The 115,343-nt window shown below is 63.2% G+C and carries 100 protein-coding genes and 1 tRNA gene (2 of these 101 running past the window's edge); 45 read left to right on the forward strand and 56 right to left on the reverse strand.

Annotated features, from left to right (window positions below; genetic code table 11):
* Positions 1-627, reverse strand: the start of a protein-coding gene (locus QEH68_RS15355; protein WP_280623291.1) for a glycosyltransferase 87 family protein. Its footprint begins 729 nt before the window's first position; the window shows 627 of its 1,356 coding nt (coding positions 1-627); it begins with the start codon at positions 625-627; its stop codon lies off the left edge, out of view.
* Positions 628-759: 132 nt separating this feature from the next.
* Between QEH68_RS15355 and QEH68_RS15360 the strand changes: the two genes are divergently transcribed.
* Complete coding sequence (locus QEH68_RS15360; RefSeq protein ID WP_280623292.1) at positions 760-1,935, forward strand: acyl-CoA dehydrogenase family protein; 1,176 nt, start codon at positions 760-762, stop codon at positions 1,933-1,935.
* Between the two features lie 25 nt (positions 1,936-1,960).
* Here QEH68_RS15360 and QEH68_RS15365 read toward each other — a convergent pair whose 3' ends face one another.
* Entirely contained in the window at positions 1,961-2,572 is a 612-nt protein-coding gene (locus QEH68_RS15365) for a TetR/AcrR family transcriptional regulator (RefSeq protein ID WP_280623293.1), read from the reverse strand.
* Between the two features lie 149 nt (positions 2,573-2,721).
* Here QEH68_RS15365 and QEH68_RS15370 point away from each other — a divergent pair, with 149 nt between their 5' ends.
* From QEH68_RS15370 to QEH68_RS15385, 4 genes are read left to right on the forward strand one after another with little or no spacing between them, the layout of a single operon-like run.
* On the forward strand, positions 2,722-4,056 hold the full coding sequence (locus tag QEH68_RS15370) for an extracellular solute-binding protein (protein ID WP_280623294.1): 1,335 nt from the start codon (positions 2,722-2,724) through the stop codon (positions 4,054-4,056).
* A complete protein-coding gene (locus QEH68_RS15375) occupies positions 4,053-5,012 on the forward strand; it encodes a sugar ABC transporter permease (protein ID WP_207594295.1) in 960 nt (319 codons plus the stop codon). Before QEH68_RS15370 ends, QEH68_RS15375 begins: the two co-directional genes overlap by 4 nt.
* Positions 5,009-5,923: a carbohydrate ABC transporter permease gene (locus QEH68_RS15380; RefSeq protein WP_280623295.1), complete on the forward strand. Its 915-nt coding sequence runs from the start codon at positions 5,009-5,011 to the stop codon at positions 5,921-5,923. Before QEH68_RS15375 ends, QEH68_RS15380 begins: the two co-directional genes overlap by 4 nt.
* On the forward strand, positions 5,923-9,024 hold the full coding sequence (locus QEH68_RS15385) for a glycoside hydrolase family 2 TIM barrel-domain containing protein (RefSeq protein ID WP_280623296.1): 3,102 nt from the start codon (positions 5,923-5,925) through the stop codon (positions 9,022-9,024). Before QEH68_RS15380 ends, QEH68_RS15385 begins: the two co-directional genes overlap by 1 nt.
* Before the next feature lie 85 nt (positions 9,025-9,109).
* Here QEH68_RS15385 and QEH68_RS15390 read toward each other — a convergent pair whose 3' ends face one another.
* Complete coding sequence (locus tag QEH68_RS15390; RefSeq protein ID WP_280623297.1) at positions 9,110-10,483, reverse strand: MFS transporter; 1,374 nt, start codon at positions 10,481-10,483, stop codon at positions 9,110-9,112.
* Entirely contained in the window at positions 10,480-11,010 is a 531-nt protein-coding gene (locus QEH68_RS15395) for a helix-turn-helix domain-containing protein (RefSeq protein ID WP_207594299.1), read from the reverse strand. The genes QEH68_RS15390 and QEH68_RS15395 overlap by 4 nt, the downstream gene beginning before the upstream one ends.
* A 200-nt stretch (positions 11,011-11,210) precedes the next feature.
* On the opposite strand from QEH68_RS15395, the gene QEH68_RS15400 reads away from it, so the two are divergent.
* Both QEH68_RS15400 and QEH68_RS15405 read left to right on the forward strand, forming a co-directional pair.
* Positions 11,211-11,984, forward strand: coding sequence for a peptidoglycan-binding protein (locus QEH68_RS15400; RefSeq protein ID WP_280623298.1), 774 nt, complete (start codon positions 11,211-11,213; stop codon positions 11,982-11,984).
* Between the two features lie 123 nt (positions 11,985-12,107).
* The gene (locus tag QEH68_RS15405; protein WP_280623299.1) at positions 12,108-14,246 is read left to right on the forward strand and encodes a phospholipase C, phosphocholine-specific; all 2,139 of its coding nucleotides are present in this window, start codon (positions 12,108-12,110) and stop codon (positions 14,244-14,246) included.
* Between the two features lie 31 nt (positions 14,247-14,277).
* Here the strand turns inward: QEH68_RS15405 and QEH68_RS15410 are convergent, their stop codons facing one another.
* From QEH68_RS15410 to QEH68_RS15425, 4 genes are all read right to left on the reverse strand, one after another.
* On the reverse strand, positions 14,278-15,588 hold the full coding sequence (locus tag QEH68_RS15410) for a glycosyltransferase 87 family protein (RefSeq protein WP_280623300.1): 1,311 nt from the start codon (positions 15,586-15,588) through the stop codon (positions 14,278-14,280).
* A 4-nt stretch (positions 15,589-15,592) separates the two neighbouring features.
* Positions 15,593-16,762, reverse strand: a complete 1,170-nt coding sequence (locus QEH68_RS15415; protein ID WP_089595868.1) for a cystathionine gamma-synthase — start codon at positions 16,760-16,762, stop codon at positions 15,593-15,595.
* A 62-nt stretch (positions 16,763-16,824) separates the two neighbouring features.
* Positions 16,825-18,210 (reverse strand): cystathionine beta-synthase, encoded by a 1,386-nt coding sequence (locus tag QEH68_RS15420; RefSeq protein WP_207594303.1) that lies wholly within the window; start codon positions 18,208-18,210, stop codon positions 16,825-16,827.
* Positions 18,211-18,260: 50 nt separating this feature from the next.
* A complete protein-coding gene (locus QEH68_RS15425) occupies positions 18,261-18,653 on the reverse strand; it encodes a VOC family protein (protein ID WP_280623301.1) in 393 nt (130 codons plus the stop codon).
* Between the two features lie 130 nt (positions 18,654-18,783).
* Here QEH68_RS15425 and QEH68_RS15430 point away from each other — a divergent pair, with 130 nt between their 5' ends.
* The 3 genes from QEH68_RS15430 to QEH68_RS15440 all read left to right on the forward strand — a co-directional run bounded on the left by QEH68_RS15430 (position 18,784) and on the right by QEH68_RS15440 (position 21,639).
* The gene (locus tag QEH68_RS15430; RefSeq protein ID WP_280623302.1) at positions 18,784-19,755 is read left to right on the forward strand and encodes a 3-methyladenine DNA glycosylase; all 972 of its coding nucleotides are present in this window, start codon (positions 18,784-18,786) and stop codon (positions 19,753-19,755) included.
* A 103-nt stretch (positions 19,756-19,858) separates the two neighbouring features.
* A complete protein-coding gene (locus QEH68_RS15435) occupies positions 19,859-20,827 on the forward strand; it encodes an ATP-binding cassette domain-containing protein (RefSeq protein WP_089595872.1) in 969 nt (322 codons plus the stop codon).
* Positions 20,827-21,639, forward strand: coding sequence for an ABC transporter permease (locus QEH68_RS15440; RefSeq protein WP_207594307.1), 813 nt, complete (start codon positions 20,827-20,829; stop codon positions 21,637-21,639). The genes QEH68_RS15435 and QEH68_RS15440 overlap by 1 nt, the downstream gene beginning before the upstream one ends.
* Positions 21,640-21,676: 37 nt before the next feature.
* Here the strand turns inward: QEH68_RS15440 and QEH68_RS15445 are convergent, their stop codons facing one another.
* The gene (locus tag QEH68_RS15445; protein WP_280623303.1) at positions 21,677-23,353 is read right to left on the reverse strand and encodes an AMP-binding protein; all 1,677 of its coding nucleotides are present in this window, start codon (positions 23,351-23,353) and stop codon (positions 21,677-21,679) included.
* 83 nt (positions 23,354-23,436) lie between these two features.
* Between QEH68_RS15445 and QEH68_RS15450 the strand changes: the two genes are divergently transcribed.
* Positions 23,437-23,715: an antibiotic biosynthesis monooxygenase gene (locus tag QEH68_RS15450; protein WP_062073318.1), complete on the forward strand. Its 279-nt coding sequence runs from the start codon at positions 23,437-23,439 to the stop codon at positions 23,713-23,715.
* 106 nt (positions 23,716-23,821) lie between these two features.
* Here QEH68_RS15450 and QEH68_RS15455 read toward each other — a convergent pair whose 3' ends face one another.
* Positions 23,822-24,199, reverse strand: a complete 378-nt coding sequence (locus QEH68_RS15455) for a thioredoxin domain-containing protein (protein WP_089595875.1) — start codon at positions 24,197-24,199, stop codon at positions 23,822-23,824.
* 90 nt (positions 24,200-24,289) lie between these two features.
* Positions 24,290-26,200 carry a GDSL-type esterase/lipase family protein gene (locus tag QEH68_RS15460; protein ID WP_280623304.1) on the reverse strand — a complete coding sequence of 637 codons (1,911 nt, stop codon included), beginning with the start codon at positions 26,198-26,200 and terminating at the stop codon, positions 24,290-24,292.
* 124 nt (positions 26,201-26,324) lie between these two features.
* Between QEH68_RS15460 and QEH68_RS15465 the strand changes: the two genes are divergently transcribed.
* From QEH68_RS15465 to QEH68_RS15475, 3 genes are read left to right on the forward strand one after another with little or no spacing between them, the layout of a single operon-like run.
* On the forward strand, positions 26,325-26,984 hold the full coding sequence (locus tag QEH68_RS15465; RefSeq protein ID WP_280623305.1) for a TetR family transcriptional regulator: 660 nt from the start codon (positions 26,325-26,327) through the stop codon (positions 26,982-26,984).
* A 14-nt stretch (positions 26,985-26,998) separates the two neighbouring features.
* Complete coding sequence (locus QEH68_RS15470) at positions 26,999-28,006, forward strand: ABC transporter ATP-binding protein (protein WP_280623306.1); 1,008 nt, start codon at positions 26,999-27,001, stop codon at positions 28,004-28,006.
* Entirely contained in the window at positions 27,999-28,799 is an 801-nt protein-coding gene (locus QEH68_RS15475) for an ABC transporter permease subunit (RefSeq protein WP_280623307.1), read from the forward strand. The genes QEH68_RS15470 and QEH68_RS15475 overlap by 8 nt, the downstream gene beginning before the upstream one ends.
* Here QEH68_RS15475 and QEH68_RS15480 read toward each other — a convergent pair.
* Positions 28,796-29,341 (reverse strand): acyl-CoA thioesterase, encoded by a 546-nt coding sequence (locus QEH68_RS15480; protein ID WP_280623308.1) that lies wholly within the window; start codon positions 29,339-29,341, stop codon positions 28,796-28,798. The genes QEH68_RS15475 and QEH68_RS15480 overlap by 4 nt on opposite strands.
* Before the next feature lie 178 nt (positions 29,342-29,519).
* Between QEH68_RS15480 and QEH68_RS15485 the strand changes: the two genes are divergently transcribed.
* Both QEH68_RS15485 and QEH68_RS15490 read left to right on the forward strand, forming a co-directional pair.
* Positions 29,520-29,741: a hypothetical protein gene (locus tag QEH68_RS15485; protein WP_089595880.1), complete on the forward strand. Its 222-nt coding sequence runs from the start codon at positions 29,520-29,522 to the stop codon at positions 29,739-29,741.
* Positions 29,742-29,825: 84 nt separating this feature from the next.
* Complete coding sequence (locus tag QEH68_RS15490; protein WP_280623309.1) at positions 29,826-30,617, forward strand: potassium channel family protein; 792 nt, start codon at positions 29,826-29,828, stop codon at positions 30,615-30,617.
* 267 nt (positions 30,618-30,884) lie between these two features.
* Here QEH68_RS15490 and QEH68_RS15495 read toward each other — a convergent pair.
* Both QEH68_RS15495 and QEH68_RS15500 read right to left on the reverse strand, forming a co-directional pair.
* Positions 30,885-30,969 (reverse strand) — tRNA-Tyr (locus QEH68_RS15495).
* Positions 30,970-31,097: 128 nt separating this feature from the next.
* Complete coding sequence (locus tag QEH68_RS15500; protein WP_280623310.1) at positions 31,098-31,364, reverse strand: hypothetical protein; 267 nt, start codon at positions 31,362-31,364, stop codon at positions 31,098-31,100.
* Between the two features lie 181 nt (positions 31,365-31,545).
* Here QEH68_RS15500 and QEH68_RS15505 point away from each other — a divergent pair, with 181 nt between their 5' ends.
* Positions 31,546-32,037, forward strand: coding sequence for a YajQ family cyclic di-GMP-binding protein (locus QEH68_RS15505; RefSeq protein WP_017200185.1), 492 nt, complete (start codon positions 31,546-31,548; stop codon positions 32,035-32,037).
* A gap of 191 nt (positions 32,038-32,228) precedes the next feature.
* Here the strand turns inward: QEH68_RS15505 and htpX are convergent, their stop codons facing one another.
* Together htpX and QEH68_RS15515 are read right to left on the reverse strand one after the other, a co-directional pair.
* Positions 32,229-33,098 (reverse strand): zinc metalloprotease HtpX, encoded by an 870-nt coding sequence (gene htpX, locus QEH68_RS15510; RefSeq protein WP_280623311.1) that lies wholly within the window; start codon positions 33,096-33,098, stop codon positions 32,229-32,231.
* 110 nt (positions 33,099-33,208) lie between these two features.
* Positions 33,209-34,480, reverse strand: coding sequence for an MFS transporter (locus QEH68_RS15515; RefSeq protein ID WP_280623312.1), 1,272 nt, complete (start codon positions 34,478-34,480; stop codon positions 33,209-33,211).
* A gap of 91 nt (positions 34,481-34,571) precedes the next feature.
* Here QEH68_RS15515 and QEH68_RS15520 point away from each other — a divergent pair, with 91 nt between their 5' ends.
* The 4 genes from QEH68_RS15520 (at position 34,572) to QEH68_RS15535 (ending at position 38,120) form a co-directional block, all read left to right on the forward strand.
* Entirely contained in the window at positions 34,572-35,348 is a 777-nt protein-coding gene (locus QEH68_RS15520; protein ID WP_280623313.1) for a hypothetical protein, read from the forward strand.
* Between the two features lie 30 nt (positions 35,349-35,378).
* On the forward strand, positions 35,379-35,855 hold the full coding sequence (locus QEH68_RS15525) for a Fur family transcriptional regulator (RefSeq protein ID WP_017199873.1): 477 nt from the start codon (positions 35,379-35,381) through the stop codon (positions 35,853-35,855).
* A 14-nt stretch (positions 35,856-35,869) separates the two neighbouring features.
* Positions 35,870-37,351: a catalase gene (locus QEH68_RS15530; RefSeq protein WP_207594319.1), complete on the forward strand. Its 1,482-nt coding sequence runs from the start codon at positions 35,870-35,872 to the stop codon at positions 37,349-37,351.
* Between the two features lie 133 nt (positions 37,352-37,484).
* Positions 37,485-38,120 (forward strand): DUF2461 domain-containing protein, encoded by a 636-nt coding sequence (locus QEH68_RS15535; protein WP_280623314.1) that lies wholly within the window; start codon positions 37,485-37,487, stop codon positions 38,118-38,120.
* 119 nt (positions 38,121-38,239) lie between these two features.
* Here QEH68_RS15535 and QEH68_RS15540 read toward each other — a convergent pair whose 3' ends face one another.
* The 6 genes from QEH68_RS15540 to QEH68_RS15565 form a co-directional block, all read right to left on the reverse strand.
* Positions 38,240-39,793 carry an amino acid permease gene (locus tag QEH68_RS15540; RefSeq protein ID WP_207594321.1) on the reverse strand — a complete coding sequence of 518 codons (1,554 nt, stop codon included), beginning with the start codon at positions 39,791-39,793 and terminating at the stop codon, positions 38,240-38,242.
* A 166-nt stretch (positions 39,794-39,959) separates the two neighbouring features.
* Positions 39,960-40,376, reverse strand: coding sequence for a DUF779 domain-containing protein (locus tag QEH68_RS15545; RefSeq protein WP_207594322.1), 417 nt, complete (start codon positions 40,374-40,376; stop codon positions 39,960-39,962).
* A complete protein-coding gene (gene adhP / locus QEH68_RS15550; RefSeq protein WP_207597620.1) occupies positions 40,376-41,386 on the reverse strand; it encodes an alcohol dehydrogenase AdhP in 1,011 nt (336 codons plus the stop codon). The genes QEH68_RS15545 and adhP overlap by 1 nt, the downstream gene beginning before the upstream one ends.
* Positions 41,387-41,428: 42 nt before the next feature.
* Entirely contained in the window at positions 41,429-42,952 is a 1,524-nt protein-coding gene (locus QEH68_RS15555) for an aldehyde dehydrogenase family protein (protein ID WP_207594323.1), read from the reverse strand.
* Between the two features lie 96 nt (positions 42,953-43,048).
* Positions 43,049-44,401 carry a GAF domain-containing protein gene (locus QEH68_RS15560; protein WP_280623315.1) on the reverse strand — a complete coding sequence of 451 codons (1,353 nt, stop codon included), beginning with the start codon at positions 44,399-44,401 and terminating at the stop codon, positions 43,049-43,051.
* Between the two features lie 89 nt (positions 44,402-44,490).
* Entirely contained in the window at positions 44,491-45,939 is a 1,449-nt protein-coding gene (locus tag QEH68_RS15565; RefSeq protein WP_280623316.1) for an FAD-dependent oxidoreductase, read from the reverse strand.
* A gap of 117 nt (positions 45,940-46,056) precedes the next feature.
* Between QEH68_RS15565 and rarD the strand changes: the two genes are divergently transcribed.
* Positions 46,057-47,145, forward strand: coding sequence for an EamA family transporter RarD (gene rarD, locus QEH68_RS15570; protein ID WP_280623317.1), 1,089 nt, complete (start codon positions 46,057-46,059; stop codon positions 47,143-47,145).
* A 225-nt stretch (positions 47,146-47,370) separates the two neighbouring features.
* A complete protein-coding gene (locus tag QEH68_RS15575) occupies positions 47,371-49,899 on the forward strand; it encodes a polysaccharide lyase 8 family protein (RefSeq protein ID WP_280623318.1) in 2,529 nt (842 codons plus the stop codon).
* Positions 49,900-50,068: 169 nt separating this feature from the next.
* On the opposite strand, the gene gabT is transcribed toward QEH68_RS15575, so the two are convergent.
* Positions 50,069-51,424, reverse strand: coding sequence for a 4-aminobutyrate--2-oxoglutarate transaminase (gabT, locus tag QEH68_RS15580; protein ID WP_280623319.1), 1,356 nt, complete (start codon positions 51,422-51,424; stop codon positions 50,069-50,071).
* A gap of 46 nt (positions 51,425-51,470) precedes the next feature.
* Positions 51,471-52,901, reverse strand: coding sequence for an aminobutyraldehyde dehydrogenase (locus QEH68_RS15585; protein WP_207594328.1), 1,431 nt, complete (start codon positions 52,899-52,901; stop codon positions 51,471-51,473).
* Positions 52,902-53,045: 144 nt separating this feature from the next.
* Between QEH68_RS15585 and QEH68_RS15590 the strand changes: the two genes are divergently transcribed.
* The 3 genes from QEH68_RS15590 (at position 53,046) to QEH68_RS15600 (ending at position 56,530) form a co-directional block, all read left to right on the forward strand.
* The gene (locus QEH68_RS15590; RefSeq protein ID WP_207594329.1) at positions 53,046-54,488 is read left to right on the forward strand and encodes a PucR family transcriptional regulator; all 1,443 of its coding nucleotides are present in this window, start codon (positions 53,046-53,048) and stop codon (positions 54,486-54,488) included.
* Positions 54,489-54,566: 78 nt separating this feature from the next.
* The gene (locus QEH68_RS15595) at positions 54,567-55,853 is read left to right on the forward strand and encodes an MFS transporter (protein WP_280623320.1); all 1,287 of its coding nucleotides are present in this window, start codon (positions 54,567-54,569) and stop codon (positions 55,851-55,853) included.
* The gene (locus tag QEH68_RS15600; RefSeq protein ID WP_207594331.1) at positions 55,850-56,530 is read left to right on the forward strand and encodes a FadR/GntR family transcriptional regulator; all 681 of its coding nucleotides are present in this window, start codon (positions 55,850-55,852) and stop codon (positions 56,528-56,530) included. The genes QEH68_RS15595 and QEH68_RS15600 overlap by 4 nt, the downstream gene beginning before the upstream one ends.
* A 12-nt stretch (positions 56,531-56,542) precedes the next feature.
* Here the strand turns inward: QEH68_RS15600 and QEH68_RS15605 are convergent, their stop codons facing one another.
* The 6 genes from QEH68_RS15605 to QEH68_RS15630 form a co-directional block, all read right to left on the reverse strand.
* Positions 56,543-57,922, reverse strand: coding sequence for an MBL fold metallo-hydrolase (locus tag QEH68_RS15605; protein ID WP_280623321.1), 1,380 nt, complete (start codon positions 57,920-57,922; stop codon positions 56,543-56,545).
* Positions 57,923-58,012: 90 nt separating this feature from the next.
* Positions 58,013-59,479, reverse strand: a complete 1,467-nt coding sequence (locus QEH68_RS15610; RefSeq protein ID WP_207594333.1) for an FAD-dependent oxidoreductase — start codon at positions 59,477-59,479, stop codon at positions 58,013-58,015.
* A 20-nt stretch (positions 59,480-59,499) separates the two neighbouring features.
* Positions 59,500-60,777, reverse strand: a complete 1,278-nt coding sequence (cobA, locus tag QEH68_RS15615) for a uroporphyrinogen-III C-methyltransferase (RefSeq protein WP_207594334.1) — start codon at positions 60,775-60,777, stop codon at positions 59,500-59,502.
* 90 nt (positions 60,778-60,867) lie between these two features.
* Entirely contained in the window at positions 60,868-61,647 is a 780-nt protein-coding gene (locus QEH68_RS15620) for a DNA alkylation repair protein (RefSeq protein WP_207594335.1), read from the reverse strand.
* A gap of 15 nt (positions 61,648-61,662) precedes the next feature.
* The gene (locus QEH68_RS15625; protein WP_207594336.1) at positions 61,663-62,574 is read right to left on the reverse strand and encodes a glutaminase; all 912 of its coding nucleotides are present in this window, start codon (positions 62,572-62,574) and stop codon (positions 61,663-61,665) included.
* A 5-nt stretch (positions 62,575-62,579) separates the two neighbouring features.
* Positions 62,580-64,196, reverse strand: a complete 1,617-nt coding sequence (locus QEH68_RS15630; protein ID WP_280623322.1) for a helix-turn-helix domain-containing protein — start codon at positions 64,194-64,196, stop codon at positions 62,580-62,582.
* Positions 64,197-64,585: 389 nt separating this feature from the next.
* Here QEH68_RS15630 and QEH68_RS15635 point away from each other — a divergent pair, with 389 nt between their 5' ends.
* Complete coding sequence (locus tag QEH68_RS15635) at positions 64,586-66,016, forward strand: amino acid permease (protein WP_280628025.1); 1,431 nt, start codon at positions 64,586-64,588, stop codon at positions 66,014-66,016.
* 28 nt (positions 66,017-66,044) lie between these two features.
* Positions 66,045-68,762, forward strand: coding sequence for an aminotransferase class I/II-fold pyridoxal phosphate-dependent enzyme (locus QEH68_RS15640; RefSeq protein ID WP_280623323.1), 2,718 nt, complete (start codon positions 66,045-66,047; stop codon positions 68,760-68,762).
* Here QEH68_RS15640 and QEH68_RS15645 read toward each other — a convergent pair.
* Positions 68,759-69,796: an LLM class flavin-dependent oxidoreductase gene (locus QEH68_RS15645; protein ID WP_280623324.1), complete on the reverse strand. Its 1,038-nt coding sequence runs from the start codon at positions 69,794-69,796 to the stop codon at positions 68,759-68,761. The genes QEH68_RS15640 and QEH68_RS15645 overlap by 4 nt on opposite strands.
* 143 nt (positions 69,797-69,939) lie before the next feature.
* Here QEH68_RS15645 and QEH68_RS15650 point away from each other — a divergent pair, with 143 nt between their 5' ends.
* The 4 genes from QEH68_RS15650 (at position 69,940) to QEH68_RS15665 (ending at position 73,657) form a co-directional block, all read left to right on the forward strand.
* Positions 69,940-71,859, forward strand: coding sequence for a hypothetical protein (locus QEH68_RS15650; RefSeq protein ID WP_280623325.1), 1,920 nt, complete (start codon positions 69,940-69,942; stop codon positions 71,857-71,859).
* Entirely contained in the window at positions 71,856-72,380 is a 525-nt protein-coding gene (locus QEH68_RS15655; RefSeq protein ID WP_207594343.1) for a hypothetical protein, read from the forward strand. The genes QEH68_RS15650 and QEH68_RS15655 overlap by 4 nt, the downstream gene beginning before the upstream one ends.
* 87 nt (positions 72,381-72,467) lie before the next feature.
* A complete protein-coding gene (locus QEH68_RS15660; protein ID WP_280623326.1) occupies positions 72,468-73,019 on the forward strand; it encodes a hypothetical protein in 552 nt (183 codons plus the stop codon).
* A gap of 107 nt (positions 73,020-73,126) precedes the next feature.
* Complete coding sequence (locus tag QEH68_RS15665; protein ID WP_157731872.1) at positions 73,127-73,657, forward strand: hypothetical protein; 531 nt, start codon at positions 73,127-73,129, stop codon at positions 73,655-73,657.
* A 50-nt stretch (positions 73,658-73,707) separates the two neighbouring features.
* On the opposite strand, the gene QEH68_RS15670 is transcribed toward QEH68_RS15665, so the two are convergent.
* A complete protein-coding gene (locus QEH68_RS15670; RefSeq protein WP_280623327.1) occupies positions 73,708-74,265 on the reverse strand; it encodes a dihydrofolate reductase family protein in 558 nt (185 codons plus the stop codon).
* Positions 74,266-74,956: 691 nt separating this feature from the next.
* Here QEH68_RS15670 and QEH68_RS15675 point away from each other — a divergent pair.
* Positions 74,957-75,574, forward strand: a complete 618-nt coding sequence (locus QEH68_RS15675; RefSeq protein WP_280623328.1) for a DUF305 domain-containing protein — start codon at positions 74,957-74,959, stop codon at positions 75,572-75,574.
* A 110-nt stretch (positions 75,575-75,684) separates the two neighbouring features.
* Here QEH68_RS15675 and QEH68_RS15680 read toward each other — a convergent pair whose 3' ends face one another.
* From QEH68_RS15680 to QEH68_RS15725, 10 genes are all read right to left on the reverse strand, one after another.
* Positions 75,685-76,221 carry a hypothetical protein gene (locus tag QEH68_RS15680; RefSeq protein ID WP_280623329.1) on the reverse strand — a complete coding sequence of 179 codons (537 nt, stop codon included), beginning with the start codon at positions 76,219-76,221 and terminating at the stop codon, positions 75,685-75,687.
* A gap of 177 nt (positions 76,222-76,398) precedes the next feature.
* The gene (locus QEH68_RS15685; RefSeq protein ID WP_207594347.1) at positions 76,399-77,343 is read right to left on the reverse strand and encodes an ABC transporter permease; all 945 of its coding nucleotides are present in this window, start codon (positions 77,341-77,343) and stop codon (positions 76,399-76,401) included.
* Positions 77,333-78,064: an ABC transporter ATP-binding protein gene (locus QEH68_RS15690; RefSeq protein ID WP_207594348.1), complete on the reverse strand. Its 732-nt coding sequence runs from the start codon at positions 78,062-78,064 to the stop codon at positions 77,333-77,335. Before QEH68_RS15690 ends, QEH68_RS15685 begins: the two co-directional genes overlap by 11 nt.
* Positions 78,065-78,164: 100 nt before the next feature.
* On the reverse strand, positions 78,165-79,316 hold the full coding sequence (locus tag QEH68_RS15695; protein WP_207594349.1) for an ABC transporter substrate-binding protein: 1,152 nt from the start codon (positions 79,314-79,316) through the stop codon (positions 78,165-78,167).
* 156 nt (positions 79,317-79,472) lie between these two features.
* Positions 79,473-80,426 (reverse strand): homocysteine S-methyltransferase, encoded by a 954-nt coding sequence (mmuM, locus tag QEH68_RS15700; RefSeq protein ID WP_280623330.1) that lies wholly within the window; start codon positions 80,424-80,426, stop codon positions 79,473-79,475.
* Positions 80,427-80,525: 99 nt separating this feature from the next.
* Positions 80,526-81,929: a GTP-binding protein gene (locus QEH68_RS15705; protein WP_089595925.1), complete on the reverse strand. Its 1,404-nt coding sequence runs from the start codon at positions 81,927-81,929 to the stop codon at positions 80,526-80,528.
* Positions 81,930-82,937 (reverse strand): sulfate adenylyltransferase subunit CysD, encoded by a 1,008-nt coding sequence (gene cysD / locus QEH68_RS15710; RefSeq protein ID WP_280623331.1) that lies wholly within the window; start codon positions 82,935-82,937, stop codon positions 81,930-81,932.
* Positions 82,934-83,686, reverse strand: coding sequence for a phosphoadenylyl-sulfate reductase (locus QEH68_RS15715; protein WP_207594352.1), 753 nt, complete (start codon positions 83,684-83,686; stop codon positions 82,934-82,936). The genes cysD and QEH68_RS15715 overlap by 4 nt, the downstream gene beginning before the upstream one ends.
* Positions 83,683-85,425 carry a nitrite/sulfite reductase gene (locus QEH68_RS15720; RefSeq protein WP_280623332.1) on the reverse strand — a complete coding sequence of 581 codons (1,743 nt, stop codon included), beginning with the start codon at positions 85,423-85,425 and terminating at the stop codon, positions 83,683-83,685. Before QEH68_RS15720 ends, QEH68_RS15715 begins: the two co-directional genes overlap by 4 nt.
* Positions 85,426-85,578: 153 nt before the next feature.
* On the reverse strand, positions 85,579-86,361 hold the full coding sequence (locus QEH68_RS15725) for a CbiX/SirB N-terminal domain-containing protein (protein ID WP_280623333.1): 783 nt from the start codon (positions 86,359-86,361) through the stop codon (positions 85,579-85,581).
* On the opposite strand from QEH68_RS15725, the gene QEH68_RS15730 reads away from it, so the two are divergent.
* From QEH68_RS15730 to QEH68_RS15740, 3 genes are all read left to right on the forward strand, one after another.
* Positions 86,362-87,033, forward strand: a complete 672-nt coding sequence (locus tag QEH68_RS15730; RefSeq protein WP_280623334.1) for a trimeric intracellular cation channel family protein — start codon at positions 86,362-86,364, stop codon at positions 87,031-87,033.
* 13 nt (positions 87,034-87,046) lie between these two features.
* Positions 87,047-87,472 (forward strand): hypothetical protein, encoded by a 426-nt coding sequence (locus QEH68_RS15735; RefSeq protein ID WP_280623335.1) that lies wholly within the window; start codon positions 87,047-87,049, stop codon positions 87,470-87,472.
* A gap of 386 nt (positions 87,473-87,858) precedes the next feature.
* Positions 87,859-88,728 carry a type IV toxin-antitoxin system AbiEi family antitoxin domain-containing protein gene (locus QEH68_RS15740; protein ID WP_280628026.1) on the forward strand — a complete coding sequence of 290 codons (870 nt, stop codon included), beginning with the start codon at positions 87,859-87,861 and terminating at the stop codon, positions 88,726-88,728.
* Positions 88,729-88,847: 119 nt separating this feature from the next.
* Here QEH68_RS15740 and QEH68_RS15745 read toward each other — a convergent pair whose 3' ends face one another.
* The 3 genes from QEH68_RS15745 to QEH68_RS15755 are packed head-to-tail and all read right to left on the reverse strand — an operon-like array spanning position 88,848 to position 92,095.
* On the reverse strand, positions 88,848-89,951 hold the full coding sequence (locus QEH68_RS15745; RefSeq protein WP_280623336.1) for a polyprenyl synthetase family protein: 1,104 nt from the start codon (positions 89,949-89,951) through the stop codon (positions 88,848-88,850).
* A 9-nt stretch (positions 89,952-89,960) separates the two neighbouring features.
* Positions 89,961-91,304, reverse strand: a complete 1,344-nt coding sequence (locus QEH68_RS15750) for a geranylgeranyl reductase family protein (RefSeq protein WP_280623337.1) — start codon at positions 91,302-91,304, stop codon at positions 89,961-89,963.
* Positions 91,305-91,333: 29 nt separating this feature from the next.
* The gene (locus QEH68_RS15755; RefSeq protein WP_280623338.1) at positions 91,334-92,095 is read right to left on the reverse strand and encodes a demethylmenaquinone methyltransferase; all 762 of its coding nucleotides are present in this window, start codon (positions 92,093-92,095) and stop codon (positions 91,334-91,336) included.
* Positions 92,096-92,186: 91 nt separating this feature from the next.
* On the opposite strand from QEH68_RS15755, the gene QEH68_RS15760 reads away from it, so the two are divergent.
* The 4 genes from QEH68_RS15760 to QEH68_RS15775 all read left to right on the forward strand — a co-directional run bounded on the left by QEH68_RS15760 (position 92,187) and on the right by QEH68_RS15775 (position 96,189).
* Positions 92,187-93,542 carry an isochorismate synthase gene (locus QEH68_RS15760; protein WP_280623339.1) on the forward strand — a complete coding sequence of 452 codons (1,356 nt, stop codon included), beginning with the start codon at positions 92,187-92,189 and terminating at the stop codon, positions 93,540-93,542.
* A 158-nt stretch (positions 93,543-93,700) separates the two neighbouring features.
* Positions 93,701-94,498: an ABC transporter substrate-binding protein gene (locus QEH68_RS15765; RefSeq protein ID WP_207594360.1), complete on the forward strand. Its 798-nt coding sequence runs from the start codon at positions 93,701-93,703 to the stop codon at positions 94,496-94,498.
* Positions 94,499-94,591: 93 nt separating this feature from the next.
* Positions 94,592-95,383, forward strand: a complete 792-nt coding sequence (locus tag QEH68_RS15770) for an amino acid ABC transporter permease (protein ID WP_089595937.1) — start codon at positions 94,592-94,594, stop codon at positions 95,381-95,383.
* Between the two features lie 11 nt (positions 95,384-95,394).
* On the forward strand, positions 95,395-96,189 hold the full coding sequence (locus QEH68_RS15775; protein ID WP_207594361.1) for an amino acid ABC transporter ATP-binding protein: 795 nt from the start codon (positions 95,395-95,397) through the stop codon (positions 96,187-96,189).
* Between the two features lie 109 nt (positions 96,190-96,298).
* Here QEH68_RS15775 and menD read toward each other — a convergent pair whose 3' ends face one another.
* The 4 genes from menD to QEH68_RS15795 form a co-directional block, all read right to left on the reverse strand.
* Complete coding sequence (gene menD / locus QEH68_RS15780) at positions 96,299-98,008, reverse strand: 2-succinyl-5-enolpyruvyl-6-hydroxy-3-cyclohexene-1-carboxylic-acid synthase (RefSeq protein WP_280623340.1); 1,710 nt, start codon at positions 98,006-98,008, stop codon at positions 96,299-96,301.
* Between the two features lie 550 nt (positions 98,009-98,558).
* Complete coding sequence (locus QEH68_RS15785; RefSeq protein WP_280623341.1) at positions 98,559-100,646, reverse strand: PhoX family phosphatase; 2,088 nt, start codon at positions 100,644-100,646, stop codon at positions 98,559-98,561.
* 76 nt (positions 100,647-100,722) lie between these two features.
* The gene (locus QEH68_RS15790; protein WP_280623342.1) at positions 100,723-101,739 is read right to left on the reverse strand and encodes an o-succinylbenzoate synthase; all 1,017 of its coding nucleotides are present in this window, start codon (positions 101,737-101,739) and stop codon (positions 100,723-100,725) included.
* A 61-nt stretch (positions 101,740-101,800) separates the two neighbouring features.
* Positions 101,801-102,406: a hypothetical protein gene (locus QEH68_RS15795; RefSeq protein ID WP_280623343.1), complete on the reverse strand. Its 606-nt coding sequence runs from the start codon at positions 102,404-102,406 to the stop codon at positions 101,801-101,803.
* A gap of 102 nt (positions 102,407-102,508) precedes the next feature.
* Between QEH68_RS15795 and QEH68_RS15800 the strand changes: the two genes are divergently transcribed.
* Complete coding sequence (locus QEH68_RS15800; RefSeq protein WP_280623344.1) at positions 102,509-103,150, forward strand: DUF2510 domain-containing protein; 642 nt, start codon at positions 102,509-102,511, stop codon at positions 103,148-103,150.
* Between the two features lie 64 nt (positions 103,151-103,214).
* The gene (locus QEH68_RS15805; protein WP_280623345.1) at positions 103,215-104,267 is read left to right on the forward strand and encodes a LacI family DNA-binding transcriptional regulator; all 1,053 of its coding nucleotides are present in this window, start codon (positions 103,215-103,217) and stop codon (positions 104,265-104,267) included.
* Positions 104,268-104,360: 93 nt separating this feature from the next.
* On the opposite strand, the gene QEH68_RS15810 is transcribed toward QEH68_RS15805, so the two are convergent.
* From QEH68_RS15810 to QEH68_RS15825, 4 genes are read right to left on the reverse strand one after another with little or no spacing between them, the layout of a single operon-like run.
* Positions 104,361-105,770, reverse strand: a complete 1,410-nt coding sequence (locus QEH68_RS15810; protein WP_280623346.1) for a glycoside hydrolase family 32 protein — start codon at positions 105,768-105,770, stop codon at positions 104,361-104,363.
* A gap of 28 nt (positions 105,771-105,798) precedes the next feature.
* Complete coding sequence (locus QEH68_RS15815) at positions 105,799-106,671, reverse strand: carbohydrate ABC transporter permease (protein ID WP_207594369.1); 873 nt, start codon at positions 106,669-106,671, stop codon at positions 105,799-105,801.
* Between the two features lie 8 nt (positions 106,672-106,679).
* Entirely contained in the window at positions 106,680-107,645 is a 966-nt protein-coding gene (locus QEH68_RS15820; RefSeq protein ID WP_207594370.1) for a sugar ABC transporter permease, read from the reverse strand.
* Positions 107,642-109,060: a sugar ABC transporter substrate-binding protein gene (locus QEH68_RS15825; protein ID WP_207594371.1), complete on the reverse strand. Its 1,419-nt coding sequence runs from the start codon at positions 109,058-109,060 to the stop codon at positions 107,642-107,644. Before QEH68_RS15825 ends, QEH68_RS15820 begins: the two co-directional genes overlap by 4 nt.
* 155 nt (positions 109,061-109,215) lie before the next feature.
* Between QEH68_RS15825 and QEH68_RS15830 the strand changes: the two genes are divergently transcribed.
* The gene (locus QEH68_RS15830; RefSeq protein ID WP_280623347.1) at positions 109,216-110,127 is read left to right on the forward strand and encodes a phosphatase PAP2 family protein; all 912 of its coding nucleotides are present in this window, start codon (positions 109,216-109,218) and stop codon (positions 110,125-110,127) included.
* Between the two features lie 105 nt (positions 110,128-110,232).
* Here the strand turns inward: QEH68_RS15830 and QEH68_RS15835 are convergent, their stop codons facing one another.
* Complete coding sequence (locus tag QEH68_RS15835) at positions 110,233-110,421, reverse strand: hypothetical protein (RefSeq protein WP_280623348.1); 189 nt, start codon at positions 110,419-110,421, stop codon at positions 110,233-110,235.
* 300 nt (positions 110,422-110,721) lie between these two features.
* On the opposite strand from QEH68_RS15835, the gene QEH68_RS15840 reads away from it, so the two are divergent.
* Both QEH68_RS15840 and QEH68_RS15845 read left to right on the forward strand, forming a co-directional pair.
* Positions 110,722-112,071, forward strand: a complete 1,350-nt coding sequence (locus QEH68_RS15840) for an acyltransferase (RefSeq protein ID WP_280623349.1) — start codon at positions 110,722-110,724, stop codon at positions 112,069-112,071.
* A 105-nt stretch (positions 112,072-112,176) separates the two neighbouring features.
* The gene (locus QEH68_RS15845; RefSeq protein ID WP_280623350.1) at positions 112,177-113,718 is read left to right on the forward strand and encodes a M28 family peptidase; all 1,542 of its coding nucleotides are present in this window, start codon (positions 112,177-112,179) and stop codon (positions 113,716-113,718) included.
* Positions 113,719-113,807: 89 nt separating this feature from the next.
* On the opposite strand, the gene QEH68_RS15850 is transcribed toward QEH68_RS15845, so the two are convergent.
* Together QEH68_RS15850 and QEH68_RS15855 are read right to left on the reverse strand one after the other, a co-directional pair.
* Positions 113,808-114,740: a hypothetical protein gene (locus QEH68_RS15850; protein ID WP_280623351.1), complete on the reverse strand. Its 933-nt coding sequence runs from the start codon at positions 114,738-114,740 to the stop codon at positions 113,808-113,810.
* Positions 114,741-114,800: 60 nt separating this feature from the next.
* Positions 114,801-115,343, reverse strand: the 3' portion of a protein-coding gene (locus QEH68_RS15855) for an MFS transporter (protein WP_280623352.1). 675 nt of this gene lie beyond the right edge of the window; 543 of the gene's 1,218 nt are visible here — the last part of the coding sequence; its start codon lies beyond the right edge, outside the window; the stop codon is at positions 114,801-114,803.

A 115,343-nucleotide genomic window follows, 5' to 3' on the forward strand; every position in this document is an offset into this window, starting at 1 on the left:
GATGCCGGCCGCAACACCCACCAGGAAGCCTGCGCCCCGGAAGCCCCGCCGCTTGGACAGACCGCCCAGGAGGTCGATGACCATCAGGCCCATGAGGATGATGTTGATCTGCCCGAACGCCAGCGTTTCGCGCCACGGCCCCAGGAACAGGACTCCGAGGAACAACGCGGCGGCTATCCAGCAGTTCTTCTTGGACGACAGCGCACTCCGAAGATCTGGCTTCGATGACCAGTACCGGACGATGGTGACAGACACCCAGGCCGCCACGGCGACGCCTGCAACGTTGAACAACATGAGCGCCGATGATTGTGGCAATCGGGCCAACACACCAAACACGAGGGCCGCGAACGGCGGGTACGTAAAGGGGAGCTGCGGGCCGCCGGCTGAAGCGACAGTGGGGCCGTACAGGTCCGACGGCGACGTCCCGGACTGGTTCAGGATGCTTCCGCCGAACCAGTAGACGCTGAAGTCCAGGCCTTGCTTGGCCCAGTCGGCGAGCATCATCCATACCGGAACCGCAACCACGGCCAGCGGCAGCAGGCGAAGGGGCACCGAGGATGGTTGTACCGGTGTACGCGGTGGTGCGGCCGCCGCCTCGGCCCTTAAATCGACGTCAGGCAGTGCCATGCAAAATCCCCCAAGTTAACCAAATCGCAGAGGGGGACGTGTGCGACCCCCGCCTCCATACTACTGAAGGGGATTCCCCGGCCGGCGGGCTGCATGGTCCCGGCCGGCGGGCCAGCCGCCTAGGATGCTGGAATGAGCGATTCAACGACGAACACCTCCGACGTCCTGGCCCTCGACTCCCTGCTGACGGTGGAGGAGCTGGCTCTCCGCGACAAAGTCCGTGATTTCACGGCCCAACGGATCCGTCCCGCCATCGCACGCTGGTATGAGAACGCTCATTTCCCGAGGGAGATCGCCCCCGAGCTGGGCGAGCTCGGGGTTCTGGGGATGCATCTTGAGGGGTACGGCTGTCCCGGCAGGTCCGCCGTCGAGTACGGTTTGGCAGCCATGGAATTGGAGGCCGGAGACTCCGGGATCCGCACGTTCGTCTCGGTGCAGGGTTCCCTCGCCATGACGGCGATCCACCGCTGGGGCTCCGAGGCGCAGAAGGAGCAGTGGCTTCCGCGGATGGCGGCCGGCGAGTTGATCGGATGCTTCGCGCTAACGGAACCCAGCGCGGGTTCGGATCCATCATCCATGACCACGTTCGCCCGTGAAACTGCTGATGGCTGGGTCCTGGATGGCGCCAAACGCTGGATCGGGCTCGCGTCCATTGCGGATGTCATGGTGGTGTGGGCCAACACGGAGGATGGAATCCGGGGCTTCCTTGTACCCGCCGGAACAGCCGGGGTAACGGCGACGCCGATCGAGCCGAAGCTCTCCATGCGTGCCTCAGTTCAGTGCGATGTAACGTTCGACGACGTGCGGCTGGGTCCTGAGGCCATCCTCCCGGGCGCCGCTGGACTTCGCGGACCGTTCACGTGCCTGAACGAGGCGCGTTACGGCATCGTATGGGGGGCCATGGGGGCTGCCCGCGACTCGTACGAAGCTGCCCTGGAGTACGCGGGCACCAGGCTCCAATTCGGCCACCCCTTGGCCGGTTACCAATTGACCCAGGAGAAACTGGTGAACATGCTGGTGGAGATCCAGAAGGGCACCATGCTTGCCCTTCACCTGGGCCGTTTGAAGGACGCCGGCCATCTTAGGCCCCAGCAGATCTCCCTGGGCAAGCTGAACAACGTCCGCGAGGCCATCAAGATCGCCCGGGAAGCCCGCACCATCCTGGGCGGGAACGGCGTCACCCTGAACTATTCACCCCTGCGGCATGCCAACAACCTTGAATCCGTGCGGACCTACGAGGGCACGGACGAGGTCCACACGCTGATCCTGGGCCAGCACATCACGGGCATCGGGGCCTTCCGCGGCTAACTCACCCAAGTAAGTCGCAGTTGGGTCAGGGCTCGGGGAGGACCACCAGCGTGAAATAGCCGCGCAGACCCTTCACCACGTCCACCTCGTCGGGGGCCAGCAGCCATTGCGTCTGCAGCCCGTCCCACAGGGCAACCAGGGACATGGCAGCCAACTCAGGGTCCACGCCGGGCCTGAGCCTGCCTTCGGCTGCCAGCTCGGCGAAGCGCAGCGCGTAGCTCTTACGCAGCCGTTCGAAGCGTTCGGTGAAGTACACCCGCCCGGGGTGCGAGTCGGTGACGGATTCCGCACACAGAACGATGTACAGCTCAACCACGCCCGGAATGTTCTCGTTGAAGAGCGCCGTCCGGATGACCGAGTCAACCAGGCCTTCCTCCATGTCGTCCGGAAAGGCGTCGCCGGTGATCTCGTCGCGCCGCTCCAGGACTGCCATCAGGAGATCCCGCTTGGATGGGAAATAGTGCAGCAGGCTGGTTTGGCTCATCCCCACCCGGTCAGCAACATCCTGCAGCGATCCGCCACGGTACCCGTGGGCAGCAAACACCTCGTGGGCAGCATCCAGGATGGTCCGGCGGCGTTCCTCGGATTTCGCGTAGGGGCCCCGCCTCGCTGCGCGGCCCACGTCCTTTGTGGTCATGGCTAGCCAGTGTACATGCGCGTTACAGCCTTCATATGAAATTCGAGTGGCTACTCGAATTTTCTGTTACCGTGGTCACACTTGCCTCGGCGGGACCCACAAATCCCAGAGCGCGGCATCGTCAACCTGACACGAAGAGGTGAAGGCTTATGACCCGATTCACGCGAAGACAACTCCTGGGCGCTGGCCTTGGAACAGCAGCCATGGGCTTGCTGACCGGGTGCGCAACTCCAGGAATGCAGTCCGTTAACGCTGCCCCCACCATTCCCGCCGCAGGAGAGCCCGTCCGGCTGACCTACTGGGCTTGGCTCAAGGACTTCCAAAACGTTGCAGACGTCTGGAATGCTGCCCACCCCACCATCCAAGTGGACGTGGTGTGGATTCCGGGCGGCAACTCCGGCGGGTATCAAAAGCTCTACTCGGCCTTGGCAGCAGGAGGCGGCCCGGACCTGGCACAGGTCGAATTCCGGTCCATCCCGGAGTTCATGCTGGTGAATGGACTGGTGGACCTCTCGCGCTACGGCGCCAACGACCACGCCCACCTGTACGATCCCACCCTGTGGAAGCAGGTCAGTTACACCGGAGGCGTCTACGGCATCCCCCAGGACGCGGGCCCCATGGGCATGTTCTACCAGCCGGCCGTCCTGGACAAAGTGGGGGGCAGCATCCCGAAAACCTGGGACGAATGGGCCGCCCTGGCCGCCGAACTTCGCTCCGTGGACAGCTACCTGGACTGCTTCCCCATCAGCGACGCCTCTCCGTTTGCCTCTTTCGCCGGCCAGGCCGGTGCGCAGTGGCTGCGCCCGGAGGAGGATGGCTGGGTCATCAACATGACCGACGACGCCACGCTGAACACCGCGCGTTTCTTCGACAAAGCGATCGACGACGACCTCGTGACCACAGCGTACGGCTCCTTCTCCCCCGGCTGGTTTGCGGCTGCCGGCCGGGGTGGGATTGCCTCGACCATCACCGGCAGCTGGGGCGATGCCCTGGTTCAGGGTGTCAGCGGTTCCGAAGGAAAGTGGCGCGCCGCAGCGATGCCCACGTGGGGTGACACGGGCTTCGGTTCGAGCTACCTTGGCGGTTCCACGGCCGCAGTCCTTGCCAACAGCAAGCACCCTCAGGAAGCACTCGAGTTCGCGGTGTGGCTGACCACGTCCACAGAGGGTATCGACGCCCAAATCAAACACAGTGGCATCGGCTGGTCACCCAACCCCGATTTCATTGGCACGGCCCGCCAACAGCCGTCGGCGTTCTTCGGCGGCCAGCGATACAACCAGGAAGTCTTCGTCCCGGCCACCGAACAGCAGAACCCGGACTGGTCCTGGTGGCCGGTGACCCAACAGTCCTTCAACATCCTCAGCGACGGTTTCCGCAAGAAGGCCTTCGGGACGTCGCTGGTGGATTCCATCGCCGCTTCGGAGCAGCAGATCATCACCGTTTTCAAGAACAAGGGCCTCACCATCCGGAAGGAAACGGCATGACGACCACCCGCACCGCACCCCCAGTGCGCCGCCCCGCCGCCCCTGGCCGCTCCGTCAAACAGGCCGGCAAGCGGAACGGCGCTGCCGCACGCGCCCCCTGGCTGCTGCTTGCACCCTTCCTTGCCCTCTTTGTCCTCACGTTCCTGCTGCCCATAGTGGTGGCCATCATGTCCAGCTTCACCAAAGTGACCCGCAGCGGACTGTTCGGCGAGGCCGGCGTGAGGAGTGAGTTCGCCGGTTTCAGCAACTACGCCCAGGCCTTGGCCGACGGTAGCTTCGTGGCGTCCATCGGCAGGATGCTGCTGTTCGGCGTCGTCCAGGTGCCCGTCATGATCGTCCTGTGCACGGTGCTGGCGCTCATGCTCGAATCAGCCTCGGCAAAGTGGCCGGGCTTCTTCCGCGCCGCCTACTTCCTGCCCTATGGCGTTCCCGGCGTCATCGCCACCATCCTGTGGTCTTTCCTCTACGTTCCCGGCCTGAGCCCCCTGTTCGACGCCGCGAAGATGGTGGGCCTCACCCCCGATTTCCTTGGCGCCAACAGCGTGCTCTGGTCCATCGCGAACATCGTCACGTGGAGCTACACGGGCTACAACATGTTGATCATCGTGGCGCAGCTCAAAGCCATCCCGGTGGAACTCTATGAAGCAGCCAAGGTAGACGGTGCTTCCACCTGGCGCGTGGCCAGGAGCATCCAACTGCCCCTTATTCGTCCGGCCCTGATGCTCACCACGGTGTTTTCCATCATCGGAACCCTTCAGCTCTTCGCCGAAGCACAGGTCCTTAAGACGGTCGCTCCCGCCATCGACAGCCAATACACGCCCAACCTCAGCGCCTACACCACGGCCTTCGCGTACAACGACTACAACGTCGCCGCAGCCCAGTCGGTCATCATCGCCGTGGCCGCATTCGCCCTTTCCTTCGCCTTCCTCGCACTGACGAACAGGAAGTCCTCATGACCGGCACAGCAACCAAACAACCCACAGCCCCAATCCGCAGCACACCACCCGCGGGCCCGGACCGATCCGCCGGACGACGACGCTCGTCCACCATCATTGTCACCGCCCTCTTGGTGGTGGTTGCCCTGTACTTCCTGATTCCCGTGTACTGGGTTGTCGTGGCCTCCACCAAGTCCACGGCCGATCTCTTCTCCACCAACGGATTCTGGTTCGCCCCGACATTCTCCCTGTGGGAAAACATCGGCCGTGTGCTCAGCTACGACAACGGCATTTTTGGCCGGTGGTTCCTGAACTCCGCGATCTACGCGGGCGTCGGCGCCCTCCTGGCCACGTACTTTGCCGCAGCCGGAGGCTATGCCTTGGCCAAGTACCAGTTCCGTGGCCGGAACCTGGTGTTCGGCACGATCCTGGGCGGTGTACTGGTTCCCGGCACGGCCACCGCCCTGCCGCTCTTCCTGCTGTTCAGCCAGATGGGCCTTGCGAACACCTACTGGAGCGTCCTGCTGCCATCGCTGGTATCCCCCTTCGGCCTGTTCCTTTGCAGGATCTATGCACAGGCCACCGTGGATAGCTCGCTGATTGAGGCCGCCAGGATCGACGGCGCCGGTGAGCTCCGCATCTTCCACACCATTGGGCTGAAGGTGCTGACGCCGGCACTGGTCACCGTGTTCCTGTTCCAGTTGGTAGGCATTTGGAACAACTACTTCCTGCCCCTGGTCATGCTGTCCGACTCGGAGCTCTACCCCATCACGCTCGGCCTCAACAACTGGCTGAGCCAGGTTGACCGTTTGCCCGAATTCTACGAACTGACCACCGGTGGAGTACTGCTCTCCATCATTCCGCTCAGCATCGCCATGGTTGTCCTGCAGCGCTTCTGGCGTGGCGGGCTGACAGAAGGAGCCGTTAAGTAATGACCCCGTCACCCGACGTCAACTACATCACCGATACCGGACCCGGTACCGGCAAGAGAGTCCCGGCCCGGTCCTGGCTCCACACTGACGCCCCCACGCTGTCCCTCAACGGCCAGTGGCGGTTCCGGCTTCTTCCCGGCGCACCCGGCACGCCGTGTGGACGTGGAGTCCTTCCTCCCGATGAGGACATCGAAGCCATTGCCGATGAAGCGTTGGACGACTCCAGCTGGGACACCATCCCGGTTCCGGCCCACTGGGTCTTGGAGGGTGAGGGCCGCTACGGGCGCCCCATCTACACCAACGTCCAGTTCCCCTTCCCTGCCAATGCGCCGCACGTCCCGGATGAGAACCCTACGGGCGACTACCGCCGTACATTCGAACTCCCGGCACACTGGAACTACGCCGGGAGGACAGTGCTGAGGTTCGACGGCGTCGAGTCCCGCTACAAGGTCTGGCTCAACGGGGTCGAAATCGGCGTTGGCACGGGCAGCCGGCTGGCGCAGGAATTTGATGTGACCGAGGCACTCCGCCCGGGACGCAACGTGATTGCTGTCCGAGTCCATCAATGGTCGGCCTCGAGTTATGTGGAGGACCAGGACCAGTGGTGGATGCCCGGCATCTTCCGCGACGTGACGCTCCAGGCCCGCCCGAAGAAGGGCATCGACGACGTCTGGTTGCGGACGTCCTACACCGCCGGCTCGGGCGTTATTGACCCGGAAATCACCGCGGACAACGCCGCCTACCCGGTTCGGCTGTCAGTTCCGGAACTGGACGTCGACGTCGTCTGGGACTCCCCTGCCGACGTCGGCCCGGTGGCGATCACCGACGTCGAACCCTGGTCCGCGGAGGTTCCGCGCCTCTACAACGCCACCGTGGCAAGTGAAGGCGAGACCATATCGCTGCGCCTGGGTTTCCGTACCGTGGAGATCAAGGGTGACCAGTTCCTGGTGAACGGCCGGCGCGTGGTGTTCCACGGAGTCAACCGGCACGAGACGCACCCGGACCGCGGCAGGGTCTTCGATGAGGACTTCGCCCGGTCCGACCTTGCCCTGATGAAGCAGTTCAACGTCAACGCGATCCGGACCAGCCACTACCCGCCACACCCGCGCTTGCTGGACATCGCGGATGAGATGGGTTTCTGGGTGATCCTCGAATGCGATCTGGAGACCCACGGCTTTGAACGGCACGGCTGGGTGGGCAACCCCAGCGACGACCCCGCGTGGCGCGAAGCCTACGTAGACCGGATGGAACGCACGGTGGAGCGGGACAAGAACCACCCCTCAATCGTCATGTGGTCCCTCGGCAACGAATCCGGCACGGGCTCCAACCTGGCGGCAATGTCGGCGTGGACCCATGCCCGGGACAGCGGCCGGCCTGTCCACTACGAAGGCGATTACACCGGCGCTTACACCGACGTCTACTCACGGATGTACTCCTCCGTTCCCGAAACTGAAGCGATTGGCCGTGACGATTCCGGCACGCTCCTGCTGGGTTGCTCCGCGGCGGAGTCCGCCCGGCAGCGGAGCAAGCCGTTCATCCTGTGCGAATACGTGCACGCGATGGGCAACGGTCCGGGAGCGATCGACCAGTATGAGGATCTGGTGGACCGTTTCCCCCGCCTGCATGGCGGCTTCGTCTGGGAATGGCGGGATCACGGCATCCGCACCACGACGGCCGAGGGCACGGAGTTTTTCGCCTATGGTGGCGACTTCGGCGAGGTTGTGCACGACGCCAACTTTGTGATGGACGGCATGGTGCTCTCCGACTCCACGCCCAGCCCTGGCCTCTTCGAGTACAAGCAGATCGTCTCTCCCCTGCGCTTGGGCTTCTCCACGGAAGCGTCCGACGGCGGCACGCGCCGTTACGTCTCCGTCGCCAATTTGCGGCACACGGCGGACGCGTCCGACGTCGTCCTGCGCTGGCGTACCGAAGTGGACGGTGTACTTGTTGATTCCGGAGAGCTCGACGTCGTCACTTCAGCGGGCGGGTCACTCGCCGCCGGCGACACCGCACTGATCGGGCTGCCGGAGTTCACCACCCTTGAGGCCGGAGCCGGCGAGCACTGGCTGACGGCGGAGGTTGTCCTTCGCAAGGACACCTCGTGGGCTGAAGCCGGCCATGTGATCTCTGTGGCGCAGCTCGAACTGACCGAAGCCCGTCCGCGTCTCAGCGCCCCGCGCCCTGCAGCATCCTCCCAACGTGCGGCTGACGTTGCCAACGGAACACTTTCGTTGGGTCCTGCCACCTTTGCCGACGGCCGCTTGGTCTCCCTCGCCGGATTGCCGGTCTCCGGACCGCGGCTGGAGTTATGGCGCGCACCTACGGACAACGACGCCGGTGCGGGCCGTGGCAGCTACGACCACGCCGATCCGTGGCTCAACAACGGCAACGGCACCCCTGCCCCGTCCATGGAAGAGGTGTGGCGGGCTGCAGGCCTGGACCGGCTCACAGCCCGCGTGGAAAAAATCTCTGCCGCCGAATCCGGGGTTGTGGTCCAAACCCGCTACGCCGCTGCAGATGCTGCCCAATGGGTGTCCGTAGAGGAAAACTGGCAGCTCTCCGGTGGCGAACTGTTCCTGCGTGTGGACATCGTCCCAAGCACTGGCTGGGACATCATCTGGCCAAGGGTAGGAGTCCGATTCGACCTGCCCGGGTCCGTGGACCAAGCGTCGTGGTTCGGCGCCGGACCACGGGAATCCTACCCGGACAGCATGCACGCCACGCTGGTGGGACGGTACGGAGCAGGCATCGATGACCTCACGGTGCCGTACGCCAAGCCCCAGGAATCGGGACATCGCAGTGCTATACGCTCGCTTGACCTGCAGCAGGCCGGGCAACCCTGGCTGACGCTCGATGCCGCCCCGGACTCCCGTGGCCGCTTGCCCGGGTTTACTCTCTCCCGGCACACAGCGCAGGAGATCTCAGGAGCTGGTCACCCGCACGAGTTGCCGGCAAGCAAGAGCAGCTTCCTCTACCTCGATGCTGCCCAGCACGGCCTCGGATCCAGGGCGTGCGGGCCGGACGTTTGGCCGGAGTACGCGTTGCGCCCCGAAGCGCGGACGCTGACGTTCCGGATCACTGACGCAGGCCAGCCGAGCTAGACGGAGCGTTGTGGGGCCCGCTCTGCGTCCTTCCCGGTGGGGATGGCACGCAGAGCGGGCCCCACAACCTTCAGGAACCGCAGCGTCAGGCAACCTGCACGGGCTCTTTCTTCACGGCGTCCTTCCGGATGGTGGCACTGATGACCGCAGCCACGGTACACATGGCAGCCGCACCCAGCCATGCATAGTTGTAATGACCTGTGGTGTCCCGGATGAATCCTGCCAGCAGTGCTGCCACTGCGGCTCCGAGCTGGTGGGCAGCAAACACCCAGCCGAAGACCACGGAGCCGTCGGCGCCGAAAACCGAGCGGCAGATGGCTGCGGTGGGAGGCACGGTGGCAACCCAGTCGAGCCCGTAGACCACCACGAAAATGATCATGCTCGGCTCCACGGTCGAACCCAGCAGCAAAGGCAGCACCAGCAACCCGATTCCCCGGAATTGGTAATACACCGCCAGCAGCACCTTGGGGTTGAATCGGTCGGTCAGCCAGCCGGAAGCAATGGTCCCCACAATGTCAAAAATCCCGACGACGGCCAACAAGCCAGCCGCTGTGGTCTCGGGCATGCCGTGATCGTGGGCCGACGGAATGAAGTGCGTGCCGATCAGTCCATTGGTGGTTGCTCCGCAGATCGCGAAGCCCGCCGCCAAGGCCCAAAAGGTGCGGACTTTGCTGGCCCGTTTGAGGACCTGCAAGGCACGGACAGCCGCGTTCGCGGAATCCTTCGTCGCCGTCGTAGTTGCTCCGGCGTCGGCTGTTTGAGGGTCAGCTTCGTGCGCACGAGGCTCCCGCGTCACGGGTTCCTCGGGGCCGTACGGCAGGACCCCGACGTCGGCGGGTGAGTTCCGCAACCAGCGCAGCACCAGCGGCACCACGGCGAGCGCACCGGCGGCGATGAGGAGCGAGGCCCCGCGCCACCCCGGGTTCTGGGCGAGGGCGGCGATGAAGGGGAGGAACACCAGCTGCCCGGCGGCACTCCCGGCGGTCAGTATCCCGATCACCAGTCCACGGCTCTTGGCGAACCAGGTGTTGGCGATGGTGGCCGCGAACACGAGGGCCATGGAGCCTGTGCCGAGGCCGATCAGCACACCCCAGGTCAGCAGGATCTGCCAGGACTGGTTCACGAACACAGTGAGGGCCGACCCCAAACCGATGAGGCACAGCGCCAGCGAGGTTACTTTGCGGATGCCGAAGCGTTCCATGAGCGCTGCCGCGAATGGCGCCGTCAGGCCAAACAGGACCAGGTTGATGCTGACGGCCAGCGACAACACTGTGGTTGACCAGCCGAACTCCTCCTGTAACGGAACCATGAGCACGCCGGGTGCCGCACGGAATCCTGCTGCCCCTACCAACGCCAGGAAGGCCACCGCTGCCACGATCCAGGCGGGGTGGATCCGGCGTCGCCTGCCGGTGGGAGCACCCGCTGGTTTGTCCTGGTCTGTCTTTTCGGGCGGGGTCATGCGGGGATCTCCGTTTCAGGGGATGGGGGCAGGCGGGTTTCCGGCGCGACGGCCAGTGGCAGCGGATGCTCGCTGCGCGTCAAGCTGTGCCAGCTGGTGTTGGCGGCAGTCAGCGCGGTGCCGCAGTGAGTGCAGGTATCGGCTGAGGATGTTGACTGACCGCAGTCGGTGTGGACCACCTTCATGTGGGACACCTCGTTGGGTGCGTCCAGGTTCTTCTCGGCCCATATGATGATGGCGTTCAGGACGGGGAGCGCGTCTTCGCCTCTGGCGGTGAGGACGTATTCCTGCCGGGTGCGCGTGCCGTCGTGATAGGGGCGCCGGTCCAGCAGACCCGACTCAACCAGCCAGCCAAGCCGTTTGCTCAGGACGTTGTCCGCAACCTCCAATCGTTGCTTAATGGCTTCGTACCGGCCGTTGCCGAAGAAGATTTCGCGGAGGACCAGGCTTCCCCAAGGGTCGCCAAGGACATCGAGCCCGCGGGCCAGGCTGCACGTGCGGGCGGACCAGTCGGAGCGAAGAGGCATGGGGACAAAGTAGCTGACTTTTCTCAAGAAAGCTACGGTGTATCGCCTTCGTGTCGCGCAACCAAGTAGTCCACGCCGGAAAGACGAGTATCCGCATCCGGTTCATATCGGCCCGGGAGTTCCTACAATCGAAAGTGTCTGGGGATTCCTGAATATCCGTACCGGCTTTCACAGCGGATCCATTCCCGCTTGGAGTTCCCATGACTCTGCAGGGCGAGCCACAACCGTACACAACGCCGCCGACGGGCACACTGCTCCGGTTCAATCGGGCAGGGCCGCGCAGTACCGTCAAGGCCTTGGTGCTGGCCGGCGCCATGATTGCAGCCATCGCCATGACGCCGCCGCTCTCCGGTCAAAGCGCTGCTCCGGCAACGCGCCCGGGATCCTCCATGGCTCTCGAGGCAGCATCGTTTGAGCGGCAAGTCGCCCCCGCCGTCGTGAGCCCACCGGCGGAACGTGCCACGCCCAAGGAAGCACATCCTGCCCCGGCACCTCCACCACCCGCCGCGCCCCCTGCTCCCGCACCCGCGCCCCCTGCTCCCGTACCCGAGCCACCCGCCGCACCCGAGCCACCCGCCGTCGTGATTCCACCAACGGAATATGTCCCACCCGTCAGCGAACCGGTCCCGGCACCCGCCAAGCTGGCCGCCCGGACCATCTACATTGCCGGATCGGGCGGCCAGGAGCTGGTGGACGCGTGCATCGGCCCGGTCCACTACACCCCGACCGATGCCTTCGCGGTGTTCATCACCGAGCACGACTACTGCGGCGGATGGGACCGGTTCTCCGGCATCGGCGTGGGCCAAACGGTCACATTGGCCGGTTATGGAACCTATACGGCGCACGCGCGTGGACAGGTCCCACTGGGCGGGACAACCAGTGACGTCTCAGCAGTTTTCGGCGGCTTTCCCAAGGCTGTGTTGCAGACCTGCATCCCGGGAACCAACCAGATGCTGGTGATCGCCCTCAACTAGGGGCTGGGCGGCTGCCGTGTGATCTGCGCGACACACCCCGCCGGTTTGCCCCTGTTTCACCCGAGGTTCATCCAGGCTGCTTAGGCTTACCCGGTCATCTCTGACCACGAAAGGCACTCCTGAATGTCCTCGAACTCCCCTGAAATGGTTAATCGTTCAACCGAAGCGCAAGGATTCTCCCGCCGCGGCTTCCTCGGCACGGCAGCTGCAGCGACGGCGCTGGCAGCCACGGGATCCCTGCTGCCACCCTCGGTGCAGGCCGCCATGGCCAAGCCGGTCCCGCCGGGAAACCTGCAGTCCATCAAGCACGTGATCGTGTTGATGCAGGAGAACCGCTCCTTTGACCACTACTTCGGCTCGCTGCGCGGCGTCCGTGGCTATGGGGATAAATCCATAGCCCGACTGCGCAGCGGCACGTCGATGTTCGAGCAGCCACGCGCAACCGGCGAAACCGTCCTCCCCTTCTCTTTGCGCAAGGCCGCTGAACTGGCAGGCAGGCCCGGCTCCGACATCCAGTACCTGGGCGACCTCGACCACTCCTTCGCCGGCACCACCACGGCGTGGAACAACGGCTGGTGCGACAAGTGGATTCCGGCCAAGAGTGCCTCCACCATGACGTTCTACGAGCGTGCGGACATCCCGCTGCAGTACGAGCTCGCGGACACCTTCACCATCTGCGACGCCTACCACTGCTCCGTCAACGGCTCCACGAACCCCAACCGCAACTACCTGTGGAGCGGCACAACAGGCACCGAGCCGGGCAGCACCGCGCGTGCGGTGACGAACGCCGCCTACGGTTATGCCCACGGTGGTTACGACTGGACCACGTACCCCGAGCGTCTGGAACAGTCCGGCGTCTCGTGGAAGATCTACCAGGACTGGGACAACTTTACGGACAACGCCGTGGAGTACTTCCAGACCTTCAAGGCGATCGGCCGGAAGATGCTCAGCTCCGTGGAAGGCAACCTGCGCACCACCGAGGAGTTCTACGACAAGCTGGCAGGCAAGTCTGCCGCCGAACAGGACCGCCTTCTCGCCCAGCTGGAGCAGGGCCGCGCAGCTCTCACAGAGGCTGAAAGGTCGCTCTTCGACAAGGCCATGTGGCGCGGGCGTCCCGATACTCTCCTGGAACGCCTCAGTGCAGACATCACCGGAGGAACATTGCCGCAGGTCAGCTGGCTGGTTCCGTCGGCCGCCGATTCCGAACACCCGGGAGCATCCACTCCTGTAGGCAGCGCCAACTTCGTTTACCGCCTCCTGGACACCGTGGCCAGCAACCCTGACACGTGGGACAGCACCGCGATCTTCCTGAACTTCGACGAGAACGACGGCTACTTCGACCACGTCCCGCCTCCTGTCCAGCCACGCCCGGCGTCAGGCGAATCCACTGAATGGACCACAGCGAGGCCCATCGGACTTGGCCCCCGCGTGCCCATGACCGTCGTCTCACCCTGGACCGTGGGCGGTTACGTCAGCTCCGAGGTCTTCGATCACACCTCGGTGCTCCGCTTCCTGGAGCGCTGGACGGGTGTGGAGGAGCCGAACATCTCGCCGTGGCGCCGCGAGGTCTGCGGCGACCTGACCGGCGTCTTCAACTTCGCCAGCCCGGGCACGCCGCCCGCCCTTGAGCACCCGGGCGCGGTACCTGCCAAAATCAGCCGCTGGCGCCCGAATCCTCCGACGGTCCAGATAGCGCCCCTCCAGGAAACCGGAACCCGCCCTGCCCGGCCACTTCCTTACCGGCCGAAGGTTTCGGCAGCGGTCCAGTCCGGAAAGGTCACCCTGGCACTGGGCAACAGCGGCTCCCGTTCCACGCACTTCACTGTCTACGGCTATGCAGGCGAGGTCACGGAGCCGAGGCACATCGACGTCCTCGGCACCCAGAACCTCGAGCTCCCCGTGACCGCCGGCACCTTTGATGTCATCGTCACCGGCCCCAACCGCTACCAATACGAACTGAAAGGCACGACGGCGGGCGCGGCGTCCGGCGTCGACGTCGCGTTGGCTGGCCGCCGCGGCAAGAAAGCGGTGGAACTGGAGCTGCGCAACAACGGCACCGCGACCGTGACCTTGGCGCTGGAATCACTGCAGTACACCGAAAACGCCGACACCGTGAAGCTCAAGCCGGGGCACACGAAGAAGATCGGCTGGGAAACACTGGGAGGTTGGTACGACATCCAGGTGACGTCAGCTGACGATGCGACGTTCCGGCGACGCCTGACCGGCCGTGAGGAAGACGGCCAGGAAGGCATTTCGGGCTAGGTCCGGCCAGCGGATCCCGCGCCCGTGCGCCTCACTCGCCGTTGAGCGGTGAGGAAAGCGAACGCGCGCGGGATTCGAGGGCACCCGTCCGGGATGGACGGTACGCCAGGGCCCAATACACAAGCATGGCAATGGCACACACCACGCCCAGGCTGGAAATGATGAGCTGCCATTGGGTCTGCGGGTCCTTGCCCCACTCGGCCGCCCCAGCCCAGACGGCCAGGTTCTTGGGCGTCATGTAGAAAGCGATGGTGGAGCACACCACGATGACCCAGCCCGCCGTGCGCATCCGTCCGCTGCGGGAAGGAACCCGGTGCATCGCAAAAGCCATGCTGGGCAGGGCCACTGCAACCCACACCCAGTGGTGGGACCACGACACCGGGCTGATCAGCAGCATCAGGATGGCTGTGGCCGATACTGCGATGAAATTCTCGTCAGCGTCCAGGGCCCATTTGATGATGAGTCCAGCCAACACCACCGTGGCCAAGGAGAGGACCAGCCACACCACGTTGGTGATGGATGAATCCGGCATGCCGAAGTGCAGCAGCATCCCCTTCAGGGAGAGGTTGTCCACATACGCCGGTCCACCGATCCGGCCGGTGTCCGGCAGGATCCTGGTCCAGAAGGCAAGCGACGCCTGTGGCAAAACAGCCCAGGCCAGTGCGATCGAGCCGAAGAAGCCCACGGCCATCCACGCCAGGGCCTTGAAGTCACGGCGCACCAGGAAGTACAGGCCGAAGGCGAGCGGAGTGAGCTTCACTCCCGCGGCCATGCCGATCAGCAGGCCGGCGGGCCAGCGGAGGGCACCGGCCCTGGCCTTGGTGTAGAGCAGGAAATCAACCAGGATCACCCCCATCAGGATGATGTTGATCTGCCCGAAAACGAACGTGTCACGCCACGGTCCCAGGAGGAGGATGGCTCCCGTACCCACCAGGGCCGTGGTCCTGAAGCGGTAGTCTGCGAACGCTGCCCGCCACATCGACAGGCCGAAGTAGTGCCTTGCAAGCCAGGCAGCCACCACGGCGGCACCCACCAGCGCAGCAAGGATGAAGACCATGCTGCCCGCGAAGAAGCCCATGGCCGCCAACCCGGTAAAGAGCAGCGCAGCGAAGGGCGGATACGTGAACGGCAAGCCTTCCCGCACCGCGTAGAGGTCGCCACCCTCGAGGACCTTGCCCCCGCCGTAGTAGTAGACCTCGAAGTCGTTGAGGAACGGTTCGTAGTCCGTATACAGGAACCACACGGCGACCATGAGGGTCAGCGCGCCGGCCACCGTGAGGATCCAGCCGCGTTTGGTGGTGGAAACCACTGGTTGTGAAACCGGGTGTGAAGGAGAAGCCACAGTGTCAGCCGTTACTGATCTTGGCAAAGGCCTGCTCAAGGTCGGCGATCAGGTCCTCGGCTTCCTCGATCCCGCAGGAAAGGCGCAGGAGGTTGACCGGAACCGCCAGTTCGGTGCCCTTCACGGAGGCGTGGGTCATTTCCGACGGATAGTTCATCAGGGACTCGATGCCACCCAGGGATTCCGCCAGCGTGAACACCGAGGTGGATTCGGCGACGGTGCGTGCCGCTGCCTCGCCACCCTTGAACTGAACGGAGACCATGCCGCCGAACTTCTTCATCTGCTTCGCTGCAAGCTCGTGTCCGGGGTGGTCAGGGAGGCCGGGGTAGAGCACCGCTTCCACCTCGGGACGCTGCAGCAGCCACTCAGCCACTGCCTGTCCGTTGTCACTGTGACGGTCCATGCGAACGCCCAGTGTCTTCAGTCCGCGGGTTGTGAGGAAAGCATCCATGGGACCGGAAACCGCACCGACCGCGAACTGGATGAAGCCGATCTTCTCTGCCAACTCATCGTCCTTGACCACAATCGCGCCACCCACGACGTCGGAGTGGCCGCCGATGTACTTGGTGGTGGAGTGGACCACCACGTCAGCACCCAGGGCAAGCGGGGTCTGCAAGTAGGGAGACGCGAAGGTGTTGTCCACCACCAGGAGGGCACCGGCGTCGTGCGCTACGGCGGCGAGGGCTTCAATGTCGGTGATCTTCATCATCGGGTTGGATGGCGTCTCCACCCAGACGATCCTGGTGTTGTTCGCTGCGACAGCTGCTGCCACGGCGTCGAGGTCCGACATGTCCACGGGGGTGTTGCCAATGCCCCAGTCGCCCAAGACGCGGTTGATCAGGCGGTAGGTGCCGCCGTAAGCGTCGTTACCCAGGACGATGTGGTCACCGGGGCGGGCGATCGCACGGATCAATGAGTCCTCGGCAGCCAGGCCCGAGCCGAAGGAAAACGCTGCGGTACCCCCTTCGAGGGCGGCCAACTGCTCCTGCAGGGCGTCGCGGGTCGGGTTGCCGCCGCGTCCGTACTCGTACCCGGACCGCAGGTTGCCGATGCCGTCCTGGGCATAGGTGGAGCTGAAGTGCAGCGGCGGCACCACAGCACCGGTCCGGGGTTCGAAGGCCTGTCCGGCGTGGACGGCGCGGGTGTTGAACCCGGCGTTGTTGGTGGCAGACATGGAAGCTCCTCTTGGGTCGTTGGACGATTGGATGGGCGCCGGGGTTGGACCGGCGCCGGCGCCTAGTTGCTCAGGTACGCCAGAAGGTCGTGGCGCGTCAGGATACCTACCGGGGCGCCTGCGAAGGTCACCATGACGGTATCGACGTCGGACAGCAGCTCACGCGCGGCTGAAATGGTCTCCAGTGAGCCGATAACGGGCAGCCGTTCCCCCATGTGTTCGGAGATCTTGTCCGACAGCTTCGCTTCGCCACGGAACAGTTTGCTGGTGAGGCTTCGCTCGTCCACAGCTCCCACGACCTCGCCCATGACTACGGGTGGTTCCTGTGAGAGGACCGGGATGTGGGAGACACCGAATTCGTTCATGATGTTGATGACATCGCGGACGGTCTCGTTGGGGTGGATGTGGACCAGGTCCGGCATTTCGCCCGTCTTGGACTTGAGGACCTCCCCCACGGAGGACTCTTCGCCGCCGGAGAGGAAGCCGTAAGAGCGCATCCACTGGTCGTTGAAGATCTTGGCCAGATAGCCGCGGCCGGAATCCGGGAGGATGACCACCACGACAGCTGACTCATCCAGGTCCTTGGCAGCCTGCAGTGCAGCCACCACGGCCATACCGGACGAGCCGCCCACCAGGAGGCCCTCTTCGCGGGCAAGGCGGCGGGTCATGGAGAAAGAGTCGGCATCGGAGACTGCAAGGACGGCATCCGGAACGGAGGGATCGTAGTTTCCGGGCCACATGTCCTCGCCTACGCCCTCCACGAAGTAGGGCCGGCCGGTGCCGCCTGAGTACACCGAACCTTCCGGGTCCGCGCCGATGATCTTGACCTGGCCGCCGTCGGACTCTGCACGGTCCGCGGAGACTTCCTTGAGGAAGCGGCCTGTGCCGGTGATGGTGCCGCCTGTTCCGGCGCCGATGACCACGTGCGTGACCCGGCCGTCGGTGTCCTGCCAGATTTCCGGGCCAGTGGACTCGTAATGGCTGCCGGGGGCGGCGGGGTTGGAGAACTGGTCCGGCTTGAAGGCGCCAGGGATCTCGCTGACGAGGCGGTCGGAAACGCCGTAATAACTTTGCGGGCTGTCAGGGGCCACGGACGTGGGCGTGACAACTACTTCGGCGCCGTACGCCTGCAGGACGGCACGCTTGTCCTCGCCCACCTTGTCCGGCACAACGAAGATGCACTTGTAGCCCTTTTGCTGGGCTACAAGTGCCAATCCCACCCCGGTGTTGCCCGACGTCGGCTCTACGATGGTTCCGCCCGGTTGGAGCCGGCCGTCTTTTTCCGCATCCTCGATCATCTTCACGGCGATCCGGTCTTTGATGGATCCGCCGGGATTAACGTATTCGAGCTTCACCAGGACGGTGGCTTTGATGCCCTCGGTGACGTGGTTGAGCTTGATGAGCGGGGTATTGCCGATGAGGTCCAACACGGACTGGGCGTACTTCATAGGTACAAAGTTACCGCCTGCCAGGTGCCGGGCTTGCTTCGGCCCCCTGGCTACGTGCCGGCGGAGGTGTCGGTCTGCCACACACCCAGGACGTTGCCCTCAGTGTCCTTGAAGTAGGCATACCAGCCCATGGTGGGGACGGCGTCCTTGGCCTGGACCACGCTGCCACCAGCAGACTCCACCTGAGCCAGCGCTGCATCAATGTTGTCCACGTCGATGGTGAGCACAGGTGTCTTCAGCGCGTCCGTCCGCGGGAACAGTGCCCCGTTGATGGCTCCGGGCTCCTTCGGCGTACCGGTCTGTTCGTCGGAGGGTGCCGTGATGGCTATGGTGTAGTCCATCCCTTGCATAGGGCTGAGGTTCCAGCCGAAGGCGCTTTGATAGAAGGTGTTGGCACGGTCTTTGTCGTCCGTGGGAATCTCGAAATGCACTATTGCGGCCACGATTCGCGCTCCTTGTACCTGGGATGTGGCGCGGCCCACCCACGCCACATCAGGGAGTCTAGACCCGGGCGGCCGCCGTCGTAAGGGGTCCAGCCAGATGATTGTCAGCCGGACGTGGGACCATGAAAACATGACCATCGCAGACGCCCCGCCCGTTGTTGCGGCCGCGGCAGACGCAGCCGTGAGGTGGCATCCGGGCGGTGCCTTCCGTCTGGACCAGACCATGTTTCCGCTGATGCGCGGCAACGCTGATCCGTCTTTCGCCTCCCACGCCAACGGTTTCTGGATGGCCTTCACCGCAGCGTCGGGCCCGGTCACTATGAGGCTTTCCGCAGGCGGGGTGGGCCCTGACACGTTTGTGGACGCCCAGGCTTGGGGACCCGGTGCCCGGGACGCCATCGCTGGAGTGCCGCGCTTGCTGGGCGCCCATGATGATTGGTCCGCCTTCGACGAGCCCGCTTTCCATGCCACGCTCCCACGGCTTGTCACAGAAGCACGACGCCGGAACCTGGCTCTGCGGCTGCCCTCCACCGGGCGGGTGGTTGACTCCCTGGTGCCCACCATTTTGGAGCAAAAGGTCACCACCTTGGAGGCACGTCGCGGGTACCGGTACTTGATGTATCGCTACGGAACATCTGCCCCGGGCAGTGCCCCCGCAGGGCTGCTGGTTCCTCCCACCGCCGGGGAATGGCTGGCCATCCCGTCGTGGGAGTGGCACAAAGCCGGGGTTGGACCACAGCGCTCGGCGACGGTGATGCGGGCGCTGCAGTCCGCCGCAGCGCTTGAACGGCTGGCAGGCCTGGACTCAGCGCAGGCGAGCGCCAGGATGCAAACCATCCCTGGGATCGGCATCTGGACCGCATCCGAGGTGGTCCAACGGACGCATGGCTGCCCCGACTCGATTTCCGTGGGGGACTACCACCTGGCCTCGTACGTGGGCTACGCACTGACGGGCCAAAAGACGGATGACGCCGGCATGCTGGAATTGCTCGAACCGTGGCGCGGGCAGAGGCAGCGGCTGGTCAGAATGCTCTATTTGAGTGGCTTCCGCAAACCCACTTTCGGTCCGCGGATGACCGTTCAGGATCATCGCCGGCACTGACTTTTCATTGCGGACGGGAGCTGTCCGCAGAGCCGTGGACTGGCCGAAGGCACGGGTATAGCGTGGCGTCTACGAGCCATCACCAGCCCTCCCTGGAGCCACCGTGATCCACACGAAAAAACTCACCAAAACGTTCACCGTGAAAAAGGAAACCGTAGAGGCCGTCAAGGGCGTGGACATTGATGTGGGTCCCGGCGAACTGGTCGCTTTCCTTGGCCCCAACGGAGCCGGTAAATCCACCACGCTGCGCATGCTCACCACCCTGCTGAAGCCCACTTCCGGGTCAGCCACCGTGGCCGGCGTAGACGTCGCCAAGGACCCCGCAGGCGTTCGGGCGCGGATCGGCTACATCGGCCAGGGCAACGGCGGCGGCCACAGCTACCGCGTGATCGACGAACTCATTATGCAGGGCCGCTTCTACGGTATGAACACCACCGATGCCAAGGCCCGCGCCGAAACCCTCATGGCCTCCCTGGACTTGGCCGACCTCGCCAAACGAACAGTCATCAAGCTCTCGGGCGGACAACGCCGCCGCATGGACGTGGCGTTGGGATTGATGCACTCCCCCGGGTTGCTGTTCCTCGATGAGCCGTCCACCGGGATGGACCCACAAAACCGAGCCAATCTGTGGGAGCACATCATGCGGATGCGCGAGGAACACGGGACCACCATCGTGCTCACCACGCATTACATGGACGAGGCCGATTCGATGTCCGAGCGCGTGATCGTGATCGACCACGGCACCATCATCGCGGACGATACCGCATCCCGGCTCAAGGCGAACCTGGCCGGAGACCTGATGGCCGTGGAAGTTGCGGCCGGTTCCGCGTCAGAAGTCCGCGGCCTGTTGGGCCGGGCCGCCGCCGAGGGCGACATCCAGGAAAATGCGTACGACGGCGTGGTCCGTTTCCGTCTTCGGCTGGCCCACGGTTCCCGGCTGGCGCCCGGGTTGTTGAAGGACATGCACGACGCCGGCGCTCCCGCCCAGTCGCTGGAATTGAAACCACCGACGCTGGACGACGTTTTTCTGGAACTCACTGGCCGCAGCCTGCGGGAAGGAGCTGAAGTCTGATGATTGAACAAGCCGTGGCGCCGGGAGTTGCCGTGCAAAAGCGAGGTGCCGGAAGCATTGTGACGGACACCTGGTTCGTGTTCTGGCGGGAGATGCTATTGCCCCTGCGGGATCCGTTTTCGTTGATTTTTTCCCTTATCCAACCGCTGGTGTTCCTGGGTCTCTTCGGTCCGCTCCTGGGTGCGGCGGTGGGCGCTCCGGCTTTCGGCGGCCAGTCCACCCTCCAGTGGTTCCTGCCGGGCGTGGTGGTGATGATCGCCTTGTTCGGTACATCCATGACCGGGTCCAACCTGCAGTATGAGCTGATGACCGGCTCTTATGAGCGGATCCTGGCCACGCCATTGTCCCGGTCCTCGCTCATGATTGGCCGGGCCCTGAAGGAGTGGGCCCCCTTGGTGGTGCAGGGCTTGCTGATCTCCGTGGTGTGCATCCCGTTCGGCTTCGTGTTCCACCCCATGCACGTCCTGCTGGGGCTGGTGATCCTGGGCATTTTCGGCATCGGACTCGGCGCGTTGTCCTACGCTTTGGCTTTGGTTTCGCAGAACAAGGAATGGATCTTCTGGGGCGTCCAGCAAACCCTGCTCTTCCCGCTCATGATCCTGTCCGGGATCATGTTGCCCATCGAGGCGGGCCCGGGGTGGATGAAGGTGGCCAGCCTGTTCAACCCCTTGACCTACCTCGTCAATGCCGAACGCGAACTCTTCTCCGGGACCATTGGGATGGACACGTTCTGGGGCCTCGTAGCCGCTGTGGCAACTGCCGGCGTCGGACTTGCCGTGGGAATCCGGACCATCAGTCGGAACACCAACTAGGTGTACTTCCGCCCATGGGCGGAAGCGTCAGCGCCTTTTACAGCTGCAGGCGGTTCACTGCTTCCTGCCGCATGTCCACCTTCCGAACTTTGCCGGAAACCGTCATGGGGAAGCTGTCGCGTACATCCACATAGCGGGGAATCTTGTAGTGCGCCAGCTTCCCACGGCAGTACTCGGCCAAGTCCCCGGCAGTCAGGGCCGCAGCCCCGGGTTTGAGGATGATGCACGCCATGAGTTCCTCACCGTATTTGTCATCCGGAACGCCGATCACCTGCACGTCCTGGATGGAGGGATGCAAGTACAGGAATTCCTCGATTTCACGCGGGTAGATGTTCTCGCCACCGCGGATCACCATGTCCTTGATGCGGCCTTCGATCACCACGTACCCCTCTTCATCCATGCGGGCGAGGTCGCCTGTGTGCATCCATCCTTCGGCGTCGATCGCTTCCGCAGTTTTGTCCGGCTGACCCCAATAGCCGCTCATGACCGCATAGCCCCGGGTGCACAGCTCACCGATCACGCCCCGCTCGACCACCTCTGCCGAGCCGGCGTCCACAATGCGGCTCTCCAGGTGCGGCATGGTCCGGCCCACCGTGCTGGTCCGGTGTTCGAGGGTGTCCCCGGCGCGGGTCATGGTGGACACAGGCGAGGTCTCAGTCATGCCGTAGCAAATGGCAACATCCACCATGTGCATCTCGTCGATGACCCTGCGCATCACTTCCATGGGACACAGCGAGCCGGCCATCACGCCGGTCCGCAGCGTCGAGAGATCGTAGGAGCCAAAGTCCTCCAAAGCCAGTTCCGCAATGAACATGGTGGGCACCCCGTACAGGGACGTCCCGCTGAAGTCCTGCACCGCTTCCAACGCCGCCGACGGATTGAATCCGCGGCTGGGGATGATGGTGGCCGCACCAAAGCTGAGGGCATTCAGGTTCCCGATCACCATGCCGAAGCAGTGGTAGAACGGCACCGGAATCACCACGCGGTCGCGTTCGGAGTAGTTCAGGAGCCGGCCGATGGAGTGTCCGTTGTTGAGGATGTTGTGGTGCGTCAGCGTCGCGCCCTTGGGAAAGCCCGTGGTGCCCGAGGTGTACTGCAGGTTGATGGCGTCGTGTGGGTCAAGTTCGGCCATCCGGTCCTGAACCGCGGAAGGCCCGACGCCGTCAGCCCGGGCCAGGAGTTGGGCGTACGTCAGTTCGTGGTTGGCTTCCGGTTCGCCCCCGGCCAACTCCTGCAAAGGGTTTCCCGGGAGGAAGACGATCTCCCGGAGTCCCGGACAGCTTCCGGCCGCATTCCTGGCCATGCCCACATAGTCGCTGTTCTTGTCCGAAGGCGCAGCCACCAGCATCCGCATGCCGTTCTGCTGCACCACGAACTCCAGTTCGTGGCTCCTGTAAGCGGGGTTGACGTTGACCAGCACCGCACCGATCTTGGCCGTTGCGTACTGCAGGATGGTCCACTCGGCGCAGTTGGGGCTCCAGATACCGATCCGTTCGCCCTTGGCCACACCCAGAGCGAGCAGTGCGCGGGCGAGGCGATTGACGTCGTCGTTCAGTTTTTCATAGCTCCAGCGGCGGGCCTCCCCGCCCGGCATCGCGGCCGCTTCAATCAGGGCGTCCCGCAAGGGGTATTGTGCGGCGATGCGCTCAAAATTGGCGCCGATGGTCTCTTCGAGCAGCGGGACGTCAGTGTCTCCGGCAGTGTAGGACAACATGACGGAACGCTACCAAGGGACGGGGCGCAACAGAACCGTAACCACCTCCAAGGGGGCCGTGTCCTGCCGGTAGGGTTGGATCCATGAGTGCACCCATTGACCTGCAGGCCACGTTCATCCCCAACGACGGCGAATTCTTCCGCGTGAAGCTCGCCTTGGAAATCGCCATCGACGAGGTCGTGAACGAGCCCGGCTGCATCCGCTATGAACTGACCGAGGCCACCGAGGAAAAGCTCGTCCTCACGGAGCGCTGGGAATCCGAGGAACTCCTCGAGAAGCACTCCAAGGGCATCGCTGTCCAGGACCTGAACGAGTCCCTCAGCGCCTTGCTGGCTGAGCCCGTCAAGCTCGAACGGCTCTGATCGCCGCAATACAGCGAAAACGCCTTAAAGCCTCGAGGTCGCCGGAAATTTCCGGCGACCTCGTTGCGTTTCCAGCGGTTTCAGTGTTCCAAACCGCCGCTCGTTCTTAGTTTTCCTGCGCCTCGGCACGCGCCTTGGCAACGTGGGCGTGGACCTCTTCCATGTCCAGGCCCTTCACGGCTTCAATGACCTGCTCAAGCTGCTGGCCGTTGAGGGCACCGGGCTGCGAGAAGACCAGGACCTTCTCGCGGAAAGCCATGAGTGTGGGGATGGACGTGATTCCCGCTTCGGCGGCCAGTTGCTGTTCGGCCTCGGTGTCCACCTTCGCGAAAACGACGTCGGCGTGCTTGTCCGAAGCTGCCCCGTACGTGGGCGCGAACTGGCGGCACGGGCCGCACCATGCAGCCCAGAAATCCACCAGGACAATGTCGTTGTCCTCGATGGTCGATGCGAACTGTTCTCCAGTGATGTCAACTGTAGCCATGGTTCCACGGTACGCGACCCTGCCCGCTAAGTCCCGTGGAGGGGCGCCCTGTTCGCTTCCCGCGTTACCGGGAATAAAGCACGGTTTCCCTTACTTGCCCAACACGTGCTTCAGCGCGGACGCATACAGCGGCGCCACCTTGTTGTGGCCGGTCTGGTTCATGTGGGTGTCGTCGAGGTAGTCGCCGGCCGCTCCCGCAATGGTCGCCGTACCGGCCATGGAAATCCGCGGCCAACCGCGAAGTGCAGCTTCGCGGGTCACGAGGCCATCCACCCACCGGCGCTGGACGTGGTTGGAGTCGTACCGTGACAGCACGCCGTTGACCAGTATGGTGCTGCGGGGGTACTTGCGCCGGAGCTCGTCCCATAGCCGGTTGGCTTGGGACAGGATGGCTGCATCCGTGGCGCCGATCCTGGCGTCGTTGCCGCCCAAAGTTACCACTACCAGCCCGGGGCTGCCCTGCGGCAGGAGGATCCGGTCCTGCGCCAGCGCATCAGTCGCTGAGCCACCCCCGACGGCGGGACTTCCGGAAACGTAGCCGAGCCCGCCAATGCTGCGGACCACCTGGCGTGGGTACCCTGCGCCGCGGGCACCCTGCTCGCCCCAGGAATCCAGGTCCAGTTGGGAGTCACCCAGGAAAACCACAGTGGATGCGTCAACGGCCTCGGCCGAATAGAGCTCTTCCGTGGCGTCGCTCCAGATGGTTTCCAGCTTCTGGAAGGCCACATGGGTTCCGCGTCCGTCCATCCAGGTGTCGCGGACGGGCCAGCCGAACTCACCCGGGTTGGCGGACCACACTTTATAGGTGGGGTGTCCAACGATACGCGCCCCGGTGGACGGCCCCCACACCAGCCAGCCGTTGACGAACTGTTGCACGAGTCCGCCGGCACGCGGAAGCTTGTCCGTGAGAGGAAGCCCCAACTGTCCGGCCGCTCCGCCCAGCGAGTTGTATCGGTTGTGGACATCGCCGTGGGTGGTGGAATGCGCCCCCGTCGCCGCGGACCAGTAGACCGTGCCGCCCTGGAAGAGTTGGTAGACAAAGGTGTTTTGCCGGACTTCCTCACCGACCGGATATCCGAGGGCGCCATTTTGGCCTCCCGTGGAGGACCAGTAGCTCCGGATGGCACCGGTCAATGCGCGGGCACCGGTGGCTGGTGACCAGATGATTGTTCCGCGCTGGTACTGCTGGGAGGAGCCGCCATTCTTCAGGCCCAGGGCTTCATCCGTGGCGGGGTACCCCAGCTCGCCTTCTTCCATGCCGGCTTTCCGCCATCGTTCACGGATGGCCCCCATGGACGGGTGTGCCCCGGTGGCCGGCGACCACACCACAAAGCCTCGTTCGAAAGCCTGCCAAGCGCCGCCGTCGCGCAGTCCCGTACTTTCCCCGGTAACCGGATAGCCCAGGTAACCGGCTTCAAAGCCGGCACGTCCCCAGGCCAGATGGATGGATCCGCTGGTCCGCTGCGCACCCGTTCCCGGCGAGTACGTGATGGCGCCACGTTCATAGGTCTGCTTGGACCCTCCGTTGCGCAGCCCAGTGGTGGTGTCTGTCTTTGGATAGCCGTGAAATCCGGAAGGGCCGCCCGCAGCCCACCACGATGTACGGACCGGTCCGTTGACCACCACGCGCGCCCCGGTACGCGCGGACCAGGCGATGTCACCGCCGGCAAACCGTTGCACGCAACCGCTGGTGCTCCCGCTGCCGGAGCATTCCTCGGTACTGGTGGGGCGGAGCAGCACGCTTCGTGCCCACGCGCTGGTGTTGTACAGGTTGCCGATCGCACCAGTAAGGGGCGGCGTCGAGGTCTCCGCCGGAACAGCCAGCGGGACTGAGGCTTGGACGGAAGTGCTGAGGGCGGGAGCGGCTTGCGCGGGAAGTGCCGCACCCAGCGCACCAGGAAGCAGCAGCCCCATGGCTACCGCGCCCAGAAACCAACCCCGCGCCGGCCCCACGGCCGTCTTGTTAAAGCCCACTTCGCCAACCCCCACCTGCTGCCCCATCAATAACACTGAGGCAAGTATCTGCGACGCCGGCACACTCAACACCGGCGACCCAACCAATGGTGTCACATCGTTATGACCCTGCCACTTGATGGACATTGAACAGGTGTTTAGTGTTTGAAACATGCGTTCAAGCGCAGAGGATCTCACCACCCGGGCCCGCATCCGCGACGCCGCCATCGACCTGTTCGGCCGGGATGGATTCGCCCGCGCCACGGTCCGGGCCGTCGCCTCGCAGGCCGGGGTCAGCCCAGGCCTGGTCATCCACCATTTCGGCAGCAAAGAAAACCTCCGCGCTGCCTGCGACCAGCATGTCCTCGCCCAAACAGCCAGCCAGGGCCTCGAGAAGACCCGCCCGGGATCAACACGCCAACTGATCCAGGACTACCTCAACCACCCGGAACAATACGCCCAGGAGATCGCCTACATCCGCCAATCACTGAGTGACGAGTCCGATGCCGGCGATGCCTTCTTTGATGCTGTCGTGAGGCAAACAGAAAACATCATCAACGCCGGAATCGCGGCAGGAACCATCCGGAAGTTCGACGACGTCCGGTCCACCGCCGTCGTGATTGCCTCCAACAGCCTGTCCATCCTCATGCTGGGCAGGCATCTCTCAAGGACGCTGGGCGAATTCACTCCGGAGCCCCACGGAATCGGACCCGGGTTGCTGCGGAAGCTCACGCTGCCCGCCCTGGAGATCTACACCCACGGTTTTTATACCGATTCGCGGTTCCTTGAGGCGGCCCGCGACGCTTTGCAGCAAGACACCATCAACCACTGAAGGGAGCATGCCCCGTGACCCAGGCAATCGTCGTCGAGGGGTTGCGCAAGAAGTTCGGTCACCGCGAGGTCCTCCACGGACTGGATTTTGCGGTGGAGGCCGGGACGGTGTTCGGCGTCATCGGGCCCAACGGCGCCGGCAAGACCACCACCATGCGCTGCCTGTTGGACATCATCCGGCCCAGCGCGGGTTCCATCTCGGTTCTCGGACAGAATCCCCGCCGCGCGGGTACCTCCCTTCGCCGAAGGATCGGCTACCTGCCCGGCGAGCTCCACTTGGAGAACCGCACCACAGGCCGCCGCACGTTGGAGCACTTTGCCGCCATCAGCGGCCCTGTGGACCCCCACCACGTCAACGACCTCGCTGACCGCCTGAACCTGGACCTGAGCCGCCAAACCCGGAAACTCTCCAAAGGCAACAAACAGAAGCTGGGGTTGCTGCAGGCCTTCCAGCACCAACCCGAACTCCTGGTGCTGGACGAACCAACCAGCGGCCTGGACCCCTTGGTCCAGCAGGTTTTTCATGCCATGGTCCGCGAGGCAGTGGCCGCAGGCGCCACGGTGTTCCTCAGCTCCCATGTCCTCAGTGAAGTCCAACAAGCAGCCGACGCCGTCGCCATCCTCCGCGACGGCGAAATCGTCACCGTGTCCACGGTGGAGGCCCTGCGGATGGCGGCCGTCCGGCAACTCCGGTTCAACAGCACCGGTACCGCAGCGAACGACGTCGGGGCGCTGCTGGCCCGGGTGCCGGGCATCGCCAACGTCGCGGTGCGGGAACTCCCCGCCGACGGCCACGCTGCCGGGACAGTGGTGGCAACGGCGACGCTTTCCGGGCACGTCCGGCCCCTGGTCCAGGCATTGGCGCGACTGGACCTGACGGACCTTGTCCTGGAAGAACCGGACCTCGAAGAGGCCGTTCTGACCTTGTACACCGGCGGCGCTGGCAGCGAACCAGCTGCTGACACGGGCGGTGCCGGTTCGGCTGACTCTCATCGTCGTGCGGAAGGAGCCCACCGTGCCTAGGATCCTGCCCCTCTTCACCAAGGCCCTGACCGACTCCTGGCGTTCCACGCTGGCTTGGGCGTTGGGCCTGGCGGCGGCCTGCATGCTGTACCTGCCGCTCTACCCCTCGATCGGCGGCAGCGCGCAGATGCAGGACCTGATCAACGCGCTTCCCGCCGAGATGACCAAAGCCCTGAACTACGATCAGATCGCATCGGGCCCCGGCTACACACAAGCCACCTTATTCGGCCTGATTGGCTTCCTGCTGACCTCCATGGCCTCCATTGGCTGGGGAGCGGCGGCGGTGGGAGGAGACGAAGAATCGGGGCTGTTGGAGCTGACCCTCGCCCACAGCGTGACCCGCGTGCAGGTGGTGCTGGAACGCGCCCTCGCCATCCTGGTTCGGATCGCGTTCCTTTCCGTCCTCGTCTTCCTGATGGTGCTGGGACTGAACGGGCCTGCGCAACTGGGCATCGACGTCGGACATCTCGCCGGAGCGGTGCTGCTGTTCGCCGCACTTGCCCTTCTCAGCGGAACAGCGGCGCTCTTCGCCGGTGCGCTCAGCGGCAGGAAGGTGTACGGGATCGCTGCGGGCGCCGCCGTCGCTGTCCTCGGCTATGTGTTCAACGCAGTGGGACGGCAAAGTCCGGACGTCGAATGGTTGCTGAACCTTTCGCCATACCACTGGGCGTATGGCAATTCCCCGGTAGCCAACGGCGCTGATTGGGGAGCGGCCGCAGGCCTATTCGGTATCTCGGCGGTACTTATTGTCCTGGGAGCAGTGGCGCTGCGGCACCGTGATGTGGGTGTTTAGCTCCAGACGTGCGGGGCGGGGCGACGTGCTCCGGGGAGCGCATTGTTCTCGCGCCACTCATGGATCCATTCGGGCAACTCGAGGCCTGCCGGAGGCGCACCGAACTCCGCGATGATTTCTTCCTGGGTGACGGGCTTGCCCTTTGCCACCAGTCGTGTGGCAATGTGCGCACGGGCGTAGATTTCACCGTCCACCACCATCCGCTGTTCAAAGTAGATGGCTTTGGTATCCAGGCCGATGATGCGGGTCTCAATGGTGTAGCGCTGCCACAGTTGCAGGGACTTGCGGAAAGCGATGGTTTCGCCGGCAGCCACCGGAGTCCACCCCTTCTTGCGCATCTTGGCCCAAATGCCACTGCGGACCATGAGGTCGAAGCGGCCAAGGTCCATCAGCGAAAAGTACATGCCGTTGTTGACGTGCAAGGCAATGTCGATGTCCGTCGGCAGCACTTTCAGGGGAAGGGAGGACTCCTCCCAGACACCCAGGGGCGAGCGCTTGGAGGAAGTGAAGAGCAGCATGAGGGTGCGAAGAAGCAGATGCATGCCCACAATGTTACCCGCGGGTAACTTCCGGCGAAAGGCGTGGACCGCATGATGGACAGGCCGGTAGTCCATAACCTGCTTTATGTCCAACGTTTGCACTAACGTTTACCGCTGGTTCATCAAAGCCATGCAGAATATCTGAAACTCATCTGATGAATGACCATACAAGGGGGACCCTTTGAGCACGCTGCAAACCACCAGGCCACAGGGCCAGGTCTGGCCCGAACTTTCACGCCACCAGAACGTTGTCCTCCAGGACGCCCGCGGCAACCGCATTGAGGGAACCATCGACGGCATGACCGAGGACCGCAGCACGCTGTGGATCCAGCTCAAAGGCGGCCTCGGCAGGCAGTTGATCCACCACCTCGACGGATACTGGCTGGAGACGCCCGCTGCCTGAGGCGTCCGGTCCAGGCTCATCCTGCACGGGCTCCTCCGTTAGTCCCGTCCGGGCTGCGGTGCCTGCGGTGGCTAGTATTCCCCTATGACACAAGCGCGATACCGGGACCTGGTGGAATGGCCCCTCATGGCCACGGCACTGATTTTCCTCACTGCCTATGCCTGGCAGGTCATCGGCCGGGTGGACGGTGCCGCGGCAGTGCCGTTCGAGATTGTCCTCTGGATTACCTGGGGCATCTTCGCGCTGGACTACTTCGTCAACCTGTGGCTTGCCGAAGACAGGATGCGGTGGTTCCTCTGGAACCTGCACGAACTCCTGATTGTGGTGCTCCCCTTCTTCCGGCCCTTGCGGCTGCTGCGGTTGGTCACTTTGCTCTCCGTTCTCCAGCGCACCGTGGGCGAAACTTTGCGCGGGCGGGTTGCCACCTACGTGGCAGGAGCGGCCGCGATGCTCATCCTCATCGGCGCACTGGCCGTACTGGATGTCGAGCAGAACGACCCCGCCGCCAAGATCCTCAACTTCGGTGACGCTGCCTGGTGGGCCGTCACCACCATCACCACCGTGGGCTACGGAGACCTGTATCCCGTGACCCCCATTGGAAGGATCGTGGCCGCGGCCCTCATGATGAGCGGCATCGCGGTGCTGGGTATTGTCACAGCATCCATCGCTTCCTGGCTGGTTCAACGGATTGAGGAGAACGCGGAGGGCGTGGCAGCGGCAGCCGAAGAGAAGGCGGTCGCCGCCGAGGAACCCGTTCGCGCGGAGATGGCTGACCTGGTGACCGAGATCGCAGCCCTGCGGATGGAGATCGCCGAACTCCGGGAAGCCACGGCGGTCCGGCAAACCACGGAATTCGGGCGGGAGCGCGAGGTCTAGGCGCGGCGCCCCGCGCGAACACGTACCGTCACAACCTACTTTGACAGCCCGGATGCCATGACACGCACTGGGTTACCGCGAGTCGCCGGGTAAGTGCGATCAAGGGTGGTGGTGGCGGCACGGCCAAACCTGTGCTCGTTCGGATCCCATGCCGCGCAAGGTCGAGCAAGGCGGCCAACAGCCCGGTCCCCGGCAGGGATCCGGCGGCGGGACCTCGCTGGACACACAAAAAAAATCCCCGGAACCAGTGGTTCCGGGGATTTTCCTTGGTGGCAGATGAGGGATTCGAACCCCCGTAGGCGTTGCCAGCTGATTTACAGTCAGCCCCCTTTGGCCGCTCGGGTAATCTGCCGAACTTCAAAAGAAGATCACTTCCGGAGACCGTTTGTTTTAGATCCGGTAACCGAAGGCAGAGACAACCTTACAGAACTTTCTGCGAAGAATCTAATCGGGGGAAAACGCCCGGTATGTGGCGGTATGTCAGGCTTCCCCGAGGATCCGGCCGGCGAGTTTCGCTTCGAACTTCTCGGCCTGCTCGGCGGTGATCTGGTTGAGCTGCACAGCCCGCAGCAGGTCAGCGTGCACTCCGTCCATGCGTGCTGTGGCATCGGGTACCGGGCTCAGGACGATCGACGCTGCCACAGCCGCGGCCGCAACAGCACTGGCTGCGGCAACTGCTGCCGTGCCAAAGGAGCCAGCCGCTGCAGTAGCGGATTTACTGATGGACTGGACGGCCTTGCTGCTCATGCTGATCCTCCACTATGCGTTCTTCCAACTGGTACAACTCTCAACCCGCAGCCTCAGTTCCAACCTTGCATGTGCTGTGAGCGAACTGTGAATGCGCTCCACCGCCCCAAGCAGCACCTTCCGTACTAGGCTGGATGCCAGACCAACCCGCCCTCACAGGGCCCCCAACCTAAGGAGAGTCATGGCAGGCGAATCCACATTCGACGTCGTCAGCAAGGTAGACAAGCAAGAGGTCGCCAACGCGCTGAACCAGTCCCAGAAGGAAATCGCGCAGCGATATGATTTCAAGGGTGTTGGCGCGGAGATCGACTTCAGCGGCGAGAAGATCCTCATGAAGGCCAATTCCGAGGACCGGGTCCTTGCTGTCCTGGATGTTTTCCAGTCCAAGCTGATCAAGCGCGGCATCTCGCTGAAGTCCCTGGACCAGGGCGAGCCCTTCCCCTCCGGCAAGGAATTCCGCCTGGAGTGCACCATCAAGGAAGGCATTGCCCAGGACATCGCCAAGAAGATCAACAAGATCATCCGCGATGAAGCCCCCAAGTCCGTCAAGTCCCAGATCCAGGGCGACGAACTCCGCGTGACCTCCAAGTCCCGTGACGACCTTCAGGAAACCATGAACATCCTGAAGAAGTTCGAAGAGGCCGACCTGCAGTTCGTGAACTTCCGCAGCTAGTCGCACACCGTTCGAAAAGCCGGGATGCAGGCCCACCAAGGGGTCCGCATCCCGGCTTTTTGCTGCCCGGGAATACGGACAACACCAAGACCACGGGCGCTACGGATGGTCCCATCCAGGTCAGTCCGGCAAGGTGGCTTCATCGGCGAGGGGCTGTTCGCGTAGTCCGGGCGGACTGGTTCATGGTGGACCTAGGAAAGCCGGCGGCCGGCCATCTGTTCCAAGCGGCTGATCCGTTCATTCATCGGCGGGTGGGTGGAGAACATGCGGCGCATGCCGCCGCCCCGGAACGGGTTGGCAATCATCAAGTGCGACGCGTTGACGAGCTTCTGGTCCTGCGGGAGCGGCAGCTGGGTGACGCCGGACTCGATCTTGCGCAGGGCTGAGGCGAGTGCCAGCGGATCGCCGGTGAGCTCGGCACCGTCCTCATCGGCGTCGTACTCCCGCGTGCGGGAGATGGCCATCTGGATGAGCGAAGCCGCGAACGGAGCCAGCAACGCCATGGCGATGGTGGCCAGCGGGTTGGCGTTGCGCCGGTCCCCGCTGCCGAAGATCAGCAGCATCTGCCCCACGGACGTAATGACTCCGGCCACTGCAGCAGCCACCGACGAGGTCAGGATGTCGCGGTTGTACACGTGCATCAGTTCATGCCCCAGCACTCCCCGGAGTTCCCGGGCATCCAGGAGGTGCAGGATCCCTTCGGTGCAGCACACGGCGGCGTTCTTGGGGTTGCGGCCGGTGGCAAAGGCGTTGGGGGTCATGGTGGGCGACAGGTAGATCCGCGGCATTGGCTTGTTGGCCCTGACGGAAAGCTCCCGAACGATCTGGTACAGATGAGGAGCCTGGGACTCAGTGACCGGGTAGGCGGCCATGGACCGGATGGCGATCTTGTCGCTGTTCCAGTATCCGTAGGCGGTGGTGCCGACGCCGATCAACGCCATGATCCAGATGGGCGTGGTGCTGCGCGTGCCCGCTGCGATGAGGGCGCCCAAACCCAACAACACCGCCCACAGCACGCCGAACAGTGCCGCCGTCTTGAGTCCATTGTTGTGTTTGTGCACGGTGGTTCTTGCCTCTTCCTTCGGCTCCAGCAGGGGTTCTGTACGGATTAACGCCGACGCCGGTCGTCATGTTCCGATCCCAGCCTACGGCGGCGGCGTGGACGGCAGTGCTAGGGCACCGGGTGTTTGGCGTCGTAGGCAACGAACCCGGGCTGAAGGCGCGAAGCCAGCCACGCCAGGACGATGCAGAGGAGTCCACCTATCAGCAACACTCCGCCTTCGCTGAGGAACTGTGTGACACCTCCGGCCAGCATGTCCCCCACCCTCGGTCCCCCCGCCACCACCACGATGAACACGCCCTGCAGCCGTCCGCGCAGATGATCCGGGGTGGCCGACTGGAGGATGGTGGTGCGGAAGACGGCGCTGACGGAGTCTGAAATACCGGCAAGGGCACAGCACAGGGCTGCCGGAATCAGCCACGGCGTAACTCCATCGCGTCCCGAGTCCCCCGCCAGCAGTACCACCAGCCCGAAGCCCGCAATGGAAGCTCCCCAACCCACCACGGACCACACGACAGCGCTGCCCTGCCGCCGCACACGGCCCAGTGGCCCGGAAAACAGGCCGGCGAGGAAAGCACCCACAGCCGTGGACGCAAGCAGCACACCCACCGTGGTTTCACCTCCGCCGATCATGACCGCACCGATGGCCGGCATGAGGGCACGGGGTTGGGCGCAGATCATGGCGATGAGGTCGATGATGAAGGTCATGCGGACGTTGGGGCGGGTACCGAGGAAGCGGAACCCTTCCACCACTGATCGCAGCCCCGGCCGCACAGCGTCCTTGGACGGCGGCAAGGGCGGGAGCTTGAAGAGGCCCCAGAGGGCGAACGTGAAGCTGATGACATCGATCGTGTAGGTCCAGCCGAAGCCGATGGTGGCCACCAGAACGCCTGCCAGGAGTGGTCCGGCAGTCATGGACAGGCCGAACGTCAGCATGCTCAGGGCGTTGGCTGCAGGGAGCAGGTCCTTACGGACCAGCAACGGAATGATGGCGCTGCGGGCGGGGCCGTTGATGCCTTGCGCTCCACTTTGGATGGCCACCAGTGCGTAGAGTATCCAGATGTTGCCGATCTCCAGCCATGCCTGCAAGGCAAGCCCCGCAGTGGTCGCCCAGAGCACAAGGGAGGCGATGATGGCCACTTTGCGGCGATCATAGGCGTCCGAGATGGACCCGCCGTAGAGTCCGGCGATCACCAACGGGACCAGCGCGAAGATGCCCAGCAGTCCCACGTAGAAGCTCTGCTGGGTGAGCCGGTAGACCTCCAGGCTGACCGCCACCAACGTCAGTTGGGTACCGATGGCAGCCACCGATGCGCCCAGCCAGAGCCGCCGGAAAGCCGGGCTCTCCTTCAAGGGGGTGATGTCTGCCAGTAGTTTCGCCACCGTCCTACCTTAACGACCGTTGCGGCGGCTGCCCCGCACCCTCCCGCCTGCGGGCACCGCTTGGTAGGCTCACCCGGGGGAAGGAGTTGACATGGTCACATCGCGACGATTGCTGTACCGTTCGGCTTTTTGGGAGATCGCCAGGCCACGTCACCCCCTTACTGCCGGGCATGTCGTCATCCGGTTGTCGGATCCCGCAACAGAGTTTGCACACCCCTCGGCCACGGACTGGCTTTTCTGCCACGGCCTGGTCCGTGCCGCCTTGGCCGACGTCCTTGGTGCCACCCGCTGCGCCATCATGTTTGCTTACCAATGGCATCCCCTGGGTTCAGCCATTGGAGAGCCTGTAGCGGAATCGTCAACGCCGACATTCCACCTCTTCAGCCGGTGGGAAGGAGAAACCACGACGCCGGGACACCAGCTTTTGCTTCCGGCGCACCGACGGGTTGGCGAGACGGACCACGATCTGGAAGCCACAGATGCTGCCCTGCGCGAGGGGCTCAGGCTGGCCGTACCGGAAACCATTGTGGGCTCCGACGCTACGGTGCGTGCCGGCGTCGAGCCTTTTTCCGGGCCGGAACCGCTGGTCCGGGCTGTGGACGTGGGTCCCCGCCATACGATCCTCGAACCAGTCAGGAACGTGGCGGCCGTCAGCGAGGTCAGGCCGGTCGAGTTACTGGCGATGGGTGCAGCCCTGACCGCACTCCCCCGGGCTGGCGGCTTCAGCGGTGTCAGTTGCGTGGCCCTGGAAGGAGCGGGCACAGGTGCCCCTGTTCGGGTCCATGCGGTCCGCAGATCGGCAGCCGAAGACCACAATCCCCTGGAAGATCTGTTCAATTCACCGGAAGTTAGCCTTGCCTTATTGTGAACTCCTCAAAATAAGTGTTTCAATGAATGCATGACAGATCACACAGCCGAGCAAGCAGAATGGGCAGCTGCCCTGCATGCCCACGGCCGGCGTGTGACCAAACAGCGGCTGGCAGTGCTCGCCGCGGTCCAGCACCATCCGCACTCTCCGGCTGAAGGCATCCTTGCCGCTGCCCGCAAAGAGCTTCCTGAACTGACGGCGCAGTCCGTTTACGTGGTGCTCAGCGACCTGACGGACCTGCAGATGTTGCGACGCTTTGAGCCTCCGCACTCCCCGGCCCTTTACGAGACCCGGGTGGGCGACAACCACCACCACGCCGTCTGCATCAGTTGCGGCAAAGTGGAGGACGTCGATTGCGCCGTGGGACACGCCCCGTGCCTCACCCCGCACTGGGATGAGAACTCCAAGCCCATGACCATCCAGATCGCAGACGTCCTGTACCAGGGCATCTGCCAGGACTGCCAGTCCAAACAACAGCTTCCCGTAACTTCCGTAACTCAGAAATAAGAAAAAGGAGAACAATGACTGCCATTTCAACTACCCAGTCAGGTGCCCCCGTTACCTCCGACGCGCACTCCAAGTCCGTCGGCGCTGACGGTGCCATCATCCTCACCGACCACTACCTGGTGGAAAAGCTTGCACAGTTCAACCGCGAGCGGGTCCCGGAGCGTGTAGTGCACGCCAAGGGTGGCGGCGCATTCGGTACGTTCAAGACCACCTCGGACGTTTCGGCCTACACCAAGGCAGCCTTCCTCCAGCCGGGCGTCGAGACGGACATGCTGATCCGTTTCTCCTCGGTCGCCGGCGAGAACGGTTCTCCCGATACCTGGCGTGACCCCCGCGGTTTCGCCGTGAAGTTCTACACCTCCGAGGGCAACTACGACCTCGTTGGCAACAACACCCCCGTCTTCTTCATCCGCGACGGCATCAAGTTCCCTGACTTCATCCACTCCCAGAAGCGCCTCCCGGGCAGCCACCTGCGTGACGCTGACATGCAGTGGGACTTCTGGACCCTCTCCCCCGAGTCCGCCCACCAGGTCACCTGGCTCATGGGCGACCGCGGCCTCCCGGCTTCCTGGCGTGAAATGCAGGGCTACGGCTCGCACACCTACCAGTGGATCAACGCCGCCGGCGAGCGTTTCTGGGTCAAGTACCACTTCAAGTCCAACCAGGGCGTCAAGACCATCACCGGCGACCAGGCTGAGCAGCTTGCCGGCTCGGATGCAGACTTCTACATCCGCGACCTCCAGGAAAACATCGACGCCGGCAACTTCCCCTCCTGGGAACTGCACGTCCAGGTCATGCCGTACGAGGACGCCAAGACGTACCGCTTCAACCCGTTCGACCTCACCAAGGTCTGGCCGCACTCGGACTACCCGCTGATTCACGTGGGCACCATGGAGCTGAACAAGAACCCGGAAAACTACTTCGCGCAGATCGAGCAGGCCACCTTCGCGCCGTCGAACTTCGTACCGGGCATTGCCGCTTCCCCGGACAAGATGCTGCAGGCCCGCATCTTCTCCTACGCAGACGCACACCGTTACCGCGTGGGCACCAACCACGCACAGATCCCGGTGAACCAGCCCAAGAACCAGGTCAACAACTACAGCCAGGACGGCCAGGGTCGTTACCTGTTCAACTCCCCGTCCACCCCGGTGTACGCACCGAACTCCGTTGGTGGCCCGGCTGCTGTTGAGCCTACGTCGCCCGCCGGTGGCTGGGAGAACGACGGCGAGCTCACCCTCTCCGCCCACACCCTGCACGCCGAGGACGACGACTTCGGCCAGGCCGGTACCCTGTACCGCGAGGTCTACGACGACGCTGCCAAGGCCCGCCTCCTGGACACCATCACCGGTGCTGTTGGCGGCGTGAAGAACGCTGACATCAAGGAACGCGCCATCCAGTACTGGACCAACGTTGACTCCGATCTTGGCGCCAAGCTCCGCGCCAACCTCGGTGCAGGTCAGACCGAGTCCGACGCCGAAGCAGCCAACAAGCTCTAAGCGTCTTCGCTCTCCAGCATTTCCTGGAACACCCCGTCGCGGATCTTCTCCGCGGCGGGGTGTTCCTTTTGTTTTTCCACATAGCCTTCTTTGGCTATGGCTGGGCGGGTATCGCCGTCCCTAGGATCCTTCTATGACCACATTCGAAGGCATCCCTACCGCCGCATTCCGTTTCTACGCCGAGCTTGAAGAGAACAACAACCGTGAGTGGTGGCTTGAACACAAAACCACGTACGACGCCGAGGTCAAGGAGCCGCTGACAGCTCTCCTTTCAGAGTTGGAGCCGCAGTTCGGGCCAGCCAAGATCTTTCGTCCCAACCGCGATATCCGGTTCTCCCAGGACAAGTCTCCGTACAAGACAGCGCAAGGGGCCTTTGCAGCTACTCAGGAAGGTGTTGGCTTCTACGTCCAGATCAGCGCCGATGGCCTGCTGATCGGCGGGGGCTACCACTCGCACACTCCGGCGCAGCTGGCCCGTTTCCGGGCGGCAGTGGATGCTCCTGACAGTGGGTTGGAGCTGCAGGAGATCGTCGGTGCTGTGGCCGCCGCCGGCTTCGCCATCGAAGGCGAGAAGCTGAAGACTGTCCCGCGGGGATTCGACAAGGATCATCCGCGCGGAGAGCTCCTCAAGCACAAGTCGTTGTCGGCCGGCGTTGAGGTTGGGCAACCGGAGTGGCTCTCCACTCCCGCAGCCCGTAACGAGATTGCTGCCCGGTGGGAAGTGCTGAGGCCCCTGGTGGAATGGGTCGGCGTTCACGCGGCGCCGTAATGGCGCTGGTGTTGGCGGGAACGCGCAAAAGCGCCCGGAAACCGATGGTTCCCGGGCGCTTCATGGAGCGACTTCTGGAGCTAATGAGTGCAGCTGTCTGACAAGCTGCCGCGATTGGTTTAGACCTTCGTGTAGCTGTCTTCGTCCTCGTCGCCGTCGACCTGGCGGCTTCCGGGAGCACCGTTCACGGAGGCCTTGGCCGCAGCGAACTTCTCATTGAGCCGTGAGTGGCGCTGGCCGTAGGAGAAGTAGATGACCATGCCAATGACCAGCCATATCGCGAAGAAGATCCAGGTTTCCACAGCCAGGTTTGTCATCAGGTAAAGGCAGAGGATTGCTGAGACCCACGGCAGGACCTTGCCGAACGGAACGCGGAAGGCGGGCTTGAGGTCCGGGCGCTTCTTGCGCAGCACCAGGATGCCCAGGCTCACCATCACGAACGCAGACAGCGTTCCGATGTTGATCATTTCCTCGAGCAGGTCCACCTTCGTTACGCCTGCCACCAGGGCTACGGCCGCACCGCAGATGATCTGCAAACGGGCCGGCGTGGAACGCTTTTCGCTGGTTTTGGACAGCGAACGTGGCAGGAGTCCGTCGCGGCTCATTGCCAGGACCACGCGGGACAGGCCCATCAGCAGCACCATGATCACGGTGGTCAAGCCCACCAGGGAACCGAAGGCGATGATCTTGGCAGCATCAGTGTTGCCCACGGCTTCGAAAGCTGTGGTCAGGGTGGGGTTCTTCACCTCGGCCAATTGTGTGTAGGAAACCATGCCAGTCAGCGCAAGGGAGACCAAGATGTACAGCAGCGTCACTACGGCAAGGCCACCGAAGATGCCCCGGGGAAGGGTCTTCTGCGGGTTCTTGACCTCTTCTGCGGAGGTTGCCACTACGTCGAAGCCGATGAAGGCGAAGAAGACCAAGGCTGCGCCGGCGAAGACGCCCAGGGTTCCATACTGGGCCGGAGCGGCGCCAGTGAGGAAGCCGAAGAAGGACTGCTTCATAACGTCGGCGGCGCCGGAGTCGGTGGGCTCGGAGGCTGGAATGAAGGGGGTGTAGTTGGAGAACTTCACGTAGCTGAAACCAACCACGATCACGAACAGCACCACTGCAATCTTGATCAACGTAAAGACGTTGCCGACGCGGGCGGACAGCTTTGTCCCCAGCACCAGCAGCACGGTGAAGATCGCAACAATGAGGAACGCACCCCAGTAGAGGTCAACGCCGGCTACCTGGATTGACGGTGGCATCTCCACGCCCATCAAGCCAAAGACCGTACTGAGGTAGATGCCCCAGTACTTGGCGATCACGGCTGCGGCGGTGAAGAGTTCAAGGATGAGGTTCCAGCCAATGATCCACGCAAGGACTTCGCCCATGGTGGCGTACGTGAAGACGTAGGCGGAGCCTGCCACGGGGATCGCCGTGGCGAACTCGGCGTAGCACATGATGGCCAAAGCACAGGTGACAGCTGCAATGGCAAAGCTAATGGTGACGGCGGGGCCGGCAAAGTTGGCAGCGGCCTTGGCGCCGACGGAGAAGATACCGGCGCCGACAGCAACGGCGACGCCCATGATCATGAGGTCCCAGGTGCTCAGGCTGCGCTTGAGCTTGCGACCGGGTTCGTCGGCATCGGCGATCGACTGCTCGATTGACTTGGTCCTGAAAATGTTCATAAAAATGCCACATTCTGGATGGGAGTGGTATAGGACTCATCAAGAATAGTGTCCGGCCAATGGACGGCCATATTTATCCCAGATAGTGAGACGCCTACTCAATTCCCGTGACAGGTGTGGCTGGTGTGATGAAGGCACGTAGCGTCGATCACACCAGCCAGCCACCCTAAATGCTGGGCACGTCCCAGTCCATGAGGGTTGAACGGATCAGGAACCGCTTCCCTTCGGGAGACTCAACGGAGAACCCACTCCCCCGGCCCGGTACCACATCTACGGTGAGGTGGGTGTGGGACCAGTAGTTGAACTGTTCCTTGGACATCCAAAACTCGAGAGGCTGGGGCTCGCCGCCGATTCCAATGTCGAACCTGCCAAGGAGGATGTCGGAGTCGCCGGTCAGGAACTCCCCCGCCGGGTAGCACATGGGGGCGGAGCCGTCGCAGCAGCCGCCCGACTGATGGAACATGAGAGGCCCATGCTGGTCCCAAAGCTTACGGAGCAGTTCCACGGACACCGCAGTGAGCGCCACCCGGGAGAAGTCCTCCCCGGGCAGCGTCACCGCGGCTTCCAAGCCGTTGGGATTCATCAGAACTTCAGCACCACACGGCCGTCGATCTTGGCGTGCTTCATCTCGTCAAAGACCGCGTTGACCTCGGAGAGCTCCCGGGTAGAGACCGTTGGCTTGATCTTTCCCTGGGCGTAGAATTCCAGCGCCTCTTCAAGATCCTGGCGCGTGCCCACGATCGAGCCGCGGACGGTCAGGCCCTTGAGGACGATCTCGAAGATGGGCGCCGGGAAGTCTCCTGGTGGCAACCCGTTGAAGACGATCGTTCCGCCACGACGGGCCATACCGATCGCTTGTCCAAAGGCCGACGGGTGCACAGCCGTCACCAGGACTCCGTGGCAACCGCCGGTTTCCCGCTGAATGACTTCCGCCGGGTCCTCGTGGAGGGCGTTGACCGTCAGTTCGGCGCCGTGCTCGCGGGCCAGAGCCAGCTTGTCGTCGGCAATGTCCACGGCAACCACGCGAAGCCCCATGGCCACCGCGTACTGAACCGCGATGTGGCCCAGTCCGCCGATCCCGGAAATAGTGACCCATTGTCCCGGCCTGGCTTCCGTCATCTTGAGGCCCTTGTAGACCGTGACGCCGGCGCACAGTACGGGCGCCACTTCCACGGGGTCCGAGCCCTCCGGAATCCGGGCGGCAAAGCGTGTGTCTACCAGCATGTACTCACCGAACGAGCCATCCACGCTGTAGCCACCGTTCTGCTGGGACTCGCACAGGGTTTCCCACCCGGTCCGGCAGTACTGGCAGTCACCGCAGGCAGACCAGAGCCAGGCATTGCCCACCAGGTCGCCGACAGCAACATCCGTGACACCCTCACCGAGGGCCACTACTTCTCCCACACCTTCATGGCCCGGGATAAACGGTGGCGTCGGCTTAACCGGCCAGTCGCCTTCGGCGGCGTGCAGGTCGGTGTGACATACCCCCGAGGTGATGAGGCGGACCAGCGCCTGGCCGGGACCCGGCGTCGGCCTTTCCACTTCCTTGATCTCGAGGTCGGTACCGAACTTGGTGACGACTGCAGCTTGCATGGTGGTCATTGACGATCTCCTTTGATCGGTAGACAAGACGGTTTAGAAGAAGCCGAGCTTGTTCTCGTTGTAGCTGACCAGGAGGTTCTTGGTCTGCTGGTAGTGGTCCAGCATCATGGCGTGGTTCTCACGGCCAATACCTGAGGACTTGTAGCCGCCGAACGCAGCCCCTGCCGGGTAGGCGTGGTAGTTGTTGACCCACACGCGGCCGGCCTGGATTTCCCGGCCTGCGCGGTAGGCGACGTTTCCATTGCGCGACCAGACTCCGGCACCCAAGCCGTAGAGGGTGTCGTTGGCGATGCCGATGGCGTCGTTGTAGTCGCTGAACTTGGTGACGGACACCACCGGGCCGAAGATCTCCTCCTGGAAGATCCGCATCCGGTTGTGGCCTTCGAAAATGGTGGGCTGCACGTAGTAGCCGCCTGCCAGGTCACCCGAAAGCTCCGCCCGGGCACCACCGGTGAGCACCTTGGCGCCCTCCTGCTTTCCAATGTCGATGTAGGACAGGATCTTCTCCAGTTGGTCGTTGGAGGCCTGGGCTCCAACCTGGGTGTCGGTGTCCAGCGGGTTGCCCTGGATGATCTTGCTGGTCCTGGCCGTGACGTCGGCCATGAAGGAGTCGTAGATGCCTTCCTGGACCAAGGCGCGGGATGGGCAGGTGCAGACTTCGCCTTGGTTGAAGGCAAAGAGCGTGAACCCTTCCTGGGCCTTGTCGTAGAAGGCATCGTTCTGGTCGGCGACGTCATCGAAGAAGATGTTCGGGCTCTTGCCGCCCAGTTCCAGCGTGACCGGAATGAGGTTGTTCGACGCGTACTGGCTGATCAAACGGCCAGTGGTGGTCTCACCCGTAAAAGCGATCTTGCGGATCCGGGAGCTGGAAGCCAGCGGCTTTCCGGCCTCAACACCGAAGCCGTTCACGACGTTCACCACGCCGGCCGGAAGGAGGTCTCCGATGAGTTCCATGAGGACCAGGATGGACGTCGGCGTCTGCTCGGCGGGCTTGAGCACCACGGCGTTGCCGGCGGCGAGCGCGGGTGCCAGCTTCCAGACCGCCATGAGGATGGGGAAGTTCCAAGGGATGATCTGGCCAACAACGCCCAGCGGCTCCTTGAAGTGGTAAGCCGTGGTGTCCTCGTCCAGCTGGGACAAGTGGCCTTCCTGCGCCCGGACGGCGGAGGCGAAGTAGCGGAAGTGGTCCGCTGCCAACGGGATGTCGGCGTTAAGGGTCTCGCGGACTGGTTTGCCGTTGTCCCAGGTTTCAGCAACTGCGAGGAGTTCCACGTTCTCGTCAATGCGGTCGGCGATCTTGTTCAGGATGGCTGCTCGCTCGGTGGCGGAGGTCTTGCCCCATGAGGGTGCAACCTTGTGGGCGGCGTCCAGCGCCAGCTCGATGTCCTCGGCGGTGCCGCGGGCAACTTCGCAGAAGGCCTTGCCCGTAACCGGTGTGATGTTCTCGAAGTAGGCGCCCTTGACCGGGGCAACCCATTCGCCGCCGATCCAGTTCTCGTAGCGGTCCTTGAACGTGACCTTCGAACCCTCGGCACCCGGCTGTGCGTAAACAGTCATTGCTAGCTCCTTTGCTGCGAATCACGGTGGCTGTCGCCATTGATCCGAGCCTAGGAGTCGGGAGGTTGCAGCTACGTTGCAACCATGTGAGTCAGCTCACGCTTTGAGTTCCGTTTCGATCCGCTCAAGATCCGCGACGACGGCGGCCCGCTTGGGCGAGCGCGGCGGCAGCAGCTTCAGCACCGCAAGGCGGAGGTCGACGTCGTACTTCGCCTCGGGCAGCTCAGCGTACTTCAGGAGCGAATCAACGCTGCCGTCGCTGACCAGCGCCTCACGCAGCAGATGCGAAACCCGCTCACGCAACTGCACGACGCCGGGCGCCTCCGAGCGTGGCAGGACCGCACCTTTGTAGATTTCCAGGGCAATGCGATGGGCGCCACGCTGTAAGCAGTTGAGCACCTGGCCGGAGTCGGGAAGCAACTCCACGGGGAGCCGGTATGGACGCGATTCAGGAACCGCGTCCGGGCTAAGCTCCTGGATCACTTTGCGGAGGCGCACCATCTCGGCCCGCAACGTGGCCGAGTAGCCGTCTCCGGGGTACAACTGGGCGCAGAGGTCCTCAGCGCTGAGCCCGTCAGGATGGCTGCCCAGGATGGCCAGGATTTCACTGTGCCGCGCGGAAAGGGACACGGTCCGGCCGTCGATGCTGAGAAGGGCCTGGTCGCGGCCCAACAGTTGCAGGCTGTTGCGGTACAGGGCATGGCCGGAGGTGGCGGCTGCGCTCCGGCGTCGTGGTTTCTCGCGGACGGCCGCGGCCAGCGTCAGGCGTTCGATCCGCAACTGGGCCTGCGCAGCGGCGACCGTGGCCTCCACCAGGGAGAGGGTGTGCGCGGCGACGGCGGTTTCGGTGCCCGTGATATCCACGACGCCCAGCACGGCACCGGAATCGGGGTCGTGGAAGGGAACCGCGGTGCAACTCCACGGGTGGACGGAGCGTTTGAAGTGTTCAGCACCGGAGATCTGGATGCTTCGGTCCAGGGCGAGTGCCGTGCCGGGTGCGCTGGTGCCCACGGAAGCCTCGGACCAGTCGGCGCCGGCCACGAACATCATGCTTTCAGCGCGGCGCTGCATCACCGGGTCGCCATCCACCCACAGGAGCCGGCCGACGTCGTCGCCCACCGCCACCAACAGGCCGCTGTCATGGCTGGGTTGGACCAGCAGCTTCTTGATCACGGGCATGATGGTGGCCAGCGGATGCTGCCGGCGGTATTCCTCCAGCTCGTCCTGGTCCATCGCGAGGGGAGCCTCTGCGACGTCGGGGTTGGCTTGCAGGCTGGCCGAACGCTGCCAGGACTCGCGCACCAAGCGGCGAAGGCCTGAGATGTCCTGGGTGGCTGCCGTGGTTCCGGGACGGAGGGAGTCCAAGCGCTCGTGGCCCATCAAGGCACGCTTCTGCACCAGCGCCGCGGCCTCGCTGCCTGGAACAGGCGGATGGATTGGATTCCTCATCGAACTCCCTGGTAGTCCGCACTAACGGTGCTCTGCACGTGTGGTGGGCGGGACAGTACGGTGAAGTCTAGTTCGGGGAAGGGAGAATGTCAGCCGCGGGAGATACGGATCATTTCCTCGCGCGGAACAACCTTGATGCGCTCACGGACCACGCCGTCACCTTCGCTGTCGGGCCCTCCCCCGGAAGTCCACGCGGCACCCAGCGCAGCCTCGTGGGCATCGAGCCGGTTCCAGCCCTCCCAGGTGGTGTACTCGATCCCGCGCTCCTCAAGGAGATCGATAATCGCCTGCGGATCCGGGTTTTCGGCCGGGGGCAGGTTGAGCCTGTCTTCCAGAAGGAAGCCAATGGTCTCCAAGGCATCACCCTTGGTGTGGCCGATCAGTCCAACCGGTCCGCGCTTGATCCAGCCTGTGGCATAGATTCCCGGTACGGGCTCGCCGTCGGCACCCAGGACGCGACCGCCGTCGTTCGGTATGACGCCGCGGCGGGCATCGTACTCCAGCTCCTCCAGAGGGGAACCGTGATATCCGATGGCACGGTAGACGGATTGCACCGGGTACTCGATGAATTCACCCGTTCCCTTGACGTTGCCCGTTCCGTCCAGCTGCATGCGCTCGAATTTGATCCCCGAGACCTTGCCGGGAGTTTCCGGCGAGTCCAGGATTTCCACTGGGCTGTGCAGGAAGTGCAGGTGCAGGCGTCGGGAGGAGGGCTGCTCGGATTCGGTGTGCTCTTCCACCAGCCAGTTGGTCATGGTGTTGACCATGGTCTTGATCTGGTTGTTGGACTTGATGGCTTCATCCGAGGCCGCGTCAAACTCGAAGTCCTCCGGGTACAGGACAATGTCCACGTCCTTGCAGTGGGACAGTTCGCGCAGTTCCAAAGGGGTGAATTTCACCTGTGCAGGGCCACGGCGGCCGAAGACGTGGACATCGGTGACCGGAGACTTCTTCAGCCCGGCGAAGACGTTGTCCGGGATCTCCGTGACCAGCAATTCCTCCGGGTGCTTGACCAGCATCCGGGCCACGTCCAAAGCGACGTTGCCGTTGCCGATGACCGCGATCTCTTTGGCGTCAAGCGGCCAGTCCCGGGGAACGTCCGGGTGTCCGTCGTACCAGGAAACGAAGTCCGCGCCGCCGAAGGAACCCTTCAGCTCGACCCCCGGGATGTTCAGGTCCGCGTCCTTGATGGCGCCCGTGGAGAAAATCACGGCATCGTAGAAAGCCCGGAAATCGTGGAGCGTCAGGTCCCTGCCGTAGGTCACGTTTCCCAGGAACCGGATATCACCGCGGTCCAGGACCTTGTGCAACGCGTTCACGATGCCCTTGATGCGCGGATGATCGGGAGCCACGCCATAGCGGATCAGCCCGTAGGGCGCCGGGTACGCCTCGAAAAGGTCAATGCTGACCTCCACATCGCCGTCCTTGACCTCGTTGGATTTGGTCAGGATGTCCGCGGCATAAACACCTGCGGGACCTGCGCCGACAATGGCAACGCGAAGTGGACGTTGGGGGGTGGTTGCGGCTGAGTTGGACACAGTTAGCCCTTCCGAAGCAGTGAGCCACGCCGTTGTTGGGGCGCGCAGATTCCAATTCTAGATGTCCACCCCACGCCCGGCCGCTTATATGGCAGGAGTCACGGAAATTCACCAAGATTGCGGAATATTGCGTGCCTAGGTGGTGTTGGCGACAATGTGTCGACTCCGGATCAGATAGCTGCCAGCTCTCCCACTACAAGCCAGCCCACGACGACGACAGCCGGGGGCGGCGGGCAAAGTACCGGCGGCGTCGGCAAACTTGGCAAGGGTTCCGGCAAGCCAGTACGCAGTGAGTCGACGGCGGGCATCCTCTTCGGTATAGGCGCCTACGGCCTGTGGGGCCTTCTTCCCCTGTACTTCTTCGTCCTGATGCCGGCCAGCGCCATCGAGATCGTGGCCAACCGGATCGTCTGGTCCCTGCTCTTCTGTGCGCTGCTCATCACCATCACGCGGGCATGGCGGGTTTTCGGTGCCGCGGTGAAGGACCGTAGCGTGTTCGGCCCCTTGGCCTTGGCAGCGGGCCTGATCGCCATCAACTGGCTCACCTACACTTTCGGGGTCACCACCGGCCACGCCGTTGAGACGTCACTGGGCTATTTCATCAATCCCTTGGTCTCAGTCCTCCTGGGTGTCTTTGTTCTCAAGGAAAAGCTGCGTCCCCTGCAGTGGGCAGCGGTGGGTATCGGCTTCGTTGCAGTGGGAGTCCTGACCCTTTCCTACGGCCAACTCCCGTGGATCGCCCTGATCCTGGCCTTCAGCTTCGGCCTGTACGGTTTCGTCAAAAAGCGTGTGGGACCTAAGGTGGACGCCCTCACCAGCCTGAGCGTTGAGACAGTCGTCCTGGCTCCATTCGCGGCCATCACCATGGTGGTCCTGGGTGTGACAGGCGCTGAAACACTCACCACCATGGGCGCCGGCCACTTCTGGTTGCTGGTGGCTTCCGGTGTGATCACGGCCGTGCCGCTGCTCTTCTTCGGTGCTTCAGCCCGCCGTTTGCCCATGACCACCATCGGCCTGCTGCAATACTTTGCCCCGGTCCTCCAGTTCGTTGTGGCCCTGACGGTGTTCAACGAAACCATGACCACGGCCCGCTGGATCGGCTTCTGTGTGGTGTGGCTGGCCCTGATCCTGCTCACCATCGACATGCTCCGCACCACCCGAAAGAACTCGGTGCTGAAGAAAAAGGCCCGACTGGCTGCCGCGTAAGCGCGAGGACAGTCCGCCAAATCGCGGGAATCCTGCCAACTCGCCGGAAGTTTCCCGGCGAACTGGCACGGTTCCCGCGAACTCGCTTTTTGGCCACATCACGGGCTGTGCAGTTCTGTTCATTTCTGTTGAGAGAGCCGGGACTCGGACATAAGGTTGCGGAAACTTTCCCCACCACGTCCACCTCTCGCCCTCAACGCCTGGTCGCCCTCTTAGCTGCTTGTCGTGGCCCTTCCCATCGCTGGGAAGACCGCCGTCGCATATCTGTTGGGTGGGGTGGCGTTCCGGGCCGCAGCCTTGAACGGAGCAGTTTTGAACTTCAACGGACCCACTATGAGCCGCCGGACCCTTTTCCAAACCGCAGGGGCAGCCGCCCTCGCGGGTGCACTTCTTTCCCACGCCGGACCGTCTTTTGCGGCCTCGGATCCAGGGTTGCAGGAGCTCATCAACCGCAGGCGCCTGGTGCTGACAGGTGGTCGAAACGCAGCAGACATCCCCGAACTCGCTGCCCAGCTTGAAGGAATGGGCAAGACCGCCGAAAAGTGGTGGACGTCCATGGACAAGACCGCTGCACGAACGTCGCTGTGGAGCGACATCCCTTTGACCGGGATCGGACAGTCCGCCGCAGCTACCGGCAACATGGGCCTGCACTTCAACCGGCTCTACGACATGGCACTTGGATACGCGGTCCAGGGCAACCCCTACGCAGGGAACCCTGAGCTGGCCGCAGACATTGTTGCCGGGCTTCAACTTCTCAGCAGCACTGCGTACAAGCCGTCCATCAAAGCAGCAGGGAACTGGTGGTTCTGGGAGATTGGCGTCCCCCGCAAGACCGTGGACATCCTGACGCTGCTTCATGCGGAAGTCCCGGAAGCCTTGCGGACATCCCTGCTGGCAGCCGTCCGCTGGTTCGCCCCCAACCCCAACTGGCGCGGCCGTGCTACATCCCTGGCAGAAACAGGCGCCAACCGGGTGGACAAGTCACTGGCCTGCTGCATGCGGGGCATACTGGACAACAGGGCGGACGAGATCACCGTGGGCCGGGACGCCCTGAGCGATACCGTGCGCGGCGGGACCAACAGTGTCTTTACCTACGTCACCAGTGGTGACGGCTTCTACGCTGATGGTTCCTACGTTCAGCACTCCTACCTCCCCTACGCAGGAACATACGGAGTGGTGGCCTTGGCAGGGATCGCCGAGATCATCGCAATGTTGGGTGGCAGCAGCTGGGCAATCAACGACCCCAAACGTTCCGTACTCTTGGACGCCGTGGAGGACACCTACGCCCCGTTCGTGTGGGACGGCCGCATCATGGACACCATCCGAGGGCGTGCGGTCTCCCGTCAGCGCGAACCCGACTACGTCAGCGGGTTCGGACTCATCTCTGCGGTCCTGTTGCTGGCACCGGGTTGCGACGAGCCCTACCGTTCACGATTCCTGGCTCTGGCCAAGGGCTGGTTGGAACGCTGCGCGGACCAGAAACTCGTGGGGCATCCGACGCAGAGCCTGGCAAAGTCCTTGCTGTCCCTGGGCGTCCTCTCCGATTCCGCCGTAGTCGCTGTCCCGGCGCCCGTCTACAGCCGCATGTTCGCCGACCAGGACCGACTGGTCCATCACCGCCCCCAGTGGGGCTGCACGGTGAACCTCTCTTCCAAGAGGATCGGCCGCTACGAATGGGGCAACAGCGAGAACAACCTCGGCTGGTACCAGGGTGATGGCATGACCTTCCTGTACACGCGAACCGATCCGTCCCAGTTCAGCGCTGACTTCTGGCCCACCGTGGACCCCTATGCCCTGCCCGGGACCACCGTCAATGACCAGGTCCGGGCGAGCGGTGCAGGGGGAGCAGGGACCGGGATCCCCCGCGCCTTCCAAGCCTTCGCCGGCGGCCTCACAGTAGGCGGCCGTTGGGGTGTGATCGGCATGGACCACCTCAACCACAACAAGACGCTTTCCGGCCGGAAGTCGTGGTTCTTCCTGGATGACGCGGTGGTCTGCCTCGGCGCGGGCATCACCGGCACGGGAGGTACGGCAGTCATGACCACTGTGGAGAACAGGTCGTTCGCCGCAGGTTCAGTGCCGGCTGTGAGGACCGATTCCCGAAATCGTCGGATGGGCGCCGGTGATACACCCGTTGTCGTGGAGCGTTCCGTGCACCTCGAAGGCCACGGAGGTTACGTGTTCCTCGACGCACCCGGCGTTTCGGGAACACCCGAGGTTGCCGTCGTCAGCCGGACGGGAAGCTGGTTCGACGTCAATTCAGGGGCAGACACCGGCGGCACCACCGATCCCGTCTCGCGGGATTATGTGACCATCACTCACCGCCATGGCAAAGACCCGGTGGCGTCCGGCTACGCGTATATGGTCCTGCCGGCTGCAGGCCACTCCACCACGTTCTCCCAGTCAGCAAGCCCCGACGTGAAGGTCCTGGCCAACTCTGCCGGGGTCCAGATGGTGGAAGTGGCCAAGGACAAGCTGGTGATGGCCAACTTCTTCGCGACAGGTTCCGCCGGCGGATACACAGCGTCCGGACCATGCACCGTCGCCGCGCACCAAAACGGTGACAAGCTGACGCTGTCCGTGGCAGATCCGTCCCGCACCCAGGCATCCGTGAGGGTCACCCTCCCGGGCGCAACGTGGCACACGCTGGTGGATTCCGATGCCGGGGTGTCCCTGGTGAGCGCCAATCCGCTGGTCATCGAGGTCCAACTCGACGGACACGGCCACCAGAAAAACCTGACGCTGGGCAGCTAGGCGCGATCCGCCGTCGAGCGTTCAGTGTTCCCAGCGCCGAGATCGCGGGAACGGCGCCAACACGCCCGGAAAGCTCCGGCGAACACGACGCGCTCCCGCGATCTCGGCGCAGAGACACAAAAGGAGGGCCGGGAAATCCCGGCCCTCCTCCTGTCTACAGCGTGAAGACTTAAGCGTGTGCCTTGATGGCTGCGGCGAGGACCTCGAGGCCGTCGATGAGCAGCTCGTCGCTGATGACCAGCGGCGGGAGCAGACGGATCACGTTGCCGTAGGTACCACAGGTCAGGATGATGACACCTTCCTGGAGGCAAGCGGCAGCAACGGCCTTGGTGAGCTCAGCGTTCGGTTCCTTGGAGCCGGGCTGAACGAGCTCGATGGCCAGCATGGCGCCACGGCCACGGATGTCGCCCACCACGGAAACTTCTTCCGCCAGCTCGCGGAGCTTGCCCAGGGCGAGCTCTTCGATGTGGCGGGCGCGGCCGTTGAGGTCGTGCTGTTCCATGGTGTCGATGGCTGCCAGTGCTGCTGCGCAAGCAACCGGGTTGCCGCCGTAGGTGCCGCCGAGGCCGCCCGGGTGGACGGCGTCGAGCAGGTCGGCGCGGCCGGTGATCGCGGACAGCGGGAGGCCGCCGGCGATGCCCTTGGCCATGGTGATGATGTCCGGGACAACACCTTCGTGGTCAACGGCGAACCATTCGCCCGTGCGGCAGAAGCCGGACTGGACCTCGTCGGCGATGAAGACAATGCCCTTTTCCTTGGCCCATGCGGACAGTGCCGGCAGGAAGCCTTCGGCCGGAACGATGAAGCCGCCCTCGCCCTGAATGGGTTCGATGATGATCGCGGCAACCTGGTCGCCACCGATCTGCTTCTCGATCATGGTGATGGCGCGCTTGGCGGCCTCAGCACCCGTGATCTCCGGGTTCTCTTCACGGAAGGGGTAGCTCATGGGCATGCGGTAGACCTCGGGCGCGAACGGGCCGAAGTTGGTCTTGTACGGCATGGCCTTGGCGGTGAGTGCCATGGTCAGGTTGGTGCGGCCGTGGTACGCGTGGTCGAAAGCTACGACGGCGTCGCGGCCGGTGGCCAGGCGTGCAACCTTGACGGCGTTCTCCACGGCTTCAGCGCCGGAGTTGAACAGCACGGTGCGCTTGGCGTGGTCGCCCGGGGTGAGGCGGTTGAGCTGCTCGGCAACTGCAACGTAGCCCTCGTACGGGGTCACCATGAAGCAGGTGTGCGTGAAGTGCGCGGCAGCTTCCTGGACAGCGGCAACGACGGCGGGGTCGGACGCGCCGACGCTGGTCACGGCGATGCCGGAGCCGAGGTCGATGAAGGAGTTGCCGTCGACGTCGCGGATGATGCCGCCGTCGGCGTCTTCAACGTAGACGGGGACGCCCGAGGCGACGCCGGCAGCTACGACGGCGGAGCGACGCTCTGCCAGTGCCTGCGACTTGGGGCCGGGGAAGGCGCCGTTGATGTTGCGCTTCTGCTCGATGCGGTACGAGAGTTCGTTCGCGGTGGTGGTCATGTGGTGGTTGCCTTTCTGGGAAATTCGTACGGGTGGGGCGAACGCGCTACGCGTCGAGTGCACTCATCACGTGCTTGATGCGCGTGTAGTCCTCAACGCCGTACATGGAGAGGTCCTTGCCGTAGCCGGACTGCTTGAAGCCACCGTGCGGCATCTCTGCCGTCAGGAGGATGTGGGTGTTGATCCAGACCGCACCGAAGTCCAGGTCGCGGCTCATGCGCATGGCCGTACCGTGGTCGGTGGTCCAGACGCTGGACGCCAGGGCGTATTCGACGTCGTTGGCCAGCTCGAGTGCTTCGGCTTCAGTGCTGAACTTCTGCACGGTGATGACCGGACCGAAGGTTTCCTTCTGCACGATGTCGTCGGTCTGCTTGGCCCCGGAGATGATGGTGGGCTCGAAGAAGAAGCCCTTCTCGCCTGCCCGGTGGCCACCGGTTTCGATCTTGCAGTTGGCCGGGAGGTGCTCCACTACGGAGGTGACGGCGTTGAAGTGGTTCACATTGTTGAGCGGGCCGAAGTAGTTGTCTTCGTCGTTCTGCGAACCGGTGTGCAGTGTCTTGGTGTGTTCCACCATGGCTGCCACGACGTCGTCGTGAACGGAGTCTTCCACCAGCACGCGGGTGATGGCGGTGCAATCCTGGCCGGCGTTGAAGAACGCGAACTCGGCAATGGCCGCGGCGCTCTTCTTGATGTCGGCGTCCTTGAAGACGATGGCCGGAGCCTTGCCGCCAAGTTCCAGGTGTGCCCGCTTGAGGCCCTTGGCTGCGCCGCTTGCCACGGCGATGCCTGCACGGACGGAACCGGTGATGGAGACCAGGCCGGGGACCTTGTGGTCCACCATCATGGCGCCGGTTTCACCGGTGCCGAGGACGACGTTGAGGACGCCGGCCGGGAAGATCTCACCGGCGAGGCGTGCCAGTACCAGGGTGGATTCCGGAGTGGTGTCGGAGGGCTTGAGGACAACGGTGTTGCCGGCAGCCAGGGCGGGGCCGATCTTCCAGATGGCCATGAGGAACGGGTAGTTCCACGGAGCAACCTGGGCTACGACGCCGATCGGTTCGCGGCGTACGTAGGAGGTGTGGCCCTCGAAGTACTCGCCTGCCGACTTGCCTTCCATGATGCGTGCAGCGCCGGCGAAGAAGCGGAGCTGGTCTGCACCTGCGGCGACCTCTTCGGAGGCGATCAAGGAGCGCACCTGTCCGGTGTTGCGGTGCTGGGCCTCAACGAGTTCGTCGCTGTTGGCCTCCACTGCGTCGGCAAGCTTGAGCAGCATAAGCTGACGCTGGCCGGGGGTAACGTGCTTCCAGGTCTTGAACGCGTCGGCCGCTGCGGTCATGGCGGCATCGACGTCGGCCTGCACCGAAATCGGCGACTTGGCAACGATTTCCCCATTGGTGGGGTTCACGATGTCCAGAAGACCCGTACCTGCCGGCGTAACGAATTCGCCGTTGATGAAGTTCTGCAAGGTTTGAACCACGGTGTGCAACCTCTTTCGGTGTCTGGGCATGGGTTTTAGCTGATCAGAGCCTATGCCAGGGAGGGGGTGCAAGGAATAGTCAGCTGCACACACAACAACCCCCGGCTTAGTGCGCTTGACCAGCCCCGGGTTACGCTTTTAAGCATGGCAATGTCCCTCGCTTCCCTCGTCGCTGTCCCCTCCCTGAAACTCCGCCAAGCCGGCCTCGCCGAGACGACGTGGAACCAGGACATCAGCTGGGTTGCCGTGACGGAATTGGAGGACCCACAGCGCTTCCTCAGCGGCGGGGAACTGGTCCTCACCACGGGGTTGCGCCTCAAGAGCGCTGCCGACCAGCGGCGCTTTGTCCGTCAGGTCCAGCGCGCAGGTGCCGTGGGCATCGGTTTCGGCATCGGCCTCACGCACGAGGCGGTTCCGGAAGCCCTCATTGCCGAAGCCAACCGCTGGGGCCTCCCGCTCGTGCAGGTGCCCTACGAAATCCCCTTCATCGCCATCGGAAAGCTCGTGGCGGAGTCGCACTCGGCGGACCACTATTCCAATTTGGAACGACTCCTGGCCGGACACCAGATCCTGGCCCGCTCGCTCCTCACCGGCGGCGGCTTGAACGAACTCCTCAAACAGCTGGGAAGTATGCTCCGCACTGAGGTTGTGCTCACCCAGTTCAGCGCGCAGCTCTACAACAGCGTGGCCGGGAAGCCGGCCCCGACGGCGGATGGCTGGGCGTCGTATCCGATTCCCACCGGCCGCAGGGACGCCTGCACACTTTGGCTCAGGCAGCCCTTTGTGGACTCCGGAATCGTCAGCTACGCGCAGAACCTCATCAGCGTTGAGCTCAATAACATGGTCAAGCAGCGCCAGTCCCAACGGGCCATGGCCGGGCAGGTTCTGGACGATGTTATCCACGGCACCCTGGAAACCATCGAGGCCGCCCGCCGCTTGGCCGGCGTTGGCATCAACAGCACCAGGAAGAACGTCGTGCTTGTTGCCGAATCCACCGCACACCATAAGCAACTGGTCAGCATTTCGCTGCCCCAAGCGCTTGAAGCGGGCGTCAGCGCCGTCGTCGGAAAGGACCTGGTCACGGTGGTCAGCGATGACGGCAGTTCCGCCACGGCTTTGGCCAAGAGCCTCAGCGATCATCTTCAGGAGGCCGGAATCCATGCCGTGATCGGCATCGGCGGCGCCTACACCAAGCCGAACGGTTTGCGCTGGAGCTACTTTGAGGCGCGCGACGCCGTGGCGCACGGCTTGCCGGTCAACGAGCCGGAACGCCTCAGCCTGACATCCCTGTTGCTGGCCAGCGAGGACGTTCCTCTCGCGGACATGGCCAGCGAGTCCCTCACACCACTGCGGAAGTTCGACGCCGCCCACGGGGCCGAACTGGTGGCCACACTGGAAAGCTATCTGAACCACAACGGGTCAGTGGCTGCAGTGGCGGAAGCCCTGACGTTGCACCGGAATACAGTGCGGTACCGCCTTGCACAGATCACCGAATTGACGGGCTACGACCCCTCCCAAACGCCGGACCGTGTGCAGCTGTGGCTGGCCTTGGCGGTGCAGCGTTTGGGCTCGCGCAACCCGCGCTGAAACGCCTCCCGCGACCATATGCGGAGAGCTTCGCCACATAACTCTAGACATTAGACGTCAAACGTCTAACCTTTAGGTATGGCCGCGACGACTCCTCTTACCCCCAGCACTGGAAACATCCCTACTGTTAGCCCTGCCCAGGTGACGCCCGGGCTTTCGGCAAGCCCGGCAGTCCCCAAGACGCGCGTCGTCGCCGTCGTCGGCATTATTGCCGTGGTGCTCATCGGCCTGAACCTGCGGGCCGGCATCACCAGCGCCGCAGCCCTGTTCCACGAACTGCAGCAGGTCCTGGGGTATGGGGCCTTGGTGGCTTCCATCCTGCCTTCCATTCCGCTTTTGTGCTTCGCCGTCGCGGGCATGGGAACGTCCTGGCTGACTCGGCGGGTCGGCGTCGAGAAAGCCATCGCCATTGCTTTAGCGCTGCTGGCCGGCGGATTGCTGGTGCGTGGCGTTCCGGTGACGGGCACCCTCCTCGGTGGCACCGTCCTGGCCATGTCCGGACTGGCAGTATGCAACGTGGCCATGCCGTCATTCATCCGCGAGCACTACTCCGAGCGCACCTCCATGATGACCGGCCTTTATACCTTCACCATGTCCGGTGGCGCCACCTTCGCCGCAGTCGTCAGCGTTCCCTTGGCGCAGGAACTCGGGTCACCCTCCATGGGTCTGGCTGCCTGGGGCCTGCTGGGTGTCGCAGCCCTCCTCGGCTTCCTGCCGATAGTCCTGCACACCCACCGGAACACCACCAAGACTGATCGGCCGCGGGTCTCCATGTGGCCGTTGCTCCGCACCCGGCTGGGCATCCTGATTACCGCGATCTTCACCTTCCAGGCTTTCCTGGCATACGCAGTGATGAGCTGGTTCGCCTACATCCTGACCTCCCAAGGCCTCAGCGCCTCTGAGAGCGGCCTGCAGTTCGGCGTGATGCAGTTGGTCTCCGTGGCCGCCGGCATGATCCTGCTCGCCTTCGGCTCCCGGCCCGGCATGCTCCGCCCCGCCCTCTACCTGGCCAGCAGCTCCACTTTGCTGGCGATTGCCGCCATGATTTGGCTGCCGACGTCACTGGCGGTTGTTCCGGCGGTGCTGTTCGGTTTTGGTTTGGGCATCTTCCCGCTGGTCCTGGTCATCATCAGCCGCAGCGGACGGTCGACTGCGGAAACCACCGCACTGTCCACCATCGCCCAATCGCTGGGATACTTGATTGCGGCAATCGGCCCGTTTGGCATGGGCCTGCTCCACAGCGCCACCGGCGGCTGGGTGCTGCCCCTGGGCCTGCTGTCCATCGTGGCCGTGGCGCTCATGGTTACCTGCCACATGCTCACCAGCAAGCGCACTGCCACCAAGACCGGACCGAGGACTGCATGACCCTGACCCCTTCGCATCGCCCGGCCCTGGCCGAGGAGATCACCGCCAAGCTGCGGGACATGATCAAGTCCGGTGAATGGCCGCTCCAGGAACGCATCCCTGCTGAGCCTGAGCTGATGTCCACCTTGGGTGTTTCGCGGGGAACCCTGCGCGAAGCCATCAAGGCACTGGCCCACTCGGGCATGTTGGAGGTCCGCCGGGGAGACGGCACGTATGTTCGGGCAAACAGTGAAATGTCAGGCGCAGCCCAGCGCATGTACCTGGAGCACACGCAGGAACACATAGTGGAAGTCCGGCTCGGCCTGGATACGCAGGCCGCACGCCTGGCCACCAAGCACGCCACGGCCGAGGACCTGGCCGAGATGCGCCGACTCCTCGCGCTCCGCCATGACGCCTGGCAGGCCGAGGACTACCCCACGTGGGCCAGCGCCGACTGGGAATTCCACGAACGGGTTGCCTTGGCATCAGGTAATCCTTTGCTGCACCAGCTGTATGTTTCGTTTGGCGGGGTGTTCCACAATGACCTCCTCCGGCAGCAGCGCAAGGGCGGTTTCAACGGCATCCCCCGCGAAGGCCATGACGAGCTGGTAGACGCCTTGGAAGCCCACGATCCCGATGCCGCCGTGCAGAGCGTGTACCGAAACCTGGACTACTGCTCGGATCAGGCGCCGCGTTAGCTCAGCAACGGTTTACGGAGTCGTTTCGACCCCTGCCCCTGCGGCGTCCTTGAACCTGGCGTTGATCAGCACCACCTTCCGACCGGCCCGGTCCAGCAGGCTGGCGGCAACACTCGCCCTGTAACCCGTGGCGCAGTGTACCCAGATCCGGGCATCCGGTAACTCCGTGATCCTGCCGAGCAGATCGTAGACAGGAATATTGCGCGCTCCCCTGACATGCGAGACCTTGAATTCTTCCGGCCGGCGGACGTCCAAAACCATGTCTTCCGGCTCCCGGCTTTTCAGCAACGCAGTCCAGTCCCCGTGCGGGTAGCCCACCTGTGGAGACCCGGGCGCCAACGCACCCAGATCCAAGGGCTTGGCGTGAAGCCCGACGGCGGCATCCGGACTGTCGATGCCGATCCTCGCCAGGTCCCGGATCGCCTTTTCAACCTCTTCCACCGGGCCCAGCAACGTGAGCGGCTGGTTCCACGGGATCACCCAGCCAAGGTAGCTGGTGAAGTTGTCGCCCGTCCCATACTCGAAGCTCACGCTGCCGTGAAGATGACTGTCCGCGAAGGCCACGCGATGACGCAGATCCACCACCCACTCCCCTGCCCGCAAGCGACGGCTCAGTTCCTCAGCATCCACGGATTCCGGAACGTCAAGGGTTGCCGGGCCAACACCGGCGGCATTGAGCGGGCTCATGTGGGCGTAGTACGCAGGGTAGGCCGTGATGTTCTCCAACAATTCCGAGACGAAATGGTCTTCATTGGGATCCGTCAAGGCGTGGTTGGACTTGGCCTGCTCGCCGATCGTTGATGATTCCTGGTGGCTCGCGGGGCCGATGGAACAGAACGATCCGAAGCCGTGGGTCGGGTAGAGCGCCGCATCAGGATCCGCAGAGTCCACCAATCGGCGGACCGACGAGTACTGGTCGTGGGCCAGCTTCGCGGTGTCGTCCGGCGAGACCAGGTCCGTCCGCCCCACCGAACCGTAGAGCAAGCTGCCGCCGGAAAACACGGCCTCCCGGCCGCCGTCGTGCACGTCATCCCGGACCACGTACGAGAGGTGCGTGTGGGTGTGACCCGGTGTGGCCACCACTGTTACCAAGAGCCGGCCAACATGGAGAACCTGGCCGTCGGTAACGGGGACACGGGCGAATGAAACCTCATCGGCAGCGTTCACCAGATAGTCAGCGCTGTGCTTCCCGGCAAGAACCAGGCCGCCTGTGACGTAGTCGTTGTGGAGGTGGGTTTCCGCTACGTGCGTGATCCGGACGCCGGCTGCCAAGGCTGCGGCTTCAACCCGGTCAATGTCCCGTTGAGGGTCAATGACCAACGCCACAGTGCCGTCATGCACGAGGTAGCTGCGGTCCCCCAGTTGGGGAGTTTCGATGACGACGACGTCCATGGTTCAGGGTACCGCTGAAGGTTGACCCCTTTAAAAGCAGCGGCGGGGCCACACACGTGAAGTGCGTGACCCCGCCTGCCATTACAGAAGCTAGACCTGTGCGGCTACGCCATCACGGGAGATGTTGACCATGTCCTCACGCGGCACAACCTTGATGCGCTCACGCTTGACCTCCACACCGTGGGAGGTGCCGGCCTCGGTTGCTGCTGCACCGAGCGCGAGCTCGTGGGCGTCCAGAGCCAGCCAGCCTTCCCAGCTGGTGAACTTCACGCCGCGGGAGTCAAGGAGTTCCACCACCGCGTCAGCGGCGGGGACCTCGGCAACCGGCAGGTTCTCGCGGTCTTCCAGGAGGTAGGTGACGGTTTCGAGGGCATCGCCCTTGGTGTGGCCGATGAGGCCGACCGGCCCGCGCTTGATCCAGCCCGTCGCGTAGAGGCCCGGAACGTGCTGGCCGTCGGCGTCCAGGACGCGACCGCCGTCGTTGGTGACAACACCCTTCTTGTGGTCGAATTCGACGTCCGGCAGGGCCGAACCGAAGTAGCCGATGGCCCGGTACACGGCCTGGACCGGGTAGTCGATGAACTCGCCGGTGCCGCGGGCGTTGCCCGTGCCATCCAGTTCAGTGCGTTCGAACTTGATTCCCGCAACCTTGCCCGGGGTTTCGGCGGAGTCCACGATCTCCACCGGGCTGTGCAGGAAGTGCAGGTGCAGGCGACGGGAAGCCTTGAGCTCGGAGAGGTCCTCGGGCTGCTCGGCGATCCAGTTGGTCAGCGTGCCAACCATGGTCTTGATCTGGTTGTTCGTCTGGACCTGGCGGTCGGACTCTTCGTCGAATTCGAAGTCCTCGGCGTAGAGGATGATGTCCACGTCCTTGGAGTGCGAGAGTTCGCGCAGTTCCAGCGGGGTGAACTTCACCTGGGCGGGACCGCGGCGGCCGAAGACGTGCACGTCCGTGACGGGCGAGCTCTTCAGGCCGGCGTAAACGTTGTCCGGGATTTCCGTGACCAGCAGGTCATCGGCGTGCTTGGACAGGACGCGGGCCACGTCCAGGGCCACGTTGCCGTTGCCCAGAACGGCGATTTCCTTGGCCTCGAGCGGCCATTCACGGGGAACGTCCGGGTGTCCATCGAACCAGGAGACGAAGTCGGCGCCGCCGAAGGAGCCCTCGAGTTCGATGCCCGGGATGTTCAGGTCCGCGTCCTTGATGGCGCCAGTGGCGAAGATGATGGCGTCGTAGTGCTTACGAAGGTCCTCGATGGAGATGTCCGTGCCGTAGTCGACGTTGCCGAAGAAGCGGATGTCGCCGCGGTCCAGGACCTTGTGCAGGGCGTTGACAATGCCCTTGATGCGGGGGTGGTCCGGGGCAACGCCGTAGCGGATCAGGCCGTACGGTGCCGGGTAGCGGTCGAAGAGGTCGATGCTGACGGTGAGTTCGCCGCTCTTGACGGCTTCGCTTTTGGTCAGGATGTCAGCTGCGTACACGCCGGCCGGGCCGGAGCCGATGACGGCGACGCGAAGCGGACGGTCCGCAGAACCTACGGGGGTGCTAATTGACACGGCTGTGTTCCTTCTTCTTCTCAGTTACTGCGGACGCGGGGACGGTTGGGAGTAATAGTGCTGTAGTCAGCGGTCTTGAAGTGCTGCGGTGCAAAGGGGCTGACACGGACAACATCGCCGATCACGATGACCGCTGGATTGGCCACGCCCACGGCTTCTGCCTGGTCCGCGATGGTCCCCAAGGTGCCAATGGTGACGCGCTGTTCCGGCAAATACCCGTTCTCTACGATACCTACTGGTGTGTCCAAAGGCAGACCCGAGCCTGCCAGCGCAGCCGCGGAATCACGCAATTGCGCTACTCCCATGAGCAACACCACAGTGTGATCGGGGCGTGCGGGGACTTCGGACAGCTCTTCATGGCCGGTCACCACGCTGAAGCCCTTGGCCAAGCCGCGGTGCGTCACGGGAATACCCGCAGCGGCCGGAACCGAGATTGCCGACGTCACGCCGGACACCACTTCAACCTCGACGCCGTTCTGCCGGCAGAATTCTGCTTCCTCGCCACCACGCCCCAAGACATAGGGGTCGCCGCCTTTGAGGCGGACCACGCGGTTACCCTGCAGGGCTTCGTCCACAAGGATTCGGTTGATCTCCAGTTGCGGAACCGGGTGGTGGCCGGGCGTCTTGCCTACCTCGATGACGCGGACGTCCGGGGCAAGTTCCTTCAGCAGCTCCCGCGGGCCAAGTCGGTCTGCAACCACGACGTCGGCCTGGCCAAGCAGGCGCCGACCGCGGACGGTGATGAGTCCCGAGTCGCCCGGACCGCCGCCCACCAAGGCGACAGAACCAGCCGGAGTCTTGCCAGCGGCGTCCGGCTTACGGTGGCGTCGCAGCGGCAGGTCACCTGTTTCCAGGGCAGTGGCAACAGCATTGCGGAGAGCCATGGCACGGCGTGGGTCTCCCCCGGCGTTGATGGCGATCTTGACGTCGTCCACCACGGCGACGGCGGGTGTCCACGCGGCTGACGCTTCGTGGTCCGAGGCATTGACGCACCAGAGGCGCTGCGCCTCGGCGTCGGCCGATACCTGGGTGTCCACAGCGGCGGTGCCAGTGGCTGTCTGGACGAACCAGACGCCGTCGAGGTCTGACGTGCGGTACTCGCGCTGTTCCAGGTTGAGCAGCCCGGAAGCGGCGAGTCCGTGGAGGTTTTCGGTGGCAACGGGCGCGACGACGGTAACTTTCGCACCGGCGTCGAGCAGCCCTTTGGCGCGACGCTCCGCGACGGGGCCGCCGCCCACCACCAGCACCGGGCGGCCAAGCAGCCGCAGCGCGGTGGGGTAAATGTCCTGTATTGCCATGAAAAAACTGTAGGGCGGCCCCGTAACATGCTTCAAAGGCTCGGAAACACCCGGTAACGCTGGGTAATCCAACGTCACATAATTCCCGGCCTAGTTCGGGGAAACCCTGTCTTTAAGCGTCAGGTAGTGGGCCCGCTGCTCCTTGCCCAGATGCTCGATCGCGTAACGTAACGCCGTCCGAGGCATGGTGGCGGCGTGCTCGTCCAGGAACGCCAGCAGGCGTTCGCGGCTGCTGCGCCCTGCGTCGCGGACCCAGCCGCCTACTGCTTTGTGGATGAGGTCTTCTTTGTCATGCAGCAGGATCTCTGCGATGGCGAAGGTGTCGTCCAGTTGGCCTTCACGAATGAATGCCGACGTCGCGACGATGGACGTCCGGCGCTCCCACATATCCTCCGAGCGCGCCAGTTCATACAACGGATCCCGTGGCTTATCCATGAGCCAGCCACCCACCACGTTTCCCGCACCCAGGTCCACGAGGTCCCAATTGTTGATGCGATCGTGGCGGCGCAAGTACATCTCGTAGAGGTTGCGGCGCCGCTGTTCCGTGGTCTTCTTTTTCTGCGTTTGGAGTGCCATGATCTTCACGGCTCCAGCCCTGGCCTCGTGGATGTCCTGCTCCAGGAGCTTCTCGATCTCCTCCGGTGGCATGGCTGCAAATTCCTTGGCCAGAGTGAAAACCTCGCCCATGCGGACGCCCAGGAAGAAGTCGCCCTCGGCATAGTTACCCTTGCCGGTCTTGAAATAGCGCTGGTATTTGGCCTGCTCGACGTCGGACTGCCGGGCTTGGAGCCGCGCGAGGAACTCGACGGCGGTGGGCTCGGTTCCCGGCGCCAACGCCGCTTTGGGTGCCTTCCCTGCCTTGGGGGTCATCCCTCCATCATGCGCCTAAAACACCGACCAGCCAGTACGTGTGGTGAATTCGTCCAGCGCTGCGACACCCGCCACCGAATTCCCGGACCTTCCCAGACCGGGGCTCCACACGCTGATGGAGCACTTGTTCGGAACCACGGCCACGATGCCGCCGCCCACGCCGCTCTTGCCCGGAAGGCCCACGCGGTACGCGAATTCGCCCGCGGCGTCGTACGTTCCACACGTGAGCATGACGGCGTTGATCCTCTTGGTCTGCGCCGGTGACAACAGCAGTGTCCCGTCTGCGCCCAGGCCGTTGGAGGCGAGGAACCGGGTTGCGAGCGCAAGGTCTTCGCACGTCATGGCCACTGCGCATTGCTTCGCATAAGAGTCCAGGACATCCTCCACAGGGTTCTCCAGGTTGCCACAGCTTGCCAGGAAGTGGGCCAAGGAAGCATTGCGGTGGCTGTTGGCCAGTTCCGAGCCAGCCACGTGGTGATCGGTATCGATGCTGTCCTTGCTGGTCTCCTGGCGCATCAAATCCCGCACGGCGTGGGCCGCGTTTCCTGTCAGGCTCAGGAGCCGGTCCGTCACAACTATTGCACCGGCGTTGATGAACGGATTTCGGGGAATGCCGTCTTCGCTTTCCAACTGGACCAATGAATTGAAGGGGTTGCCCGACGGCTCCCGGAACACCCGTTTCCAAATGCTGTCCCCGTCGAAGGCCAGCACCAAGGCGAGCGCAAAGACCTTGGAGATGCTTTGGATGGAAAACTCCACGTGGGCGTCTCCGGCTGAATACACTTCGCCGTCACGGGTGGCCACCGAAATGCCGAATTGTTGGGCATCCACGGCCCCAAGCTGGGGGATGTAGTCAGCCACGTTTCCTTGGCCGACATGCGGCTGCACGGCCCCGACGATGTCGTCGAGGAGATTCTGGATATCCATGGTTTCTAGACCTTGGTCCCTGCGTAGGTCCAGAGCCTGATCTGGAGGTGTGCCAGCAGGCGTTCATCTGCGGAGTGCAGGTCCAGGCCAGCCACCTCGCAGGCGCGGCGGAGCCTGTAATGAACGGTGTTGCGGTGGACAGCCAATTCCTCGGCGCACCGGTTCACGTCGCCAAAGAACTCCAGATAAGTCAGGAGGGTCAGCGCGAATTCCGGATAACGGCTGCACAGCCGGGTAATTCCTGCATGACGCAGGGTGGTCCGCGATTCCAGCAGCTCCAACAATTCCCTGGTCAGGACTGTTGTTTCCACGTCGCTGTATGAGGCCACGCGCACGTCCGGTGTTGCTTCCATGACTTTGAGGACGCTGCGCACGTGATCAAGGGTGGCGTGCAGGGCGTCAAGGCGCGGAACGATGGGACCAACTGCTGCCTGCACCTGGAAATGAAGGTGGGTGGTGGCATCACGAACTATGGTGTTGACCAGCCGGTTGATGGCGGGGAGGGATTTCAGTGGATCCACGTCAGGCAGGATGATGGCCGTTTCCATCCCCAGCGCTCCCACCACGGCGCCTGGCCGGTAGGCTGCCGCGTGGATTGATGCCACCTTGGAGAGCTCTCCCCTGCGGAGCTGAAGCCCCGCCGCGCTCTGGCTCAGCCCGCCCGCCGAGATCAGCACCAAAGCAGCTGGTTTCGACGGATCAATGCCTGCCGATTGGGCCTGCGAATGGACTTGGGCGGTGCCACTGAGCAGGCTGGACACCCGGTCCTCGCGCATCGACTGGGACTGCTCATTGCGGTGGCGTACCAACTCGATGGCGGCGTGCCGGGCCGCACCCACCATGATGCGGTCTGTGTTGGCCGCCAAGGGTTCAGCACCTTCCTGCAACCAGATGTATCCCATGACACGGCTGCCCGCGTGAATGCCGATTGCCACACGTTCACGGAGACCCGCATCAAGGTTGGCTTCCACATGGACAGGCGCTTCAGTGGCCTGCAGGTGCTTATAGACCCCTGATTCCTTCAGGAGTTTTTGGTACTTTTCAGGGCCACGCCTCGCCAGGATGGACAGCCGGCGGAGCTCGTCAACGTCATTGGATGCCGGGGAGTACGCAAGCACCCTGTTGCCCGGATCTTCGATCACCACGTGGCCATTGGTCAGCGTGGCCGTGGTTTGGGCGATCGCGAACAAGTCGCGGTGAACTGACGTGGGGGTTTCGCCTGGCACATCGTTCTCACGGACCCGGTCCAACGCGATGCTCTCGAACTTATCCCAGCGGAGCCCCGGGGCAACAGCCACCAGTCCAATGCCGGTCGGTTGGAGCAACTCTGCTGCGGCTTCCAACTCGCGTTCACTGCCCTTGACAGCAACTGCTGTGGGGCGGCCCACCATGATGCGGCGGAGTGCAGGGAGCGCCGCACGCCCGCGAACACCGATCAACATGACCAGGGCGCCTGGGCGGATCTCGTCGTCGTCTTCAGCATCAACAATGACAGTTTCGCGAACGGTTCTGTTGTCCTCTGCCGGGGCCAGCAGCAACCGGGCGTTGCCGACACCCAGGTCTTCCATGACGTCGCTCAATACGGTGACGACTCCGTCGTCGTCAATTTCCAGGGCTTTCAACGAAGCTATCGCTTCCTCTCCACATCAGTTTCTTCAGCAGTACGCTTCCTCGCCATTGAGGGGCTCCGCCGGTACATGTGCGCAGGCACGCACAGCGAGAAACATTACCGGCCCTTCAGAACACCAGTGTTGTCCCCGCGGCACAAGAGCCGGGCCCTGAATTTGGTTCGCCAGCCAATTTGTTGGTGACGGCAGCGACCTAGAGTTGGTGACTGTCCCACACACCACAAAGACTGACTGCAGCGCGGCCAATTTCAGGCACAACTGCGAGGCAGCCAGCCCCACGTTGTGGAGTATTGAGCCACCCTGTGGTGGCAACGGAGTCAAAGGAGACCCCCGAAGTGATACCCACCCCTGCGTCCACACAAACCCTTCCCTCCCCGACAGACCTGGCTGCCAGTCCGTCGTCGAACGCTTTCGCCCAAGAGGAAACCGGGTACCGGAAAACCCTTAAGCCCCGGCAGATCCAGATGATCGCCATCGGAGGTGCGATCGGTACCGGGCTCTTCATGGGCGCCGGAGGCCGCCTCAACGGGTCCGGACCTGCGTTGGTCCTCGTTTATGCCGTCTGCGGATTCTTCGCGTTCCTGATCCTGCGGGCACTGGGCGAGTTGGTGCTGTACCGCCCCACCTCCGGCTCGTTCGTTTCCTATGCCCGCGAGTTCTACGGCGAGAAAATGGCCTACACCGCGGGCTGGCTCTACTTCCTGAACTGGGCCATGACCTCCATAGTGGACGTCACCGCGGTTGCCCTGTACGTGAAGTTCTGGGGCCAATATTGGGCACCCATCAACGACATCCCGCAGTGGTTGATCGCGTTGATCGCTTTGGTAGTGGTGCTCTCCCTGAACCTGGTGTCCGTGAAGATCTTTGGCGAGATGGAGTTCTGGTTCGCCATGATCAAGGTGGGCGCCTTGGTGACGTTCCTCGTGGTGGGAATCTGCTTCATTGTTTTCGGCGGACGGACGGACGTTGGCGTTCCGGGCTTCAACGTCATCGCTGAGAACGGCGGCATGTTCCCCATGGGCTCCGTGGCGCCGCTCCTGGCCATCAGCGGCGTGGTGTTCGCCTATGCCGCCGTGGAACTCGTGGGCACTGCAGCCGGCGAAACCGCCAACCCCCACAAGGTGATGCCCAAGGCCGTGAACACCGTAGTAATCCGCATCGGGGTGTTCTACGTGGGCTCCGTCCTGCTGCTCTCGCTCCTGCTTCCCTTCACGTCCTACAAAGCCGGCGAGTCCCCTTTTGTCACCTTCTTCTCGCACCTCGGCGATCCGCAGGCCGGAGCCATCTCCGCGTCCGTGATGAACTTCGTGGTCCTCACCGCCGCGCTCTCCAGCCTCAACGCCGGTCTCTATTCCACTGGCCGCATCCTCCGGTCCATGGCTGTGAACGGCTCGGCTCCGCAATTCACCGGACGGATCAGCGCGTCCGGAGTGCCCTACGGTGGCATCCTCCTGACAGCGGTCATCACCCTGGTGGGCGTTGGATTGAACGCCGTTGTCCCATCACAGGTCTTCGAAATCGTGCTCGAAGTCTCGGCCGTGGGCATCATCGGCGGCTGGGCCACCATCATGCTCTGCCACATCAAGCTCCAGCGATGGGTACGCAGCGGCAAGGTGGTACGCCCGGCCTTCCGGCTGTTCGGAGCGCCTTTTACCTCCTACCTCACGCTCGGGTTCCTGGCCTTTGTCTTGGTCACGATGGGGTTCTCGGAAACAGGTCGCTGGGTGCTGACCTCGTTGCTGGTGTTGGCTCCGCTGCTGATCGCCGGCTGGTACGCGTATCGCGGCCGCATCCGCACAGCCCTGATGTCCTAGACCCCTTTTCAGTTTGAAAGTGAAACACATGAGCAACCCTTCCCCGTCCCCCAGAATCGGCACTCCCAGCAGGGCCTGGCGGTCCCGTGCCGATGCGTGGGAGTTTTTGGGATACGCCCTCAGGCAGCTCGCTTCGGCCCGACACCAGGAGTCTGGTTTGCTGTCCCAGATCGACCGGACTTTTGCCCTCCTGGCGGCGGTGGAACCCTATTGGGCCGAGCCTGGAGTCAACACCGTGGCCCAGTTGCGCCAATTAATCGACGACGGCGAACCCCAGGCCGCGCTCCAGCTTCTGGGCGGTTTGTCCCACCTCCCGCTCGCCTCTGCCGGGGAAACAGCTGCGGTGCCGCGCGCTGAGCTCCCGGACGAGGAAGCTGTTGACCAGCCCGAGCCGGCGGAGCGGCCACGCTTTGAGGTCCTGGTGGTGGACACCATGGAGCCCGAAGAAGCCGAGGCGCTCAAGAACACCATGGCTGCGCAGCGCCGTCCTTCGGATGCGTTCACGTACACGGTCAACGTGGTTCCCAGCTATGAGGATGCCTTGGTGGCCATCATGCTGAACCCCGATATCCAGTCCGTTGTTCTTCGCCCGGGCTTTTCCCTCCGCAGCTCCCATCTGTTGGGCAGCGACCTCCAGCGGTTCCTGGCCCGGCATACCTCGGCTGACTTGCAGGACTCGCGACCCATCAGACGGATCCTTGCGCTGGCCGATGCAATTTCCGGGCTGCGGCCGGAACTGGACGTCTACTTGGTGGCAGGGGTTTCCATCGAGTCCCTGGCGGGATCCCTCACCAGGAAGTTCCGGCGGATTTTCCGGCGACAGGATCATCTGGACCTGCATCTGTCACTGCTGTCCGGGGTGGCCGAACGCTACGAAACACCGTTCTTCACGGCGCTGCAGGACTACAGCCGCCGCCCGGCCAGCGTCTTCCACGCCCTGCCGATTTCCCGGGGTGCGTCTGTAGGAACGTCACCGTGGATCCGGGACATGGCCGATTTCTACGGGACAAACCTCCTGTTGGCCGAAACGTCCGCCACCTCAGGCGGTCTGGACTCTTTGCTGGATCCGCACGGGTCCATCAAACGCGCACAGGAACTCGCCGCCCGGGCCTTTGGGGCGCAACGAACCTACTTTGTCACCAACGGCACATCCACGGCCAACAAGATCGTGCACCAGTCCCTGCTTGCCCCGGGCGATGTTGTGCTGGTGGACCGCAACTGCCACAAATCGCACCACTACGCCTTTATGCTTGCCGGTGCCCGTGTGTCCTACTTGGATGCCTATCCCCTGGACAAGTACGCGTTTTATGGTGCTGTCCCTCTGGCCAGCCTGAAGCGCAGGCTCCTGCAGTACCGCCGGGCGGGCCGGCTCCACGAGGTGAAAATGGTGACCCTCACCAACTGCACCTTTGACGGCGTTGTGTACGACGTCGAAAGGGTCATGGAGGAATGCCTGGCCATCAAACCGGATCTCGTCTTCCTATGGGATGAGGCGTGGTTTGCCTTCGCCCGCTCCCATCCGGTGTACCGCCGTCGAACCGGCATGGCGGCAGCAGCCGCCCTGGAAGCTTCCTTCAGCGATCCTGCCTACGCCACCCGGTACGCGGAACAGGCCGCCGCCCTTCATGACCCGGTCACCGGCGAACCCGTTGATGACGAAGCCTGGCTCAACACCAGGCTTATTCCGGATCCTGCCAAGGCACGCCTCCGGGTCTACGCAACGCAGTCAACCCACAAAACGTTGACCTCGTTGCGGCAGGGTTCCATGATCCACGTGTATGACCAAGACTTCGCCGACTCCAACCGGGAGTCCTTCCGCGAGGCGTACATGACCCACACGTCCACCTCCCCCAACTACCAAATTCTGGCTTCCCTGGACATTGGCAGACGACAGGTGGAACTGGAAGGTTTCGGCCTGGTGCAACGGCAATCCGACCTTGCCGTATCCGTGGCCCAAGCCGTGGCCCGGCATCCCCTGCTGAAGAAGTACTTCCGTGTGCTGACCTCGCGGGACCTCATCGGTCCGCGCTATAGGGAAACCGGCTCCAGCATGCCGCTGCGGGATGGGCTGTCGGAGCTGGAGGACGCCTGGCAGCGGGACGAGTTCGTCATCGATCCCAGCCGCCTCACGCTGGACATCAGCAAAACAGGGATCGACGGCGACACTTTCCGCCACAGCTACCTCATGGACGATCACGGCATCCAGGTGAACAAGACGTCACGGAACACTGTGCTGTTCATGACCAACATCGGCACGTCCCGAAGCTCCGTGGCGTACCTGATCGAGGTCCTGGTGAAACTCGCTGAAGGCTTTGAGAACCCGCATCCTTCGGCGCGGGCTCGGACGCTACCTGCCTCGTCCGACGCTCCCCGCCCGACTCCCCCGCTCCCGGACTTCAGCACCTTCGCCGCGCGCTTCCGTAGGGATGATTCCTGCGAGGACGGTGATATCCGGGCCGCCTACTTTGAGAGTTACAAACCCGATTCCACGGTGTACCTGTCCGCGGCTGAGGTGGCTGCGGCGGTGGCCAAGGGACAGGAAGTGGTCTCGGCAGGGTTCGTTACGCCCTATCCGCCCGGGTTCCCCATCCTGGTCCCTGGCCAGGTGGTCACCCGGCAGACCCTCGAATTCATGGCTGCTTTGGATACGCGTGAAATCCATGGGTTCGATCACGAACGGGGGTACCGGGTGTTCGTGGAGCCTGCTTCGTCTTCTGTTCTCGAGCTGGTGGCTGTGGCGTCCTAGGCTTTGGCGCTCCAACCGAAAGCAGGGGCGACGTGCTTGGCGACGTTGCCCAGCAGCTTGGCGTTGTAGTCGACGCCAAGCTGGTTGGGCACTGTGAGCAGGACCGTGTCGGCTGCTTGCACTGCTGCGTCCTTCGCCAGTTCGTCCGCCAGTTGATCCGGCTCGCCGATGTAGCTTTTCCCGAAGCGGGACAAGGCGCCGTCGAGAATTCCCACCTGGTCCTGGCTGTCCGCTTGGGCACGCAGACCGAAGTAGTGGTTGTCGACGTCGTCCACGATGGGGATGACGCTGCGGCTGACGGAAATCCTTGGTTCAAAGTCGTGCCCTGCGGCGGCCCAAGCTTCGCGGAACATTCGGATCTGCTCGGCTTGCAGTTCATCGAAAGGCACTCCCGTGTCCTCAGTGAGGAGGGTTGAGCTCATGAGGTTCATGCCTTGCTCTGCTGCCCACACGGCCGTCTTGCGGGTTCCGGCGCCCCACCAGATCCGCTGCGGGAGGCCGGGTGACTGGGGTTGGATGGGCAGCAGACCTGTGGCCCCGCCGGCGTAATGGGGGTCCGCTTCGGCCACCCCGTGCCCGGCGATGGCTTTGCGGAACAATGCAGTGTGGCGGCGGGCCATGTCGCCACCGTCCTCACCGTCCTCGGGGACGTAGCCGAAGTTCGCTGCTCCGTTCCGTGCGGGTTCGGGTGAACCACGGCTCACTCCGAGCTGCAACCGCCCATCACTGATGAGGTCTGTGGCTGCTGCTTCCTCGGCCATGTAGAGGCTGTTTTCGTATCTCATGTCGATCACGCCGGTGCCCATTTCGATCCGGCTGGTCCGTGCCGCAATAGCGCTCAGCAGTGGAAAGGGCGATGCTTGCTGCCGGGCGAAGTGGTGCACTCGGAAGAAGGCCCCGTCGATGCCCAGTTCCTCAGCGGCCACAGCGAGTTCGATGCCCTGTTTCAGGGCCTCCCCAGCCGTTGGCACGAGGGAACCCGGGACGCGGGCCCAGTGACCGAAGGAGAGGAAACCGATCCGTTTGTTGTGCATGTTCGGGACAACTCCGCGGGGGCCCGGAGAATTCCACGGAGCCGCTCGCCCACCGCTCAGCGCCTTCTGAAAGTGATTCAGAATTCGTCGAGCGCATTAGGTATAGTGGAGCCGTCGGGGGTTTATCTATTCGATGGAGTAAAATGAATTTCGACACGGGGGTTGCCGATCGTCTGATCGGTGCATGTCGAGACGCAGCGCGTACGCTGCAGGATCAACGCGGCGGACGGGAATCGATCTCGACTGCTGCTCTTACGGAATTCCGGGGCGTGTTCGCTGACTGTTTCCGGGAGAACGTTGCCGCTGAACGGGCGGCCCGTTCGGAGCTGGTCCATATGTTGGAAGACGTTGCCCGTCGGGTACAGGAAGCGAAGAGCGCCGCGGAGGTTGAGCAGCGTCGCTTGGATCAGGTGACGGAGTGGGCGCTTGCCTCCGGTTGGGCGCGCGCTGGCGGCGGTTTTGCAGTGGATGTGGGGCCGCGCCCGTCGATGGAGGCGACTGACCGTCCGGTGGTGAGCGTGGAGACTGCACGGCAGGGGTTTCGTGTCTGGGCGAGTGGAAGCACTGGTGGGGCGAGTTCCGCTGATCCGGACACCTTGGACTCCGCAGTGTCAACCTTCAGGATCCAGGACGGCTCAGACCGAGGCGCGGCCAACAGAGTCAGTGCAGCTGTGTCCGAGTTCGAGGACAAGTGCTTCTGGGTGCACTCTGATCTCGACGCTGTCCGTGGCGGGCTGCGACGGTTCCTGGAAGACAACCATCAGGACGCGACCCGGCTTTCCGACATCGCGTCGACGTTCCGTGCTGCCGGTGGGAGCGGTGACCTCGGGCAGATAACGGTATCGAACGGCGTTCTTGTGCTTGCAACGGCGCCGATGACCTTATCGGGCTCGGCGCTGCTGGGCTACTTGTCCACTGCCTCCGAAGCTGACGTGAAGGCATTGGCCACAATACCCGGATGGCAGCAGACCCTGCGAGGCATGGACCCATCGAAAATCGGGGCTTGGTGGGCGGGCCTGAAAACGGGAGCCCACACTGCAGTGAACGAGTCCGGGTTCACGCCGGTGCAGGAGCTGCTGCTGGCTGCGGCTCCGGCCATGTTCGGCGCGTTGGACGGGATGCCCGCACTGGCCCGGGTCCGGGCTAACCAGTTGAACGCGCCAAGCTTGCTCCGTGCGGCGGAGAACGACCTGGAAACAGCCCGGAAGTTGTCGGGGATCGGCCAAGCACACCACGACCCGAACCGAACAAAAATGCTGCAAAATGAGGTGGCATACCTGAAGCAGGTGGAAGCCGGGGACGTACAGCTTTACCTCTATGACCGGGACCAGTCCCGGATCCTGGAAATGATCGGCACCCCGGGCCCCGACACACGGCACGTGATCACCTACGTCCCAGGAACCTTCACCGGGATGAACATCTTCTACGAAGGCGGCGTACAGCAGGTCTCGAAGTATCTCAATGACAACGTGTCAGGGACCGTGGCTTTCGTCTATAAGGATGGGCGGTTCCCCGGGGAGGAGGACACCGCCGGCGGTCCCAACCTGGCGAGAATTGGTGAGGCGAACGATGAGAAACTCGCACGCACCTCGGGGCAGCAACTGGCAGGTTTCGAGACCGGGATGCGCACTGACCCCTACCTGAACGGTGCCGAACAAACCGGCATCGGACACAGCTGGGGCCTGGCGAACCTCACCAGCTCCGAAGTCGCCGGAGCCCGATATGACAAAGTAATATCCCTCGCCGGGGCCGGAATGCTCCCGGACTGGAAACCACAGCCAACCACGGAATACTCGAACCTGTACTACTATGATCTGCTCGTCCATGGTCAGGGAGTTCCCAACCTCATCACGAAGAGAGGGGTGGTGTGGGATGGAAATAACCCCATTCATCGGGATGAGTTCGAACAGCACTATTACCGCGGCCCCCACGACGACCAACTTAGGGCGATTAACACCGTCGAAGAAGGGAACATCCTCATGGAAAACCACAACCTCATCGCCTCAAACAGCAAGGACAACCGGAGGGTTTTGGATGAAGTGTCTGAGGTGTTGAAACGATGAAAATTTCCAACTTTGCAGCCTACATCGCCGCGATCGTGACCATTGGTGGCGTCTCAAGCTGCGCAACTTCGGACATTCCAAGAGAGGAACATAACGTGGTTACGCAAGTGAGGTGGCAGGAAGCTAAAGCAAGCACGGAAAAGGAAGCGCTGGAGATCGCGGCCTTGATCCCAAAGGACAAGATTACTTCCATAGTCCAGAAAGAGACGGGCGTTCTCCTATCCTGCAGCAATACCGAACACAACTGGAACGGTTCGACTTCGATCACGCTGACTCAGGGAAGCGAAGCTGAATCTGTCGTGAAAGAACTTGAGACGGCTGCTCGGGCACACTACACGGATCATCGTTTTGAGGTCTCAAGCGACCGGACCATACAAGGCACCTTTCGTGTTGAGATAAGCGATCCGGCCACCTCGGAAATGTATCTCATCAGGGAGGACGATCCCGGCGTCATTCGCATTGCATCAGGTTCGCCTTGCTTCACTTTGCCCGAGGGCATCTACCCGGGTGGGGATTTCTAGATCCTCATGAGCAACCAGAACCTCATCGCCTCCACAAGCGAAGACAAGCAAGCAAGTACTCAAAGACAGGCTTGGAATTGTGGCTAGATGAGGGCACGTCGCGGTGCCATGGCGTTGTGGCTGGTGGCAGGTTCGATCGGGCTCGCCGCTTGTGCTGGAAACCCCAACACGGGTTCAATCCAGTCGACCGTGCCAACGCCTGCTAAAACACAAGAGGAACCGATGAAAGCTGAACTAACCTGGCAGGAAGCTAAAGCCCACGCACAAGCCATACAACTGGAGATCGTCGCGCTGATCCCAAAAGATGCTGTCATCTCGATTGATCAGAAGAAGAAGGGCGTGCTTCTGTCCTGCGACAAGACGCAGCACAACTGGAATGCTTCAACCACGGTCACGGTAGCTGAAGGAACCAAAATCCAGTCGGTCGTGAAGGACATCGAAGCCCACTACCGTGCGAATGGCTTAAATGTGTCCGTAGATAGAAATGTAAACGAAAACTATCGAATCCAAATCGACCCGCCTGCTCCAGGGGAGAGTTACATCGTCTCCGAAGGATTGTCTCCAAACGAAATCCGTATTGCATCAGGATCTGAGTGCTTCACCTTGCCCGAGGGCATCTACCCGGGTGGGGATTTTTAGGTCCTCATGAACAACCGTAACCTCATCTCCTCTAATAGCGAGGACAACGAACAGGCTCTCATGGACATGCTGGGAAGTGCGATTCGATGAGGGTTCGGAGCGGCGCCATGGCGTTGATGCTGGTCGTTTCAATCGGGCTTGCCGGTTGCGCCGGGCCACCCACCGGGAGTTCGACGGAGTCGACTGTGCCAACTGCGGCCAAAACACAGGAGGCAACGATGAATGCTGAGCTGACATGGCAGCAAGCGAAAGCTCATACACAAGCAATGGAACTGGAGATCGCCGCCCTGATCCCAAAAGAAGCTGTTATCTCGATCGATCAGAAGAAGAAGGGCGTGCTCTTGTCCTGCAACAAGACCCAGCACAGCTGGAATGGTTCAACGACAATCACGGTCACCGGAAAAACCAAAATCGAGCCGATCCTGAAAGAAGTCGAAACCCACTATCAAATTGGACAATACGAAGTCGGGAACAGGCTTGATATCAGAGGATCCTACGAAGTCCAAGTAAGCCCTCACAACACAAGCGATGAAAACTATATTGTCGCCGAAGGGTTAGCCCCACATCAGATTCGCATTGATTCCGGTTCGCCGTGCTTCACATTGCCCGAGGGCATATATCCCGGTGGAGATTTCTAAAACCGGAGTTCATGGGGATGGTTGGGGTTGTCATGTTGCCTGCACATTCGTCAGACAGCCCGGCGATAATGCATCGCCACCGCTCCGTTACTGAGCGGCTCGGCTGAGATCAGCTCAAGATGCCGGGTGCTGGGCAGTCCGCCTTGGTAAAGGGTGGGTCCGTGGCCTGTGATCATGGGGTGGATGAGGAATTTGTAGTCGTCGATCAGGCCCAATCGGTCCAACTCTGTTGCTAGTTTCCCGCTGCCAACAAGCACCCCTTTGGGAGTCCTGTCCTTAAGCTCCTGAACGGCCGTACCCAGTTGGCCAACCAGCCGATGACTGTTGGTCCAGGGGAAGTCGCTCCGCGTTGTGGAAACGACGTACTTGGCTTTTCCCTCCAACGTGATCGCCCACTCGCGTAGGGCTGGCGGCGCTTCTACTTCGCCACGGGCAACCAAGGGCCAGTAAACCTCCATCATTTCGTAGGTAGTCCGGCCCCAGAGCATTGCGCCGCTCTGATCCAGGAGACGCGTGAAGTGGGCGTGCGTCTCGTCGTCGGCGATGCCCTCCTGATGGTCCACGCAACCATCGAGCGTGACGTTGATGCTGAACGTTAGAAGGCCCATTCGACGATTCTAGGCCTCGAATCGCAATAGCGCACCGGAAATCGGAGGAATGCATAGGGCCAGGAGTGCCAACAATAACGCACCCTCTCAGATACCCTATGGGGGTATACTGTCACCACTGGAAGTGGACGAAGGTGGTGAAGCATCATGAGCAAGCAGCTGTCCCCTCAAGCTCTTGCCGCCTCCCTCGTGCGGGCGTTGCTTCTACTTCTGGTAACGGCCGTCATTGCAGGCATATTCGGAATGCACATCATCAGCGGTCCGCATGGGGCAGGGGGAACGCATGCGTCTCATGCGGCATCACCTGTAGTGAGCACCTCCTCATCCCACCACGCGCACGGCCCTTCTCATGAGGTGAGCGGCGCCTCGGCTGGCGACGATCACGGCACGGAATTTGGAAGCTGCTCCTGCACTCAGGCTGCCGGTTGCATCCCATCCCTCACAACAGCTTCTCTGAGCGCTCCCCCACCCGGCACGACAGGCGAAGTCACCCCTGCATCATGGGAACTGCCCACCATTCTTCCGTCCTGGTCCTACCAACCCCACGGTCCTACACCCGGGCAACTCTGCATCAGCCGCACGTGAGCACTGGGTGGTCCGGTAACAGCCGGGACCGCACATCCATTCACCACCTGCTCACCACCGGGCGACTGACTATCAACGCCGCCCGAAATGCAAAGGACTTTTACTCATGAACAGAACTCACTTCACTGTGACCGGAGCGGCTCTCGCAGCTCTGCTTGCCCTGGCTGGTTGCGCTTCCAACCCCGGCTCCGGTTCCATGCCGGGCATGGACCACGGAAGTTCCGGCACTTCCGTCAGCCCCTCTGCGAACAGCAGCGACGCCGGGCACAACGCCGCAGACACCATGTTCGCCCAGATGATGATCCCCCATCACTCCCAAGCAGTGGAGATGTCCGACGTCATGCTGGCAAAGGCTGACATCCCCGCCTCGATTACCGACTTGGCCGTGAAGATCAAAGACGCGCAGGCACCCGAAATAGAGAAGATGACGGGTTGGCTGAAGAGCTGGAACGTGCCTGTCATGGGATCTTCCGGGCATGGCGGCCATGGCATGGACGGCATGCTGAGCGAGGCGGACCTGCAGAAGCTCAGGGATGCCCAGGGTGTTGAAGCGGCCAAGCTCTTCCTGACGCAGATGATCGCGCATCACGAAGGTGCTGTGACCATGGCCAAAACCGAGATAGCCCAGGGCAAGAACCCGGAGGCTGTCCAGCTAGGCAAGGACATCGTCACGGCGCAGGAAGCAGAGATTCGGGAAATGCGGGATCTGCTGACCGGACTCTAACCTCACCGTCTGGTGACGCAAGGGCTCGACGGCGGGAGGTCGCCGTCGAGCCTTTGCGCGCCGTCCGGAAGTCGACTGTTATGCAGCGGCCGACGCGAAGTGCCGAGCGCCTAAAGCGTGTCTGGATCAACAATTGTCGTCGGGTAAGGCTTGCCCGGCCTGAGAGGGGAGATACTGACGATCTTCCAGCCTTCCCCGGATTTTGCCAGTTCAACTTTTTGGTCGTAGACGTAGCCTTCGCTGGGGCCTTGCACGCCGTGCACCGGACCGTGTTCCAGCTGTGTCTGCTCCGAAATCTCTATGTTGGCGCCGGCATCGGTGATGGTGAATTTCTTGACGGTGATCTCCGAGCCGCTGTCCGTCAAAAGGACGCCATGGGGAGCAATCGCGTCCCTGCGTTGGTGGAGCTGTCCGTACTCCAGCTCAATACGATCGACTGCGTCCGGCACAAAATCCTTGCCGATGTCTTCCTTGGCGGAAGAGAAGCCACTGACCACTTGATGGTTCCTGCGGTCGATCGCCCGCTCAATGAGGGCCTGGACAGCGGCCTTCGCTTCCGCATCCGGCTGCGGGGCTGGCGCTGCACACGACGTCACGGCAAGCAATGCAACTACCGCAACCATCGTGATTCTTTGCTGCCTGGTCATGACCTGCCACCCTTCACACGACTCCCGGGAATCGCCTCCCCCACATGCAAAGGCTGGTGGCAACGTAGCATTTCGTCCGGGTCGAAACCAGATCCGGCCGGGAAGGGCGAGTTTTTGTACACGTAATGCCCCTAAGAAGCGCTCTTAAGGGCATTACGTGTACAAAAACTCCAATGGTTAGCGGCTGCTGCCCGCCAGCAAACCCCGGCGCTGCAGCAGTCGCTTCTCGATCGGCCCGAACACCAGGAGCTCGATCAGGATGCCTACGAACAGGATCAGCAGGATCGCGGACATCACAATGGTCATATCGGAGAGCAGTCGACCCTGATCCAGCAGTGAGCCCAGCCCGAAGCCGATGGTGCCGCCCACTGCGATGATTTCGGCGGCCATGAGGGAGCGCCAGGAGAAAGCCCAGCCCTGCTTCAGCCCACCGATGTACCCGGGAAGCGCGGCGGGCAGGACAATCTGCAAGGCCATCTGGAGCCGGTTCGCGCCAAGGACTGTGCCCACGCTGCGGTACTGCGGCGGGATCTGGTCCACACCGGAGATGAGCCCGTTGATGATGGACGGAATAGCGCCCATGAACACCACGAAGTAGACGGTGGCGTCGGTCAGGCCGAACCAGATGATCGCAGCGGGAACCCATGCCACGGACGGCAAAACCTGCAACCCGGAGATCAGAGGCCCGAACGCACGGCGCAAGGGAGCTACCTGAGCCAGGATCAACCCCACGGGAGTAGCGATGACCACGGAGATCAGGAAGCCGATCACACCACGCTGCAGCGAAGTCCACACCGCTTCCTGGACTTTGCCTTCGCCCCACATCGTCACGAACTGGGTGAGGACGTCAAGGGGCCCGGGAACGAGGTCGCGCCGTTTGAATCCAAGGGAGACATAGAACTGCCACGCGAGGATAAGCACCACAAGTGCAGCGACGGGCAGCAGCACGCGCTTCCATTCGATGCCGGCCTTGCGCCCACTGTCGGACTGGAGGTTGTCCAGACCGGCTTCGAGGTCCCTGAGTTCCGAGGCGTTGCCCTTCAGCGACGGCGAAGTGATGTGCTCTTTGGAATCTGTCACGGGAAGGGTCCGCTCTTCGGTGGTGATGGGGTTACTTGGCATGGCGGCGGATCTCCTCGCGAAGACGGCGGGTAATGACACCGGTCAGCTCCCCGGCACGGCCGGCATCGGTACGGTGTTCCTCGGTGACATCCCATTCGGCCACCACACGGCCGGGACGTGAGGACAGCAGCAGCACGCGCTGACCCAGACGAACAGCTTCGCGCACGTTATGGGTGACGAACACGATGGTCCGGCCCGTTTCCTTCCAGATCCGCTCAAGCTCGTCGTGCAGAAGATCGCGGGTGATCGCATCAAGGGCTGCAAACGGCTCGTCCATCAGCAGCAACTGCCGGTCCTGGGCCAGTGAACGGGCCAACGCAACGCGCTGCCTCATGCCGCCGGACAATTCGTGCGGGCGCTTGTCGCCGGCGCCACCAAGGTGGACCAGTTCCAACAGTTCGGTAGCGCGTTCGCGCCGGCTCGCCTTGGTGCTGGACTTGTCCGCCAACTGCAACGCCAACTCAATGTTCCCGCGTGCGGTCAGCCACGGGAACAGGGCCGCGTCCTGGAACATGAAGGCAGCGCCGTCGCTGGGTACTTCAAGAGCGCCCGACGTCGGCGGTTCCAGTCCCGCCATGATGTTCAGCAAGGTGGACTTACCGCAGCCGGACGCACCGAGGAGGGCGACGAACTCGCCTTGAGCGATGGTGGCGTTGACGTCGTCCAGCACCGGGGCGCCGTCGCCGAAGCGCTTGCCCAGGTTCTCGAGTACGACTGGCATGGTCCCGTCCTTCGTGTTGATTGGTAAAGCTGATGCGGCCAAAAGCCGGCCCGCCTCCCCCGTGTGAACCGCAAGGGGAAGCGGACCAGCCCGTTACTGCTTAGTCCTGGCCAAGACCTGCGGCTGAGGTCTTCTTGCCTTCAACCTCGTTCAAGGTGCGGAGATCGAAGATGCCGTTGATGTCGGCCTGCTGGGTTGTCCCGGCTTTCACACCGTCTTCCAGCAGCTTGTTGTACGTTCCGGCCAAGGGGTCTGTAGTGAACTTGATGTTCTGGAGCGCCCGCTCAATCACGTTGGCCGGAAGCGGCTTGCCTGCCGTGTCCTTCAGGACCGCGTTGATGGTGGTCGCCTTCTCCTCAGCCGAGGCCGAGTTGAGCCAGTTCACGGATTCAACGTGACCCTTCAGGAGAGCCTTCACGGTTTCCGGGTGTTCCGCGGCGAACTTCTTATTCACGATCAAGATGGTGGTGGTGAAGTCACCGTTTTCCCACAGGTCCTTTTCATCAACCAGCACCTTCGCTCCTGCTTCAAGCACCAGGCGGGAGGCCCACGGCTCAGGCAACCACGCGCCGTCGAGCTTTCCGTCCTGGAAGAGCTTCAGTGACTGGGCGTTTTCGGTCGGGTTGATGTTGACGTCGCCGCTGCCATCAGTGTTGGTCTTGAAACCTTGATCGCCCAGCCAGGCGCGAAGGGCCACGTCCTGGGTTCCGCCAAGCTGCGGGGAGCTGAGGATCTTGCCCTTGAGGTCGGCCGCGGAGTTGATCTCCGGCTTGACCACCAACTGCGCACCGCCCGATGCTGCACCGGCGATGATGCTGATGGACTCGCCCTTGCTCTTGACGAAGGAGTTGATGGCCGGGTTCGGGCCAATGTACGTGGCGTCGATGGCGCCGGCGTTCAAGGCTTCGATCGCTGCGGGGCCGGCATTGAAGACCTGCGTGCTCAGCTTGGTATCGCCGAGCTCCTTGGCGATCAGGCCCTTGCTGGTGCCTACCAGCGCCGGGCCGTGCGTGACGTTGCTGAAGTAGCCGAGCTTCAGCTCAGCAGCCGGGGACGTGGTGGGTGCCGGCGCGGCCTGGTTGTTCTGCGAAACAGCGGAAGCAACCGCGGCGCCTGCACCGATCAGCAGCACCAGGCCCACGGCCAGCGCGATCTCCACAGTGCGACGACGTTTGGGTTTGGGCGCGGTCTCACCGGCGACGATGCGGGTGGTGCCGGAATCGGGTTTCTGTGACTCGGGGGTGTTCGACATGAGGGTGGGTCCTTATGAATGTGGGATGCGAAGTGGGGGCGAAGATCAGGCCCCGTGACATCGCCCGTCGAGGGCAAGCAAGGACCATTCCGGAGAGGTCATGCCTTCACAGTAGGGACTGTCATATTTCGGCTTCAATCCCGTAGAAATCAAGGTTCACGCAGGTTCACGTGGCGTCATATTCGCCGCGAGGGCTTCAATGTCGCGCGGAGTTGTGCGGCAGCAGCCACCTATGAGATGGGCGCCCCGGTCCTGCCAAACGGCTGCGTTTCCAGCCAAGGTTCCGGTGCCCTGAACGCCCTCCGACGGACCCCACGTTTTGGTCACGGCATCGTACGTTTCACCGGAATTCGGGTAAGCCACCAGCGGCTTGTCGGAGGACTGCTGGAGAGTGCCCAGCGCGTCCGTCACCAGTTCCAGCGGCACACAATTAACTCCGACGGCGGCCACCCGCGGTTCCGCGCGCAGCAACGCCGCGACGTCCGCAAGGGGCGTTCCGTCACTGATGTGACCGCTGTCCCGCAGCGTAAACGTAAACCAGGATTCGACGTCGAACTCTGCCACGAGCGCCAACAGCGCCTCCGCTTCGGCGAACGACGGCAGCGTCTCGCACGCCAGGAAATCCGCGCCGGCCTCCACCAGCGCCGCGATACGCGGGCGGTGGAAGTCCCGGAATTCCGCGGCAGAAAGCGTGTAATCACCGCGGTACTCGGAGCCGTCGGCAAGGTAGGCGCCGTAGGGGCCCACCGATCCGGCCACCAGCAAAGGGCCGTTCGCAGAACCCTCCGCCAAGGCTTCCTGGCGGGCTTCGTCGGCCAGCCGGACGCTCAACGCCACCAACTCCAACGACTCATCAACGGACAAGCCCCGCCGTGCAAAACCTTGCGGAGTGGCCTGGTAGCTGGCCGTGATGGCCACAGAGGCACCGGCGTCGAAGTAGTCGCGGTGGACCTGCTTGATCAGATGCGGCTTCTCCAGCAGGACCTTGGCAGACCACAACGCGTCTTCCAGGTCGCAGCCGTGCGCCTCGAGTTCAGTGGCCAGGGCACCGTCCAGGACCAAGTCCTTGCCGGCGGCCAAGTACGTGCTGAGCGTGGTGTTTTGTGGCATGGGTCCTTCCCCAAAAAGAAAACCGCAGCTTGTCCGAAATTCCCGCCGTACAACGTGAGGAGTCGCGAACAAGCTGCGGTTTTGTGACTACGTGTGACCCTAGATGACGTAACGTTCGTCTTCGTGGTCGCCCGGGTGGTCCTTGACCAAGCCGGCGGCAAGGGTGTTGCCGTCGATGGGGTCGATCACCAGGAAAGCGCCGGTGCGGCGGTGGTGCAGGTAGTTCTCCAACGGCAACGGAGCAGAGAGCCGAAGCTGTGCGTGTCCGATGTCGTTAAGTTCCAGGTTGGTCGCCGGCTCAACGTTGAACGTGGCGAGGTCCAGCTTGCCGGTGACGTTCCGGACCAGTGCCTGGACCGTGCGCGTACCGTGCTTCACCAGGACCTTCTGGCCCTCACGCAACGGCTTCGGCGAGAGCCAAGCCAACGACGCATACAGGTCTGCAGTGCTTTCGCGGACCGTACCGGCAGCGGCGATGGTGTCGCCACGGGCGATGTCGATCTCGTCAGCCAGACGAACAGCCACCGACTGCGGTGCTGCGGCCTCGTCCAACGACTGGCCGGCGAAGTCGATGCCGATCACCGTGGTGGTGCGCGGTTCGTGGCCCGGGCTGATGACACTCACTTCGTCGCCAACCTTGACCGACCCTTCGGTGATCTGGCCGGCGTAGGCACGGTAATCGCGGTATGCCTCCACATCGAGCCCGGCAGCAACAGCATCCGGAGCCAAGGCACCCTGCGGACGGATCACCAGCTGGACCGGGAAGCGGAAGCTCTCCAGTTCGGCCTCGAGCTCGTCAGCGGCCGGGAGGGTTTCGAGGACCTCCAACAGCGCAGGACCGGTGTACCAAGGGGTGCGCTCGGAGCGGTCCACCACGTTATCGCCATCAAGGGCGGACACAGGAACCACCAGCAAGTCAGCAACACCATCGGAACCCAGTCCGAGCTCGCGGGCAACCTTCTGCACATCGGTCTCGATGTCGCGGAACACCTGCTCGCTGAACTCCACCAGGTCAATCTTGTTCACGGCCACAATCACGTGGGCAACGCGCAGCAGCTGTAGAACGGACAGGTGACGACGGGTCTGCTCCAGCACACCCTTGCGGGCGTCAATCAGTACGACGACGGCATCCGCAGTGGACGCGCCGGTCACCGTGTTCTTGGTGTACTGAACGTGGCCGGGGCAGTCCGCCAGGATGAAGCTGCGGCGATCGGTGGCGAAGTAGCGGTAAGCGACATCGATGGTGATGCCCTGCTCGCGCTCAGCACGCAGGCCGTCGGTCAGGAGGGCGAGGTCGATCCCGCCCTTTTCGCCTCCGAAGCCACGGTCCGCAGAGGTGCGGGCAACGGCGTCGAGCGTGTCAGCAAGAATCGCCTTGGAATCGTGAAGGAGGCGACCCACCAGAGTGGACTTGCCGTCGTCCACCGAGCCGGCAGTGGCGAAACGGAAGAGTGTTGTGGGCAAGGCTGTTTCCAACCCGGCTGCCAGTGTTTCGGTGCTCATTTAGAAGTAGCCGTCCTTCTTGCGGTCTTCCATGGCTGCCTCGGAGATGCGGTCATCTGCTCGGGTGGCGCCACGTTCGGTCAGGGTGGAGGCAGCGACTTCAACAACGACGTCGGCCACGGTGCGCGCATCGGATTCCACAGCACCTGTGCAGGACATGTCCCCCACCGTGCGGTAGCGCACCAGTTTGGTGATGACTTCCTCGTTGGGCAGCGGCTGGGAGACTTCGCCCACCGCGCGCCACATGCCGTCGCGGGCGAAGACTTCGCGCTCGTGGGCGTAGTAGAGGCTGGGGAGCTCGATGTTCTCGCGCTCGATGTAGCGCCAGATGTCCAGCTCGGTCCAGTTGCTGATGGGGAACGCACGGACGTGCTGGCCCACCGTGTGGCGGCCGTTGTACAGGTTCCACAGTTCAGGACGCTGGTTGCGCGGATCCCACTGGCCGAATTCGTCGCGGAGGCTCAGGATGCGCTCCTTGGCGCGGGCCTTGTCCTCGTCGCGGCGGCCGCCGCCGAACACGGCGTCGAACTTGTTGCGCTGGATGGCGTCCAACAGCGGAACGGTCTGCAGCGGGTTGCGGGTGCCATCGGCTCGCTCAGCCAGTTCGCCGCGGTCTATGAACTCCTGGACCGAGCCCACCACAAGCTTCAGGCCAAGACGCTCAACAGTGCGGTCCCGGAAGTCGATGACCTCCGGGAAGTTGTGGCCTGTGTCCACGTGCAGGACCGGGAAGGGAACCTTGCCCGGCCAGAACGCCTTCGTGGCCAGGTGCAGCATGACCACGGAGTCCTTGCCGCCGGAGAACAGCAGCGCAGGCTTCTCGAACTCGGCGACGACCTCACGGATGATGTGAATGGCTTCGGACTCGAGGGTGTCCAGGCTGCTCAAACGCTCGGCTGAGGGTCCGCCGTGCCCGCTTCGCGATGTCCGCCACGCCGCGGCGGACCCCTCAGCCTCACTCTGCAACTGGTTCAACTCGAGGTCCTCGCTGGTTGTTTGGGTGCTCATGTGTGTAGTCCGCATTCTGTCTTGTCGGAACCTGCCCAGCGGCCGGCGCGGGGGTCTTCACCCGGGGCAACCTGGCGGGTGCAGGGCTGGCAGCCGATGGACGGGTAGCCCTGGCTCAGGAGGGGGTTGACGGGAAGGATGTTGTCCTCGGAGTACTCGATCAGCTGGTCGAAGGTCCAGTCGACCATCGGGTTCACCTTGACCAGGCCGAAGCCCTCATCCCAGGTGACAACCGGTGTGTTGGTACGTGTGGGGCCCTCGTCGCGACGGACCCCGGTGAACCACACCTCGTAGCCGGCCAGTGAGCGGCGCAGGGGCTGGACCTTGCGGAGGGCGCAGCACTGTGCAGGGTCGCGGGCGAACAGGTCCTTGCCAAGCAGTCGGTCCTGCTGTTCCACGGTGGTTTCCGGGAGGACGTCCACCACGTTGACGCGCAGATTCGCGGCAACTTCGTTACGGGTGTCGTACGTTTCCTTGAAGTGGTAGCCGGTCTCCAGGAACAAGACGTCGACGCCGGGAAGCTGGTCCGCGACCAAAGCCGGAAGGACGGCGTCGGCCATGGAGCAGGCCACCGTGACGGTGGGCAGCTCAAAGTTGCGGGCCACCCAGGCGATGGCTTCGGTGGCGGAGGCGTTCCAGCCGAGCTCGGCGGCCCCGGCCTCAGCAAGTGCCTTGAGCTCTTCATGGGAACGCAGTGCCGGCCGGGCTGCCGCAGCGGCGAGGTTGGTGATGGTGACGGGATCTGTCATTGGAGATCTCCTTCATCGGCGGAGTGTGCCCACTCAGCGAAGGTCTGGCCCTCGGCGCCAACGGCGACGAACTTACGGACCACACGCTCCACGTAGTCGGGCAAGTCTTCCACGGTGACCTTGAGGCCGCGGACCGTACGTCCCAGACCGGCTTCCTCGCGCTCATTGTTGGCCAACCCGCCACCGAGGTGGACCTGGAAACCCGGGGTGGGGTCGCCGTCCGGCGTTGGCAGCATCATGCCCTTCAGGCCGATATCGGCCGTCTGGATGCGTGCGCAGGAGTTGGGGCAGCCATTGATGTGGAGGGACAGTGCCGACGGCAGCTCCTTGGTCTCCACGAGGTCGGCCAGGCGGCGTTCCAACTCGGCGATGGCCGTAGCGGCCGTGACCTTGGTTTCCACGATGGCCAGCTTGCAGAATTCAATGCCTGTGCAGGCAATGGTGCCGCGGCGGAACACGGACGGCCGGGCGGAGAGGCCCAGGGTGTCCAGTTCGGCGATCAGGGGTTCCACCTGCTCCTTGGCGACGTCCAGGATGACAAGCTTCTGGTGCGGCGTAGTGCGCAGGCGGTAGCTGCCGTGCTTCTCCAGAGTGTCAGCCAACTGAACCAAGGCCTCGCCAGAGGTGCGGCCCACAGTCGGGGTGACGCCGATGAAGAACTTGCCGTCCTTCTGCTCGTGGACGCCGATGTGGTCACCCGGAGCGGTGGGCTTGGGAGCGGCGGGGCCGTCCGGAAGCTTGAAGCCGAGGTATTCGTCTTCCAGGATCTGGCGGAACTTGGCCGGACCCCAGTCGTTCATGAGGAACTTCAGTCGGGCCTTGGTACGCATGCGGCGGTAACCGTAGTCGCGGAAGATGCTGGTGACGCCCAGCCACACTTCAGCGGCGACGTCGGCCGAGACGAACACACCGAGGCGTTCGGCCAGGCGGGGGTTGGTGGAGAGGCCTCCGCCAACCCAGAGGTCGTAGCCGGCGCCGAGTTCGGGGTGGACAACTCCCACCAAAGCGAAGTCGTTGATCTCGTGCACCACGTCCTGGGACGGGTGGCCCGTGATGGCGGTCTTGTATTTGCGCGGCAGGTTGGCCAGCTCGGGGTCGCCGATGAAGCGTTCGGCGAGCTCGTGGATCAGCGGCGTGGGGTCGATGATCTCGTCTTTGGCGATGCCCGCAACCGGGGAACCAAGAATAACGCGGGGAACGTCGCCGCAAGCCTCGGTGGTGGACAGCCCGATGCCCTCGAGGCGGCGCCAGATCTCCGGCACGTCTTCAACGCGGATCCAGTGCAGCTGGATGTTCTGGCGGTCCGTCAGGTCGGCAGAGCCGCGGGCGAAGTCCACGGAAATCTGTCCGATGACGCGCAGCTGTTCGGTGGTCAGCGCACCGCCGTCGATGCGCACGCGGAGCATGAAGTACTTGTCTTCGAGCTCGTGCGGCTCAAGCGTTGCCGTCTTGCCGCCGTCGATCCCGGGCTTGCGCTGGGTGTAGAGGCCCCACCAACGGAAGCGGCCGTGAAGGTCCGTTCCGTCGATCGAATCGAAGCCCTCTTTGGAGTAGACAGACTCGATGCGCTCACGGACGTTCAGTCCGTTGTCTTCCTGCTTCCAGGTTTCGTTGGCGTTCAGTGGCGCGGTGCCGTCAACCTTCCACTGGCCGTGGGGCTTGGCGGCAGGGCGGGTGCGCGCCGGACGCGAGGGAACTGCGGTGTCCGAGGACGCACCGGCTACAGCTGTATCTGTCATACATCGACTGTAGGTCTGGCCAGATTTCGCCAGCAAAGGTCCGGAAATGCTAAGTCACCTAGGGAAACATTTCGTCACGAACACGCCAGCGGCCTTGTCCGGAGGGCCTGTTTTGTGCAGGTCGATTTGGCCCCTTTTCCGCGTGAATAAAGGTTAGGAGAGCCTTTCCAACACTGCGTCGTACCGTTCCAGCGCGATCTCCGCGAGCACCTTTGACGGCAGCAACGGAGCCGCGACAACGTCCGCGCCGGCCTTCGCCAACTGATCGTGGAAATAGCCTGTCGCCAGCAGGTACGAGGCAATGAAAACCCTGCCTGCTGGTCCGCTCGGTCCGCTCGGCTCGGCGGCGAGTTCGGCACGCAAGGAGGCGACGCCGTCGGGCACTGTTGGCTGGGCGCTGGCACCATAGGCCACCCGCACCTTGTTCGGCAGCAGCTCGGCGAGCAGTCGCGCCTGCTCTTCCGAATCAACCGAGCCGTCCGGAAGGGACGATCCCGCGGCAGCCAGCAGGACGCCGTCGTGCTCCTGCAGCCCCGCCGCGCGCAAGTGTGTGGCCAACAACTCAGCGAGCCGCGGGTCCGGACCCAACGGCCGGGCGGCCACTACCTCCGGGCGGGTCTTGATTGCCTTGGGCACGTCCACCTTGATGTGGAAGCCGGTGGACAGCAAAAGCGGGACGACGACGGCGGCAGTCCCCTCGGGCAGGCCCTCCACCACGCCGCCCAGCTCGGGTTCCTGGACGTCGACGTATGCCTCAACCACGCGCAACCCGGGACGGAGGGCTTCAATTTCCGCCATTACGCGACGGATGGCGGCCTGCCCTTCGGCGTTCCGGGTTCCGTGGGCGCAAGCGATCAAAACGGGGCTGTTCATGGGAGCTAGCGTAACGTTGAGCCAGCATCTATTGAGAGTCGTATCCAGAAAGAACCCGTCCACTTGATTTCCATCGACATCGTCCTCCTTTGGCTTGACCTGGTTGGCGTGTTCTTCTTCGCGGTCTCGGGATCCCTGCTGGCCGCCCGCAAACAGTTCGACATCGTTGGCTCCGTGCTCCTCGGCTCCATTGTTGCCCTTGGCGGCGGCGTGATCCGCGACATCGTCATCAACGTCGGTCCCCCGATTGCCTTCACAAATCCCGCCTACCTGGCTCCCCCGCTGCTCGCTGCGATGCTGGTCTACTTCCTGTTCTCCTCGGTCCAGCGTTTCACGTCCCTGTTAACACTGTTCGACGCCGGTGGGCTGGCTCTGTTCTGCATCACCGGAACGCTGAAGGCCCTGACTGCCGGAATGAACCCCGTGGCCGCGATCCTGCTCGGTGTCACCACCGCGGTGGGCGGAGGCCTGCTGCGCGACATTACGGCGAACGAAATTCCTACGCTGTTTAACGCCCGCGATCTCTATGCGCTTCCGGCGTTTGTGGGGGCAGGCCTCACCACCCTCCTCTGGCATCTGGGTACGTTCACTGGGCTCCATGCGTGCGTTGTGGCAGCCGTTGTTTTCGCCTTCCGCGTGACGGCCTGGCGACGCAGCTGGCACGTACCCCTGGCCGTTCGTGGCTGGCACCGCCCCGGCGCCGGCCCGGGCGCAATTTCGGGTGCCCGGGATTAGCTAGGATAAGTACATGACTGACATGTTCCTCGAGAAGTTCCGCGCGCTGGTCCCAAAGTATCTCGAGGATGAATGGCAGGAAGAAGACGGCCTCACGCCCGACGAACTGGACGACGCCCTCTCCGATCACACGTTCACCATCCCGCTGGTCCTGCGCGAGTTCTACCTCGCAATCGGTGGCTGCGAGGACCTCATGGAGGCGTACCACTACTTCTGGGACCCCGAGGAACTCGAAGTCGATGACGAAGGTTTCCTCATGTTCCTTGAGGATGAAGACGAGCAGTTCACCTGGGGCTTCCGTACCGCCGACCTCAGCATCCCGGACCCCATCGTCTGGCGCCGCAACAACGCACGCGGCCAGTGGAAGAGCGAGGAAGGCACGTTCTCCGAGTTCGTGTTCGACATGTTCGAGTGGGCCTTCAACGACGACGAAGACTAATTCCCCTGGGGCCTCCGTGGCTTCCTGACCCTGTTAGAACGACTTTCAGCCCCTATGCACCCTCTATTGGTTGCATAGGGGCTGTTCTGTGTTCAAAGAAGGTCAGGACGCCACGGAGTTTGAGGTTAAAAGGAATGGCCCCGGTTCGTTGCAACGTTACGAGTCATACGCTGCACCGAACCGGGACCACAATCTCCGTTCGCATCAGACCCACCGGAGGCATTTAGTGGATCCGTGAATAGCTTATGACAACCCTGTCACATATGCAACTTTCCAGGTCAATGTATTTTTTCGCATCCCGTGATCGATTTACAGCAACGTTGAGTTATCCACATAACGACGAAATGCCTATCCCGGACCCCGGCAAGCACGGCAACCATGGCCAGATGGACCTCGTCGAATTCCTCCGTCTCCGACACGGAGTCGCCCGCACACTCGACCTGCAACGAGCTGGATTCACTGAGCGAAAGCTGGCTGCCGCGATCGAGTCCGGGCTGGCCACCAGGTTGAAACGCGGCGTCTACGCTGCCAAGGGGGCAGACCCGGACGTCGTTGCAGCCTTTCGACTGAATGCCAGACTGACGTGCATCTCGGCAGCGAGGTTCTACGGACTGTGGCTGCTTCATAAGCCGCAAGACCTCCATCTCAGCTGCGGCAACGGTGTTCCCGCTCCGGCAATCATTGATCACACCTCCTGCGCCCATCCCCGGCACCCTTATCTTCCGGTTGCTGGTGTGGCCGATGTGCTGCTGCATGCTTTGAGGTGCCGGCCTGAGCTCGAGTCACTGGTCTTGGTTCAGAGTGCCGTAAGTCAGGCCCTGCTGGGCACTGACTTTCTCAGGTCAAGACTTCCCGGGAACCGGAATGGACGGGCCCGGCAGATACTCGATCTGGTCTTGCCTCGGGCAGACTCCTTACTGGAAGTCTTGGCGCACACCCACTTTCGGCGGGCCGGACTCCTGGTCCGCATGCATGTTCAGTTGCCCGGCGTCGGCGAAGTCGACTGCCTAATCAACGGTTTCCTGGTCATCGAACTCGACGGCGGCACTCACTTGGAAGGCAGGCAGGTGAAGAAGGACCAGTACCGGAACAATGCGAGCATGCGAGGCGGCTTCCTTGTCCTTCGCTATTACTACTCCGACGTCGTTCACCATCCGGAAAAGATGGTGGCTGAGGTGCTTGAAGTCCTGAATAACAGGGAAGCCGGGCGTTTCGGACCGTCACGCTGGACGCCAAAGTGGGTACCGGCGTCGTGATGTGAGCGGAAAGTGTGGCGTCCTGACCCTCTTTGGGACCACAACAGCCGCTATGCAACCCAATGAGGGTGCATAGCGGCCGTTGTGTGCTCAAACAAGGTCAGGAACCAACGCAAAACCTAGCTGCTGCGGTCCACCACGGCATGCGCGAAGTTGGTCAGCGAGGCCTTCACCACTCCCTCGGGCAGCGGGGCCAGGGCGGCGACGGCTTCCGCGGACCACTGGCGGGCGATCTTCCAGGACTCGTTGGTCACCGGGTGCTCGCGCAGTCCGGCCACGGCCTCAGCCAGGGCGGCGTCGGAAGACAGGTCACCGTCGATCAATTCCAGGAGAGCAGAGGCCGAGGCATCTCCTGCAGCGGCGTCACGGCGCAGCAGCAGCACAGGCAACGTGGGCACGCCTTCGCGGAGGTCGGTCCCCGGGGACTTGCCGGACTTGACCTTCACACCGGTGACATCGATAACGTCGTCGGCGAGCTGGAAGGCAACGCCCACCTTTTCGCCGTATTCAACCAGCAGGTTCTCGTAGGCTTCATCGGCGCCGGCAAAGATCGCACCGAGCTGCCCGGATGCGGCCACCAAGGACCCGGTCTTGTCCGCGATGACGGACAGGTAGTGGTCCACGGGATCTTCGTCTTCGCGCGGGCCCACGGTTTCGTGGAGCTGGCCGAGGCACAGGCGTTCGAAGGTTCGTGCCTGGATGCCCAAAGCGCGGGAGCCGAGCTCGGACACCAAAATGGAAGCACGGGCGAAAATCAGGTCACCGGTGAGGATGGCCACCGAGTTGCCCCACACTTCATGGGCCGTGGGAGCGCCGCGGCGGAAGGGAGCGGAGTCCATTACGTCGTCGTGGTAGAGCGTGGCGAGGTGCGTAAGCTCCACAACTACCGCAGCTTGGACAACCTCGGGACGTGAAGCATCGCCGAGGTGGGCACACAGCAGGGTGAGCAGGGGGCGGATCCGCTTGCCACCGGCTTCAACCAGGTGACGCGACGTTGCATCAGCCAGGGGGTCGGAGTTGGAGATGGCTTCGCGGAGCTTCTTCTCCACCCGGGCGAGGTTGGTGGTGATGGCAGGACCCAGCTCCGGATCTCCGGCAATAGCGGCAAAACCGGCTGGCAGTTGGAGTCCCGTTGCGATCGCGGTGGTGTTGGGAGCAGGCTCAACAGCCTGCGGCAAGCCGTGCCCGGCATGAGTCCAGCTGTGTTCGGCAGAGTTCGTCACGGGTTAACCCTAACTAGTTGGTGCGGAAACCGCGGTGTCGGAGCCTGCCGGCGTCAGGGCACGGGCAGAGGAAGTGTTGGACGTGGCCGGAACCAGCATCTCGAGGACCCGGATGACACGGTCTTCGAAGCCCTTCGCGGCGGGGTCGGTGAGGTTGGCGAGCATCCGGACCACAAAGCGCATCAGCACAGGAATCGGCATCCCGGTTCGCAGGGCGAGCTTCATCACGGCAGGCTTGCCGATCAGGAATGCGAAGGCCCGACCCAGCGTGAAGTGCGATCCCCACTGGTCCCGCACGTAGTCCGCGTACCGCGAGAGGTGCGCGTCGGCGTCGTGCGTTGACCAACCGGCTGAAGCCGAACGCGCGGCACCGTCGATCAGGAACTCTGCCGCGAACCGCGCGGACTCCATGGCGTAGGAGATGCCTTCGCCGTTGAACGGGGACACCATGCCACCGGCGTCGCCCAGCAGGAGCAGCCCGGGTGAGTAATGCGGGGTGCGGTTGAAGCCCATGGGCAGCGCGGCGCCGCGGATCTCCCCCACCTGGTTTTCAGGGCTGAAGCCCCATTCCGTGGGCATACCGGCGGTCCATTCGCGCAGAACCTGTTTGTAGTCGAGCTTGCCGAACTCCTTGGAGGAGTTCAGGATGCCCAGGCCCACGTTGGAGGTGCCGTCGCCAACACCAAAGACCCAGCCGTAGCCGGGCAGCGGCTTGCCGGATTTGCCGGGAAGTTCCAGCCAGCCTTCCATCCAGTCGTCGTCATGGCGGGGGGACGTGAAGTAGGTACGTACGGCGACGCCCAGCGGACGGTCGTCGCGCTTATGCATCCCCAGCGACACGGCGGTTCGTGTCGAGTTGCCATCTGCGGCGAGGACGACGTCCGCATGGAAGTCGCGCGTTTCACCCGTCTTGCGTCCGGACTCGTCAAGGATGGACGCCCGTGCGCCGATGACGCGACCGTCGTCGGCGGTCAAAGCGGAGGTAACGCTGTGGCGTTCAAGAACGACGGCGCCAGCGGCCTCGGCGTGCCGGGCCAAAGATTCATCGAAGCCTAGACGCGTGCGGATCAGGCCATACGTGGGAAAGTCGGAAACCTCGGGCCAAGGCAGTTCAATGGTGCGCCCGCCGGCGATGAGGCGGAGGCCCTTGTTCCGGCGCCACCCGTCCTCCACAGCGTGGGACAGCCCAAGCTTCTGGATCTCGCGGACGGCGCGCGGGGTAAGGCCATCGCCGCACACTTTCTCACGCGGGAAAGAGGTCTTTTCCAGCACCGTGACGTCGATGCCCGCCTGGGCGAGGTAATACGCGGCGGTGGACCCGGCCGGGCCCGCGCCAACAATCAGTACTTTCACGTCGTCCTAAATCAGCAGGCGGTACGGGGTCAGCCGGCCTGTTGGCGCGGCTTGATCTGGCGGCGAAGCTTGGCCACGGGAACACTTTCGCGGTGCTCGGCGGGCTTCTGAGCACGGTGCACGGCGACGATGCCGCCGCTGAGGTTGCGGTAAGTAATGTCGGTCCAGCCGGCGTCGCTGAGCCACTGCGCCAAGTGGTCCTGGTCCGGCCAGGCACGGATGGACTCGGCGAGGTACACGTAGGCGTCCGGGTTGGAGGAAACCTTGGTGGCGATGGCCGGGAGGGCGCGCATCAGGTACTCGGTGTAGAGGTTGCGCCACAGCGGCACTACGTGGTGCGAGAACTCGGCAATGACCAGGCGGCCGCCGGGCTTGGTGACGCGCAGCATTTCCTCGAGTGCCTTGCGCGGTTCAACGACGTTGCGCAGGCCGAAGGAGATGGTGGAAGCATCGAAGCTGTTGTCCGCGAACGGCAGGTTGGTGGCGTCACCGGCGATGAAGTCGATATCCGGGCGACGGCGCTTGCCGACCTTGAGCATGCCCAGGGAGAAGTCGCAGGCCACAACGTCCACGCCTGCGTCTGCGTACGGTTCGCTGGAGGTGCCGGTGCCGGCAGCGAGGTCCAGGACCTTCTGGCCAACCTTCACGTCCACGGCATCAACCACGATCCGGCGCCAACGCCGTGTCTGCCCCATGGACAGGACATCATTCACGACGTCGTATTTTGGGGCGACATCATCAAACATCGTCGCAACTTCGTCCGGACGCTTTTCCAAGGATGCTCGGTTCACCCTGTAATTGTCTCAGACATTCAGCCGACTTTGCTGCGCTGTAGAAGTCGGCTCAGATTCTGGTTGTCCTCGGGAGTACTGTTGTTCCATCATGACGAGCACGCTCCGCACCTTGACAGTCCCCCTCGATGTTGAATCATCCTCCGGGGGGCTGCCGTCGTTTCTGGTGCGGGACGACGTTCTTTGCTGGTCGCGCCGCGAGGCTGGATTGGTGGGGTACGGCGAGCTGACCCGCTTCAATGCCACCGGGCCCGAGCGTTTCCTTGAGGCCGATATCTGGTGGCGGCACCTCATTCTTGAGGCCGAAATCACTGATCACGTGGAGCTTCCCGGTACCGGCCCGGTGGCTTTCGGCTCGTTCGCCTTCTCCAAGACCTCCCCGCACGTGTCCCGTTTGATCCTCCCGGAGCTGGTGGTGGGAATCCGCGATGGCCGCGCCTGGGCAACCCAATTAACGTTCGACGACGCCGCCCTCACCGAAGCGGGCGTCCTCGCCTCCGTGCACCGCTGGCTGACTGAACGGGAACCGAACGGTGAGGATCCAGCGGCAGGAGGGTCCGGCGTCGTGCCCTCAACTGAGGTGATTGCCGCAGACGGTTCCGCCGGCCACCTCAGCCATGGTTCCCTCAGCGAGGCCGCGTGGATGCAGGCAGTGTCCAACGGCGTGGAGGAGATCCGCGCCGGGAAACTGGAGAAGCTGGTGTTGGCGCGCGACGTCGTCGCGAACCTTCCGGAGGGCGTCAACGCTGCGGAGGTACTTCGCCAGCTCGCCGCAAGGTACCGCGAATGCTGGACGTACGGCGTGGACGGTTTGGTGGGCGCAACGCCAGAGATGCTGATTCAGGTGGAGGGCCGCACCGCACAGGCCCGTGTGCTGGCCGGAACCCTGGATCGACGTGACGCTGACGGCATGGACGGCTCCCCCATGGAATATGCGGAGCGTGTCCTGGCTGGATCCGAGAAGCAGCGGCATGAGCACGAAATTGCGATCGATTCGCTGACGCGACAGTTGGCTCCCTTCTCGGAAGCGATGAACTCGCACAGCGAACCTTTCATTCTTGAGTTGCCCAACGTGTGGCACCTGGCCTCCGACGTGAAGGCAGAGTTGGCGGACATCGAGGGGCACGTGCCCACGTGTTTGGCCCTGATCAATGCCCTGCATCCCACAGCGGCCGTGTGCGGAACCCCGACGCTGGTGGCCGGCGCGTTGATCCGCAAACTCGAACACCTGGACCGGGGCCCGTACGCCGGGCCGGTCGGTTGGCTCGACGCCGCCGGCAACGGCGAATGGGGTATAGCGCTTCGCGGCGCGGTGATCGAGGACGCCAACACGGTGCGCCTGTACGCAGGGTGCGGCATCGTCGAGGGCTCCCAGCCGGAAGCCGAACTGGCGGAAACATGGGCGAAATTCCGGCCGATGCTTGAGGCGCTGGGTATCCGCCGCTGAATCTGGGATTCCAGACAGATCCCTCTCGGACATGGTTGATAAGTGCGTAGACTTGTTATCCAATAGTGAAACTTCGTTTCCTGTGATGCACATCTCACGTTCGGCGCTACACTAAAACCGACTCAGTTCAGCATCCACCGCAACAAAAGGTAAACAACATGCAGATCTCCCGTTCGGTTCTGTCCGGCACCAAGATTGCCGCTGTGCTCGCAGCCGGCGCACTGGCCCTCACCGCCTGCGGTGGCTCGTCCACCCCGGCTGCCACGGACGCCTCCGGCCTCAAGCTCATCAACGCCGGCAAGCTCACTGTGTGCTCGGACGTTCCTTACGAGCCCTTCGAATTCCAGAAGGACGGCAAGATCGTCGGCTTCGACATGGACATCGCAGCCGAGCTCGCCAAGGACGTCAAGGCCGAACTCAACGTGGTGGACAGCTCCTTCGAAGCAATCGAGACCGGCACCGCCCTGACCGGTTGCGACGTGTCCATCTCCTCGATCTCCATCACCGACGTCCGCAAAAACGTCATGGATTTCTCCACCCCTTACCTGGATGACGACCTGACCCTCGTGGCCACCTCGTCCTCCGGCATCAGCAACATCGACGGCGCCAAGGGCAAGAAGGTAGGCGTCCAGCAGGCCACCACCGGTGCCCAGTACGCCAAGGACAAGGGAATCGACGCACAGCAGTTCGAGGATTCCGGCCTCCTGGTCCAGGCCCTCAAGGCCGGCACCATCGACGCCGCAATCGGCAACCAGTCCGTCCTGGGCTACGCCATCAAGGACGACTCCAACCTCAAGCGCGTTGAAGACTACGCAACGGGCGAGAAGCTGGGCATCTCCATCAAGAAGGGCAACACCGCCATGACGGACGCCGTGAACGCCACGCTGAAGCGCATCACCGACGACGGCTCCCTCAAGAAGTTCGAGACCACCTGGTTCGGCGAAGCCACCAAGTAGTCCGAGCCCAGGCTCCCCCAGATCCACGCAGGCGGGCCCCGAAACGACACGTTGTTTCGGGCCCCACCTGCGCAACATGAATGTGAGAACCCCATGGCAATGACTGCACGTCAACGAGCCAAAGTCAGTTTGTACGTCCAGGCCGGAATCTTCGTCGTGGCCGTGGCCGCAGTGATCCTCGCTGTGGACTGGAAGACGATTGGCACCAGCGTCTTCAACTTCTCCAAAATCGGGCCGATGTTCCCGGACATCTTCCTGGTGGGCCTCAAAAACACCCTGATTTACACGTTCCTCGGATTCGTGGTGGGCTTGTCCGGCGGCCTTCTGCTGGCCCTGATGAAGCTCTCGTCCTTCCCGCTGTACCGCTGGCTCGCAACGGGATATATCGAGTTCTTCCGGGGTGTTCCCGCACTGCTGGTCTTCATCGCCTTCGGCTACGGCGTTCCACTGGCCTTCGGAATCCAATGGGACGTGAACATCATCGTGATGGTCTCGCTGGGTATGGTGGCAGCGGCGTACATCGCTGAAACCCTCCGTGCAGGCCTCCAGGCCGTACCCAAGGGCCAAATGGAAGCAGCCCGTTCCTTGGGCATGCCGCAGTGGCGGGCCATGGTTTCGATCGTCATCCCGCAGGCTTTCAAGATCGTCCTGCCGCCGCTCACCAACGAGATTATCCTTCTCACCAAGGACTCCTCGCTGATCTACGTCCTGGGTCTCACAGCGTCCCAGTACGAGCTCACCAAGTTCGGGCGCGACGGCATCTCCAGCCTCGGAGCCGGCCTGACGCCGCTGCTCGTGGCCGGCGCCTTCTACCTGGTCATCACCATCCCCTTGAGCCTCCTGGCACGGAAGTTCGAAAGCCGCTCCGCGCGGACGAAGCGATAGGCAGGACAGTCATGAATAACTCCACTGGGAGCACGTCCGGCGTTCGCGCTGCGGGCGTCGACATCAAAGACCTTCGCAAGTCCTACGGCAGCAACGAGGTCCTCAAAGGGATCTCCCTGACCGTTGAACCTGGTCAGGTAGTTTGCTTGATCGGGCCCTCGGGCTCCGGCAAGTCCACCCTCCTTCGCTGCGTTAACCTGCTCGAGCAGCCCAACGCCGGCACCATCAACGTGGGCAAGTTCGAGGCCACCGACCCCGACGTAGACCTCAACAAGATGCGCCAAAGCGTTGGAATGGTGTTCCAGCACTTCAACCTGTTCCCGCACCTCAGCGTCCTGGACAACTGCACCATCTCGCAGACCAAGGTCCTCAAGCGTTCCAAGTCCGAGGCCTCGGACGTAGCGCGCCACAACCTGGAGCGCGTTGGCCTGGGACACCTCGCCGACCGCTTCCCGGACCAGCTCTCCGGTGGCCAGCAGCAGCGCGTAGCTATTGCCCGCGCGCTGTCCATGGACCCGCAGCTCATGCTTTTCGATGAGCCCACCTCTGCCCTCGACCCCGAAACCGTGGGCGATGTCCTGGCCGTCATGCGCAAGCTGGCACAGGAAGGCATGACCATGCTGGTGGTGACCCACGAGATGGGCTTTGCCCGGGAAGTGGCCGACCGCGTGGTCTTCATGGATGCCGGTGTTGTGGTCGAAGAAGGGCCGGCGGAAAACGTCATCAGCGCCCCCACCCAGCCCCGCACCAAGGAATTCCTGCGCCGCGTCCTGGATCCTACGCACATTGGTGTGGAGGAAGCCTAGCTCCTTCGCTTTGCTCCGCCGACGGGCGGGCGGCACTCCTTTTGTGGGTGTTGCCCGCCCGTTTTGCGTTGGGTAAGGCGCGGACGGGTTTAGCCATCCCGGGCCGGGCTTAGCCGGCTGTCAGGACCTGGCCCACAGCAGCCGAAATGGCCTCCTTGATCCGGGCATGGAGCGCCCGCAGGCCCGTCCGGTCCACGCTCACCTCCACAATGGTGCGTCCCTTGAGCGGCGCCCTGAGCGCCGAGGCAAGTTCCGCCGTCGTACTTACCGCTTGATGTCCGACGCCGTACGCCGCCGCGAGTGCCGCGATGTCCACTGAGTGCGGGGTGCCAAACAAGCGTTCGACGGCGGTGCCGTAGGCACCTGAGTCCTCCACGGCGCCGTGCTCAAGGAGGCTGAAGATCGCCCCGCCGGAGTCGTTGAGCACAACGATGCGCAGATCCGGCACAGGTTCACCGTGGCCGAGGAGCAAACCCCCGGCGTCGTGGAGGAAGGTGACATCGCCCAGAAGGACCGTGGTTTCGCGTCCGCTGCCCAAGGCAATGCCTGTGGCTGTGGCGATGGTGCCGTCGATGCCGGCGAGGCCGCGGTTGGCGTAAACACTGGCAACCGGTTCGGGGTGGGGCTGTCCGGCGAGGTCGACGTCGCGGATGCCGTTGGAGGACCCGAGCACCAGCTGCCCGCGGGAATGCTCCCAAACCGTGGCGCCGACGGATGGGCCGCTGGCAAGGGTCTCCCCCGCGAGCACTCCATCCAAGCCGTGTTGGGCGGCAGCGCCGGCGAGGAGCCAGGAATCCAACCATTCGGTTGACCCGCGGCCGGCGAATTCTGCTAGCTCGGGAAGGGTTTCGATGGGCACTTCGCGGCGACGGCCGGCTTCGTACCAAGCAACAGGAACGGGCTGGTAGATGGCTGTCTCTACTGATTCGCGTGCCAGCAAGGCGGCCACGGGACGGGACAGAGTGGCGCGGCCAAACAAGACCACACGTTCGATCGGAGATGCTGATTGGGGCCCAAAGTGCTCCAGCAACACCCGGTACGGTCCCACTGCATTCGGGCCAAAGCGTGCATTGGACGACGGCTCGGCTAGCAGTGGCAAGCCATGGGCGCGGGCGAAGGCCTCCGCCACAGGGCCAGCGTCATGACCTGCGAGGACCACGGTGCGTCGCTCAGCGAGTTCTCTGGATGCTTCCGGGAGAACCAGTGCCTGGGGTCCGGCGTCGTAATGAAACACGCCATGTCCCCCAGCCGTCGGAAGCGCGTCACCGTCGGCTGGCACCAAGGGGTCGCGGAAGGCAAGGTTCACTTGGACGGGGCCGGGCGGGGTGTCCTCGAGGGCACCGGTTGCTGCGTACAGAGCCGTGGCAACGGCTTTTTGGGGATGGTCGCCGGCGGGAACGTCGACGGCGAATCTCACGTGATCGCCGAAGAGGTCCAATTGGGTGGTGGTCTGGTTCGCCCCGGTTCCATGGAGTTCTTCCGGGCGGTCCGCGGAAATGACCACCACGGGAACGGCCGAATGGTTGGCTTCCATGACGGCCGGCAGGAGGTTGCCAACAGCCGTGCCGGATGTGGTTACCACGGCAACAGGGGCCTCGGTGGAAAGTGCCAGGCCGAGCGCGGTGAATCCGGCGTCGCGTTCATCGATGCGCACGTGCAGCCGGACGCGGCCCGAAGCTTCTGCTTCAGCGAGGGCGTAGGCCATGGGTGCGGAGCGCGAACCCGGCGCCACCACCACGTGCCGCACACCGCCGTCGAGCAGTGCCGTAACGGCGATCCGGGCGGCACCAATGGATGTCAGAGAGTCCTGGGAAGTCACCGTTCCAGTCTATTGGCGCAGGCGAGCCCTCAATGTTCTCTCACATCCCGGCCCACATCGGACATCCCTCTCTCACATCCCGGCCCACATCGGACATCCCTCTCTCACATCCCGGCCCACATCGGACATCCCTCTCTCACATCCCGGCCCACATCGGACATCCCTCTCTCACATCCCGGCCCACATCGGACATCCCTCTCTCACATCCCGGCCCACATCGGACATCCCTCTCTCACTAGGGTGTCGCCGTTGTTCCGCACCCCGGGCGCTACCAGTTGGGGCGCAAGCTGCCAGGAACGCGGGAGGTGAGAGAGCGTCCGGCCCAAACACGCGGGAGGTGACAGAGCGTCCGGCTCAAACACGCGGGAAGTGATAGAGCGTCCGGCCCAAGCACGCGGGAGGTGAGAGAGCGTCCGGCCCAAACACGCGGGAGGTGACAGAGCGTCCGGCTCAAACACGCGGGAGGTGATAGACCGTCGGGGAATACAAAGTGCTCCCCCACCCGGCAACCCGGGCGGGAGAGCACTCGTCATGCGCAAGGTACAAGAACCTACTTACGGAAGACCTGCACCACCGAGGGGCGGGGAGCCCGCGCTGCACCCGCAGCGGGCGCAGCTCCGGCCGGGACGTAGTCCGGGAAGAAGGAGTTCTGCGCCGCGAACGAGCCATCTTCACCTGGGTGCTGGACGGCAACGAACACTGTGCGCTCTTCGTCGTGGATGATCGGACCACAGGTTTCAGCGTCGCGGGGAACGGCAAGGAACTGCTCAACCTTGCCGCGCTCCGGTCCCTCAAGGGTGACCTTGAACAGGCCGTCGGCGTAGCCAATGGTGCCGGGGGCGCCGTCAGTGGAGATCCAGAGGTTGCCCACGGAGTCGAAGGCAACGTTGTCCGGGCAGGAGATCGGTGAAACCTTGTCCGCCGGGAATCCCGAGAAGTACGTGGAGGTGTTCTTGGCTGGGTCACCGGCCACCAGCAGGAGGTTCCAATTGAACTTGGTGCCTGTCTGCTCGCGGCCCTCGGTAATCTCCACGACGTGGCCGTCACGGTTGAGGGTGCGCGGGTTGACCTCCGTAGCGCCTTCCTTGCCCGGCTTGCCGCGGTCCGTGTTGTTGGTGCAGGCCACGTAGACCTTGCCGGTACGCGGGTTGGGCTCAACATCTTCGCAACGGTCCATCTTGGTAGGCCCAACCTTGTCGGCGGCCAGGCGGGTGTAGACCAGGACCTCCGGAACAGTCATGCCGGGAACTGCGGAGGTGCCGTTGACTACCAGGGGCAGCCATTCGCCGGTGCCGTCGAAAGCGCCATCGGCGGGAAGCTTGCCGGTGCCGTCGATGTCGGCAGGCGAATCGCCCGTGAACTTGGCAACGTAGAGGTCACCTTCGGAGAGCAGGTTCATATTGTTCTTGCGGGCCTCGCGGGAGTCCCCGGCTTGGTACTTGCCCTTGGAGACGAACTTGTAGAGGTAGTCGAAGCGCTCGTCGTCGCCCATGTACGCCACTACCTTGCCGGACGGGGCAACAATGACGTTGGCGCCTTCGTGCTTGAAACGGCCCATGGCGGAGTGCTTCTTGGGAGTGGAGGTGGGGTCGAACGGGTCAACTTCAACAATCCAGCCGAAGCGGTTGGTCTCATTGGCGTAGCCCGGGTTGCGGGTGTCGAAGCGCGGCTCGTCGAGTTCCCACTGGCGGGTGGTCGGCTTCGCCGAAATTCCATAGCGCTTGTCGCCATCGCTGGTCCCCGGGGCAGCGAAGTAACCGTTGAAGTTTTCTTCGCCGGAGAGGATGGTTCCCCAGGGGGTGGTTCCACCGGCGCAGTTGCCCAGCGTGCCCTTGATCCAGCGGCCTGCCGGGTCATCGATCGTCTTGACCAGGTTGGTACCGGCCGCGGCGCCCGTCAGTTCGTAGACGGTGTCCGTGAGGAATCGACGGTTCAGGGGTGCTCCCTGGACGTAGTTCCACGGCTTGTTCTTGTTCTTGCGCTCGAGCTCCACCACGGCAAGGCCATGCCCTGCCCGGCCGATGGCACGTGCCTCTTTGGGGTCGAAGCCCTCGGGCAGCATGATGTTCTCGTTGGTGTACTCGTGGTTGCTGAAGAGCACGGCACGGCGGTCCTTGGAACCCGGGATAGGCAGGATGTCCGTGTAGTCGTTGTTGTACCCGAACTGGCGGGCCTGGGCTGCGGCAGTCTGCGCGTTGAGGTCGAAGGCAGGCGAGTCGGCAAAGAGGGGGTCGCCCCAGCGGATGACCGGCTTCCAGTCGAAGCCCTCGGGCACGGTGAAGGCGTCCACCGCTGCGTCTACCGGCTTGATGGCAGTGAACTTGAGCTTGGACTTGTCGAAGCCCTTCTTCGCGGCATCGGAGAGTCCGTTTCCAGGGTCGGCTACGGCGGTCTCCCCACCGGTCACGGCACCACCGAGCACGATGGCGAGCGCTCCTGCGGCACCGAGGCCTAGGGCGGCACGGCGGGACATGGCTGTAGAAGCAATGTCGCGGAAGTAGCCGTTGGCGCTGGTGTTGCAGACATCGCCAGAGCAGGCGTTGTCGCACTTCAAAGCACAGGTAACCGCGCTTCGCTTGCCCTTGGTGTGGCCGAGCATGGGGAGCAGCGGAAACGTGCGTCCGGTGGTTTCAGACATGGGGAAGACCTTCCAGAGATGTACGAGGTTCCCGCTGAGCCTTTCAGCGGAAACCGAATCTGAGAGGTCTCTCCGGTTAAGAAACGGTGAACAAAGGATGCTGGTTTCCCGCCAGGACTGCATGCACACTGCGAAGCCGGTCAAGCCACCAGTCCCTGCGCTCCGCGGGGGCCGCGTACTGCTCAAGCAGGCCGGGATCGGCGACAGCCTCGCGGACGTGGATGGCGCCGTCGTCGGCCACCAAGGGGTCCAGCGTAATGTCCGAGGCAAACAGCGATACGGTGCCAAGTCCGCATGCGTAGGGAAGTGAGGGCAACGCGGCTGCGAGCGCGAGTCCGGCGCGGATGCCCACAGAGGTATCCAGCGCGGAACTGACGACGGCGGGCAGCCCGGCTTGCTCCACGATGTCCAGTGCCCGCCGGACTCCCCCGAGTGGAGCGACCTTGACCACAAGGAGGTCCGCGGCGCCTGCTCTGGCTACCCGAAGGGGATCGTCTTCCTTGCGTACGCTCTCGTCCGCAGCGATGAGGACCGGCGTCCCAGCGTCAGTGAGCCTGCGGCGGACCTGGGCCAGACCCTCAATGGTGGGTACTGGCTGCTCGGCGTACTCAAGGCCGACAGCCGAGAGCCTGCCCAGCGCTTTCACTGCCTGCTCTACGTCCCATCCCCCATTGGCATCCACGCGGAGGGCGGCCTCCGGCAAAGCTTCACGTACTGCGTTTACCCGCGCAACGTCGTCATTCAACGACTGCCCACGCTCGGCAACTTTGATCTTGACCGCGTCCACCCGCCCGAAGCACCCCAGCACGTCCGGGACGCGTTCTGCAGAAACGGCGGGAACCGTCGCGTTGACCGGGATGGTGTCCCTGAGCTGAGGGGGAAACCCAAGCCAGCCGGCTTCGAGGGCGGCCGCCAGCCAGCGGGAGGATTCGTCGTCGTCGTATTCGGGGAACGGACAGAACTCGCCCCAGCCCATGGGCCCGCGCAAGACGAGCGTCTCGCGCTCCATGATGCCGCGGAACTTCACGCGCATGGGGAGTGAGACCACATGGGCCGAATCGAGAAGTTCTTCGAGTGGGGGAAGCGCAGGCATAGTGCCACTGTACCGGCGGCCTGCGGGCTCGATCGCCGGTCAATCCGGCTATGTGGACAAGCTAACCGGACCAGTAGTTCCGGACCCTGCCCAAGGCATCTCCCAGTTGGACGCCGGACAATTCGAGGGAGCTTTCCGGTAGTCCCAAGGCCTCCCACCTGGCTACCAGCGTTGTGTCCCCTTCCAGCGGCAACGGCCACAACCAGTAGCGGCCGGCGAACTGGACGTAGTCGCCGTTATTACTCCCTCCGCCTCCACCCAAGGTGGTCAGCACAGGCCCAGTGACGTCGTCGGTGTCTTCGAATGCCGCCGGTCCGTGGAGGGCAGCGACTGCCTTGCGTCCGTCTGCAAAGGAGACGCCTAATTGCAGCCCCGTCCTGGTGTCCAGGCTGGAGCGCGGATGGTTGTAGGACTCTTCCACGATCTCCCGCCATTCCTGATCGGATTCGTCCCTGCGTTGAACGGACCACACCAGATCCAACAAGCAGCCCGTGGAGTAAACCTCCACCAGTTTCAGCGCCACCACCATCCGCGGACTGGTGTGGAGAAAACCACCGGGAACCACCCCTGGCAGTTCGTCCGACGGCGGCCCGGCCCACCCCGGCCTGAGCGGTTGTGGTTGACGCGCCTGTTCGGGAGGCTCCGGAAGGTCGTCGAAGAAGCTCATAAACCACTCTTACACCACCTCACAGGCGCTGGGGAGAGGTGTGTGGCAACCGATAGACGGCAATCGCGATATTCTCGGAATACGACTCAATGTGGGGGAGATATGACTCAATCAACACCCGGTTCCACGACGCCTCCCGGCTGGTACCCGGACCCTTCGGACCCCCGGTTGGTCCGCTGGTGGGACGGCCGCGCCTGGACAGCCCACCAGGCTCCCCGGCAGGCTCCGCAGCAGGTGCAGTACGCACCGGTTTTCAAGGCTCCGCGTACCCCGATCAGCGAGCAAACACCGGTCTACAACCCTTTCATTTGGGCCATCACGTTGCTGCCCTTAGTCTCGGTATTGTTCATGCTCACCTGGCAGCCGGAGTTCCGCGTCATCACCACGCGTCAAGGCGTCACCACCCTTGACCCCTTCTCGATCTATACGCCGGGGTACTTCCTGCTGATGGCATCGAGCCTGGTGATCTATGGCCTTTCGGTGTTCTTCGCGTACCTGGACTATCAGCGGTTGGCGAGGTCCGGCGTCGTACGTCCCTTCCACTGGGCCTGGACGTTCCTGAACTCGGCGGTCTATGTCATTGGCCGTTCCGTCATCGTCAATAAAGTGGCGCCCAAGCGCGGGCTGTTGCCGGTGTGGATCACCATCGCCGTCTTTGTGATCAGCATGGTGGTGGCCGGCATTTGGACGTCCAACATGATGCAGACCATGATGTCGTCCTTCGGTTCGTCCCTCACCACGTAGCGCCAAAGGGAAACCTCACACGCGTTAGGTAGACTGCTGTCAACGACCGGAAGGACTCTCCGCCATGAATCGCAAGGCCACTGCCCTGGATGTCGCCAAACGTGCGGGCGTGTCCAGAAGCGCGGTCTCGCTGGTTCTGAACGGCCGGGGCGATGGGAATGTGGCCAAGGAGAGCCAGGACCGGATCCGGGCGGCGGCGCTGGAGCTGAACTACTCCCCCAACGCGATCGCACTCAGCCTGCGAAATCAGCGTTCACGGGTAATTGGCATCCTGTCCGATGAAGTGGTGGTCAGCCCGTTCGACGGCAACATCATCGGTGGCGCGGATGACATCGCCCGCAGCCGCGGCTTTGTCACAGTTGTCATGGACACCGAGCGGGACAGCGCCCGGGATGCCGGCGCGATCGAGACCCTCCTGGACCGGCAAGTGGATGGGCTCATGTACGTCACTGTGGGCTTGAAACCGATCGACGTGCCGCAGGGCATGCTCCGCGTACCGTCCGTGCTGGCCAACTGCTACGACGCCCTCCCCCAGCCGCAGCTGCACCACGTTATCCCCGATGAGGTCACCGGCGGCCGCGAAGCTGCCGAGCACCTGCTGCAGCTGGGTCACCGGGACATCGCACTGCTGGCAGGATATGAGGACTCACCGGCCGCGCCACTCCGCGTTCAGGGGTACCGGGATGCGCACACGGCGGCCAACGTTCCTCTACGGAGCGACCGGATCTTCATGGCCGGATGGGATATTGATGCCGGCTACCACGGCGCAATGAAACTGCTCGACGGCGTGTCCCCGGCTGAACGTCCGACGGCCATTATGTGCGCGAACGACCGGCTGGCCGTCGGGGTGATGCTTGCGGCTGCACGGCTTGGGCTCAGCGTCCCCGATGACCTGTCCGTGATGGGCTACGACGACGAAACCCGGATCGCGGACACCATGGTCCCGTCACTCACCACCATGGCGTTGCCGCTGCGGGAGATCGGCCGCGCCGCCATGACCACGCTGCTGGACGCCATCGAGGGAACCAACACCACAGGAAAGGGGACCACCGTGGAAACGATGGTCCCCTGCCGCCTCGTCATCCGGGAATCGACCGGCCCCGCGCCCACGCGCTGATTCCTCACGTTGCGAGGCCCACTCTGCACCCCTCGACACACCCATAACGTGCAGAACAGGCCCCACAACCAGCGCACGACGCCGGCCTCCCGCCTATGCGGGGAGGCTCAACTCCCACACGTCTGCAGTCGCACCGTCCGGCAAGGTGAGCTGCCATTCCTCCCCCGGGGCCGGGTAGGCCCGAAGGGTGGTGGCGACGGAACCGGCACGGTATACCTCCACGAGGGAAGCGTCGACGAAGATCCGGAGCTCCTCCCCCGCAGCAAGGGAACCCGCGTAGACCACTTGGGCATCGGCACCCGCACCAAGCACCAGCTCCACGGAACCGGAAGAACCACCCCGAACCAGTACCTCGGCAAACGCAGGCACAGCAACGGAGCCGGCAGCACTTTCAGCCACAGCAGCACCCCGGTACGCCTCAATCTCAGGCGCAGGAGTGACAGTCAGTGCCCCGTCAACCACGGACAAAACGCGGGGGTGCGTCAGGACACCCGCCCACCCGGCGTCGTCGATTTCTTCCTGGGTGCGGCCACGGCGGCCATCGCGTCCGGGACCCTCGTTGGCCCACCCCCACAACAGCGCCGCAGGAGCAGGAACAGCAGAAGCAGCAGCAGCAGACCCGGCAGAATAGGCCAACTGCACAATCTGCGGTGCGTAGAAGTCGCGGCCAAGATCCGCCTTGCCACCCGAGGCAGGAGCAAACACGGGCAACCCCGTGACAGGATCCGCGGACAGGGAGCCGGTCAGGTATCCCACCCCGTTGGCGTGCTCGTGGTCGTCGCCGGAGAGCCACAGGGAGAACATCATGACCCACGTGGAGCCACCGGAAGAGAGAGGCACCTCCACCAGTTGCGGGCACTCCCAAATTTCAGCCGGCGTATGCACAGCGGCCACAGGATCAGCAGAGGTCAGCCAGATGCCTTGGTACTCCCAGACGTCAAGGGAGTCCACTGTGTACAGCAGTAAAGCGGCGCGCCCGTCGGAGAGCCCTGCACCCTGCATGGCGTAACGGGCACCGTTGAAGCGGAAGATGAAGGGGTCGCGGACGGCGGTCACCAACGGATCCTCAGGCATGGACGCAGCCACGTGCCCGTCTTGCTCCCACGTCACCAGATCAGCGGAACCGCGGGCGATCACCACTTGTGAGTGCCCGCCATGGTCCTTGATCCCGGAGTAGGCGGCGGTGGGCACGCCATCGTCCGAGGTCACAACGCCCGTCCAGCAACCGGCGGAGTCGGGCCCGCCCGTCTGGGGAGAAAGCGCCACCGGGTGCTCTTCCCAACGCACCAAATCACCAGAGCTCACGTGCCCCCAGTTGATCTGCGAATGCCGCGCGGACGAGGGGTTGTACTGGAAGAACACGTGGTACCGGCCGTTGATGAAGCTGATGCCGTTGGGATCGTTGATCCAACCCTGCGCCGGACGAGGGTGGAAGCGCGGGAAGGCGGGATCCGGGTGTGTCGCCCCCATGGAAAGAGAGGAAGAGAGTGCAAGGTCCGTCAACGGAACCCCTTTCAAAAGAGGGTGTGAATTATTTGCCCGTGCCCGCGGTGAGTCCGTCCTGCAGCGCGCGCTGGCCGAACATGAACACCACCAGCGCAGGAATCATGGAGAGGACAACGCCGGCCAGCACCACGGAGATGCTTCCGGTGCCGAGGTTGCCTTGAAGTGAGACCAATCCCAGCGGGAGGGTGAAGTTCTGCTCGGAGATGGTCATGATGAGGGGCCTGAAGAACTCGTTCCAGTGGAAGTTGAACGCCAGAATGCCCACGATCGCCAGGCCCGGCATGGCCAGCGGCGCATACACGGAGCGGAAGGTCCGCCACGGCGAGGCGCCGTCGATCGCGGCCGCTTCAGCGAGCTCACCCGGCAGCCCCATGAAGTACTGGCGCATCAGGAAGGTACCGAACGCCGTCGGAATGGCCGGAATGATCAGCGCGAGCAGCGTGTCCGAGAGGCCCACACCACGGATCAGCATGAAAACGGGCACGATCGTCACCTGCGCCGGAACCATCATGGTGGCCAGCACGATCGAGAACAGGGCACCCCGCCCCCGGAACTTCAGGTGCGCAAACGCGTACCCTGCCAGCGCGGCGGTGATCATCTGCCCCACCGCGATCAAACCGGTCACCAGCGCACTGTTCACTACCAGCGCCACAATGTTGAGCTGTTTGAACACTTGCTCGTAGGAGGTCAGGTCCGGATTCAGGGGCAGGAAGGTGGGCGGCAGTTGGAAGGATTCCGACGGCGGTCGCAGCGAGGTGGACAGCGTCCACAGCACCGGCCCCAGGACAAAGACGGACGCGATCAGCAAGACAACGACGCGGATGGCCACTGACCAGTCGCGCTTCTTCCGCTTCACTACAGGCGCCGTGGTGGTGACACGTTCTTGAATGGTAGTCATGGCGGGCCTTACTGGTAGAAGACGAATCGTTTGCTGAGCCGGAATTGCGCGGCGGTGATGGCCATGATGATGAGCGTCAGGATCACGCCGATCGCCGATGCCTCGCCGAACTCAAGGCGCTGGAATGCGGACTCGAAGATCACCATCACGGCTGTACGCGTCGAGTCGCCGGGCCCGCCGCGGGTGAGGACATAAGGCTGGTCGAACACCTGCAGCGCGTTGATGATCGCCATGACGGAAGCCACCAGGGTGGTGGGACTGAGCAGCGGCAGGGTGACGAACCAGTGCTTGCGCCAACCCGTCGCACCGTCAATCGACGCGGCCTCGTATGTCTCCACCGGAATGGAGGCCAGGCCACCGATGAACAGGAGGAATGAGAACCCGAAGTTTTGCCACACGTACACAAGAATTACGACGGCGGCAGACCCGGTCGGCGTCGTCAGCCACGGGACCGCTGGGATGCCCACGATGGACAGCAACCAGTTCACCACGCCGAATTGCTCGTTGAAGAGGTAGCGCATGAAGATCGATACCGAGGCCGCGGACAGAATCAGCGGGAAAAAGAAGGCGGAGCGGAAGAACACCCTGAGCCAGGCCGGGAGCTTCTCCTGCACCATGATTGCCAGGCCCAGCGCCAGTCCGAGTTGGAGGGCCACTGCCACCACAACGAACACGATGGTGTTCAGGAACGAGACCCGGACGGTGGGGTCCTGGACTACCTCGGCGAAGTTATCGAAACCCACGAACGTCGGCGCTGAGATGATGTCCCAGCGGAAGAAGGCGAGCGCAATGGAAGCGACGATCGGCAGGAGGGTAAAGATGCCCATGCCCACGATGGTTGGGGCCAGGAAGGCCCACGGCAGCCAGCGTTGTTGGACGCGGCCGCGCTTGGAGATTTGTCCGTTCTTATGGGCGGCCTGGCGACGACCCGGCTCGCTCCCCGTGCCTGTAGGAGTACTGGTGGCGGTGCTCATGGCTGCCTCCTCAGGGCAATTTCGAGGTCACGCTGCATGGAGCTCAGGGCGTCTTTGAGTTGGCGCTCGTCCCCACTGACAGCCAGGCTGACGTTTTTCATGAGGGCGGTTTCGACGGCGGCCTGCTGGGGTGGCGCTGGAATGGGCCCTGTGGTGGGGAACTTGTCCAGGGTGTCGTAGAAGACCTTCCAGTTCCGTGGACCTGTTCCTGCGTAAAGCTGTTCGTTGACCATGGAGCGCCTGGCGGGTGTGGTGTTCGGTGTGGGGAAGACGATCTGCATGGCTTCGCGGCTGGAGCTGAACTTCACCCATTCCCAGGCGGCATCCTTGTCCTTGGCGGTCTTCATGATCGCGTACCCGGCTGTGCCGAACTGGTGCCGTTGGGTGCGCCATTTGGGGAAGAACTGGACGTCGAAGTCGTTTTCGGTCATCCCCGCCTCGTGGAGGCCTTGGACCCAGTAGCCGCCCGCCGGCGTCGTACCTATCCTGTTGGAGGCGAAGAGGCCGATCAGAGCGCTGCCGCCGCCTTCCTCCGGCCGGACACCCAGCCCGTCCTTGACCAGTCCGCGGAGGTAGTCGAAGGATTCGAAGACCCGGGGATCGTCGGCGTTGGGTTCCAGCCACTGGTAGCCGCCGGAGCGGAGGCTCCGCGAGGGATCGTTGGCGTAGAAGCCGTCCCACAGCCACTCGCCGCCCGGGGACTTGGTCTCCTTGAGGAAGCTGGTGTCGTTGGCGTAGAGCCATGGCACCACACCGCCGAAGAGGCGGTTGGTCCAGTAGTACGGCGTGAAGTCCTTGGGATTTGCCTTCTTCATGGCTGCGAGGGTGCTGCGGAAGTCGGTGTGCGTCCAGTTGTCGGAGGGCCGTTCCAGTCCCGCTTTAGTGAGCGCAGTGGTGTTGTAGTACATGTTGGCGGCATTCCAGTCGATGGGGAGCTGGAACAGGCTGCCTTTGTACATGAATGCTTCCACCAGGCTGGGGTGGACGTCCTCGAAGTATTCCTTCATGTGGTCCGCGTCCCGGCGAAGGTAGTCATCCAGCGGATGGGCCAGCTTTTCTGCAAAGAGCTGCGCGCCTTCCGTGGCCACGTACACCACGTCCGGCGGGGTGCCTGCTGCCACCATGGTGAGGATCTTGGTAAAGAAGTCCTTCCAGTCGACAGCCTGGATCGCCTGGACCTTGACCTTGATATCAGGGTGGACTTTCGCAAAGGCGTCGATGACCTTTTGACGGGCTGCGGCGTCGGCCGCGGTGCCCATGATGGCGATGCTGAGGCTGTTGTCTCCCCGGCCGGGGATGTCCGTCCCGGTCAACCGCGGCCACGACGCCGCGGTTACTCCAACAATCCCGGCGCCGAGGGCTGTGAGGGCACTTCTGCGTGTGAATTGACGCAAAGCCCCATTGGTTCCCGACATGTAGATTTCCTTCCCTAACACGTGTTAGGAAGCCTAAACCTGTCACCTAACACGTGTCAACCGTCACAGGAATGTTGCAGGGATCTCACTTTGCCGCGCCACGCTAAGGCCGAACTCACACCGGCCTTCCAGAGAACTGTGGCACCCTAGACAGAATGAGTTCCCAGCAATTCCGCACCAGCGGGAGGTCGAGCAAACGGCCGCTTCAACAGCGCGACGCAGGCATCGGAACAGGATTCCTTTTCATCCTGGCCACCATCGCCAGCGTGGTGGGCCTGGCCGCAACGTACTACTTCTTTGTGCGCACCACCATGGGCCAGTTCATCGACGAATCAGCGCTTGTTGAAGCCACCGTGCTGGGCGGAACAGCCGGGAGGGCCTCTACGGAGTTCCTGGACATGCTGCCCATGCTGTCGCTCGCGATCGCCGCCATCATGGTGCTCTTCGTAACCATCGCCCGGCGCCGCTGGAAAGCCGCCGGCATCGCCGTGGCCGCCTGCATCGCCGCCAATGCAGCCACGCAGATCCTCAAGTTCCTCATCCCGGACCGGCCCGACCGCGGCGTCCAAACCCTGGAATTGAACTCACTTCCCTCCGGGCACACCACCCTTGCCGCCTCCGCTGCCGCCGCCGTGTTCCTCATGGTGTCGCCACGCTGGCGCCCGCTGGCCGGGTTCCTGGGCAGCACCTTCGCCGTAGCCACCGGCGTTTCCACGCTCATCAACCAGTGGCATCGCCCAGCCGACGTCGTAGCGGCCTTCCTGGTAGTCGGCGCCGTCATGCTCCCCGCGGGGTGGCTCATCCTCCGCACAGGGACCAGCTGGAACGTGTGGAAGGGTTACGGCGAGCACTGGGCGGCATCCCGGCTGTGGGTATGGCTCACGGTAACCGCGCTGGTGGTGGCCGGCGTTGTCGCGGCCTACTCACTACTGCAGGTCATGCCCGGCCTGAGCACCGACAGCACCATCGACTACTTCTGGGCCGGCACGGCCTTCATTGTGATCGCCGGCTATCTGTCAGCACTGGGCGGCACTTGGCTCTTCGGACTGGCTGCGCGGAAGAACTAGACGCTCCAAACGCACGACGGCGGCGCACCCTTCCGCGCCGATCGCACCAGTGCTTACGGCGGCGATTCGCGCAAAACGGTGCGCCACCGGGTGGCGACAGGGCTGCTAGTCCTCCGGACCCACTGAATCGAAGAACATGGGGTCCTCCGCGGCCACATTCCCCCGAAGGTGCGCCTGTTCCCGGATGAAGAGTTGGTCATCCGCAGTGAGCAAAGTGCCGCCGTGGATGTCCACGGCCCCGTCCTCGCCGGTTTCGTCATTGAAGATGGCAGTCATGGTTCGGGGCACAATCATGCTTCCCGGATTGTCGATGAGCCATTGTTGCGTGTCCGGAGAAAGCTGACTCCAAAATTCCCTGATGTGCATAGTGATCAGCGCTGCCGTTCATTGTTGGGGTGGATTTGTGGGACCTGAATGCGCTGCGCAATCTCTCTGGATACTGGGGCGGGTCCTCCTTCTTCAGGCTACGCCCCGTCGGGTCATTCCTGACCCAAATGCCAAGACCTTTCTGAACAAGACGTCGACGTAACCCCGTTCGGTGGGTTACAGTTAATCCACTCGTTGGATAAACAAGGCAACTTCCCAGGAGCACCCATGTCTTCCACCCTCAGTCCCCGCCCGGCCCCCGCCACGGCATCGACTCTCTCCGTCCCGGCATCCCGCGATCTCGTGGTCGATTTCATTCGCGTCGCCTGCATGTTTGCCGTGGTGGCCGTCCACCTGCTCATGATGGGCATCAGCGTGGACTCCTCCGGCATCGGGGTGGGGAATCCCCTGACGTCCTTGAGCTGGTTCGCGCAGGGTACGTGGTTCGGCCAGGTCATGCCGCTCTTCTTCGTGGTGGGCGGCTTCGCGTCGCTTACCTCGTGGCGGAGCCTACAACGCAAAGGCGGAGACGCCGGCGACTACCTCCGGAACCGCGTGCTCCGACTGGTACGTCCCACGGTCGCCCTCTACGCCTTCCTCACCATTGCGCTCTGGAGTGCGACGGCGGCCGGCGTCCCGGGCGATCTTCTTACCGTTATCGCTGCGGGCGCCGGAGTTCAGTTGTGGTTCCTGGCTGCATACCTGATCTGCCAGGCGATGGTTCCCACCATGGCCAAGCTCCACGGCCTGGCACCGTACCGGACCGTCGCAGCGCTGGCCGCGGGCGCCGTCGTCGTTGATGTTGTTCGCCTGGGCTTGGAGCACAACCCGTGGGGTTTCGACTCAAATCCGATCGGGCTGCTGAACATGGTGTTCGTGTGGGGGTTGCTGCAGCAGCTTGGCTTTTTCTACGCCGATGGCTTCTTTGACCGGTTTGCCCGCTGGAAACTGGCCCTGGCCGCGGTTGCTTGCTATGGAGCGCTGGTCCCGCTGACGGGCGCCGGTCCCTACCCCGTGGACATGCTGACGAGCCAGAACCCGCCCATGTTCCCGCTGGTGTTGGTGGGCTTGGCGCACATTCTGCTGGTGAAGGCGGTATACCCGGTGCTGCAGTGGTGCGTGCAGGTGGGCTGGGTGCAGAAGGTGATGTTCGTGGTGGGCAGCCGGGCCATGACCATCTACCTGTGGCACCTGCCGTTGATCATTGCCTTGTTCGGGATCGCACTGGTCCTGCGGCTGCCGTTCCCCGAGCCTGCCAGCACCGAGTGGTGGGTGAGTCGTCCCCTGTTCTACATCGCAGCGTGGGCGCTGGTGTTGCTGGTCTCTACACCGTTGGTCCGCTTGGAACTTGCCAGCACTGCCCTGGCTCCCGGAGCTACGCGGCCATCCATGTGGCGTATCGCAGCTGGAACCGTCCTGGCGATCATCCCGCCCTTCGTGGTGATGAGGCAGGCCCTTGATGTCACCAATGCGACGTGGGGTTTGGTCCTGTTGGTGATCGCCGTGGCACTTGTTACCGGCAAGGTCCCGGACCGGGCGTGGAAGACGCCGCGGCTGATGGGGCGGACAGAAGCCTGACCGGCTCAATAAAGCAAGCCTTCACCAGCGGGCTCCCGCGGGGTAGATTCTGCGCTACCGCACCCGGCCACCCAATTACCGGGTCACCACAGGGAGATGCAGGACATGCATACAAAGCACAAACCACGCATTGAAAAACGAACCTCTGCCCTTGCAGCAGGAGTGGCGACCATCGCGATTCTTGCCGTAGCAATAACTCCACCCGCGCTGGCTGCCAAAGGGACGGACAGTCAGGCCCTTCGGGACGCCGTCACTGCGGACGCAATCGTCGGCCACCTCGAAGAACTCCAAGCGATCGCTGAGGCCAATGGCGGCACGCGATCTGCCGGTACTGCGGGCCATGTGGCCTCGGCGGAGTACATCGAGGATCAGCTTGAAGCCGCAGGATTCGTGACACAGCGCCAGTACTTCGAATACCTCAAGTTCAACCTGACGGGTGAATCTTTTGAGCGCCTTACGCCAACCCCAAGGACATACACCGAGGACGATTTTGCTGCGATGTCGTACTCCGGCTTCGGCGAGGTTACGGGGAATGTGACCCCTGTGGACATCAATCTCACAGGCGACCGTGCCTCAACCAGTGGTTGCGAGGCTATCGACTTCACCGGATTTGTAGCCGGAAGTATCGCACTCATTCAGCGTGGCACCTGTCCTTTCAACACCAAGGCCGTGAACGCCCAAGCTGCGGGGGCAGCAGGCGTGATCATCTTCAACCAGGGCGACGCCGATGATCGGCTGGGCAGGGTGGATGGAACCCTCGGCGCCCCCACAGCTGACAACCCGGAAGTGACCGTCCCAACGGTAGGTGCAAGCTTTGCGGTCGGTGAGGAACTGGCCGGTCTCACGGGTGCTACGGTGCGCATCGTGGTTGAGGGCAATACCCAGCCGATCGAAACCTTCAACGTCCTGGCGGATACGGCCGGGCGCGCAGACCGCACCGTGGTGGTGGGTGCGCACCTCGATTCCGTCGCTGAGGGTCCCGGCATCAATGACAACGGCTCCGGATCCGGTGCCATCCTTGAGACGGCCTTGCAGTTTGCGGCACTTGGAATTTCTCCGGAAAACCGCGTGCGGTTTGCCTGGTGGAGCGGCGAGGAAGATGGCCTGATTGGCTCCGACTACTACGTGGCCCAACTGAGTAAGAGTGACGTCAAGAACCATGCACTCAACCTCAACTTCGACATGGTGGCTTCACCCAACCCGGTCAGGTTCGTCTACGACGGTGATGGCAAACCACTCGGAACCGCGGGGCCCAACGGTTCAGCCTTGATCGAGAAGGTGTTCCTGGACTACTTCGCCTCTCAAGGTCTGGCTACGGAGCCCACAGAGTTCGACGGCCGCTCGGACTACTTCGGGTTCATCGAAAACGGCATTCCGGCCGGTGGCCTTTTCACTGGTGCTGAGGAGATCAAGACCGCGGAGCAGGCGGCCATTTACGGCGGCACGGCAGGCGTTGCCTACGACCCCTGCTACCACCAGGCCTGCGACGACATCACCAACATTGACACTGCGGCCCTGGAACAGATGGCCGACGCCATTGCCCACTCCACGCTGGTCTTCGCTGAAACCCAGTCCGCGGTGAACGGCACCGCGAAGGGCACGGGCAACCTGAAGCTCGAATTCAAGGGCAACCAGGCAGTCCGCTAGTAGTTCTGTTTAAATGCGACAACGGCCGCCGGGCAATCCCTCACGGGGTTGTCCTGCGGCCGTCCGTGTCGTTGCGTTGGAGAGCAGGCCTAGGTGTCGGAAGCAGCCTTTGCTGGAGCTGTATCCAACACACGCCGTTTCACGTCCTGACGGGTCGTCTCTGCTTGGAATCCAGAGGCAGTGAGTCCTGCCCGCCAGTCACCGCGACACTTCGCCAGTTCTTCGAAGCACGCCCTGATCAGCTCCTTGGGCGGGGGGATGTGGCCATCACCAGTGTCGGGTCCCCACCGGTCCATCAGCATGAAGAGGTTGTCCGAGTCACCAACAACATCAACAAATGGCAGCTGGTGCTTCTGGATATGGAACCAGTCCTTGGCGTTCTGAACAAGAGCCACAGTGTGACTGAAGCCCGCCGAATACGCCGGAATAAGGTTATGAGCCACGCTGGCCGGTAATTCGGACATATCCTTGCCGTCCATCTCCCAGGCGTAAGTCATGTAGCGCTCCACCGCCCCAGGGTAGAAACGGGAAATGGATGTCTGCGGATTGACAGCAAGCGCCAGCGATGTTGGGAAGAACCTCGACAAAGCAAGGCTGGCGTATCCGCCGGCGGAACTGCCGAAGAACACCAGGTTGTAACCTCCGGTCTCCCTCACAATGCGTCTAACAACGTCCGCCAGGGTCTCTTGAAGATCGGGCTGCTCTTTTGAGCCCGCATACCAAGCCAGGTTGAAGTCAGTTGATTTGCGGAGGCTGGGATCTGAGATAAAAATGCGGTTGACTGGTAGCCCGGCGGTGACTCCTTGCCCCAGGAACCACGGGAGTCGGACGTCTTTTTCGGCCGCTCCGTGGAAGCACACCAAGGTGGTATCGGAATCGGCGGGGACGTTCAGTATCTCAAGCGGCAAGCCCTGGTGCTGGATCTCGATCAGCCCTGCAGGAACCTCTTCAGCGGACAGGAATGAGTGAAGGTCCGGGAAGCTGGATGGCGTCGGGGTATCGACAACTAGGTTTTCAGACACCACGGTAGTCTAGCCGCGGAGGTCGGAGACCCCAGAATCCCGGGACATGACCAGCTCACGTCAGTAATTCCGCCGGTGCTTCAATCTGGGAATTGCGACGGCGAACACTACTGCCGCTGCGAAGCCCAGTACGCCTGTGGCCCAGATCCCTGCGGACAGCGAGATGGCGGCCGTCAGCCCGGAAAGCAGCACCGGTCCCCCGGTTCCGCCCGAGTCAGCAATGAAGCGCCAGATGCCTAGGAAGTGACTGCGGCCATTGTCCGGCGAGAAGTCGGCACCTAGCGTCATAATGAGTCCTGAACTAATGCCGTTGCCGAACCCGATCAGTAGTGCAACCAGTAGCAGCGGCACAAACCCTGCGGTGAACGGGATCAGGATCAAGGCCGATCCCATGATCACCGTAGACGGGATGGCCACCCATTGCCGGCCCTTCCTGTCCATAAGCTTTCCGGCAGGGTAGAACACCAGCATGTCGATTGCGCCGGACAGGCCGAACAACAGCGAGGCATGGGTGGCATCAAGCCCCAAGTGATCCGCCCACAACGGGATCACCACCTGACGCGAGGCACGCAAGGCACTCAACAGCAGAATCCCGAACCCAAC

This window comes from Paenarthrobacter sp. OM7, from assembly GCF_029873575.1.
Classification (GTDB): domain Bacteria; phylum Actinomycetota; class Actinomycetes; order Actinomycetales; family Micrococcaceae; genus Arthrobacter.

What these genes read in the sequence shown, in the direction of transcription:
- QEH68_RS15360 (WP_280623292.1), top strand. Translation starts at nt 760, where the DNA reads ATGAGCGATTCAACGACGAACACCTCCGACGTCCTGGCCCTCGACTCC.
- QEH68_RS15365 (WP_280623293.1), bottom strand. Translation starts at nt 2,572, where the DNA reads ATGACCACAAAGGACGTGGGCCGCGCAGCGAGGCGGGGCCCCTACGCG.
- QEH68_RS15370 (WP_280623294.1), top strand. Translation starts at nt 2,722, where the DNA reads ATGACCCGATTCACGCGAAGACAACTCCTGGGCGCTGGCCTTGGAACA.
- QEH68_RS15375 (WP_207594295.1), top strand. Translation starts at nt 4,053, where the DNA reads ATGACGACCACCCGCACCGCACCCCCAGTGCGCCGCCCCGCCGCCCCT.
- QEH68_RS15380 (WP_280623295.1), top strand. Translation starts at nt 5,009, where the DNA reads ATGACCGGCACAGCAACCAAACAACCCACAGCCCCAATCCGCAGCACA.
- QEH68_RS15385 (WP_280623296.1), top strand. Translation starts at nt 5,923, where the DNA reads ATGACCCCGTCACCCGACGTCAACTACATCACCGATACCGGACCCGGT.
- QEH68_RS15390 (WP_280623297.1), bottom strand. Translation starts at nt 10,483, where the DNA reads ATGACCCCGCCCGAAAAGACAGACCAGGACAAACCAGCGGGTGCTCCC.
- QEH68_RS15395 (WP_207594299.1), bottom strand. Translation starts at nt 11,010, where the DNA reads ATGCCTCTTCGCTCCGACTGGTCCGCCCGCACGTGCAGCCTGGCCCGC.
- QEH68_RS15400 (WP_280623298.1), top strand. Translation starts at nt 11,211, where the DNA reads ATGACTCTGCAGGGCGAGCCACAACCGTACACAACGCCGCCGACGGGC.
- QEH68_RS15405 (WP_280623299.1), top strand. Translation starts at nt 12,108, where the DNA reads ATGTCCTCGAACTCCCCTGAAATGGTTAATCGTTCAACCGAAGCGCAA.
- QEH68_RS15415 (WP_089595868.1), bottom strand. Translation starts at nt 16,762, where the DNA reads ATGTCTGCCACCAACAACGCCGGGTTCAACACCCGCGCCGTCCACGCC.
- QEH68_RS15420 (WP_207594303.1), bottom strand. Translation starts at nt 18,210, where the DNA reads ATGAAGTACGCCCAGTCCGTGTTGGACCTCATCGGCAATACCCCGCTC.
- QEH68_RS15430 (WP_280623302.1), top strand. Translation starts at nt 18,784, where the DNA reads ATGACCATCGCAGACGCCCCGCCCGTTGTTGCGGCCGCGGCAGACGCA.
- QEH68_RS15440 (WP_207594307.1), top strand. Translation starts at nt 20,827, where the DNA reads ATGATTGAACAAGCCGTGGCGCCGGGAGTTGCCGTGCAAAAGCGAGGT.
- QEH68_RS15445 (WP_280623303.1), bottom strand. Translation starts at nt 23,353, where the DNA reads ATGTTGTCCTACACTGCCGGAGACACTGACGTCCCGCTGCTCGAAGAG.
- QEH68_RS15450 (WP_062073318.1), top strand. Translation starts at nt 23,437, where the DNA reads ATGAGTGCACCCATTGACCTGCAGGCCACGTTCATCCCCAACGACGGC.
- QEH68_RS15455 (WP_089595875.1), bottom strand. Translation starts at nt 24,199, where the DNA reads ATGGCTACAGTTGACATCACTGGAGAACAGTTCGCATCGACCATCGAG.
- QEH68_RS15460 (WP_280623304.1), bottom strand. Translation starts at nt 26,200, where the DNA reads ATGGGGCAGCAGGTGGGGGTTGGCGAAGTGGGCTTTAACAAGACGGCC.
- QEH68_RS15465 (WP_280623305.1), top strand. Translation starts at nt 26,325, where the DNA reads ATGCGTTCAAGCGCAGAGGATCTCACCACCCGGGCCCGCATCCGCGAC.
- QEH68_RS15480 (WP_280623308.1), bottom strand. Translation starts at nt 29,341, where the DNA reads ATGCATCTGCTTCTTCGCACCCTCATGCTGCTCTTCACTTCCTCCAAG.
- QEH68_RS15490 (WP_280623309.1), top strand. Translation starts at nt 29,826, where the DNA reads ATGACACAAGCGCGATACCGGGACCTGGTGGAATGGCCCCTCATGGCC.
- QEH68_RS15500 (WP_280623310.1), bottom strand. Translation starts at nt 31,364, where the DNA reads ATGAGCAGCAAGGCCGTCCAGTCCATCAGTAAATCCGCTACTGCAGCG.
- QEH68_RS15505 (WP_017200185.1), top strand. Translation starts at nt 31,546, where the DNA reads ATGGCAGGCGAATCCACATTCGACGTCGTCAGCAAGGTAGACAAGCAA.
- QEH68_RS15520 (WP_280623313.1), top strand. Translation starts at nt 34,572, where the DNA reads ATGGTCACATCGCGACGATTGCTGTACCGTTCGGCTTTTTGGGAGATC.
- QEH68_RS15525 (WP_017199873.1), top strand. Translation starts at nt 35,379, where the DNA reads ATGACAGATCACACAGCCGAGCAAGCAGAATGGGCAGCTGCCCTGCAT.
- QEH68_RS15530 (WP_207594319.1), top strand. Translation starts at nt 35,870, where the DNA reads ATGACTGCCATTTCAACTACCCAGTCAGGTGCCCCCGTTACCTCCGAC.
- QEH68_RS15535 (WP_280623314.1), top strand. Translation starts at nt 37,485, where the DNA reads ATGACCACATTCGAAGGCATCCCTACCGCCGCATTCCGTTTCTACGCC.
- QEH68_RS15540 (WP_207594321.1), bottom strand. Translation starts at nt 39,793, where the DNA reads ATGAACATTTTCAGGACCAAGTCAATCGAGCAGTCGATCGCCGATGCC.
- QEH68_RS15545 (WP_207594322.1), bottom strand. Translation starts at nt 40,376, where the DNA reads ATGAATCCCAACGGCTTGGAAGCCGCGGTGACGCTGCCCGGGGAGGAC.
- adhP (WP_207597620.1), bottom strand. Translation starts at nt 41,386, where the DNA reads ATGCAAGCTGCAGTCGTCACCAAGTTCGGTACCGACCTCGAGATCAAG.
- QEH68_RS15555 (WP_207594323.1), bottom strand. Translation starts at nt 42,952, where the DNA reads ATGACTGTTTACGCACAGCCGGGTGCCGAGGGTTCGAAGGTCACGTTC.
- QEH68_RS15560 (WP_280623315.1), bottom strand. Translation starts at nt 44,401, where the DNA reads ATGAGGAATCCAATCCATCCGCCTGTTCCAGGCAGCGAGGCCGCGGCG.
- gabT (WP_280623319.1), bottom strand. Translation starts at nt 51,424, where the DNA reads ATGACCACCACCGCGAACGAACTCTCGTACCGCATCGAGCAGAAGCGC.
- QEH68_RS15590 (WP_207594329.1), top strand. Translation starts at nt 53,046, where the DNA reads ATGGCAATGTCCCTCGCTTCCCTCGTCGCTGTCCCCTCCCTGAAACTC.
- QEH68_RS15595 (WP_280623320.1), top strand. Translation starts at nt 54,567, where the DNA reads ATGGCCGCGACGACTCCTCTTACCCCCAGCACTGGAAACATCCCTACT.
- QEH68_RS15600 (WP_207594331.1), top strand. Translation starts at nt 55,850, where the DNA reads ATGACCCTGACCCCTTCGCATCGCCCGGCCCTGGCCGAGGAGATCACC.
- QEH68_RS15605 (WP_280623321.1), bottom strand. Translation starts at nt 57,922, where the DNA reads ATGGACGTCGTCGTCATCGAAACTCCCCAACTGGGGGACCGCAGCTAC.
- cobA (WP_207594334.1), bottom strand. Translation starts at nt 60,777, where the DNA reads ATGGCAATACAGGACATTTACCCCACCGCGCTGCGGCTGCTTGGCCGC.
- QEH68_RS15620 (WP_207594335.1), bottom strand. Translation starts at nt 61,647, where the DNA reads ATGACCCCCAAGGCAGGGAAGGCACCCAAAGCGGCGTTGGCGCCGGGA.
- QEH68_RS15625 (WP_207594336.1), bottom strand. Translation starts at nt 62,574, where the DNA reads ATGGATATCCAGAATCTCCTCGACGACATCGTCGGGGCCGTGCAGCCG.
- QEH68_RS15640 (WP_280623323.1), top strand. Translation starts at nt 66,045, where the DNA reads ATGAGCAACCCTTCCCCGTCCCCCAGAATCGGCACTCCCAGCAGGGCC.
- QEH68_RS15645 (WP_280623324.1), bottom strand. Translation starts at nt 69,796, where the DNA reads ATGCACAACAAACGGATCGGTTTCCTCTCCTTCGGTCACTGGGCCCGC.
- QEH68_RS15650 (WP_280623325.1), top strand. Translation starts at nt 69,940, where the DNA reads ATGAATTTCGACACGGGGGTTGCCGATCGTCTGATCGGTGCATGTCGA.
- QEH68_RS15655 (WP_207594343.1), top strand. Translation starts at nt 71,856, where the DNA reads ATGAAAATTTCCAACTTTGCAGCCTACATCGCCGCGATCGTGACCATT.
- QEH68_RS15660 (WP_280623326.1), top strand. Translation starts at nt 72,468, where the DNA reads ATGAGGGCACGTCGCGGTGCCATGGCGTTGTGGCTGGTGGCAGGTTCG.
- QEH68_RS15665 (WP_157731872.1), top strand. Translation starts at nt 73,127, where the DNA reads ATGGCGTTGATGCTGGTCGTTTCAATCGGGCTTGCCGGTTGCGCCGGG.
- QEH68_RS15670 (WP_280623327.1), bottom strand. Translation starts at nt 74,265, where the DNA reads ATGGGCCTTCTAACGTTCAGCATCAACGTCACGCTCGATGGTTGCGTG.
- QEH68_RS15675 (WP_280623328.1), top strand. Translation starts at nt 74,957, where the DNA reads ATGAACAGAACTCACTTCACTGTGACCGGAGCGGCTCTCGCAGCTCTG.
- QEH68_RS15680 (WP_280623329.1), bottom strand. Translation starts at nt 76,221, where the DNA reads ATGACCAGGCAGCAAAGAATCACGATGGTTGCGGTAGTTGCATTGCTT.
- QEH68_RS15685 (WP_207594347.1), bottom strand. Translation starts at nt 77,343, where the DNA reads ATGCCAAGTAACCCCATCACCACCGAAGAGCGGACCCTTCCCGTGACA.
- QEH68_RS15690 (WP_207594348.1), bottom strand. Translation starts at nt 78,064, where the DNA reads ATGCCAGTCGTACTCGAGAACCTGGGCAAGCGCTTCGGCGACGGCGCC.
- QEH68_RS15695 (WP_207594349.1), bottom strand. Translation starts at nt 79,316, where the DNA reads ATGTCGAACACCCCCGAGTCACAGAAACCCGATTCCGGCACCACCCGC.
- mmuM (WP_280623330.1), bottom strand. Translation starts at nt 80,426, where the DNA reads ATGCCACAAAACACCACGCTCAGCACGTACTTGGCCGCCGGCAAGGAC.
- QEH68_RS15705 (WP_089595925.1), bottom strand. Translation starts at nt 81,929, where the DNA reads ATGAGCACCGAAACACTGGCAGCCGGGTTGGAAACAGCCTTGCCCACA.
- cysD (WP_280623331.1), bottom strand. Translation starts at nt 82,937, where the DNA reads ATGAGCACCCAAACAACCAGCGAGGACCTCGAGTTGAACCAGTTGCAG.
- QEH68_RS15715 (WP_207594352.1), bottom strand. Translation starts at nt 83,686, where the DNA reads ATGACAGATCCCGTCACCATCACCAACCTCGCCGCTGCGGCAGCCCGG.
- QEH68_RS15720 (WP_280623332.1), bottom strand. Translation starts at nt 85,425, where the DNA reads ATGACAGATACAGCTGTAGCCGGTGCGTCCTCGGACACCGCAGTTCCC.
- QEH68_RS15735 (WP_280623335.1), top strand. Translation starts at nt 87,047, where the DNA reads ATGACTGACATGTTCCTCGAGAAGTTCCGCGCGCTGGTCCCAAAGTAT.
- QEH68_RS15740 (WP_280628026.1), top strand. Translation starts at nt 87,859, where the DNA reads ATGGACCTCGTCGAATTCCTCCGTCTCCGACACGGAGTCGCCCGCACA.
- QEH68_RS15760 (WP_280623339.1), top strand. Translation starts at nt 92,187, where the DNA reads ATGACGAGCACGCTCCGCACCTTGACAGTCCCCCTCGATGTTGAATCA.
- QEH68_RS15765 (WP_207594360.1), top strand. Translation starts at nt 93,701, where the DNA reads ATGCAGATCTCCCGTTCGGTTCTGTCCGGCACCAAGATTGCCGCTGTG.
- QEH68_RS15770 (WP_089595937.1), top strand. Translation starts at nt 94,592, where the DNA reads ATGGCAATGACTGCACGTCAACGAGCCAAAGTCAGTTTGTACGTCCAG.
- QEH68_RS15775 (WP_207594361.1), top strand. Translation starts at nt 95,395, where the DNA reads ATGAATAACTCCACTGGGAGCACGTCCGGCGTTCGCGCTGCGGGCGTC.
- QEH68_RS15785 (WP_280623341.1), bottom strand. Translation starts at nt 100,646, where the DNA reads ATGTCTGAAACCACCGGACGCACGTTTCCGCTGCTCCCCATGCTCGGC.
- QEH68_RS15790 (WP_280623342.1), bottom strand. Translation starts at nt 101,739, where the DNA reads ATGCCTGCGCTTCCCCCACTCGAAGAACTTCTCGATTCGGCCCATGTG.
- QEH68_RS15795 (WP_280623343.1), bottom strand. Translation starts at nt 102,406, where the DNA reads ATGAGCTTCTTCGACGACCTTCCGGAGCCTCCCGAACAGGCGCGTCAA.
- QEH68_RS15800 (WP_280623344.1), top strand. Translation starts at nt 102,509, where the DNA reads ATGACTCAATCAACACCCGGTTCCACGACGCCTCCCGGCTGGTACCCG.
- QEH68_RS15805 (WP_280623345.1), top strand. Translation starts at nt 103,215, where the DNA reads ATGAATCGCAAGGCCACTGCCCTGGATGTCGCCAAACGTGCGGGCGTG.
- QEH68_RS15815 (WP_207594369.1), bottom strand. Translation starts at nt 106,671, where the DNA reads ATGACTACCATTCAAGAACGTGTCACCACCACGGCGCCTGTAGTGAAG.
- QEH68_RS15820 (WP_207594370.1), bottom strand. Translation starts at nt 107,645, where the DNA reads ATGAGCACCGCCACCAGTACTCCTACAGGCACGGGGAGCGAGCCGGGT.
- QEH68_RS15825 (WP_207594371.1), bottom strand. Translation starts at nt 109,060, where the DNA reads ATGTCGGGAACCAATGGGGCTTTGCGTCAATTCACACGCAGAAGTGCC.
- QEH68_RS15830 (WP_280623347.1), top strand. Translation starts at nt 109,216, where the DNA reads ATGAGTTCCCAGCAATTCCGCACCAGCGGGAGGTCGAGCAAACGGCCG.
- QEH68_RS15835 (WP_280623348.1), bottom strand. Translation starts at nt 110,421, where the DNA reads ATGATTGTGCCCCGAACCATGACTGCCATCTTCAATGACGAAACCGGC.
- QEH68_RS15840 (WP_280623349.1), top strand. Translation starts at nt 110,722, where the DNA reads ATGTCTTCCACCCTCAGTCCCCGCCCGGCCCCCGCCACGGCATCGACT.
- QEH68_RS15845 (WP_280623350.1), top strand. Translation starts at nt 112,177, where the DNA reads ATGCATACAAAGCACAAACCACGCATTGAAAAACGAACCTCTGCCCTT.